Raw genomic sequence first — 112,363 nt, 5'->3', positions numbered from 1 at the left:
CTGTCCCGACGCGCCGACGCGTCCGCACGAGCCGGTCGATTTTATGGATTCACCTGTCGACGACGTCACCATGAACGACAATGAGGTGGTTCAGGAGGTCGACGCTATCCTGTCGATCGATACCACCAAGGGCAACCGCATTATCAACCACAAAGGATTTGCGCTGTCGCCGACGGTAAAAGAGGGCTATATCCTGCGCGTGTCGGACGATCTGCTGCGCATCATGGAGATGACCACCGGCCGCCCGGCGGTCACCTTTCCCATCACCACTCAGGACATTACGCCTTACGGCAACGGCATTTATCACCTCAACAGCATTCTGCAGCCTTCTACCGCCACCGATGTGCCGGTGGTCGGCGTGGCGATCACCGCCGAGTCGGTGGTGCCGGGCTGCGGCACCGGCGCCAGCCACGAAGTGGATATCGCGGCGGCGGCGAAGTTTGCGGTGGAGGTGGCGAAAGAGTTCGGCCGCGAGAGCTGCCATTTCTACGATGCGGACGAATATGCCCGCCTGCTGGCGCTCTATGGCAGCCTGAGCCATCTGCGTAAACGAGACTAATATGACGAAATCCCTGGTTACCCTGACCATCGGTCAGTCGCCGCGCAGCGATATCATGCCGCTGCTGACGGCGTTTTTACCCAGTGAGCAGACCGATCATGTCGGCCTGCTGGATGGGCTGAGCGAAGCGGAGATCGCCGCGCGTTACGCGCCTGACGCTCAGGACGGCGTGCTGGTGTCGCGCCTGCAGAACGGCGCGCAGGTGCGGCTGGCCACGGCAAAGGTAGAACAGGGATTGCAGGCGAAAATCGCCGCGCTGGAAGCGGAAGGCTACGACACGATTCTGCTGCTCTGCACCGGCGAGTTCGGCGCGCTGACCGCGAAAAGCGCGCTGCTGCTTGAGCCGGACCGCATTATTCCGCCGCTGGTTGCCGCCATTGTGCAGGACCATCAGGTCGGTATCGTGGTGCCGGTCGAGGAGCAGATCCGGCAGCAGGCCAATAAGTGGCGCAATCTGAAGCGCCGTCCCTGTTTCGCCGTTGCCAGCCCCTATATTCCCGATAATGAGAAGCTTACCGACGCCGCGCTCTCCCTCCAGGAGCAGGGCGCGGACGTGGTGGTGCTGGACTGCGTCGGCTATAACCAGACACATCGCGACTTTTTGCAGAGGCTGCTCGGCATTCCGGTGCTGCTCTCCAACGTGCTGGTCGGCAAACTGGCCGCTGAACTTATCGTCTGATAACTGGCGCGATCACAAAGCGGGAGGCGACGCTGAAATTCGCGTGACAGATCAGCAAGTTCCACTCTACACTGCCAGACACCCTAATGTGCTGTGAGGAAGTAATATGCTCAACGTAAGCGAGTATTTTGACGGAAAAGTGAAATCGATCGGTTTCGACAGTGCCAGCACCGGTCGCGCCAGCGTAGGCGTAATGGCGGAAGGCGAATACACCTTCGGCACGGCGCAGCCGGAAGAGATGACGGTGGTGAGCGGATCGCTGAAGGTGCTGCTGCCGGGCGAAACCGAGTGGCAATGGTTTGAAGCGGGTTCGGTGTTTAACGTGCCGGGCCACAGCGAGTTTCATCTGCAGGTGGGCGAGCCGAGTTCCTATCTCTGCCGCTACCTGAAAGAGTAACCATTACCGCAAAGCGGCCCGCGACACTTTTTTTCGCGGGCCGCTTTGCTGCCCGGGATTGGTTACCCCGGCTTTAGGTTTGTCAGCCGTCTGTAGGTCAGTTTTTAGCGGGTGATGGCAACCTGCTCCAGTCGCGTATCCTGCCACGGCGCACTGCCCAGCTTCGACGCCAGCGGCGCCAGCACGCGCAGATCCTCCAGCCACGCGTCACGCGTTTCCACCGTCTTCTGTCCGTCACCCTCACTACGACACGCCACTTGCAGATAGCGGCCGCTGAAAGCGGGGTTGATGCTCTGCGCCTCGCCCCCTGCCAGCACGCTGCACTGCTGTCGCGTGCGGCGCACGTCCGATGTCGACCCGCGCTCCACTAAATCCGTGTCGACGGTAAACGTCTGCCCGGCCACCAGCGGGAAACGCAGGGTGGTTTTTAGCGCTTCCAGTCGACTGGGCTGCGAGGCGATCGACATCGCAAACTTCAGCTGGATCATATTGCCCAGCGTCAGGCGCTGCACCTTCCAGATACCGTAATTTTCCAGCTTGCGCAGGTAGCCCTGCTCGTCAACGTCGATACGCACCGCGACCTTGCCTGAAGGGCTGTTTTCTACCCAGTTCAGCTGGCGAAAACGCGGCAGTGCCCAGGGCGCAATTAGCTGATGAAGCTGCTGGTCCAGCGCCTTGTCCAGCGGCAGCGCCGCCATAACCGAGGCTGGATTATCGCTGAGCGCGGGCAAAATCGTACGCGCGTCGCGGCTGACCGCCTTATGTGTTGCAGAGACAAAGCGACCCAGCGCGCGGAAGCGTTGCAGATCGGCGGTGGCGCAAAGGCGGGTAAAGGTCTGTTTCATGAGCGGCGTCAGCGGGAAAGAGGCTTTACGATCTGCGATATCGCCGCTGTCCAGCGAGTCGGTCACATAGCCTTTATCATCCACATCCATCATCGACACGGGTGCAAACGCCTGTGTCTGACAGTTGAAGCGATAGTTTTCTACCTTGAACGCGTAAGGGGCGTCATAGGGCGGATCGAAATCTCTGGTCGCATAGTCATAGCCAAAACGCACCTGCAATTCGTCGCCGCTGCGCTTCAGGCTGGCGACGTCAACGAGAGCGGTAGACCCAAAGCGGTTGGTCGGCGCGATCTTTTCCCAGACTACCGCTTTCTCCGGCAGGCTACAGATGCGCTTCAGCGTTTCAGGATCCTGATTGGGACCAGGCTGCGGCGGTGTGTAACGGCCAAATTCGCTGCCGTAGAAGCGCGTAGTGGTCATGCCTCTGGCGTCGAGCAGATTGCGATAGAGCGCCTCGGCAGAGAGCGTTTTACAGTCGTAAGCCTGCCAGACCTGCAGCGCGCCGCCCGATTTACCAGCCAGCGCCACCATCACATTCAGGCGGTCGTTGATGCGCAACGCATTGAGGCGAGTAAAAGCGGCGTCGCCAAAGCTGGCGGAGGAGAAGAGCACACACCCGGCGAGCAGCGCTGCGCGGATAGAGGAACGAGACATAGCGGAAATCCTTTGCCGAAAGAAGTGATTATCGGCAAAGGCGCGTCACTCTTGAACCCTCAGCGTTTTGCTTCGCCGCCCAGCGCTTCCACCAGATTGCTGGTGAGCGCGGCGAGTTCGCTGGTCATCAGAATAAAGTCGGCGTCGAAACGCTGAGCGAAATCTTCACGGTCGATATCGTCGTTCTGCTCGCGCAGCGTGTCGCTGAACTTCAGGCGCTTCACCGAGCCGTCGTCCGCCAGCACGAACTGAATGCGCTCCTGCCAGTCGAGCGCCAGCTTAGTCACCAGCTTGCCCGCTTCGATATGGTTGGCGATCTCGTCGCACACCAGATCCTGTTTTTTACAGCGGATCACGCCGCCATCTTCGAGGATCGCCTTCAGCTCCGCTTCATCCATCAGGGCGAAACCGGCGGGCAGATCGCCGGAGCGCACCCATTCGGTCAGCGTCAGCTCGATCGGGCTTTCCAGCGTCAGCGGCACGACCGGCAGCGAGCCGAGGCTCTTACGCAGCAGCGCCAGCGTATCTTCCGCCTTTTTCGCGCTGGCGCAGTCGACCATGATCAGATTGTTGACGGTGTCGATCCAGATAAAGGTCTGGCTGAGACGGCTGAAGGCGCGCGGCAGCAGGCTGTGCAGCACTTCATCTTTCAGGGAATCTTTTTCGGTCTTTTTCAGCTTGCGGCTCTGTTCCGCTTCCAGCTTGCTGATCTTCGCTTCCAGCGCCTGCTTCACAACCGGCGACGGCAGGATCTTCTCCTCTTTACGGGCGCAAATCACGATCTGGCCGTTGTTCACGTGGGTCAGCGCGTCGCTGCGGTTGCCCATAGGTGATACCCAGCCGGTTTTGCTCATATCCTGGCTGCCGCAGGGAGAGAAGGTGTAAGCCTCAAGCTGTTTTTCCATGTCGTCTGCAGAGAGCGGAATGTCCCGATTCAGACGATAAACCATCATATTTTTAAACCACAACATCATAATTCCTTACCGGGTCGCGCGATCTGGCGCACAAGTCGAGAGGTCAGCGCGCATGATAGCGAAACATCGAAACGGTTTCATTGCCTTTCCCCGACGCCGCTCCTAATGTATCTGCTACCCTGACGAATAATGAGGAATAATGTGTGCGTATAGGTATTGATTTGGGCGGCACCAAGGTCGAAGTGATCGCCCTGTCTGACGAGGGAAATGAGCTGTTTCGCCACCGCGTGGATACGCCGCGCGACGATTACGGTGCCACGGTGCAGGCGATTGCGGATCTGGTGCGCCTTGCTGAAGCAGAAACCGGGCAGACCGGCAGCGTCGGCGTCGGCATTCCCGGCACGATTTCGCCTTACGCGCACCGCGTGAAAAACGCTAACTCCACCTGGCTTAACGGCCAGCCGCTGGATCGCGATCTGGCGCTGGCGCTGCAGCGCGAGGTGCGCATCGCCAACGACGCCAACTGCCTGGCCGTCTCGGAGGCGGTTGACGGCGCGGGCGCGGGGCAGCCGCTGGTGTTCGCGGTGATCATCGGCACCGGATCGGGGGCGGGCGTGGCGATCAACGGCGAAGCGCGCATCGGCGGCAACGGCAACGCGGGCGAGTGGGGGCACAATCCGCTGCCGTGGATGGATGAAGAGGAGCTGCGCTACCGTGAGGAGGTGCCGTGCTACTGCGGCCAGAAAGGCTGCATCGAGACCTTTGTCTCCGGCACCGGCTTTGCCATCGACTACCGGCGGCTGAGCGGCCAGGCGCTAAAGGGCGCGGAGATCGTCAGGCTGATCGCGCAGCAGGATCCCGTCGCCGAGCAGGCGATGCGGCGCTACGAAACCCGGCTGGCAAAGTCGCTGGCGCAGGTGGTGAACCTGCTCGATCCCGATGCGATCGTGCTCGGTGGCGGCATGAGCAATAACGATCGCCTCTACCAGACGGTGCCAGCGCTGATGAAGCAGTGGGTTTTCGGCGGAGAGTGCGAAACGCCGGTGCTAAAAGCAAAACACGGCGATTCGAGCGGAGTGCGCGGCGCGGCCTGGCTCTGGCCGCTGGAAAAGTAGGGGTTACTGCGGCGCGCCGAAGGGGAATTGCCAGCTCTCCGGCACGCCGACCGGCGGCAGCGGCAGGTTGCGCGCGCTGCTGACCTGTTGCCAGGCGCGCAGGCAGAGCGCCTCGTCCCCTTCGGTGCGCAGCACGCTGTAGCCGCCGTCGGCGCGGCGGTGCGCCGACACCAGACAGTGCTGGCCGGGATAGCGCGGCGCGACGCTGCTGTTGAAGCTGTCGATCAGCTGATGCTGAACGTCGCGCAGATAGCTGCACTGCGCCGCCGAGTAAGCGCGGTCGCAGCTGAGATTGCTTTGCGGTTTGCTGCTGCATCCCGCCAGCAGCGCGCTGGCGAGCAGCAGCGCCATGCCTGTTTTCATTACGCCTCCTGAGGGCGGGGCAGCTCCAGTTTGCTGTAGCCCAGCCCGTTAATCTTGCGCACCCGAATCTGTACCGGAATGCGCTCTTTCATCGCCTCGACGTGGCTGATGACGCCGATGGTTTTGCCGCTGGCGTTGAGCGCGTCCAGCGCGTCCAGCGCAGTGTCGAGCGTTTCGGCGTCCAGCGTACCGAAGCCCTCGTCGAGAAACAAAGACTCTATGCGCGTTTTCACGCTGACTAAATCTGAAAGTGCCAGCGCCAGCGCGAGGCTGACCAGAAAACTTTCGCCGCCCGAAAGGGTGCGGGTGTCGCGCGCGGCGTCCGCCTGCCAGGTATCGATCACGTCCAGCTCAAGCGCGTCGCTGGCGCGGCGCTGCAGCAGATAGCGGCCGTGCAGCCGATCGAGCTGGCGGTTGGCGAGCGCCACCAGGTGATCCAGCGTCAGCCCCTGCGCGAAGCGGCGGAATTTGTCGCCGCTGGCGGAGCCGATAAGATCGTTTAGCTGACTCCAGTGCGCCAGCGCCGCCTCCTCCTCTTCGATCTGCGTCATCAGGCTCTGCTGCTGTTCGCGCAGGCGTGCGTCGCTCTGAAGCTGCTGTTGCGCCTCGCCCTGCTGGCGCGCATTGTCGCGCAGCGCCAGACGCAGATCTTCAAGCTGCGCCTCCAGCGCGGCGGCGTTTTCCGCCGCGCCCTCGGGGCGGCTTTGCTGATGCGCCGCCCGACGCTCGGTCAGCTGCTGCCGCTGCGCCTGCAGCGCCTGGCGCTGCTGCTCAAGCTGCTGTAACCGGCCGCGCAGCGCGCGCGCTTCCTCTTCCTCCAGCAGCGCCGCGCGCAGGCTGGCTTCATCGTCAAAGCCGGCGGCGGCCAGCGCGGCGCTGAGCAACGGCTGCGCCTCGCGCAGCCCCTGGCTCACCTTTTCCTGCTGCGTTTCCAGCTCGGCGGCGCGCCCGGCCAGCTGGCTGAGGTGGCTCTGGCTTTTCTGCAGCGCCTCCAGCGCGGCGGCGAGGGCGGCTTCCTGCTGCTGGATCTGCGCCTGCATCTGCCGCCGCGCCGCGGCGACGTCGTTATCGGCGAACAGCGCCTGCCGCGTCGCGCGCTGCTGCGCCAGCGTCGCGTCGCTTTGCGCACGCTGCTGTAGCAGAGCGTCAAGCTGCTGCCGTTCACGCTCAACGCGCTGCTGCAGGCTGCTGCACTGCGCCTCGGCGCGTGCCAGCTGCGGCTGAAGTTGAGCCAGCTGCTGCTCGCTCTTATTCCACTGCTGCCAGCGCTGCAGCTGCTGTTGCAGCCAGCCGTCACGCGACGCCGCGTCGGGCAGGGCGAGGCCAGCGTCCGCCAGCGCCTGATGCAGCGCCTCGCGGCGCTGCCGCCAGTCGCGCTCTTCCTGTTCCAGGCGCTGCGCCAGCGTTGTCGCGCCCTCTTGCAGGTTAGTGAGCGTTTGCTGGGCCAGCTGAAGCTGCTGCTGATGCTGCTGCAGCGCCTGCTGGTGCCGCAGGTGCTCATCTTTCGCCTGCTGGCGCTGGCGCGCGGCGCTCTCCTGCTGACGTATCAGCTGCTGCAGCGCCTGCTCCTCGCTGTTTTGCTGCTGCTGCCAGGCGGCCAGCGCCGCGCTGTCGTCCGCATCAAATGTGAGCACCAGCTTACGCTGTAGATCTCGCCACTGCTGGGTTAGCTCATCCAGCCGTTGGGTATCTGCCGCCAGTTCCTCCCGGAGCCTCTGCTGTTCACTCTTCGCCTGCTTAACCGCCTCGCCTTTTTGGATGCCCTGTTCGCGCAGCGCCTCGACCTGCCTCTCCTGTTCGGCCAGCCGTCGCTGATTCTCGCTCAGTTCCAGCGCGGCGTAGCGCTCGACCGCCGGATGCTGGCACGATCCGCACAGCGGGCAGGGCTGCTCAGGTTCCAGGCGCGCGCGCCAGGCCGCCAGATCGGCGATATGCTGCTCCAGCTCGCAAATCTTTTTGATATCGGCCAGCGACGCCTTTTCGCGCGCGAAGGCGGCGCGCAGCGTCTGCAGCGTGTCGTCATCCTGCTGTAGCCTCTTTTCCAGCGCGGCAAGGCGCTGCTGACGCGCGGCGAGATGCTGCTGCAGCGGCGTCCACTGCGAGGCGAGCACCACCAGCTGCTGGCGCAGCGGACGGCGGCTCTCGCTCTGCGCCAGGCTGGCCTGCAGCGCCTGCGGCGGATGGCGCTGCTCCAGATCGGCCAGCGCCTGTTGCGCGCTTTCCAGGGCGCTCGCCGCCTGCTGTTCGGTCTGGCTCAGCGGCGTTGCCTGCTGCGCCAGACGGGCGAGCGCCGCCTGCTGCTGCGTCAACTTTTGCTGCTGGAGACGCTGCTGCTCGCGCAGCGCCTCCAGCGCAGTTTCCTGCTGCGTCAGCTGGGCGAAGCGCTCCTGCCACAGCGCCAGCGAAGGACCCCACTGCGGCAGCGTGCCCTGATCCACGCGCCACTGCTGCTGTTTCGCCAGCGCGGCCTGCAGGCTGTCGCGCTGTGCCGTTTCCTGCTGCAGCGCGCGCGCGCTTTGCGTCAGCGCCTGCTGCTGCTGATCGCTTTCCTGCCGCTGCTGCTGCGCCTGCGCCAGCAAGGCGGCGATCTGCTGGTCGAGCGGAATGACCTGCTCCGTCAGCAGCGTCTCCTGCGCCTGCTGCTCGCGTAGCGCGGCGTCGCGCGCCGCCTGCGCCGCCTCGCGGCGCTGGCGGTCGCTCTGCATTTGCTGCTCGGCGGCCTGGCGCTGCTGTGTAAGCTGCTGCTGCGTCTGCTGCAGACGCTGCTGCTCATGCAGCAGGCTGTCGCGCTGCGCTAATTTATCGCGCAGCTTCTCTGCCGGCTCGCTGCGCGCCAGCCGCTGGCGATCCGCCTCCGCATCGCGCCACGCCTGTTCCGCCGCCTCCAGCGCGGCCTGTGCGGCCTGAAGATCGCTGTCGAGCTGCTGCGCCTGGGTCAGCCACTGATGCTGCCTGCGCAGGCTGTCGTTTTGCTGAGTAAGCGCCTGCTCCGCTTCCGTCAGCGCAGCCAGCTGCTGCTGCAGCGCAGCGCGCACGTCGGCGTCGAGCAGGGTCAGGGTGCCGGCGCGGCTGCGCAGGTTGTCCAGCGCCAGGCGCGCCGCCTTGTGGCGTTCGTAGATGGCGACGGAGATCTGGCCGTAAATCTCGGTGCCGGTCAGCTCCTCCAGCAGTTCGGCGCGCTCGCCGGGCTTCGCGTTAAGAAAGGCGGCGAACTGACCCTGCGACAGCATCATCGAGCGGGTAAAGCGATCGAAGTCGAGGCCCGACAGCGACTCGATAAGTTTTAATTTGTCGTTGACCTTGTCCGCGAAGATTTTGTCATCGATACAGCGCGCCAGCTCGACGCGCGGCGCCTGCAGCTTGCCGTCGGCCGCGCCGCGCGCGCGGTTCTGGCTCCAGAAGGCGCGCCAGGCTTCGCCTTTGATCTCAAACTCCACTTCAGCAAGGCATTCGGCGGTGTCGCGCGTCATCAGACCGTTTTGCGTCTGCGACAGCACGCCGAGGCGCGGCGTCTGGTGATAGAGCGCCAGACAGATGGCGTCGAGCAGGGTGGTTTTGCCTGCCCCGGTCGCGCCGGTAATGGCGAACAGACCGTTGCTGGCAAAGGGCTCGGCGCGAAAGTCGATAAACCATTCGCCTTTCAGCGCGTTCAGGTTTTTAAAGCGCAGCGTGAGGATTTTCATTCGCTCTCCTCCAGCGAGGCGAGGGTGGAGCGGAACAGGGCGCTGAGGCGCGCATGCCCCGATTCGTCGATATCCTCCGCCAGCGCCATGCGGCGGGCGAAGACCTCCTCCACTTTTAGCTCGCTCAGGGTTTCGTTTTTCAGCTGCGCCAGGCTCTGCTGGCGCTGTTCGCGGCTGCGGCGCAGCAGCAGGACCTCGACCGGCAGATCGGCGGTCAGCGCCTCGACGCGGCGCTGCAGGTCGCTGAGGAATTCCTGGGTCGTCACCTCGATATCGAGCCATACCGGCTTGTCGCCCTGATGGTCGGCAAAGGGCGCCAGCTGCGCCTCGATCTCTGTCAGCGAGCCTTTCAGCATTTTCATCGGCTGGAAAGAGGGGACAGGCAGCGGCGTCACGCGCTGCAAACCGGCGCTATTCACCTCGAGCAGAAAGACGCTTTTCTCGCTGCCGAGCTCGTCGAAGCTGAGCGGGATCGGCGAGCCGCTGTAGCGAATATGATCGCTGTTGGCGACGCGCTGGGCGCGATGGATATGGCCGAGCGCCACGTAGTCGACGTCGGGAAAAGCCGACGCGGGAAAGGCGTCGAGCGTGCCGATATAGATATCGCGCACCGAATCGCTTTTGCTGACGCCGACGGTGGTGAGATGGCCGGTGGCGATGACCGGCAGCGCCAGCGGATGCGCGCGCGCCGCGTCGACGCTGCGCTGGTAGTGCGCGGCGATCGCTTCCAGCAGGCTGAGCTGCTTTTCGCGCCCCGACTGGCCCGCGCGGCTGCGCATAATATCGCGCGGTCGCAGATAGGGAATGGCGCAGAGCAGCGCGCCTGGTTCGCCGGCGCGGTCGCGCAGCAGCAGCAGATTGTGATCCGCCTGCGGCGTGGTGATCACCTGGGTATTCAGGCAGGCGAGCAGGGCGCGCGATTCGTTGAGGGTGGCGACCGAATCGTGATTGCCCGCCAGCACCACCAGCTGGCAGCCGGTTGGCTGCAGCGCCACCACGAAACGGTTAAAGAGTTCGCGCGCGTAGCTTGGCGGCGTGCCGCTGTCGAAAAGGTCGCCCGCGACGATCAGCGCATCGACCTGATGCTCCTCAATGCGCGCCAGCAGCCAGTCGAGAAAGGCCTGGTGCTCGGCCGCCCGGCTCTTGTTATAGAAAAACTGACCGAGGTGCCAGTCCGCGGTATGAATGATGCGCATAAAACTCCCTGCGGTAACGGTTTGCCGGAGGATTATACCGGCTATGGCGCAAAAGCAAAAAAAGCGGCGCCAGCGGTTATAAAGCAGTGTTAACGCGCTGATTAAGCGGCTATGTTTTTCATAAAAGTGTCATAAATCTGACGCATAATGGCGCCGCATATAACGGTGACAGCAGTCACATCAGCAGGAGTTGCAATGGCTAAGCGCATTTTGGTTGTGGAAGATGAAGCCCCTATCCGTGAAATGTTGTGCTTTGTTCTGGAGCAGAACGACTACCAGCCCATTGAGGCCGAGGATTATGACAGCGCGGTAGGGAAACTGATTGAGCCCTGGCCAGATTTAATTCTGCTGGACTGGATGTTGCCGGGCGGCAGCGGCATTCAGTTTATCAAGCACCTCAAGCGCGAGGCCCTGACGCGCGATATTCCGGTAATGATGCTGACGGCGCGCGGCGAAGAGGAAGATCGCGTGCGCGGTCTGGAAGTGGGCGCGGATGACTACATCACCAAGCCTTTCTCGCCGAAAGAGCTGATGGCGCGCATCAAGGCGGTGATGCGCCGCATTTCGCCGATGGCGGTGGAAGAGGTGATTGAGATGCAGGGTTTGAGCCTGGATCCCTCCTCGCACCGCGTGATGTCGGAATCGACGCCGCTTGAGATGGGCCCGACCGAATATAAGCTGCTGCACTTCTTTATGACGCATCCCGAGCGCGTTTACAGCCGCGAGCAGCTGCTGAACCACGTCTGGGGCACCAATGTTTATGTGGAAGATCGCACCGTTGACGTGCATATCCGCCGCTTACGTAAGGCGCTGGAAGTTTCCGGCCACGATCGCATGGTTCAAACCGTTCGCGGAACGGGGTATCGTTTCTCCGCCCGCTACTAAACGGAGTCTTTACCGTGCTGGAACGACTCTCCTGGAAGAGACTGCTCTCTGAGCTGGCGCTGGCCTGTCTGCCTGCGCTGATTGTCGGATTGATTTTTGGTTATCTCCCCTGGCTGCTGCTGATTAGCGTGCTGGGGATGCTGCTGTGGCACTTCTCTAATCTGATGCGGCTGTCGCACTGGCTGTGGGTCGATCGCACCATGACGCCGCCCACCGGAAAGGCGAGCTGGGAACCGCTGTTTTACGGTCTCTATCAGATGCAGCTGCGCAACCGGCGGCGGCGGCGCGAGCTGGGCAATCTGATCAAGCGCTTTCGCAGCGGCGCCGAGACGCTGCCCGACGCGGTGGTGCTGACCACGGAAGAGGGCGCTATTTTCTGGTGCAACGGCCTGGCGCAGCAGCACCTCGGCCTGCGCTGGCCGGAAGATAACGGCCAGAACATCCTTAACCTGCTGCGCTATCCGGAGTTCTCCCGCTATATTCGCCAGCGCGATTTCAACAAGCCGCTCACCCTCATTTTCAATAACCAGCGCCACATGGAGTTTCGCATCATGCCCTATAGCGAGGGGCAGTGGCTGATGGTGGCGCGCGACGTGACGCAGATGCACCAGCTGGAAGGGGCGCGGCGCAACTTCTTCGCCAACGTCAGCCATGAACTGCGCACGCCGCTGACGGTGCTGCAGGGCTATCTGGAGATGATGAACGACTCGGTGATGAACGAGCGCTCGCGCGGCAAAGCGCTGCAGACCATGCAGGAGCAAACGCGCCGCATGGACAGCCTGGTGCGCCAGCTGCTGACGCTGTCGCGCATCGAGGCGGCGCCAGCCATCGACATGAAAGAGACGGTGGACGTGCCGATGATGCTGCACCTGCTGCAGCGCGAAGCGGAGACGCTGAGCGGCGGCCGTCACCAGATCCACTTCCATACCGATCCGCATCTCAAGGTGCTCGGCGACGACGATCAGCTGCGCAGCGCCCTCTCTAACCTGGTGTACAACGCGGTCAATCATACGCCAGAAGGCACGCGCATCGACATCAGCTGGCTGCGCAGCCGCCAGGGCGCACAGTTCAAGGTCTGCGACAACGGGCCGGGGATTTCAGCTGAGCACCTGCCGCGCCTGACCGAGCGCTTCTACCGCGTGGATAAGGCGCGCTCGCGCGCCACCGGCGGCAGCGGTCTGGGGCTGGCGATCGTTAAGCACGCCCTGAGCCACCATAATGCGCGGCTGGAGATCACCAGCATTCCCGATAAAGAGACCTGTTTTACCTTTACGCTGCCGTCAAGGTTGATCGTCAGCGCGGGATTGCAGGAGAATGCCGTCCATTAACCGTTAATGGAACCTTTTATGCGCGTCTGGCTGCTGTTGCTTTCTCTTTTTTCGCCCGCGCTGACGCTGGCGGCGCCTCAGCCTGAAATGCTCACCGGCAATCTCAGCAGCGTCGGCTCAGACACGCTGGGAACGCTGATGATGCTGTGGAGCGAAGATTTCAGCGCGCGGGCGCCGGGCGTCAATCTACAGGTGCAGGCCTCCGGCTCTTCCACCGCGCCGACGGCGCTAGCGGCGGGTGCCGCGCAGCTCGGCCCGATGAGCCGCCCCATGCAGGCGGAAGAGCGGCAAACCTTTCAGGCGCGCTATGGCTACCCTCCGCTCGCCGTGCCGGTGGCGCTCGACGCGCTGGTGGTGGTGGTCAATCAGCGCAATCCGCTCACGCAGATCGCTATGCGCCAGCTCGACGCCATCTTTTCCGTGACGCGCCTGTGCGGCGCGCCGCAGGTGCCAGCGCGCTGGGGCGATATGGGCGTGCGACAGCCCGACTGGGCGCGGCGACCGATTCAGCGCTACGGACGCAACTCCGCCTCGGGCACCTGGGGCTTCTTTAAGCAGCAGGCGCTGTGCAACGGCGATTTTCGCGCCGACGTGGCGGAGTTTCCCGGCTCGGCCGCCGTGGTGCAGGCGGTCGCCGCCAACCCGCGCAGCATTGGCTACGCCAGCTTCGGTTTTCATCTCAGCGGCGTGAAGATGCTTGCCGTCGCTGACGCGCAGGGCGCGGCGGTAGCGCCAGACGCCGACTCTATCCGCAGCGGCCGCTACCCCTGGGCGCGCCCGCTCTATATCTATGTCAACAAGCCGCCGGGCAAGCCGCTGCCGCCGCTGGTAAACGCCTTTCTTCATCAGGTGCTTTCGCCGCAGGGCCAGCGCCGCGTCAGCGAAGCGGGCTATCTTCCGCTGTCAGCGGCGCAGCGCGAGCAGGCACTGGCAGCGCTAGAGGCGAAGTAAGCGCTAACGTGAATTTTTTTCAACTCCGCTGAAATTTCTTCTGTTGCAGATAAGGCGCGCGCGTGCCACTCTGTCCACAGACGTTTAGCCATCCAGATGGCTATATATAACTTAGCGAAATTATTCCCTGACGTGATTAACGCTCAGGGTGCCAGGAGTGAAGATGACCGCACAGACCGCCCCGTTCCGCGCCGATACCGTCGGCAGCTTCCTGCGTCCCGCCGCCATTAAAAACGCGCGCGAACAGTATGCCGCTGGCCAGATCGACAAAGCCGCGCTGACCCGCATCGAAGACGATGCAATCCGCGATGTCGTCAGCAAGCAGATTGCCAATGGTCTGCAGGTGGTGACCGACGGCGAGTTCCGCCGCGCCTGGTGGCACTTCGACTTTTTCGGTGGCCTGGAGGGCGTCGAGCTGTTTGAAGCGGAGCAGGGCATTCAGTTCAACGGCGTCCAGACCAAAGCGCACGGCGTGCGCGTGGTGGGCAAGCTGGGCTTCCGCGATCACCCGATGCTGGAGCATTTTCGCTTCCTGCAGAGCGTCGCGGGCGACGCGGTGCCGAAGATGACCATTCCCAGCCCGAGCGTGCTGCACTTCCGCGGTGGCCGCAAAGTGATCGACGAAACCGTCTATCCCGATCTGGCGGACTACTTCGACGACCTGGCCGAAACCTATAAAACGGCGATCAAAGCCTTTTACAATGCGGGCTGCCGCTATCTGCAGCTGGACGACACCGTCTGGGCCTATCTCTGCTCGGAAGATCAGAAGCGTCAAATCCGCGAGCGCGGCGACGATCCCGAGCAGCTGGCGCACACCTACGCCCGCGTGCTCAACAAGGCGCTGGAGGGCAAGCCCGCCGATCTTACCGTCGGCCTGCACGTCTGCCGCGGCAACTTCCGCTCGACCTGGATCTCTGAAGGCGGCTACGAGCCGGTGGCGGAGATTCTGTTTGGCGGCGTGAACATCGACGCTTTCTTCCTGGAGTATGACAACGAGCGCTCCGGCGGCTTCGAGCCTCTGCGCTTTATCAGGCCAGGCCACCAGAAAGTGGTGCTGGGCCTGGTGACCACCAAAAACGGCGAACTGGAAGATCCGGCGCAGGTGAAGGCGCGTCTGCAGGAGGCGGCGAAATTCGTCAGCCTGGACCAGATTTGCCTCAGCCCGCAGTGCGGCTTCGCCTCGACAGAAGAGGGCAACAGCCTGAGCGAAGAGCAGCAGTGGGCGAAGATTCGCCTGGTGGTCGATATCGCCGGACAGGTGTGGTAAGGCTGTAAACTTGTGCAAACAGGCGCGTAAAACGCGCCTTTTGTGCATCATGCCGCGCACTTACGCTGAAATTTCTTACGCGCTGCAGAAAAAATAAGCACATCATCTGATGCCCTGCGGAGATATATCCGAGATATTCACTGCTTTTACTCTGTTTTCCGTCATAACCTTCTGGTTTTCCGATCCTGTATTGCCTTTCTCCGCTATAAACGTTCTACTTACGGCCGTTGTCGTAGCATCCCACTTGTGAACAGAATAAAAGCAGCTTAATTCACCTGCGCGACACGATTAAGGCAAGCACAATGCGCTGGCATCGTGCGCTGAGTCGTTGTCAACGCGCGGTCTGGGGACAACATAAACCCAACTTCCACCGCAACACTCGTAACAGGCAATACAGTTGTATGACACATCGTTTAACCTCGAAGGATATCCTCGCGCTGGGCTTTATGACGTTTGCCCTGTTTGTCGGCGCGGGTAACATTATTTTCCCGCCGATGGTCGGTATTCAGTCTGGCGAACATGTCTGGACCGCCGCCGTTGGCTTCTTGATCACCGCCGTCGGCCTGCCGGTAATGACCGTAATCGCGCTGGCACGCGTTGGCGGCGGCGTCGACGCGCTCAGCACCCCTATCGGCAAGGGCGCTGGCCTGCTGCTGGCCACCGTCTGCTATCTGGCGGTCGGCCCGCTGTTCGCCACGCCGCGCACCGCGACCGTATCGTTCGAGATGGGCATCGCACCGCTGACCGGCGACGGCGCGCTGCCGCTGTTTATCTACAGCCTGATCTATTTCGTGCTGGTGATTGGCGTGTCGCTCTATCCCGGCAAGCTGCTGGACACCGTGGGCCATTTCCTCGCGCCGCTGAAAATCGTCGCGCTGACGGTGCTCGGCGTCGCCGCGCTGATCTGGCCAGCAGGCACCATCGCGCCTGCAACGGAAGATTATCAGCGCGCCGCCTTCTCCAGCGGCTTCGTTAATGGCTATCTGACGATGGATACGCTTGGCGCGCTGGTGTTCGGTATCGTTATCGTCAATGCGGCGCGCTCGCGCGGCGTGGAGAGCGCCAGCCTGCTGACGCGCTATACCGTAATGGCGGGTCTGATTGCCGGCGTCGGCCTGACGCTGGTTTACCTCAGCCTGTTCAAACTTGGCAACGGCAGCGGCGCGCTGGTGGCGCAGAGCGCAAACGGCGCGGCGATCCTGCATGCCTACGTGCAGCAGACCTTCGGCGGCATGGGCAGCTTCTTCCTGGCGGCGCTGATTTTCGTCGCCTGCATGGTGACGGCGGTCGGTCTGACCTGCGCCTGTGCGGAATTTTTTGCGCAATACCTGCCGTTGTCGTATAAAGCACTGGTCTTTATCCTGGGTCTGTTTTCAATGGTGGTGTCGAACCTTGGCCTGAGCCATCTGATTCAGATTTCAATTCCGGTGCTGACGGCGATCTATCCGCCGTGCATCGTGCTGATTGTGCTGAGTTTCACCCTGAACTGGTGGAACAAGAGCAGCCGTCTGGTTGCGCCGACCATGCTGGTCAGCCTGATTTTCGGCATTGTCGACGGGGTGAAAACCACCAGCTTCAAGGATATGCTGCCGGCGTTCAGCCAGCAGCTGCCGCTGGCGGACCAGGGACTCGCCTGGCTGCCGCCCGCGCTGGTGATGCTGCTGATCGCGGCGGTTGTGGATCGCGTTAAAGGACGCGAGCAGGTTACGGCGCACTCGTAACCGCCGCTGCTGTTTTCTCTGACCACGGGCTTGCCCGTGGTTAGTTTAGTGACAGAGTGCTGACGCGGGAGAAATGGCCCGATCGCAAAGACGCAACATGGCATCCATGCCAGCTCGGCCCGCACCATCCATGGCGCGGGACGCTTTGCTCTTCGGGCCATCTCACCCGCTTGCGGGCTTTGGCTGCAATGTAACCACGGGCTTGCCCGTGGTTTTTCTTTTACAGGTACAGGTTGTTATGCAAGAAACCAACAAGCTCAAACGCGGACTGAGCACGCGCCATATCCGTTTTATGGCGCTGGGATCGGCGATTGGCACCGGACTGTTTTACGGGTCGGCGGATGCCATCAAGATGGCGGGGCCGAGCGTGCTGCTCGCCTATATTATCGGCGGCGCGGTGGCCTATATCATTATGCGCGCGCTCGGCGAGATGTCGGTGAATAACCCGCAGGCCAGCTCCTTTTCGCGCTATGCGCAGGATTATCTTGGGCCGCTGGCGGGCTATATCACCGGCTGGACCTACTGCTTTGAAATCCTGATCGTCGCCATCGCCGACGTGACCGCCTTCGGCATCTATATGGGCGTCTGGTTTCCTGAGGTGCCGCACTGGATATGGGTGCTGAGCGTGGTGCTGATTATCGGCGCCGTTAACCTGATGAGCGTGAAGGTGTTCGGCGAAGTCGAATTCTGGTTCTCTTTCTTTAAGGTCGCTACCATCGTGGTAATGATCGTCGCCGGTTTCGCGATGATTTTCTGGGGCATCGGCAACGGCGGCCAGCCGACCGGCATTCATAACCTGTGGAGCAACGGCGGCTTCTTCGCCCACGGCATCGTCGGCATGCTGCTGTCGCTGCAGATGGTGATGTTCGCCTACGGCGGCATCGAGATTATCGGCATTACCGCTGGCGAAGCCAAAGATCCGGCGCAGTCAATTCCGCGCGCCATTAACTCGGTGCCGATGCGCATTCTGGTGTTTTACGTCGGCACGCTGTTTGTGATTATGTCGATCTACCCCTGGAACCAGGTTGGCACCAACGGCTCGCCTTTCGTGCTGACCTTCCAGCATCTCGGCATTGCGGCGGCGGCCTCTATCCTGAATTTCGTGGTGCTGACGGCGTCGCTGTCGGCGATCAACAGCGACGTGTTCGGCGTAGGGCGTATGCTGCACGGTATGGCGCAGCAGGGCCACGCGCCGAAGATGTTTATGAAGGTTTCCGCGCGCGGTATTCCCTGGGTGACGGTGGTGGTGATGATGGCGGCGATGCTGATCGCGGTCTATCTCAACTATCTGATGCCGGAGAAAGTCTTCCTGGTTATCGCCTCGCTGGCCACCTTCGCCACCGTGTGGGTGTGGATTATGATCCTGCTGTCGCAGATCGCTTTCCGCCGCAAGATTGGCAAAGAGGCGGCGAGCAAACTGCAGTTCGCGGTGCCGGGCGGCATCTGGACCTCGCTGTTCGGCGTGCTGTTCCTGGGCTTTATTATCGCGCTGATCGGCTACTTCCCGGATACGCGGATTTCGCTCTATGTGGGCCTGGTGTGGATTGTGCTGCTGCTGGCGGGCTATAAGCTGGTGCGTAAGCCTTAAATCGTCATAAGACGAAAACGGCCCGCGCAGGAGATTGCGCGGGCCGTTTTGCTTTATGGCCGGGGGCAAAGCCGCTACCAGCGGCGGCCCAGCGCGATCTCCACGCCCTGCGGGCTCAGATGGCTATCGTCGTAGTAGAGCGGCAGACCCTGCCAGGTCACCAGACAGCCGCTGCGGTTGCATAAATTCTCCTGTAACGACACCACGCGCACGTCGCGCTGTTCGTAGCTGCGCAGCAGTCGCGTGACGTCCGCTTCCGGCAGCGAGTAGAGCCGGGTGCGGGCGTTCTGCGTCGGCAGCGGTTTCCAGTCGCTCAGCCACTGGCTCAGCTCGCGGCGCAGCGGCATGTTGCGGTTGTTGCTGTAGCGCAGGGGATCCAGCGACAGCAGCGGTGCATCCTCGATCAAGACCACCTTTTTTCCCGCCTGGCGCAGCTGGGCGATAACCCCGTCCATGCCCTGTTTCAGCGCGCTGAGGTTGTCTCTGTCGGGATGATGAATGTCGCGATAGCCTGCGCCGGGCAGCGTTTCGATTCCGGCCGCCCAGGAGGCGGCGATGATCACCTCGTCGATGCGCGGGCTGACCAGCTCTTTCATCACTGCGGCGTTAAACGCCTCGCACTGGCTGGCATGCGCTGGCTGCTGGTAGAGCGCACGCGTGACGCCCGCCGCCAGCAGCGGGCAGGTGGCTTTCGTTAGCTGAAAGAGCGGTTTGTCCTGCGACTCGGCGTAGCGCGCTACGGCGCTGCGCATCGCCGCCGCATGGCTGTCGCCGACCAGCGCGATACCGGGGCGCGACGTCTTCGGCTGGCAGTGCAGGCTGGCTGAAGGCAGCCCTGCGCCGTTATCGGCCAGGCAGGGATCGGCCTGCGCCTCGATTTTGTAGGCTTCGCTGCTGAGCACCTTATCATTGACGCGCCAGGGAAGGCCGCCGCTGCTCCACAGGCCCACCATTGCGGCGGCGGCAACAGCTGAGATCAGACAATAGGTGGGGATAACCGCGCGCGGCGCTCTGGCCGGTCGGCGGAACGGCTGCTCAACGTAGCGCCACGACAGCCAGGCGACGCCGAGCGCTATCGCGCTGATGCTCAGTCCCTGGTTGACGCTGACCGGGCCGTCGCTGCAGATGCGCGCCAGCGCCAGCAGCGGCCAGTGCCACAGGTACCAGGAGTAAGAGATTTTGCCGATAAAGCGCATCGGCGCGTTTTCCAGCGCCAGGCGACTGACTGCGCTGCGCGCCGCGATCAGCAGGCAGGCCGCCAGCACCGGCAGCAGCGCCTGGCCGCCGGGAAATCCCTCGCCGTTGTTGAGCCGGAGTGCGCAGGAGGCGATCAGCGCCAGTCCGGCCAGCGTGAAGAGGTTGGCCCACAGGCCGCCGATCGGCCGCGGTCTCCACAGCGCCAGCAGCACGCCCGCGCCCAGCTCCCAGCCGCGCGTCGGCAGCAGGTAGAAGGCCTGCGAGCTGTTTTGCGGCGTCAGCCAGATGCAGCCCGCCAGCGACAGCAGGCTCAGCAGCGCCACCACCGTGAATAATAAGAGGCGCTTTCTGGCGGCCAGCAGCATAATAACCGGCAGCACAAGATAGAACTGCTCTTCAATGCCGAGTGACCAGGTGATCAGCAGCGGGTTTAAATCTGCCGGTGCGCTGAAATAATCTGCGCCTTTTAGCAGAATAATATTGGGCACCGAAAGAAAGACGCCAACGCTGTATTTCGCCAGCTGGCTATATTCCAGCGGCGACAGCAGGAAATAGCCGATAAACAGCAGCCCGAATAGCATGGTCAACAGCGCAGGCGCAATGCGGCGAATACGACGCACGGCAAAGCGATAGAGCGAGAAGTGGCCGGCAGTGTAGTCGCGGTAGAGCGTGCCGCCGATAAGAAAGCCTGAAATAACAAAGAAGAGGTCGGCGCCTACGTAGCCGCCAGGCAGGGCGCTGACGCCCGCGTGAAACAGCACAACCAGCAGGATCGCCACGGCGCGCAGGCCATCGATATCCGCGCGATAATCCTGCGATGAGATCGTTTTCATTATCGGATTCCCCGAGTAGCGACAAGGGTATTTAACACCGCCGATGTCGTTGGCGTCGTCCATAAAGAAATCGGCGAATCCCGTCGCCGAATTAAGCAAAAGAGAAAATAAAAAATAATGATAAAGGGATGATTGACGCCTTTATGTTAAGTCAAAACAGGGCCGGAAAATCATGTCGGCGCGAATATAGAAAAGTTCGCAGCGGCGCTAAAAAAACAGTGCAGGAGCGGTTAAGGATAAAAGGGCGATTGATTAGGCAGGCTTAAGGCAGCGAAAGAAGGGAAAGTGCAGAAGCAATGCGCATGGCCCAGGGGGCAAGCACGCTGCGCGCAGGCCCGTTAGCGGGCCGGGCGCGCAGGAGAAGGGGGGATTTTGCGACCGCGCCATCCCAACCGCGTTACAGGCTGTTGCGCCGCCTGTAAAAAGGCAAGCTGACTCAGGTAGCTTTCATCGCGTCAGGGCCGAGCAGCGCGGTAATTTGCGCATAGATAGCCGGGTTGGCCAGCAGCACCGGATTGCCGTTTCTCAGGCCGTCGTTGGCGAGATAGTCGTTGGTGACGCCGCCCGCTTCGCGCATCAGCACGATGCCCGGCAGGCTGTCCCAGGGGTTCATATGCGCTTCGTAATAGCCGATCAGACGGCCTGCCGCCGCCCAGGCGGTGGTGAGCGCGCCGGAACCGATGCGAACGAACATGCCGCCCTCGGCAAGCAGACCCTGAATGAATGCAGCGGTCTGTTCCGCCGGCGCGCGGCTGGAGTTGCTTAATCCCAGCACGCCCTCGCTGAGATGCTGCGCGCCGTGCGCCTGCAGGCGCGTTTCATTGACCCAGGCGCCGCGGCCCGCGCGGGCGTGAAACAGCTCCTGATGGTTCGGGTCGCAAATCACGCCGATCAGCGCTTCGCCGTCGCACAAGACGGCCAGTGACACGCACCAGTTATGCAGGCCGTTAAGGAAGCAGGCGGTGCCGTCGATGGGATCCACCACCCACGCCCAGCGCGCGCCCTCGACCTCGCCGCCGCTCTCTTCCCCCAGCACCGCATCGTCCGGGAAGCGTTCGGCAATCAGGGTCTTAATCAGCTCTTCGACGTTGCGGTCCGCCTCGCTGACCACATCCTGTAAATCCCGCTTGTGTTCAACCACCAGCTGCTGGCGCTGCTGATACCAGGCATAGGCGCGGCTGGCCGCCGCACGGGCGATGTCACAGGCATAGTGGTAACGCGCGTCTGTTTCGGTTTGCGAAGCGGATGACATCCTTTCCCTCTTATGATTTGTCACGCGGCTGAATCGATCATTCGCCGGAAATAGCGTGCAGGGTGCACGCTATTGTTAAGCAGGCTTTCATTAAGCCGCAAATACAGAGGTGTGGCAAGTCGGGAAAAGATCAGAGCGTTTTGCTGCGCGCCAGCGCCATCAGCCGCGGATAGAAGCGGAAAAAGAGCATTTCCAGCTGGTCGTAATGATCGGTGAAATCCTGATAGGAGTCGCGCAGCGCGGCAAGACGCGGCCGCCGCTGGGCCATGCCGCTGAGGACGCGTGCCATGCGCGCCGGATCGGCGTAGTGCTCGAACCAGCGTTCGCGCCACATCGCCGCGTTGAGCGCCTGAAAGCTCTCCGGCGTGCCCGCCATCTGCGGCACCACGCGCTGTTCAGCAAAGCGCGAGAAGGCCGCCAGCGTGACCTCAGGATGGAGGGTTGTCCAGTGGCGGGCGAGAAAGTGATCCCACACCACGTCAAGCGTAATGGGCGCGACGCGGCGCGTTTCCGGACGAAACAGCGGGCGCGCCTCCTGCACTTCCGGCAGGGCGTCGGTCATCGCATCAAGACGGCGGTGCATAAGAATGCCATCGGCTACCGGCATCGGCCACTGTTCGTGCGGGTTTCCGCGCACGAAATCCGCCAACAGGTTGCCGAGCAGCGAGCTGTCGGCGAGATGAGCAAGGTGAAGATGGGCAAGAAAGTTCATGCCGCATTATAGCCAGAAGTGCGAACGTGCAGCCAGTTGTTCAGAATTGGCCGCTTTTCCGCTAAACTGTGCCGCCTGTTTTTATGCCTGAGTAAGAAGTTAGCCATGCGTGTCGCCGATTTTACTTTTGAGTTGCCTGAATCTCTTATCGCCCACTATCCGCAGGCGCAGCGCAGCGGTTGTCGCCTGCTGTCGCTGGACGGTCCGAGCGGGCAGCTGACGCACGGGGTCTTTACCGACGTGCTGGAGAAGCTGAATCCCGGCGATCTGCTGGTGTTCAACAATACGCGGGTGATCCCGGCGCGCGTTTACGGCCGGAAGGCGAGCGGCGGCAAAATCGAAATGCTGGTGGAGCGCATGCTGGATGAGAAGCGCGTGCTGGCGCACGTGCGCGCCTCTAAGGCGCCGAAGCCGGGGGCAGAGCTGCTGCTGGGCGACGACGAGAGCGTGAAGGCGACCATGGTGGCGCGTCACGACGCCCTGTTTGAGATTGCCTTCGAAGACGATCGCGCGGTGCTGGATATTCTCAACAGCGTCGGCCATATGCCGCTGCCGCCCTATATAGATCGTCCCGACGAAGAGGCGGATCGCGAGCTTTATCAGACCGTCTACAGCGCGCGTCCCGGCGCCGTGGCGGCACCGACCGCGGGACTGCACTTCGACGAGCCGCTGCTGGCGGCGCTGCGAGAAAAGGGCGTGGAGATGGCGTTCGTGACGCTGCACGTCGGGGCGGGCACCTTTCAGCCTGTGCGCGTCGACAGTATCGAAGAGCACGTTATGCACTCCGAATATGCCGAAGTGCCGCAGGAGGTGGTCGACGCGGTGCTGGCGTGCAAAGCGCGCGGCAATAAGGTGGTGGCCGTCGGCACCACCTCGGTGCGCTCGCTGGAGAGCGCGGCGCAGGCGAGCCAGGAGGCGCTGATTGCGCCCTTCTTCGACGACACCCAGATCTTTATCTATCCCGGCTACTCGTATCAGGTGATCGACGCGCTGATCACCAATTTCCACCTGCCGGAATCGACCCTGATTATGCTGGTGTCGGCCTTTGCCGGCTATCAGCACACCATGGCGGCCTATCAGGCCGCGGTGGCTGAACAATATCGCTTCTTCAGCTATGGCGACGCGATGTTCATTACGAAAAATCCGCAGGCACCGCACGAGAAAGTCGGTGCCTGATGACGTCCGGTTTACGGCGCCGCCGTAAACTGCTTGTTTAACCATCGCATCAGACTGTTTCTCTGATGGAGGCTTTGTGAAGTTTGAACTCGACACTACCGACGGGCGCGCGCGCCGTGGCCGTCTGATTTTCGATCGCGGCGTGGTGGAAACCCCGGCGTTTATGCCGGTAGGCACCTACGGCACGGTTAAGGGCATGACGCCGGAAGAGGTACAGGAAACCGGCGCGCAGATTATTCTCGGCAACACCTTCCATCTCTGGCTGCGTCCTGGTCAGGAGATCATGAAGCTGCACGGCGATCTGCACGACTTTATGCAGTGGAAGGGGCCGATTCTCACCGATTCCGGCGGCTTCCAGGTGTTCAGCCTTGGCGATATCCGCAAGATCACCGAAGCGGGCGTCCACTTCCGCAATCCGATCAACGGCGATCCGATCTTCCTCGATCCGGAAAAATCGATGGAGATCCAGTTCGATCTGGGATCGGACATCGTGATGATCTTCGACGAATGTACGCCATACCCGGCGGACTGGGACTACGCGAAGCGCTCGATGGAGATGTCACTACGCTGGGCGCGACGCAGCCGCGATCGCTTCGACAGCCTGGGCAACAAGAACGCGCTGTTCGGCATTATCCAGGGCTCTGTTTACGAAGATTTACGTGATGTCTCCGTCAAAGGTCTGGTAGAGATTGGCTTTGATGGGTACGCTGTGGGCGGCCTGGCGGTGGGTGAGCCGAAAGAGGACATGCATCGCATCCTGGAGCACGTTTGTCCGCAGATCCCGCAGGACAAACCTCGTTACCTGATGGGCGTCGGCAAGCCGGAAGATCTGGTGGAAGGTGTGCGTCGCGGCATTGATATGTTCGACTGCGTAATGCCGACGCGCAACGCGCGTAACGGCCATCTGTTCGTCACCGACGGCGTGGTGAAAATCCGTAACGCGAAGCATAAAGACGATACCTCGCCGCTGGATGCGGAGTGTGATTGCTACACCTGTCGCAATTACAGCCGCGCCTACTTGCATCATCTTGATCGCTGTAACGAAATACTCGGCGCGCGCCTGAATACCATTCATAACCTGCGCTACTACCAGCGCCTGATGGCGGGTTTACGCCAGGCTATCGAAGAGGGTAAATTGGAGCGCTTTGTTAGCGAGTTCTACCAACGGACGGGCAAAGCGGTTCCGCCGTTAAACGTCTGATAATTCTATCAATGAGGGAAATTAAATGAGCTTTTTCATTTCTGACGCCGTGGCTGCCGCAGGTGCACCGTCGCAGGGAAGTCCGTATTCTCTGGTGATCATGCTGGTGGTGTTTGGTCTGATTTTTTACTTCATGATCCTGCGTCCGCAGCAGAAGCGTGCGAAAGAGCACAAAAAGCTGATGGATTCCATCGCTAAGGGCGACGAAGTGCTGACCAGCGGTGGCCTGGTAGGCCGCGTAACGAAAGTTTCTGAAACGGGCTATGTCACTATCGCCCTGAACGAGACGAATGAAGTGGTTATCAAACGTGATTTCGTGGCTGCCGTCCTGCCGAAAGGTACGATGAAGGCGCTCTAATATTTACTTCCCTAAGGGAACTGCCGTGTTAAATCGTTATCCTTTGTGGAAGTACGTGATGCTGGTCGTCGTCATTCTTGTCGGCCTGCTCTATGCGCTTCCCAACCTGTATGGTGAGGATCCGGCCGTTCAGATCACTGGCGCGCGCGGCGTCGCCGCCAGTGAACAAACGTTGGATCAGATTCAGAACCTGTTAAAACAAGAGAATATCCAGAGCAAGTCTCTCGCGCTGGAAAACGGTGCTATTCTGGCGCGCTTCCCCAATACGGATGTGCAGCTGCGCGCCCGTGAAGCGATTGTGAATAAGCTTGGCGAGAACTACGTCGTTGCGCTCAACCTCGCGCCGGCTACCCCGCGCTGGCTGAGCATGCTGGCGGCTGAACCGATGAAACTCGGTCTGGATCTGCGCGGCGGCGTGCACTTCCTGATGGAAGTGGATATGGACACCGCGCTGAGCAAGCTGCAGGAGCAGAATGCCGACAGCCTGCGCAGCGACCTGCGTGAAAAGAATATCCCCTATACCAACGTCAATAAAATCGCCAACTACGGCGTGGAAATCCGTTTCCGCGACGGCGACAGCCGTGACGCCGCAATTAACTGGCTGAGCGGACGCCATCGCGACATGGTCATTTCCTCCAGCGGTAGCAACGCGCTGCGCGCGGTCATGAGCGATGCGCGCCTCAGCGAAGCGCGCGAATACGCTGTGCAGCAGAACATCACTATCCTGCGTAACCGCGTTAACCAGCTTGGCGTCGCCGAACCGCTGGTGCAGCGTCAGGGTACCGATCGCATCGTGGTTGAGCTGCCGGGCATTCAGGATACCGCGCGCGCTAAAGAGATCCTCGGTGCCACCGCGACCCTGGAGTTCCGTCTGGTGAACACCACTGTCGATCCGACCGCCGCCGCTAACGGCCGCGTGCCGGGCGACTCGGAAGTGAAGCAGACGCGCGAAGGTCAGCCAGTTGTGCTCTACAAGCGCGTGATCCTGACCGGTGACCATATTACCGACTCGACCTCCAGCATGGACGAGTATAACCAGCCGCAGGTCAACATCTCCCTGGACGGCGCGGGCGGCAATATCATGTCTAACTTCACCAAGGACAATATCGGCAAGCCGATGGCGACCCTCTTTGTGGAGTACAAAGACAGCGGTAAGAAAGACGCTAACGGTCGCGCGGTACTGGTGAAACAGGAAGAGGTGATTAACGTCGCCAATATCCAGTCTCGCCTCGGCAACAGCTTCCGTATCACCGGCATCAGCAACCCGAACGAAGCGCGCCAGCTCTCGCTGCTGCTGCGTGCGGGTGCGCTGATTGCGCCGATTCAGATCGTGGAAGAGCGCACCATCGGCCCGACCATGGGTGCACAAAACATTACCCAGGGGCTTGAAGCCTGCCTGTGGGGTCTGATCGCCTCGATTCTGTTTATGGTGGTGTTCTATAAAAAGTTCGGCCTGATTGCGACCAGCGCGCTGCTGTGCAACCTGGTGCTGATTGTCGGCATCATGTCGCTGCTGCCGGGCGCCACGCTCACCATGCCGGGTATCGCCGGTATCGTGCTGACGCTGGCGGTGGCGGTGGATGCGAACGTACTGATTAACGAGCGTATTAAGGAAGAGTTGAGAAACGGCCGTTCCGTGCAGCAGGCGATTCATGAAGGCTACAAAGGCGCCTTCTCCAGTATCGTCGATGCTAACGTAACGACGCTGATCAAGGTCATCATCCTGTATGCCGTTGGTACAGGTTCAATTAAAGGCTTTGCGATTACCACCGCTATTGGTATCGCCACCTCGATGTTTACCGCGATCGTTGGAACGCGCGCCATCGTGAACCTGGTGTACGGCGGCAAGCGCATCAACAAGCTGTCTATCTGAGGAGTGCGTTGTGGCACAGGAATACAATATTGAACAGCTGAACCACGGACGTAAAGTTGTCGACTTTATGCGCTGGGACACGCTGGCGTTTATTATCTCCGCCCTGCTGATCGTGGCGTCTGTCGCCATCATCTCCGTGCGAGGTTTCAACTGGGGGCTCGATTTTACCGGTGGTACGGTGATCGAGATCGCGCTGGAGAAACCTGCAGAGCTGGATACGCTGCGTGACGGGCTGGAAAAAGCGGGTTATGCCGATCCTATCGTGCAGAACTTTGGCAGCAGCCGCGACGTGATGGTGCGCATGGCGCCTATGGACGGTCCGGCTGGCCAGGAGCTGGGCAACAAGATCATTACTATCGTCAATCAGACCACCCAGCAGAACGCGACGGTGAAGCGCATTGAGTTCGTTGGCCCGAGCGTGGGCAGCGACCTGGCGCAGGCCGGTGCAATGGCGTTGCTGTCGGCGCTGATTGCCATTCTGATCTATATCGGCTTTCGCTTTGAGTGGCGCCTGGCGCTCGGCACCGTGCTGGCGCTGGCGCACGACGTGATCATCACCTGCGGCATTCTCTCGCTGGCGCATATCGAAATCGATCTGACCATCGTCGCTTCGCTGATGTCGGTGATTGGCTACTCGCTCAACGATAAAATCGTGGTATCCGACCGTATTCGTGAGAACTTCCGCAAGATCCGCCGCGGCACGCCTTACGACATCACCAACGTGTCGCTGACCCAGACGCTGAGCCGTACCCTGATCACCTCGCTGACGACGCTGGCGATGATCCTTATCCTGTTTATCTTCGGCGGCGCACTGCTGAAAGGCTTCTCGCTGACGATGCTGATCGGCGTCACCATCGGCACTATCTCGTCGATTTATACCTCTTCTGCGCTGGCGCTGAAGCTGGGTATGAAGCGCGAACATATGCTGGTGCAGAAGGTAGAAAAAGAGGGCGCGGACCAGCCCTCAATCTTGCCGTAACGCGTAAGCGTAATAAAAAACGGGCTGCCATCTGGCAGCCCGTTTTGTTTGGGCGCTTCTGTTATTGCGTAACAGGCGCAGCAGGGGCGTCGCCTACAACGTCATGCACGCGCACGAAGCCAAGCTGGTCCGGCGTCAGGCCGCTCAGGCGCAGCGGCACGATGACAGAGGCGCGCGGCAGCAGCGCGTCAGGCACCGCGATCGTCTGGCTCAGGCTGGTGGCGTCAAGCGGTTTGCCCGTCGCCGGATCGCGTTCGCCCCACACCACGCGCGCGCGCAGCGCCGGAACAGGCTGGCCGTCGGTGGCGCTGATGGTCAGGTTAGCGCGCGTGCCGTTGGCTTCCGCCGCGACGCGCGTCAGCGAGAGGCGCAGCTTGCCAAGCTGGGTTTGCAGCTCGACCGGCGTATTAGCCTGTGGCACCAGCCAGGCGCCCTGGGCCGAGTTGCTGTTAAGCTGCCCCTGGATTTCGATGGCGCTTGCCTGAGTGGTCAGGTGGCGCATCTGCTGATTCAGCTGGCTCACTTCCTGATGCAGCTGGTTCACTTTGGGACTGACGGGCGTCGAGCTACAGCCGCTTAACAGCGCCATCGCGCACGCCAAAGGCGCCCAAACCATCCTGTTCATAAAGCCTTCCTTGTCCGTTATTTAGGAATACGTAACACCTGGCCCGGATAGATTTTGTCGGGGTGGGTCAGCATCGGCTTGTTGGCTTCGAAAATCTTGTTATATTCGTTAGGGTTACCGTAAACCGCTTTCGAAATCGCGCTCAGCGTGTCGCCTTTTTTCACGGTATAGAACTCCGCTTCCGGAGCGCTGTCGGCGGTTTTGACCTGGTCGTCGACTTTGGTAATGCCCGCGACATTGCCGGCGGCCACCAGAATTTTCTCTTTCAGCTCCTGAGAAATGCCATCGCCGCTCACCGTGACGGTATCGCCGTTAACCGCTACGTTTACTTTGTCGCTGTCAGTTAGGCCCAGCTTGTCGATGTGCTCTTTCAGCTTTTTGCTGGCGTCATCATGGCCGGATACCGCATCCCACAGTTTTTCGCCTGCCTCTTTCACAAAGTTAAACAAACCCATATATATCCTCCAGATGGTTATGGTGTGGGCCGTCTTTCTGACGACATCAGTAAGCATAGACACTTTCTCGCGACATCTCCTGCCGAATGGCAAAAGAGGAAAGACACGCTTATACATTTTGTTGACATGCCATTCGCGCTACACTGTAGGGCCCATTTGTTAAGCGTCAGGAAAGGTCATGCACTGCCCATTTTGCTCTGCTGTGGACACAAAAGTCATTGATTCACGTCTGGTTAGTGAAGGATCGTCCGTGCGAAGACGTCGTCAGTGTCTGGTGTGCCATGAGCGCTTTACCACCTTTGAAGTGGCGGAGCTGGTGATGCCGCGGGTAGTGAAAAGCAATGACGTGCGCGAGCCCTTTAATGAAGACAAGCTCAGCAGCGGCATGATGAAGGCGCTGGAGAAGCGCCCGGTCAGCGCCGATGCGGTGGAAAGTGCGGTAAACCATATCAAAACCCAGCTGCGCGCCACCGGCGAGCGAGAGATTCCCAGCAAGCTGATCGGCAATCTGGTGATGGACGAGCTGAAAAAGCTCGATAAGGTCGCCTATATTCGCTTCGCCTCGGTCTACCGCAGTTTTGAAGATATTCGCGATTTCGGTGCGGAGATCGCCAGGTTACAGGATTGATTATGGATGAACGCTATATGGCGCGCGCGCTGGAGCTGGCGCGGCGCGGACGTTTTACCACGACGCCCAATCCTGACGTGGGCTGCGTTATCGTACGCGACGGCGAGATCGTCGGCGAAGGCTGGCATCGGCGCGCCGGCGAGCCGCACGCTGAGGTGCACGCGCTGCGCATGGCGGGCGACAGGGCGCGCGGCGCCACCGCCTACGTCACGCTTGAGCCGTGCAGCCACCATGGCCGCACGCCGCCGTGCTGCGACGCGCTAATCGCCGCCGGCGTCAGCCGCGTGGTCGCGGCGATGCAGGATCCTAATCCGCAGGTTGCCGGGCGCGGTCTCTATCGCCTGCAGCAGGCGGGCATTGAGGTCAGCCACGGGCTGATGATGGCGGAAGCGGAAGCGCTCAATCGCGGCTTTCTGAAGCGCATGCGCACCGGATTTCCGTATGTTCAGCTCAAGCTCGGCGCCTCCCTGGATGGCCGCACCGCGATGGCGAGCGGCGAGAGCCAGTGGATTACCTCGGCCGCCGCGCGTCGCGACGTGCAGCGCCTGCGGGCGCAGAGCTCCGCGATCCTCAGCAGCAGCGCCACCGTCCTGGCGGACGATCCGTCGCTGACGGTGCGCTGGGCAGAGCTCGATAGCGCGTCGCAGTCGCTGCTGAAGGAAGCTGAGCTGCGTCAGCCGCTGCGCGTCATTGTCGACAGCCGCAATCGGGTGACGCCGCAGCACAAACTGATTAGCCAGCCGGGCGAAACCTGGCTGATGCGCGCCGCGCCGGACCAGCAGGCCTGGCCGGAGAGCGTGACGCAGATCGCCGTGCCGCCGCGCGGCGAACAGCTTGACCTGGTGGCGCTGATGATGCTGCTGGGCAAACGGCAGGTGAACAGCCTGTGGGTCGAAGCGGGCGCGTCGCTGGCCGGTGCGCTGCTGCAGACGGGCGTGGTGGATGAGCTGATCGTCTATATGGCGCCCAGGCTGCTCGGCGACGCCGCGCGCGGCCTGTGCCAGCTGCCCGGCTTAGCGCAGCTGGCCGATGCGCCAGCCTTTTCATTTCGCGACGTGCGTCAGGTCGGCCCCGATCTGCGCCTGACGCTGACGCCGCGCTGACCGCGGCGGAAAAGCGAGAGCACGCCGCCAAAGAGTGTGATAGAATCCGCCCCCCTGCGGGGCCATAACAAAACCCTGAAAGGATAAGTATGAAAGTTATCGAAGCTGCTGTTGCCACGCCTGAGGCCAATGTTGCCATCGTTATTGCGCGTTTTAACAACTTCATCAACGACAGCCTGCTGGACGGCGCGATCGATGCCCTGAAGCGTATCGGTCAGGTGAAAGATGAAAATATCACCGTCGTCTGGGTACCCGGCGCGTACGAACTGCCGCTGGCGGCTCGCGCGCTGGCGAACAGCGGCAAGCACGACGCTATCGTGGCGCTGGGCACCGTGATTCGCGGCGGCACCGCCCACTTTGAATATGTCGCCGGCGAAGCCAGCTCCGGCATCGCTAACGTCGCGATGACCAGCGAAATCCCGGTGACTTTCGGCGTGTTGACCACGGAAAATATCGAGCAGGCTATTGAGCGTGCCGGTACCAAAGCGGGTAACAAAGGCGCCGAAGCGGCCCTGACCGCACTCGAAATGATTAACGTATTGAAAGCCATCAAAGCCTGATTTTTGTAAGGGGAATTTTGTGAAACCTGCTGCTCGTCGCCGCGCCCGCGAGTGCGCTGTCCAGGCGCTCTACTCCTGGCAGTTGTCTAAAAACGACATTGCCGATGTGGAATACCAGTTTCTGGCGGAACAGGACGTCAAAGACGTCGACATTACCTATTTCCGCGAACTGCTGTCCGGTGTGGCGACCAACAGCGCGTATCTGGATGGGCTGATGAAACCTTACCTGTCGCGCCAGCTGGAAGAGCTGGGCCAGGTAGAAAAAGCAATCCTGCGTATTTCGCTGTATGAGCTGAGCAAGCGCGATGATGTGCCGTATAAAGTGGCAATCAACGAAGGTATCGAGCTGGCGAAAGTGTTTGGCGCTGAAGAGAGCCACAAGTTCGTCAACGGCGTGCTGGATAAAGCCGCTCCACAAATCAGACCCAATCGCAAATAAAGAAAAGGCCAGCTTGCTGGCCTTTTTTCATCAGTAAGCGGAACGCAACCATGTCCTGTGGCGAATTCGAACTCATCGCACGCTATTTCAATCGCAGAACCCGCAGCCGCCGCGACGTTGAGACCGGCATCGGCGACGACTGCGCGCTGATGAGCGTGCCGGAGAAACAGACGCTGGCGATCAGCACCGATACGCTGGTGGCGGGCGTCCACTTTTTACGTGATATCCATCCTGCCGATCTCGGCTATAAAGCGCTGGCGGTTAACCTCAGCGATCTGGCGGCCATGGGGGCCGATCCGGCGTGGCTGACGCTGGCGCTGACGCTGCCGGAGGTCGATGAGGAATGGCTGAAAGCCTTTAGCGAAAGCCTGTTCGAGCTGCTGGAGTATTACGATATGCAGCTGGTGGGTGGCGATACCACGCGCGGCCCGCTGAGCATGACGCTCGGTATTCACGGGCTGGTGCCGCAGGGCCGCGCGCTGAAGCGCTCGGGCGCAAAGCCAGGCGACTGGATCTACGTGACCGGCACCCTGGGCGACAGCGCGGCGGGCCTGTCGCTGCTGCAGCATCATCACCGTATCCAGGATCCGGCGGTGCATGAGGCGCTGATTAAGCGCCACCTGCGCCCAATGCCGCGCATCCTGCAGGGCCAGGCGCTGCGTTCGTTCGCCTCGGCGGCGATCGATCTCTCCGACGGACTGATTTCCGATCTCGGCCATATTCTCAAGGCCAGCGGCTGCGGCGCGCGGTTGAATCTGGAGGCGCTGCCGCTGTCGCCTGCGCTGCGCGACCATTTTGCGCCTGAGCAGGTGCTGCGCTGGGCGCTGAGCGGCGGCGAAGATTACGAGCTCTGCTTTACCGTGCCGGAGATAAACCGTGGCGCGCTTGACGTAGCGCTGGGCCACCTCGGTGTGCCCTTTACCAGCATTGGGCAGCTGGTGCCAGAAGCGGAAGGGCTCACGCTGCTGGAGCACGATGAAGCGGTGACCTTCAGCCATAAGGGATTTGATCATTTTGACGCGAAATAAGGATGTGGCGAAGGGCCGCCTGCGCATGAGCAATCCCTGGCATCTGCTCGCCACCGGTTTCGGCAGCGGGTTGAGTCCTTATGTGCCAGGTACGATGGGGTCACTGGCGGCAATCCCGTTCTGGTGGCTAATGGCGCGGCTGCCGCAGGATCTCTATTCGCTGATCGTGCTGTTGGGCATTAGCCTCGGCGTTTATATTTGCCACCGCACCGCCAAAGATATGGGCGTGCACGATCACGGCAGCATCGTCTGGGATGAGTTTATCGGCATGTGGATTACGCTGATGGCGATTCCAGTGAACAGCTGGCAGTGGGTGCTGGCCGGGTTTGTGGTGTTCCGCATTTTCGATATGTGGAAGCCCTGGCCGATCCGCTGGTTCGATCGCAACGTGCACGGCGGTATGGGGATTATGGTGGACGATATTATCGCCGGGGTGATCTCAGCGGCGCTGCTCTATGCGGCAGGGGCGTGGCTGAGCGCGTGAGTGGCTGTTACGGCGTGCCTGCGCGGGTGGCATGGGCAGATCGCAAAGTCGCTCAAGGCGTCCATGCTCGCTCGGCCCGCGCCATCCCTGGCGCGGGACGCTTTGCTCTTCTGCCCATGCCACCCGCTTGTAGTAACATTGTGCGGCCTGAAAGAGAACTTTATTCGAAGCCTACAACCGGGTGCGGCTGATAAACCGTTTCCAGCTCGGCAATCTCCTCACTGCTCAGTTCCACCTCAACCGCTTTCACCAGGTCCGCTAGCTGCTCGGCGCGCGATGCGCCGATAATTGGCGCGGTCACGGCCGGCTTATGCAGCAGCCAGGCGAGCGCCACCTGCGCGCGGCTCACCCCTTTACGCACCGCGATCGCCTCCAGGCGCTGCGCGATGGCCGCATCGTTCTCTTCCGTGGCCTGATAAAGAGTTTTGCCATACTCATCTGAAGCGGTACGCGCTGTCGCTTCGCCCCAGGGGCGCGTCAGCCTGCCGCGCGCCAGCGGGCTCCACGGCAGCACGGCGATATTCTCCGCCTGACAGAGCGGGTGCATCTCGCGCTCCTCTTCGCGCTGAATCAGGTTGTACTGATCCTGCATGCTGACGAACGGCGCCCAGCCATGCTGCCGCTGGGTATAGACCGCTTTGGCGAACTGCCACGCATGCATCGAAGAGGCGCCGATATAGCGCGCTTTGCCCGCCTTCACCACGTCGCTCAGCGCTTCCAGCGTTTCCTCCAGCGGCGTCTCATAGTCCCAGCGGTGAATTTGCAGCAGGTCGACATACTCCATATCGAGGCGGCGCAGGCTGTCGTCGATCGACTGCATAATATTCTTGCGCGACAGGCCCTGTGAGAGATTGCTGAGCGGGAAATAAACCTTGGTGGCGACCACGATCTCCTCTCGACGGGCGAAGGCCTTCAGCGCGCGGCCGACGATCTCTTCGCTGCTGCCATCGGAATAGCTGTTCGCGGTATCGAAAAAGTTAATGCCTGCCTCCAGCGCCTGCTGGATCAGCGGACGGCTGCTCGCTTCCGGCAGCGTCCAGGCGTGGCGACCGCGGTCCGGCTCGCCAAAGGTCATACAACCGAGGCAGAGACGGGAAACCTGAAGGTCGGTGTTGCCTAACTGGGTGGTTTTCATGAAAGCTCCTGCTATGCATTAAACCATCAAGCATAGCAGGAGAGGAGGGCAGGAGATTACTGCGCGAGCCAGTCGCTGATCTGCTGCTGAATGCCTTGCGCGTCCAGCTGGTAATCGTGACGCACTTCATCCTGGGTGCCCTGCGGAATAAATTCATCCGGCAGGCCGAGGTTAAGCACCGAGACGCGCAGGCGCTTCGCCATCACCGTCTCGTTGACGCCGCTGCCTGCGCCGCCTTTAATTGCGCCTTCTTCCAGCGTCACCAGCGATTCGTGGCTCTGCGCCAGCTCGGCGATCAGCGCCTCATCCAGCGGCTTCACGAAGCGCATATCCACCAGCGTGGCGTTAAGCGCGTCCGCCGCTTCCGCCGCCGCAGGCAGCAGCGTGCCGAAGTTCAGGATCGCCAGCTTCTCGCCCTGACGCTTCACGACGCCTTTGCCCAGCGGCAGACTCTGCAGCGGCATCAGCTCGACGCCGACCGCATTGCCGCGCGGATAGCGCACCGCGCTCGGTCCGTCCTGATAGTGATAGCCGGTATAGAGCATCTGGCGACATTCGTTCTCGTCGCTCGGCGTCATAATCACCATCTCTGGCACGCAGCGCAGAAACGCCAGATCAAAGGCGCCCTGGTGGGTCTGGCCGTCGGCGCCGACGATGCCGCCGCGATCGATGGCGAACAGTACCGGCAGCTTCTGGATCGCCACATCGTGGATCACCTGATCGTAGGCGCGCTGCAGGAAGGTCGAGTAGATCGCCACAATCGGCTTGTAGCCGCCGATCGCCATGCCCGCGGCGAAAGTCACCGCATGCTGCTCGGCGATCGCCACGTCGAAATATTGCGCCGGATAGCGGCGCGAAAATTCCACCATGCCGGAGCCTTCGCGCATCGCAGGCGTAATCGCCATCAGCTTCGGATCGTCCTGCGCCATTTCGCACAGCCAGCTGCCGAAAATTTTGGAGTAGCTCGGCAGACCTTCGGCGCTCTTAGGCAGCGCGCCGCTGGCGGGATCGAACTTCGGCACCGCGTGCCAGGCGATCGGATCCTGTTCCGCCGGCGCGTAGCCTTTGCCCTTTTTGGTCATGATATGCAGGAACTGCGGCCCTTTCAGGCTGCGCATGTTCTTCAGCGTCGTCACCAGCGTCAGCACGTCGTGACCATCTACCGGGCCGATATAGTTAAAGCCCAGCTCTTCAAACAGCGTACCTGGCACCACCATGCCTTTCAGATGCTCTTCGGTGCGCTTCACCAGCTCTTTAATCGGCGGCAGCCCGCCCAGCACGCGTTTGCCTCCTTCGCGCAGGCGCGAGTAGGTTTTGCCCGACAGAATCTGCGCCAGACGGTTATTCAGCGCGCCGACGTTCTCCGAAATCGACATCTCGTTGTCGTTAAGGATCACCAGCATATCGGGCTTGATATCTCCCGCGTGGTTCATCGCCTCAAACGCCATACCGGCGGTAATGGCGCCGTCGCCGATAATGCAGGCGGTGCGGCGGCCCAGACCTTCGCGCTCCGCCGCCGCCGCCATGCCGAGCCCGGCGCTGATGGAGGTCGAGGAGTGGCCGACGCTCAGCACGTCATATTCGCTCTCGCCGCGCCACGGAAAGGGGTGCAGGCCGTTTTTCTGGCGAATAGTGCCGATGCGGTCGCGGCGTCCGGTCAGAATTTTATGCGGGTAGGCCTGATGCCCGACATCCCACACCAGATGATCGAACGGCGTGTTGTAGACGTAATGCAGCGCAACGGTCAGCTCGACGACGCCCAGACCCGAGGCGAAATGGCCGCTGGAGCGGCTTACGCTGTCCAGCAGGTATTGACGAAGCTCGTCGCACAGCGCCGGAAGCGACTCTTTCGGGAGAGAACGCAGCTCCTCAACGGTGCTTGCCTGCGCCAGTGTCGGGTATTTTGCAATATCAAAACTCATCAGAGACTCATTATGGAAGTTATTTGTCGCGTTCAATTATGAAGCTTGCCAGCGCCTGCAATGCTGTGGTGTCTAACGATTGCGCCGCAAGAATATCCAGCGCGCTCAGCGCTTGCTGGTGAAGCTCCCTGGCTTTCGCTCGGGCATTGTCGAGCCCAAGCAGCGACGGGTAAGTGCTTTTATCCAGATCCTGATCGGCACCCTGTTTTTTGCCGGTGATGGCGCTGTCGCCTACCACATCAAGAATATCGTCTTGTACCTGAAACGCGAGGCCGATGGCGTCAGCGTAGATATCCAGCGCTGGCAGCGCATCGCGTCCACGCTCGCCCGCCGCTAACGCGCCAAGGCGCACGGCGGCGCGGATCAGCGCGCCGGTTTTATGGCGATGGATCTGCTCCAGCTGTTCCAGCCCGACGCGCTGGCCTTCCGCCGCTAAATCGAGCGCCTGGCCGCCACACATGCCTGCCACGCCGCTGGCGCGCGCCAGTTCGGCAATCATCGCAATGCGGCTGGCGTCGCTCACGCCCGGCATCGGCTCCTCCGCCAGGATTGAGAACGCCAGGGTTTGCAGCGCATCGCCGGCCAGTATCGCGGTATCTTCGCCATATTTGATATGACAGGTCGGCTGGCCGCGACGCAGCGCGTCGTCATCCATCGCGGGCAGGTCGTCATGGATCAGAGAGTAGGCGTGAATGCATTCCACGGCGGCGGCGGGGGCGTCAAGGCTCGCCGGATCCGCGTTGAACATTTCGCCGGTGGCATAGACCAGAAAGGGACGCAGGCGTTTACCGCCTAATAGTGCCCCATAACGCATGGCGTTAACCAGAGGAGAACTCTGAAAGGGAAGCGGCGCTAATAAGCGAGACAGCGCGGCATTGGCCCGTTCCGGATAGAGGCTCAGCAGGTGAATAAAATCCATTACTCTTTTTCCGGCGTGAAGGGGCTGAGATCGGCGTCTTTATCGTCGCTGAGCAGGATGCGTACGCGCTGCTCGGCCTGTTGTAGCGTTTGCTGACCGTTGCGCGCCAGCTGTACGCCGCGCTCAAACTCATTCAGCGCCTCTTCCAGCGGCAGCTCGCCGCTCTCGAGCCGGCTGACAATCTGCTCCAGCTGTTGCAAGGAGGTTTCAAAACTGGCGGGCTGTTCGGCTTTTTTCGGCATATTCAGTGTCGACTCACGTGTAAGACTTTCTCTCGTAATCGGTCATGGTAGCGGAGAGCGTTTGATTAGCAAAATAATCAATGTGACTGCGGTTGCAGAAGCAGTCATCTGACAAAGGTGATATACTCTCGCGCCTCGGATGCGGCTGCGCCCTTTTGCCCGCAATTTTTGTGATTTTACCAGCTAAGTGCCGCGCGCTCGCACTTATTTGCCCAACGAATTCGTGTCGCCATGAAGTTTATCATCAAGTTATTTCCCGAAATCACCATCAAAAGTCAGTCGGTGCGGTTGCGCTTTATCAAAATTCTCACCACCAATATTCGCAACGTGCTGAAGAGCGTCGGCGACGATATCGCCGTGGTGCGCCACTGGGATCACATTGAAGTCCGGTCAAAAGACGAAGGGCTGCGCGGCGTGATTGTGGATGAGCTCACCCGCATTCCCGGCATTCATCACGTGCTGTCGGTCGAAGACCGCAGCTACACCGACGTGCACGATATTTTCGAGCAGACGCTGGCGCAGTATGGCGAAAGCCTGCAGAACAAAAGCTTCTGCGTGCGCGTTAAGCGCCGCGGTAAACATGAGTTTAGCTCGCAGGACGTAGAGCGCTACGTCGGCGGCGGCCTGAATCAGCATATCGCCAGCGCGAAGGTGCAGCTGAACAAGCCTGACGTCACCGTGCACCTCGAAATCGACGACGATCGGCTGATGCTGAACACCGGCCGCTATGAAGGGCTGGGCGGTTTCCCGATCGGCACGCAGGAAGATGTGCTGTCACTGATCTCCGGCGGCTTCGACTCCGGCGTCTCCAGCTATATGCTGCTGCGTCGCGGCTGTCGCGTGCACTACTGCTTCTTTAATCTCGGCGGCGCAGCGCACGAAATTGGCGTGCGCCAGGTGGCGCACTATATCTGGAACCGCTTCGGCCGCTCGCACCGCGTACGCTTTGTGGCGATCAACTTTGAGCCGGTAGTCGGCGAGATTCTGGAAAAAGTGGATGACGGCCAGATGGGCGTCGTGCTGAAGCGCATGATGGTGCGCGCCGCGTCGATGGTCGCAGAGCGCTACGGCGTGCAGGCGCTGGTCACCGGCGAAGCGCTGGGCCAGGTCTCCAGCCAGACGCTGACCAACCTGCGCCTGATCGACAACGCCTCCGATACCCTGATTCTGCGTCCGCTGATCTCGCACGATAAAGAGCACATCATCAAAGTGGCGCGTGAGATTGGCACCGAAGATTTCGCCAGCACCATGCCGGAATATTGCGGCGTTATCTCTAAAAGCCCGACGGTGAAAGCGGTTAAGGCGAAAATTGAGGCGGAAGAGCAGCACTTCGACTTCGCAATCCTGCAGCGCGTAGTAGAAGAGGCGAGCAACCTCGATATCCGCGATATCGCCGAGCAGGCTGAAGAAGAAGTCGTGGAAGTGGAAACGGTGGACTCCTTCGGCAGCGACGATGTGGTACTGGATATCCGCGCCATTGACGAGCAGGAAGATAAGCCGCTGGCGCTGCAGGGCACCGAGGTGAAATCGCTGCCGTTTTATAAGCTCAGCAGCCAGTTCGGCGATCTCGACCAGAGCAAAACCTGGCTGCTCTACTGCGATCGCGGCGTGATGAGCAAGCTGCAGGCGCTCTATCTGCACGAGCAGGGCTTCAAAAACGTGAAGGTCTATCGTCCGTAGTGAAAAAAGGCTGCGCATTGCGCGCAGCCTGCGTTACTCGCTGTAATCGTAGATGCCCGCCGCCAGCACCAGCTGCGACGCCACCTCCGCCGCTTTCTCTTTACCCGCCAGCAGATCGATGAGCTTAAGCGCGAAATCCATTGCCGTGCCCGGCCCCTGGCTGGTCAGCAGATTGACGCGCGGATCCCATACCACGCGTCTTTCCATCCATTTCTCCGCCGGAATCGTCTCTTTTAAGCCGGGAAAGCCGGTCATATTGCCCACCGTAAAGAGGTCGTGCGGCACCAGCACCGTGCCAGCCGCCGCGCAGATTGCCGCGACGATGCGGCCAGAGAGATGGAACTGGCGCACCGTTTCTACCAGCAGCGGACTGTCGCGGAAGGTTTCCGCGCCTTTCAGACCGCCCGGCAGCACGATTGCCGCGTAGTCATCATCGGCCACCTCCACCAGTGGCGCATCCGCCAGCAGGCGCACGCCGCGCGAGCAGACGATTTCGCACGAGCCATCGCTCTCCACGCTGGCGGTAACAACTTTCAGGCCGCCGCGCACCAGCAAATCGATAGTGGTGACCGCCTCGGTCTCTTCACTGCCATGTGCCAGGCAAACGAGAACTGGCGTGTTCGCGGTCATAGTGGGACTCCTTGCGTTTTACGAGTTCATAAAGACGGGTGTTTTCCGGCACCGCGATGCCCTGGGCGCGCGCGCGTCGCAGCAGAAAGCCAGAGATGTAATCGATTTCGGTCAGACGCTGCGCACGCACGTCCTGCAGCATAGAGGAGGTATTGGCCGCGGTGGTTTCAATCACGTTGTCGACAATGTCCCGCAGGCTGTCGGCGGTGATGTGCTGGCCCTCGCGCTCCATCACCCAGCTCAGCTCCTGGCAGAGCAGGTCGATCTGTTCCGGCCAGACGCGCAGCGCGCCGTTCTGGCAGTCGTGCTCCACGGTCAGCGGATTGATGATGCAATTAACCGCCAGCTTGCGCCAGCAGGCGGCGGCAATATTGTCATGCCAGGCGACGTCCGGCAGCGCCGCGTGCAGGATATCGGCAAGATCGCTAAAGGCCGCGCTTTTGCGGTTTGCCGGGCCGATATGCGTTATACCGCCGGCGACATGTTTGATCACCGTCCCGTCGCGCATCGCCGCATGCGTGGTGATGCCGCGCAGCAGCGGCTGGCTCAGGCCTTTCAGCTCTTCCAGGGTGCCCATACCGTTGTGCAGCAGCAGCACCGGGCAATCGTCCGACAGCACGCTCTGCAGGTTGCGCACCGCGGGCGAAACCTGCGGTGCTTTTAGCGTCACCAGCAGCAGCTGGCTGCTGGCCAGAAACAGTGGATCGTTGGCGATAAAGGTGTTGTTGCTCACCTGGCCCTGGTAATCAATCACATTGACGGAACAGTAGGGCTGCGGCACGCGCAGCCATCCCTGTACGTCGTGGCCCTGGCGCGCCAGGGCAGCGAGCCAGACCTGGCCAATAGCGCCACAACCCAACACGGTAATTTTCATACTGCCTCCCGTATCCGGGTTTGTCGTTTGTTCTGTTATACCCAGCGATAATAAGTATAGCGTTGTGCGCAGCCTGATTTTGTTTAGTGCGGCAAGACGCGTATTATGCATGTCACTTTAGCGTCAGGAGAAGAAGAGATGCCATCTTTCGATATCGTTTCAGAAATCGACATGCAGGAAGTCCGCAACGCGGTCGAAAACGCCAACCGTGAATTAACGACTCGCTTCGATTTTCGCAACGTGAGCGCCAGCTTCGAGCTCAACGAAAAGAGTGAAACCATCAAAGTGACCAGCGAGTCCGATTTTCAGGTGAAACAGCTGGTGGATATGCTGCGCGAGAAGATGCTCAAGCGCGGCATTGAGGGCGCCGCGCTCGATATCCCTGAGGAGACCGAGCACAGCGGCAAGAGCTGGAGCGTCGATGCCAAAATGAAAAAGGGCATTGAGAGCGACGTGGCGAAAAAGATTGTGAAGCTGATTAAAGACAGCAAGATCAAGGTGCAGACGCAGATTCAGGGTGAATCGCTGCGCGTCACCGGCAAGTCGCGCGATGACCTGCAGAGCGCGATGGCGCTGGTGCGCGGCGGCAACCTTGGCCAGCCATTCCAGTTCAAGAACTTCCGCGATTAATCCTCTTAAGGCGTGCGGCAGCTCATCTGCTGCACGCCTTGTTTACCGCCTCTCTTGTCCCGCCTGTTTTCTCTTACCTCTGCGTTAAATCAATATGCTTATCAGTAAAGGTGTGCAACTCTCTTGATGAAACCCTCAACAGGAGAAAGACGTCATGAAAATGATGAAAGCTGCCGTGGTTAAGGCGTTTGGCGCACCGCTGGTTATTGAACAGGTGCCAATACCAGAAGTCGGGGCAGGGCAGGTGCTGGTCAAAATTGCGGCGACCGGCGTCTGTCATACCGATCTTCATGCGGCGCAGGGCGACTGGCCCGTCAAACCTGTGCCGCCTTTTATTCCCGGTCATGAAGGCGTCGGCGAGGTGGTGGCTGTCGGGCCTCATGTTACGCACCTCAAGCCGGGAGATCGCGTTGGCGTGCCCTGGCTCTATTCCGCGTGCGGGCACTGCGAGCACTGTCTGGATAGCTGGGAGACGCTCTGCCATGAGCAAAAAAATGCAGGCTATTCGGTTAACGGCAGCTTTGCGGAGTATTGCCTGGCCGATGCCAACTATGTCGGCATTTTGCCTGATAACCTCGATTATGCCGAGGTAGCGCCGATCCTGTGTGCCGGGGTGACGGTCTATAAGGGCCTGAAAATGACGGAGGCGCGGCCTGGAAACTGGGTAGTTATTTCCGGTATCGGTGGACTGGGCCATCTGGCGGTGCAGTATGCTGTGGCGATGGGGCTAAACGTCGCCGCGGTCGATGTTGACGATGAAAAGCTGGCTTTTGCGCAGCGTCTCGGCGCCAGCGTGGTGGCCAACGCACGCAAAGAGGATCCGGCGCAGGTGTTTCACGCGCAGTTCGGCGGCGCGCATGCGGCGCTGGTCACCGCCGTATCGCCTAAGGCGTTTGAACAGGCCATCGGCACGCTGCGACGCGGCGGCACCATGGTGCTTAACGGGCTGCCGCCGGGCAAGTTCGATCTCTCTATCTTTGATATGGTCCTGGACGGCATCACGGTACGAGGCTCTATCGTGGGCACAAGAAAAGATTTGCAGGAGGCGCTCGATTTTGCCGGACGGCATAAGGTGGAAGCGACCATTGCCGTTGAGCCCTTGAGCCACATCAACGCTATCTTTGAGCGTATGCACGCTGGCAAAATCGAGGGGCGAATCGTGGTAGATATGTCACTTTAACGCTGCGTGAAAAGCAAAGAACCGGCGCAATGCCGGTTCTTTTGTCTCAGGCTGACTATCCCGCGTTTAACTGCTTGCCAGCAGCGCCTCCAGTTCGGGGCGGCTGGTAACCTTACTGTCGATCTTAATATAGGCGCTTTTCTCTTCCGGCACGATTAACACCGCCGATACGCCCGGCTGGGCTTTCAGGCGCTGCTCAAGATTCGGCACCGCCAGCGCGTTATCGCTCAGCACGATACGCAGGCTGCTGACGTAGGGCGGCTCCTGCATGGTCATGGCGACGAACAGCCAGACCGCCGCCACGATGGCGCCCACCAGGAACACCGTCTGCGCGTCGAAATGGCCGAACACCCAGCCGCCGAAGCTACCGCCAATCGCCACGCCGATAAACTGGCTGGTGGAGTAGAGCCCCATCGCCGTGCCTTTATAGCCAGCCGGCGACTCTTTGCTCACCAGCGACGGCAGAATCGCCTCCATCAGGTTAAAGGCGAAGAAAAAGAGCTGCACGCCGATCACCAGCGTCCAGAAATGGCCTGCCGCGCCCCACAGCACGATCTCCGCGATAACGATCAGGCCGACGCAGGCGACGAATACGCGCTTCATGCGGCGCTTTACCTCGGCGTAGATAATAAAGGGCACTACGCCGACAAAGGCGATCAGCATCGTCACCAGATAGATTTTCCAGTGCTCGGCGGCGGGGAGGCCCGCCTGCTCGAACTGGCCGGGCAGGGCGACGAAGCTGGACATCAGCAAAATATGCAGACAGAGAATGCCGACGTTGAGTTTGATCAGACGCGAATTGCCGAGCACCTTGCGGAAGCTGCCTTTCACCATACCTGATTCGCGGTTCAGCACATGGCCGGGCGCGCTCGGCACGACCAGCAGGGTAATCACGATACCCAGCGAGGCGAGAATAGCGATCATCCAGAACAGCGCGTGCAGGCCGAGCGCGTGAGTAACGATGGGGCCGATCACCATCGCGATAGCGAAGGTGACACCGAAGCTGATGCCGATAAAGGCCATCGCTTTGGTGCGGTTCTGTTCGCGGGTTAAATCAGAGAGCAGCGCCATCACGGCGGCGGCGATCGCGCCGGAGCCCTGCAGCGCGCGGCCTAGAATAATACCCCAGATAGAGGTGGTGGTCGCGGCGATAATACTGCCGAGGACAAACAGCAGCAGGCCGCCGACGATCAGCGGTTTGCGGCCAATGCGGTCGGACATCAGGCCAAAGGGAATTTGAAAGATCGCCTGCGCCAGACCGTAGATGCCGATCGCCAGGCCGATAAGCGTTTCACTTGCACCCTGAAGGGCCATGCCGTAAGTGGTTAATACCGGCAGGACCATAAACATGCCCAGCATTCGCAGGGAAAATACCGTGCCCAAACCCCATGTGGCGCGGAGCTCCACCGGCGTCATTTTATTATCGTTCATTCCAACCTCTATAAGTTTGCCGTATCTATTTTAGGGAGCAGGGCAGGGCGGGTAAAATAATAGTGTTTAAGAAGTGGTAACAAAAAGAAAGGGCGCGAAATCGCGCCCTTAGCATGCATGGCCGTGCGGCATTACCACACGTAGGTCAGGAGATCTTTTGACGCCGGGGCCATAAAGTCCACCGACATCATCACGCTCAGCGCAGTGATAGCCACGATAGAGAAGACGAACAGCTTACGCGCCCAGACACGATCGTTCGAGGTCTTGTAACCTGATAACGCCATTCCCAGCCACCAGACGCTGACGGCCGCCGCGACTACCAGATACTTATAGCCTGCGTAGCCGCCCAGCGACAGCATCAGCGTGGCAATCATAAACGCCAGAATATAGAGCGTAATATGATTCTTCGCCACGGAGATGCCTTTCACCACCGGCAGAACCGGGATGTTCGCCGCCTGGTAATCTTTAAAGCGGAAGATGGCAATCGCATAGGAGTGCGGCATCTGCCACAGGCTAAAGATCGCCAGCAGGATCAGCGCGCCGGCATCAAACTGGTTGGTGACGGCGCAGTAGCCGATCACCGGCGGCGCGGCGCCAGACAGGCTGCCAATCAGCGTCCCGTATACCGAGTGACGCTTCATGTAGAGACTGTAAACGCCGACGTAAACCACGAAGCCCATGACCGCCAGCCACATGGCCAGCGGATTGGCACCAAAGTAAAGCAACGCAAAGCCAGCAATACCCAGCGCGGTAGCATAAATCAGGCTTACTTTCGCGGAGATGAGGCCTTTAACCAGCACTCGATTCCGGGTTCTCTCCATCTTTACGTCGATATCGCGGTCGATCACGTTGTTGAATACACAACCTGAGGCGACAACCAGCGACACGCCGATCAGCGAGGCGAGAAACAGGGCGTAATCAATGCTGCCTTTTGAAGCCAGCAGAAATCCGCCGATCACAGAAATTAAATTCCCGAAAATAATTCCTGGTTTTGTTACTTGCAGGTATTGCTTAATCATTACGCGACTCTTTAGTGAACCATCATGTTGTAGTTGAGGTTCCACATAATCCACAGCGAGCCAACTACGACGATCAGAATGATGATTGCCGAGAAGACGATGGCTACCATGTTCCAGCCGCCTTCGGACTTGGTGTCCAGATGCAGGAAGTAGATCAGGTGAACAACGACCTGGATGACTGCGCAGGCAACCACGACGCCCAGGGTCATACCTTGAGATGACCCACCGCTCATCACCATCCAGAACGGAATACCGGTCAGGATGACGGAGAGGATGAAGCCGATCATGTAGGACTTCACGCTGCTGTGCGGAACGACATTTCCGTTAGCTGAATGACTCATTACATGACTCCCATCAGATAGACAATGGTAAATACGCAGATCCAGACCACATCCAGGAAGTGCCAGAACAGGCTCAGGCACAGGATACGGGTATGGTTAGTCGACGTCAGCCCACGTTTGGCAATCTGGAACATCAGCACCAGCATCCAGATCAGGCCGCAGGTAACGTGCAGACCGTGGGTGCCTACCAGGGTAAAGAAGCCTGACAGGAAGCCGCTACGATTCGGGCCGAAACCCTCTTCGATCAGATGATGGAACTCATAGATCTCCATGCAGATAAAGCCAAGACCAAACAGGAAGGTCAGCGCCAGCCAGCTAAGGACGGAGCTCTTCTTGTCGTGGTTCATGGCGATAACCGCCATGCCGTAGGTGATGGAGCTCAGCAGCAGCAGCGCTGTTTCGCCCAGAACGAACGGCAGTTCGAAGATGTCTTTGCCTGCCGGGCCACCGGCAGTGCTGTTGACCATGACGGCATAGGTCGCAAACAGGGTTGCGAAGATAATGCAGTCACTCATCAGGTAGATCCAGAAGCCAAAGACTTTATTGGCTCCCGCATCGTGATGCCCATGCTCCGCATGGGCGTCGTGGTGGTGTTTTGTCAGAGTTTCAGTTGACATTATTTCAGACCCGCTTTGCTGATGTCGTCAAAGTGCTGCTTCTCGATCTTCTCGATCTCGACAACCGGAACGTAGTAGTCCACGTCTTCGTCGAAGCTCTTCACAATCCAGGTCACGATCATGCCCAGGAAGGAGAGGCCAGCCAGCCACCAGATATGCCAGATTGCGGCAAAACCGAATACCGTTGCGAAGGCAGCGATGACGATAGCCGCGCCGCTGTTCTTCGGCATATGAATCTCTTCATATTTCGCCGGCTGCTTGTACGCTTCGCCTTTCTCTTTCATTTCCCAGAACGCGTCGCGCTCGTGGATATGCGGGATAGTGGCAAAGTTGTAGAACGGCGGCGGTGAAGAGGTTGCCCACTCCAGCGTACGGCCGCCCCACGGGTCACCGGTCAGATCGCGATTCTGATGACGGTCACGCACAGAGACGTAGAACATGATTACCTGGCTGATGATACCGCAAGCGATCAGGCCTGCACCGACGGCCGCGACAACCAGCAGAGAGTGGAACTGCGGATCGATATCCTGGCTCAGACGACGCGTCATGCCCATGAAGCCCAGAATGTAGAGCGGCATAAAGGCAACGAAGAAGCCGATGATCCAGAACCAGAAGGCGCGTTTGCCCCAGGTTTCGTTCAGGGTAAAGCCGAAGGCTTTCGGGAACCAGTAGGTCACGCCAGCCATACAGCCGAATACCACGCCGCCGATGATGACGTTATGGAAGTGCGCGATCAGGAACAGGCTGTTATGCAGCACGAAGTCCGCACCCGGCACCGCCAGCAGAACACCGGTCATACCACCAACAGAGAAGGTGACCAGGAAGCCTACGGTCCACAGCATGGCAGAGTGCATTACGATGCGGCCCTGGTACATGGTGAACAGCCAGTTGAAGATTTTCACGCCGGTCGGAATCGCGATAATCATCGTCATGATGCCGAAGAAGGCGTTAACGTTCGCGCCCGCACCCATGGTGAAGAAGTGGTGCAGCCAGACGATAAACGACAGCACGGTAATGGCGATGGTCGCCCAAACCAGTGAGGTGTAGCCAAACAGACGTTTTTTCGAGAAGGTCGCAGTGACTTCAGAGAAGACGCCGAACACCGGCAGTACCAGGATGTAAACTTCCGGATGACCCCAAACCCAGATCAGGTTGACGTACATCATCATGTTACCGCCCATATCATTGGTAAAGAAATGGAAGCCAAGGTAACGATCAAGCGTCAACAGCGCCAGGGTCACGGTCAGAACCGGGAACGAAGCGATAATCAGGACGTTGGTGCAAAGAGAAGCCCAGGTAAATACCGGCATTTTAAACAGGTCCATGCCCGGCGCACGCATCTTCAGAATGGTCACGAAGAAGTTGATGCCGGTCAGCGTGGTCCCGATACCGGAAAGCTGGAGACTCCAGATCCAGTAATCGACCCCGACGCCGGGACTGTACTCCGCGCCTGAAAGCGGCGGATAGGCCAGCCAGCCGGTCTGTGCGAACTCGCCCACGCCCAGCGACAGGTTAACCAGGATCACGCCGACCGCGGTAAACCAGAAGCTCAGGTTGTTCAGGAACGGGAAGGCAACGTCGCGTGCGCCGATTTGCAGCGGCACCGCGATGTTCATCAGACCCACGACGAAAGGCATCGCCACGAAGAAGATCATAATCACGCCGTGCGCGGTAAAGATCTGGTCGTAGTGATGCGGCGGGAGTATGCCGGCTTCCCCGGCGGAAGCCATTACCTGCTGGGTACGCATCATGATGGCATCGGCGAAGCCGCGCAGCAGCATGACGAACGCCATGATGATGTACATGATACCCAGTTTTTTATGGTCGACGGAGGTGAGCCATTCAGACCACAGGTACTGCCATTTACCAAAGTAGGTTAGGGCAGCGATGATTGCCAGACCACCAATGATGATCCCGGCAACCGTAACCATGATAATCGGCTCATGGTACGGCACTGCATCCAGTGTTAATTTTCCGAACATCGTATTATTCCTCGGCTCCCGCGGAAGCGGTGTGACTCATGTCCATGCCTTCGTGCTGAGACATGTCCATCTTCCCGTGGCTGGTCATGAACTTAGCGATGACTTGCTTGAACAGTTCAGGATTCGCTGAAGAGAAATATTCCACCGGATGATTTTCGCTTGGTACGGCGACTTTCTCGAAATCTTCCATAGTGGTCAGCGTGTTAGGCGCCGCTTTAACTTTGGCGACCCACTGCTGGAACTCCGCATCGTCCTTGGTTGCAATGGCTTTGAACTTCATACCAGAGAAACCTCGACCACTGAAGTTCGAGGAGATACCGTCGAACGTTCCTGGCTCATTGGCGATCAGGTGCAGTTTGGTCTGCATGCCCGCCATGGCGTAGATCTGGCTGCCGAGCGTCGGAATAAAGAAGGAGTTCATAACGGAGTTAGAGGTAATTTTGAAGCTCACCGGCGTGTTAGCCGGGAAAGCGATCTGGTTAACGGTGGCAATACCCTGTTCCGGGTAGATAAACAACCATTTCCAGTCCAGCGCCACCACTTGGATTTCAACCGGTTTCACGTCAGAGGCAAGCGGTTTGCTCGGCTCCAGCGCGTGGGTTGATTTCCAGGTCAGCACGCCGAGGAAGAGAATGATCAGGATCGGAATGGTCCAGACCACGGCTTCGACTTTGTTAGAGTGTGACCAGTTGGGGCTGTACTTCGCTTCAGTGTTGGATGCACGATATTTCCATGCAAACACCACCGCCATCAAGATTGCCGGAATAACGACGATCATCATTAAGCCGAAGGCTGTCAGAATCAACGAACGTTGCTCAAGTGCAATCTGTCCCTTGGGATTTAACAACGCATTATCGCAGCCACTCATTAACAAAGTGCCTGCGATTAATGACAAAATCCCCAAACTTTTATTGTATTTCCTGAGTCTCATTTAACGACCTCAATGACAAAGGGCTTATTGTCGTTTAAGTGTGCGCGCATTTTACGGGAAGGTTTATGCAGTGTAAACCAGCATAAGGATGTGTCAGCAGCGTGTTGACACCTTTTGCTAAGGGTGTCACAGATGTTGTCTGGGGTGATAAATTATTAACAGCGACAAGCAGTTGGCACCAATATAACAAAAACCGATGAAAGTATCCCTAAAGAAATCAGGGAAAGAATAAACCTTACTTTTGATACCCAATTCTTTAACAAATCTGCATCATTTGAGTGATGAAATTTATACAAAATAATTGCGCACCGGTTTTTAATATATTCGCGAAATGACGAAATGGGATCTTAATATTTCCCAGAAAATAACTCTTGATGACAAAGTTTAACGTTTGCCGCCCGTCAGAGCGGCCAGATACATTTCCGTTATGAAATAATACCGGTTGTTAATTAAAGCTGCGGTGTGATGCTTTCCGCTGCGCAACGTAGTCCAGCGTTACGCCTCCGCATACCGCCAGCGCCAGCAGCATCATACCGGCTTCGAACAGCATGCCCGGCACGCTTTCCAGTTGCCACAGCCCCAGCGCCTGACACGCCAGCATCGCCAGCCAGAGCGCGATAACAGCGCATCCGCAGCAAAACAGGCGGGTGGTCCAGCGGTAGCCAGCGGCAAAACGCGTGCGCGTCAGGAAATGCCCGCTGTTTTGCGCTTCGCTCAGCGTGTCGCGGCAGAGCAGCAGCAGCAGCAGACCGGGCAGCGCCGCCAGCACGGTGAAAGCATAGAAGGTCGGCCAGCCCCAGAGCTCGACCAGCCAGCCAGCCGCAGGGCCGACATAGACGCGGCCTACCGCCGAGAGCGCCGAGAGCAGGGCGAACTGCGTCGCGGAGAAGGACTTATTGCACAGCGTCATCAGCAGCGCCACGAACGCCGCCGTGCCCATGCCGCCACACAGATTCTCCACGAAGACAGCGCTGGCCATACTCCATAAATGCGGTGGCGTTACCGCCAGCAGCCAGTAGGCAAAATTGGAGACCGCCTGCAGTACGCCAAAAATCATCAGGGCGCGGAACAGGCTCAGGCGCTGCATCAGCACGCCGCCGTAGAGGGCTCCGATAATGGTCGCCAGCAGCCCGAGCGTTTTGTTTACCAGCCCGACGTCGCCGGCGCTGAAACCGACGCCGCGGATCAGAAAAGTGGTGGTCAGCGAGGCAGCGAAGGCGTCGCCCAGCTTATAGAGCACGATAAGGGTAATCAGCAGCCAGGCATTGTTGCGCTGAAAAAAGTCCTTCAGGGGCAGTGATACCGCCTCACGCAGCGAATGCGGCGTGGTGGCGCGCGTGTCGGGTTCTTTGGCTATCAGGGTGGCGATAAGCGCGGGCACCATCAGCAGCGCCATCAGCCAGTAAGTCGCCTGCCAGCCAAGGTAGCGATCCGCCAGCCAGAGCGCGAGCCCGCCGGAGATCAGCATCGCCAGCCGGTAGCCAAGCACGGTGATGGCGGCGCCGCTGCCACGCTCTTCCGGCGGCAGCACGTCGGTTTTCCACGCGTCGAAGACGATATCCTGCGAGGCGGAGCAGAAGGCAACCAGTACCGCCAGTGCAGCGAGCAGCGTCAGGTCGCGTCCAGGCTGCATAAAACCCATGGCGATAATCCCGGCGATCAGCGCCAGCTGCGTCAGCAGCAGCCAGCCGCGGCGACGGCCAAGAAACGGTGGCGTAAAGCGATCCATCACCGGCGACCAGAGAAATTTAAACACGTACGCCTGACCAACCAGCGAAAAAAAACCGATGGTTTTGAGATCGACATTTTCCACCGTCATCCACGCCTGCAGCGTGCCAGCGGTCAGCGCCAGCGGCAGGCCGGAAGCAAAGCCGAGCAGCAGTAAAACGGCGGCGTTTCGTTGCGTGAAGATGCGAAGATAGTGATTCATGCTGACCCTGAAGCGATGCCCGGCGGTGCGCCGGGCATGCATATAGTGCGGTGGATTAGTGCGCGTTCTGCTTAATGAAATTGTTGATACTGGTGTCCTGCGCCATATCGGCGATCACGTCACCCAGCGTCGAGTTCACTGCTTTGGTGATCTTGTCGTTGGTCGCGCTGAAAGCGCCTTCTACGCTATAGGTCTGGCGATAGTTCTTCACCTGCTTGTTGCCGTTCTTCGCGGTGGCGATAATCGAAATATCCGCTTTGGTGGTGATGCTGTAGCGTACGTTGCCCTCGGTCACGTCTGCATAGAGGTGATTCACCACGATCTGCAGGTCGACGGCTCCTTCCGGCCCGATCATATAGCCGCGCGCGGTCATCTGTTTCTCCAGCACCTCCTGCAGCAGGAAGCGCAGATCGCGGGACGGGGTGAGGGTAACCAGCTGGCCATCGCGATTGACTTTCGCCAGCGCCTGGTCGCTGCGCTGATCGGCACCGTTGATGCTAACGGTCACGCCCATCAGGCTGGGATCCTGCTGCGGCAGCTCAATTTTCGGCTGAATGGTCAACGTATTGCTGTTAGCGGCACAGCCAGCCAAAATAAAGGCGGCCAGCAGGGGAAATAACAGTTTTTTCAACATGCTTATTCTCGTTAATGTTGTGGGTTGGCTTGCAAAAACTGCGGCCATCATAGCATTGCGCGGCAGTGAAAAAAGCCCTTGCGAAGGGGAAATTCGCGGAAACCGCCTTTTTTATAGTCTATGAAAAATCGGGGCATTGACCTGCACTCGCGCTGCGCTATCATGCCGGTCGGCTCAGGCAACGGCGGAAATATTTTCACACATTTGTGCGGACGCGCCTGAAAACCTACTAATATTTAACCAGATGGGGCACAGCGCTCGCCATTGAGGAAAGAGACAATGATTCGCGAACAGATCGAAGAGAAGCTTCGCCTGGCTTTTGCGCCGGCTCATCTGGAAGTGCATGACGAAAGTTATCGTCACAATGTCCCGGCGGGTTCCGAAAGTCACTTCAAGGTGGTTATCGTCAGCGACGTATTCGCTGGTCAGCGCTTTCTGGCGCGCCACCGGGCGATTTACGGCGAGCTCGCCGCCGAGCTGGCAGGCAGCGTTCATGCGCTGGCGCTGCATACCTACACCCTGAAAGAGTGGGAAGGGTTACAGGATACCGTGCTCGCCTCGCCAAACTGCCGCGGTGCCGGCACCCTCGCTTGAGCACCTCCCGCCTTTTTTAAAAAACGGCCTCCGGGCCGTTTTTTTCATTATTTAGCGATAAACGCGATCTCTGGCGCAAAAAAGCAGCAAAGCCGCTAAAAAGTGGTGAGTTTCCAGCCTCGACTCACCAGGGCGATGCCGCTATAATGCTGCGTCTATTTTTCCGGAATGTCTTCGGGACGCTTCTGGTGACAGGGATCAGGTTCTCTTAATGGAAGCCGTCCCGGTTGTTGGATACGGCGCATTACATAATGTGTGGTGTCTGAAGTTGACCGAGCACGCGATTTTTTGAGGTAACAAGATGACAGTTTCAGTAGAAACCACGCAGGGTCTGGGCCGTCGCATTACGATTACTGTCCCCGCAGACAGCATCGAAAGCGCAGTAAAGAAAGAACTGGTGGAAGTGGCGAAAAAAGTCCGTATCGATGGTTTCCGTAAAGGCAAAGTGCCGGCCAATATCATCGCACAGCGCTACGGCGCTTCTGTTCGTCAGGACGTGCTGGGCGAGCTGATGACGCGCAACTTCGTTGACGCCATCATCAAAGAAAAAATCAATCCGGCTGGCGCGCCGAACTACGTGCCAGGCGAATATAAAGAAGGCGAAGATTTCACCTACGCGGTCGAGTTCGAAGTCTATCCGGAAGTTGAGCTGCAGGGTCTGGACAGCATCGAAGTCGAAAAACCGCTGGTCGAAGTGACCGACGCTGACGTCGACGCTATGCTGGACACCCTGCGTAAGCAGCAGGCAAACTGGAAAGAGAGCGATGCGGCAGCGACTGCTGAAGATCGCGCGACCATCGACTTCAGCGGTTCAGTCGACGGCGAAGAGTTCGAAGGCGGCAAAGCCTCTGACTTCGTGCTGGCGATGGGCCAGGGCCGTATGATCCCGGGCTTCGAAGAGGGCATCGTGGGTCATAAAGCGGGCGAAACCTTCACTATCGATGTGAAATTCCCGGAAGACTACCATGCGGAAAACCTGAAAGGGAAAGACGCGAAGTTCGACATCGTGCTGAAGAAAGTTGAAACGCGCGAACTGCCTGAGCTGACTGAAGAGTTCATCAAGCGTTTCGGCGTGGAAGATGGTTCCATCGAAGGTCTGCGCGCTGAAGTGCGTAAAAACATGGACCGCGAGCTGAAAGGCGCCATTCGCAACCGCGTGAAAACGCAGGCGATCGACGGTTTGGTCAAAGCCAACGAGATCGACGTGCCGGCTGCGCTGATCGACAGCGAAATCGACGTGCTGCGTCGTCAGGCTGCGCAGCGCTTCGGCGGCAACGAGAAGCAAGCGCTGGAACTGCCGCGCGAGCTGTTTGAAGAGCAGGCGAAACGCCGCGTTGTTGTTGGTCTGCTGCTGGGCGAAGTGATTCGCACCCATGAGCTGAAAGCTGACGAAGCGCGCGTTAACGCCCTGATCGAAGAGATGGCGTCGGCGTACGAAGATCCGCAGGAAGTGATTGAGTTCTACAGCAAAAATAACGAGCTGATGAACAACATGCGCAACGTGGCGCTCGAAGAGCAGGCGGTTGAAGCCGTTCTGGAAAAAGCGAAAGTAACTGAGAAAGCGACCAGCTTCCAGGAACTGATGAATCAGACCAACGCTGCCTGATTGCGGATTTAACCAGAAGTGCTAAGCCCGCGGCTGAAAAGTCGCGGGCTTTTTTGTTTTTCCGACGCCATCTCCTCTCCTGTGCTGCTATTCGCTTAATAAATCGGCAAATTATTCACGTTGCGCTTTTTCCCGGTTAGCGAATGAAGAAAAGGTTGTTATGCTTGAAACAGCAGGGCAGTATCCCCAGATTGAGGGAGTATGCAGAAGAGAGTTAGACTGGCTGATTAACCGTCCTTGAAGGTGTCGGAAATGAAGCGAAGCTGTGCAGAACGCGCGCGCTTCAGAGAAAATCGGTACAGAATGTAGCCAATGAACTATATCCAGGAGACGGTAATGTCATACAGTGGCGATCGTGAATTTACTGCGCCGCGCAATGCGCTGGTGCCCATGGTGGTTGAACAGACTTCGCGCGGCGAGCGTTCCTACGACATCTATTCCCGCCTGCTGAAAGAGCGCGTCATCTTCCTGACCGGCCAGGTTGAAGATCACATGGCCAATCTGATCGTGGCGCAGATGCTGTTTCTGGAAGCGGAAAACCCTGAGAAAGATATCTATCTTTATATTAACTCCCCAGGCGGTGTGATTACTGCGGGCATGTCGATTTACGACACCATGAAGTTCATCAAGCCGGACGTCAGCACTATCTGTATGGGCCAGGCCTGCTCCATGGGCGCCTTCCTGCTGACTGCTGGCACCAAAGGCAAGCGTTTCTGCCTGCCGAACTCGCGCGTGATGATTCACCAGCCGCTGGGCGGCTATCAGGGCCAGGCAACCGACATCGAGATTCATGCGAAAGAGATTCTGAAAGTCAAACAGCGTATGAATGAGCTGATGGCGGAGCATACCGGCAAGTCGCTGGAAGAAATTGAGCGCGATACCGAGCGTGACCGTTTCCTCTCGGCGAGTGAAGCGGTAGAGTATGGTTTAGTCGACTCCGTCCTGACACATCGCGAATAAGACTCATCTGCCCGTCTCCTTGCGCTATAGTTACTGGGAAACGGGCTTGAGTTGAATGAATATTGGCCGTGTTCGCACGGCCTGCGCCGTACGCCTGTATGGCCTGAGAACAAGAAGAGGTTAACTGATGACAGATAAGCGCAAAGACGGTTCAGGAAAGTTGCTGTACTGCTCTTTTTGCGGCAAAAGCCAGCATGAAGTGCGTAAGCTGATTGCCGGGCCGTCAGTGTATATCTGCGACGAATGTGTCGATCTGTGTAATGACATCATTCGCGAAGAGATCAAAGAAGTTGCCCCGCATCGCGAACGTAGCGCGCTGCCTACGCCGCACGAAATCCGCCATCACCTCGATGATTATGTTATCGGCCAGGAAAAGGCGAAAAAAGTGCTGGCGGTTGCGGTGTACAACCACTACAAACGCCTGCGCAACGGTGATACCAGCAATGGCATCGAACTGGGCAAAAGCAACATCCTGCTGATTGGCCCAACCGGTAGTGGTAAGACCCTGCTGGCGGAAACGCTGGCGCGCCTGCTGGATGTGCCGTTTACCATGGCTGACGCTACCACGCTGACCGAAGCGGGCTACGTGGGCGAGGATGTGGAGAACATCATCCAGAAGCTGCTGCAGAAGTGCGACTACGACGTGCAAAAAGCGCAGCGCGGCATCGTTTATATCGATGAGATTGATAAAATCTCGCGTAAGTCAGACAACCCGTCGATTACGCGCGACGTTTCCGGCGAAGGCGTGCAGCAGGCGCTGCTGAAGCTGATCGAAGGCACCGTAGCGGCCGTGCCGCCGCAGGGCGGTCGCAAGCATCCGCAGCAGGAGTTTTTGCAGGTCGATACCTCTAAAATTCTGTTTATCTGCGGCGGCGCGTTCGCGGGTCTGGATAAGGTGATCTCCCAGCGCGTGGAAACCGGCTCTGGTATCGGCTTCGGCGCAACGGTAAAAGGTAAGTCGGAAAAAGCGAGCGAAGGCGAACTGCTTTCTCAGGTAGAACCTGAGGATCTGATTAAATTCGGTCTGATCCCGGAGTTTATTGGTCGTCTGCCGGTGGTCGCGACGCTCAACGAGCTGAGCGAAGAGGCGCTGATCCAGATCCTGCGCGAGCCGAAGAACGCCCTGACCAAACAGTACCAGGCGTTGTTCAACCTGGAAGGGGTCGAGCTGGAGTTCCGCGACGAAGCTTTAACCGCCATCGCCAAAAAGGCGATGTCGCGTAAGACCGGTGCCCGCGGCCTGCGTTCTATCGTTGAAGGCGCGCTGCTGGAAACCATGTATGACCTGCCTTCTATGGAAGACGTAGAAAAAGTGGTGATTGACGAGTCGGTTATCGATGGTCAGTCAGAGCCAATGCTTATCTACGGCAAGCACGAAGCCCAGGCGTCTGGCGAATAATTCGCCAGCGCAAGGGCATTGATATCATTAAAAAAGGGGAAAATTCTTTCCCCTTTTGTTTTTCTCGCTCTCATGACGTTGAATGTCGAACGATCATCCCCATATACTCATAATCCTGTGGGTTTAACTGCACATTCCCTGCATTATGCGGTGCCCATCACCTGGCGGACACTAACTAAGAGAGAGCTCTATGAATCCTGAGCGTTCTGAACGCATTGAAATCCCCGTGTTGCCTCTGCGCGACGTGGTGGTTTATCCGCACATGGTAATTCCGTTGTTTGTTGGTCGGGAAAAATCGATTCGTTGCCTCGAAGCGGCGATGGATCATGACAAGAAGATCATGCTGGTTGCCCAGAAAGAGGCTTCAACGGATGAACCTGGCATTAACGATCTCTTCTCTGTAGGGACCGTGGCCTCCGTGCTGCAGATGCTGAAACTGCCTGACGGCACTGTCAAAGTTTTAGTCGAAGGCCTGCAGCGCGCACATATCACCACCCTGGCGGATAATGGCGACCATTTTACCGCGCAGGCGGAATACCTGATCTCGCCGGAAATCGAAGAGCGCGAACAGGAAGTGCTGGTACGGACGGCGATCAATCAGTTTGAAGGCTATATCAAGCTGAACAAAAAGATCCCGCCGGAAGTGCTGACCTCGCTGAACAATATCGACGATGCGGCGCGCCTCGCCGACACCGTTGCGGCCCATATGCCGCTGAAATTAGCCGATAAACAGTCGGTGCTGGAGATGTCGGACGTGAACGAGCGTCTGGAATATCTCATGGCTATGATGGAGTCGGAAATCGATCTGCTGCAGGTTGAGAAGCGTATTCGCAACCGCGTGAAAAAGCAGATGGAGAAGAGCCAGCGCGAGTATTACCTGAATGAGCAGATGAAGGCGATTCAGAAAGAGCTGGGCGAAATGGACGACGTGCCGGATGAGTACGAAGCCCTGAAGCGCAAAATCGACGCGGCGAAAATGCCGAGCGAAGCGCGTGAAAAAGCCGAAGCCGAGCTGCAGAAATTAAAAATGATGTCGCCGATGTCCGCCGAAGCGACGGTGGTACGCGGCTATATCGACTGGATGGTTCAGGTACCGTGGAATGCGCGCAGCAAGGTGAAAAAAGACCTGCGCAAGGCTCAGGAGACGCTGGACACTGACCACTATGGTCTGGAGCGCGTCAAAGACCGCATCCTGGAATATCTCGCCGTGCAGAGCCGCGTCAGTAAAATTAAAGGCCCGATCCTCTGCCTGGTTGGACCGCCGGGCGTGGGTAAAACCTCGCTGGGTCAGTCGATCGCCAAGGCGACCGGCCGTAAGTATGTGCGTATGGCGCTGGGCGGGGTGCGTGACGAGGCAGAAATTCGCGGTCACCGCCGGACCTATATCGGCTCTATGCCAGGTAAACTGATTCAGAAAATGGCGAAGGTCGGGGTGAAAAACCCGCTGTTCCTGCTGGACGAGATTGACAAAATGTCATCCGACATGCGCGGCGATCCCGCTTCCGTGCTGCTGGAAGTGCTCGATCCCGAGCAGAACATCGCCTTTAACGATCACTACCTGGAAGTCGATTACGATCTTTCCGACGTGATGTTCGTTGCCACCTCCAACTCCATGAACATTCCGGCACCGCTGCTGGACCGTATGGAAGTGATTCGCCTCTCTGGTTACACCGAGGATGAGAAGCTCAACATCGCCAAACAGCATCTGCTGCCGAAACAGATTGAGCGTAACGCCCTGAAAGAGAGCGAAATCACGGTGGAAGACAGCGCCATTGTCGGCATCATTCGCTACTACACGCGCGAAGCAGGCGTGCGTAGTCTGGAGCGCGAACTGTCGAAGCTGTGCCGTAAAGCGGTGAAAACGCTGCTGCTGAACAAAGAGCAGAAGCACATCACCATCAACGGCGACAACCTCAAAGATTACCTGGGCGTACAGCGCTTCGACTATGGCCGCGCCGAAAGTGAAAACCGCGTTGGCCAGGTAACCGGCCTCGCGTGGACCGAAGTGGGCGGCGATCTGCTGACCATCGAAACCGCGTGCGTGCCGGGCAAAGGCAAGCTGACCTACACCGGTTCACTCGGCGAGGTGATGCAGGAGTCGATCCAGGCGGCGCTGACGGTAGTGCGCGCGCGTGCCGAGAAGCTGGGCATCAACGGCGATTTCCACGAGAAGCGCGACATCCACGTTCACGTACCGGAAGGCGCGACCCCGAAGGATGGCCCGAGCGCCGGTATCGCGATGTGCACCGCGCTGGTCTCCTGTCTGACCGGCAACCCGGTGCGCTCTGACGTGGCGATGACCGGCGAGATCACGCTGCGCGGCCAGGTGCTGCCGATTGGCGGCCTGAAAGAGAAGCTGCTGGCGGCCCATCGTGGTGGCATTAAAGTGGTGCTGATCCCGGACGATAATAAGCGCGACCTGGAAGAGATTCCGGCCAACGTTATCGCCGATCTGGAGATCCATCCGGTGAAACGCATCGAAGAAGTTTTAGGCCTTGCGCTGGAAAACGCCCCTTACGGCATGCAGGTCGCTACTGCAAAATAGTGATTAGCGACATAAAGCATTAAAAAGCGAAGCTGGCAGGCCAATGAGCGCTTGCCAGCTTTTTTTAGTGCCGTTAATTTAGGGGGCTGCGGGATCAACGATTAAGATGAATTCCGTTGTTTCGCCTCAACAGGCTTGATATAACGTGCTGCGCATTCGTATCCGCCAGGACGCGCGGATGTGAAGTGAAATAATAAAAGAGGGGATGAAGAGAGTGAATAAGTCACAGTTGATCGACAAAATTGCTGCAGACGCTGACATTTCTAAAGCAGCAGCCGGACGTGTTTTAGACGCATTCACCAGTTCTGTTTCCGACGCGCTGAAAGGCGGCGACGAAGTGGCTCTGGTGGGCTTTGGCACCTTTTCCGTACGCGAACGTGCCGCACGTACCGGCCGCAACCCGCAGACCGGCAAAGAGATCACCATTGCCGCGGGCAAAGTACCGGGCTTCCGCGCCGGTAAAGCGCTGAAAGACGCTGTCAACGCATGACATCGCATCCGTCCACAGAAGCATTTTCTTCCGTGGACTAGAGGACGGTTCTTGCGTTCTCATGTAACATACGGGCACATCAAATTTGATGTGCCTTTTTTATTCGGATCCGGGGATAAATCGCGCTAAGACTTGTCTCAACAGGAGTGAAGCTGCCAGGCTAAACGGCAGTTGCGTAACGGCCTTTATCCGACAGGCGTTGCGCCCGAGGTTTATATCCACACTACAGCGGAGCGTTGTCATACCATGATGGACAATTTACGCGCGGCGTCGAATCATGTCGTGCTCAAGGTTATTTTGGGGTTGATTATTCTCTCCTTCGTGCTGACCGGCGTTGGCAACTACCTTATCGGCGGCGGCAGCGATTACGCCGCTAAAGTCAACGGACAGGAAATCAGCCGCGCGCAGCTCGATCAGGCGTTCAACAGCGAGCGTAGCCGCCAGCAGCAGATGCTGGGCGATCAGTTCTCGCAGCTTGCCGGTAACGACGGCTTCATGCAGCAGATGCGTCAGCAGGCGCTGTCGCAGCTGGTAGACCAGGCGCTGCTCGCTCAGTATATCAACGACCTCCACATTACTATCAGCGACGATCAGGTCAAGCAGGCGATTTTCGCCCAGCAGGCGTTCCAGACCAACGGCAAGTTCGACAACGCGAAGTATAACGCTCTGCTGAGCAGCATGGGCTTTACCGCCGATCGCTACGCGGAAGCGCTGCGCAAGCAGCTGGCAACCCAGCAGCTGATCAACGCCGTCGCCAATACCGACTTTATGCTGAAAGGCGAAACCAGCAAGCTGGTGGATCTGGTGTCGCAGAAGCGCGACATCCGTCAGGCGACCATCGACGTCAACGTGCTGGCGGCGAAACAAACCGCGTCAGCCGACGAGATTGCGCAGTACTACCAGCAGCATAAAAACAACTTTATGGCGCCGGAGCAGTTCCGCGTCAGCTACATCAAAATGGATGCCGCCAGCCTGCAGGCCAGCGTCAGCGACGCCGACATTCAGAGCTGGTACGACCAACATAAAGCGGACTACACCCAGCCGCAGCGTAACCGCTACAGCGTCATTCAGACCAAAACCGAGGCGGATGCCAGCGCCGTGCTGGCGCAGCTGAAGGGCGGGGCTGACTTTGCCGCGCTGGCGAAAAGCAAATCGATCGATCCTATCTCCGCGCGTAAGGGCGGCGATATGGGCTGGCTTGAGCCGGCCACCACGCCGGACGAGCTGAAAAACGCTGGCCTGACGCAGAAAGGCCAGCTTTCTGGCGTGATTAAATCGTCGGTCGGCTTCCTGGTGGTGCGTCTGGACGATATCCAGCCGGAGCAGATCAAACCGCTGGCCGAAGTGCGCGACGCGGTGGCCGAAAAAGCGAAGCAGGAGAAAGCGGTCGACGCCTTCTACCAGCAGCAGCAGAAAGTGAGCGAAGCGGCGAGCAACGACAATGAGTCGCTCGCTGGCGCCGCACAGGCTTCCGGCCTGAAAGTGGTTGAGACCGGCTGGTTCAGCCGCGACAGCGTGCCGCAGGAGCTGAACTTCGACGCGGTGAAAAACGCCATCTTCAACGGGGGCCTCACCGGACAGAACGGCGCGCCAGGCAACAACTCCGACGTGATCACCGTGGATGGCGACCGCGCGTTTGTGCTGCGTATCAGCGAGCACAAACCTGAAGCGGTTAAATCGCTGGATGAGGTGAAAGCGCAGATTGCCGACACGCTGAAGCACGATAAAGCGGAACAGCAGGCGAAGGCGCAGGCGGACAAACTGCTGGCCGATCTTAAAGCGGGCAAACAGGAGGCGCTGAGCGCGGCCGGTCTGACGCTAAGCGCCAGCAAAACCGTCGACCGTAACAGCCAGGATCCCATCGCGCAGACCGCCTTCAATCTGCCGCAGCCTGTTGACGGTAAAACGTCGTGGGGCGTGAGCGAAGATATGCAGGGCAATGTCGTGCTGGTGGCGCTGGATAAAGTCAGCAGCGGTACGCTGCCGCAGGAGCAGGTAGACGAAATGATTAAGGGCGTAACGCAGAATAACGCGCAGCTGGCGTTCGAAGCGCTGCTCGCTAACCTGCGCAAAGAAGCCAAAATCAAATACGGCGCCGCGGCGCAAATGCAGTAACGCTCGCAAAAAAGTGTTTTGCAGTAAGAAACGAAAAGGCCGCCTGCGCGGCCTTTTCCATTTCTGAATGTTGCCTTTTGAGGCCTTCGCTCTTCTCTGTCACGCTCTCCTTGCTGTTAAACATAAGGAGAAACAGAGCATGTCTAAATCACTATTGTCCGTTCTTTGCTTCACCCTCGCGCTTGGCGGCGCACTCGGCTACTCCAGCCTGTCAGCGGCGGAAACCGCAGGTGAAAAACCGATTGCCCAGGCCGCACAGGCGGCAGGCGAAAAAGTCAGCATTAACGAAGCGACCGCCGAGCAGCTGTCGGCGGCGATGAACGGCGTTGGGCTGAAAAAGGCGCAGGCGATTGTCAGCTATCGCGAGCAGTATGGGCCGTTTACCGCCGTCGAACAGCTGAAGGAGGTGCCAGGCATCGGCAATTCGCTTATTGAACGTAACGCTGAGCGGCTGAAACTGTGAGCTAAGACGCAACCCTGACGCTTTTGCCGCGCGGCAAAAGGCCTTTTGCTACGCTAGAGAGGTCATACCAGTTAAGCCCTCTTTAACGACAGGAGATGTCAGGCATGCAGACCACAATTAAAGTTCGCGGCTATCACCTCGACGTGTATCAGCACGTCAACAATGCGCGCTATCTGGAGTTTCTTGAAGAGGCGCGCTGGCAGTGGCTCGAAGAGGCAGACGCGTTCAACTGGCTGCAGCAGCAGCAGCTGGCGTTTGTGGTGGTGAATATCAATATTAACTACCGTCGTCCGGCTGTGCTGGGCGACGTTCTGGCGATTCACAGCGAAATGGCGCAGCTGAACGGAAAAAGCGGCGTCATTACTCAGCGCGTCACGCTGGCGGGAAGCGAAATCCTGGTGGCGGATGCGGCGCTGACCTTTGTCTGCATCGATCTGCGCACGCAGAAAGCGGTCGCGCTGGAGAGCGAGCTGCGCGCGCGGCTGGAGGCTTTCTCCCTCTGAGTCAACAGCGCGGCGCATCTGTGCGGCGCCGCGCCGATATCAGATCAGGCCGCTTTTGCTTTTCATCGCCGCCATCACGGCGTCGCGATCGGCGAGATAGTCATTCAGGCCCCGTGCGCGCAGATGACAGGCGGCACATTCGCCGCAGCCGTCGCCCTTGACGCCGTTATAGCAGGTCAGCGTCTCTTCGCGTACCAGCGTCAGGCTTTGCCAGTAGTCGGCCAGCGCCCATGTCTCTGCTTTATTGAGCCACATCAGCGGGGTTTCAAAACGCACCTCGCGCGCCATGCCAAGGCTGACGGCGTGATTCAGCGCCTTAACGAACTCGTCGCGGCAGTCAGGATAGCCGGAAAAATCGGTTTCGCAGACGCCGGTGATCACGGCCTCCGCCTCCACCTGATACGCATAAACCGAAGCGAGGGTGAGGAACAGAATATTGCGTCCTGGCACAAAGGTGCTCGGCAGGCCGCTGGCAGCGGGATCGTAAGAGGGGACAGGAATGTTGTCGCGGGTCAGGCTGCTTACCGCCAGCTCGTTCAGCAGGGTGACGTCGAGCACCTTATGGGCGCGTGCGCCCAGCTTCAGCGCCAGCGCACGGGCAACATCAATCTCTTCGCGATGGCGCTGGCCGTAGTCGAAGGTGACGCAGTGCACCTCGTCATACTGCTGCAACGCCTGAATCAGGCAGGTAGTGGAGTCTTGTCCACCGCTAAAGACGACAACGGCTCGTTTCATCATATTGTCCTGGTCGAAAATTTTGCCTCTATGGTAATCACTCTCCCGCCCGCTGAACAGCGCGAAGCGCGGCTTTACGCCGTCAGCGGCGGCGGAACCCAGGCGCGGCTGAAGTCGAACCAGCCGAGGGGGTTGAGCTGGATACCCTCTACGCCCGGTGGAGCAAAGATTTGATAGCGATAGTTGAACAGCGGCAGCAGCAGACCGTCGCGCATCAGACTGTGGTAGAGCTGGTGCAGCGCGACGCGGCGCGCCTCGCCGTCGGCCAGCCGCTGTATCTCCAGGAGCTGCTGACGAAGATGATGGCTGGTTGCCGCAGGCCACAACCGATCGATCTCCAGCCAGCTTGCCAGCGTAAAAAGCGGCGCATCGCCGATCAGCCGGTCGCCCATCACCAGATCGGCCTGCGCCAGATCCTCGCTGCCTCGCCAGCTTTTCACCTCGTGAAAGATCAGCGTGAGTTCACAGCCTTCCGCGCGCAAGAGTTCACGCAGCGCCTGCGCCATCTCATGCAGTTCGACCGGTAGCTGGTAGTGCAGCGTCAGACGCGGCGGCAGACGCGCCGCATCATCCTCTACAGGCGGCACCGGCCAGCCCGGCAGCAGCTCTTTGCTCGGCGTAATCAGCCCCTCTTCCAGCGGCAGCTGCGCCACGATGCCGCTTTGCTGCAGCAGGCGGAGCAGACGACGCGCCTGCGCCGGGCTAAAACCGGCGCGCGGACGACAGGCGAGGTAGCAAAAGCCGAGGCTGATGCTGCGGCTGACCGGACGCAGCGACGCCAGATCCGCCGCATCGCCAATAGCGATCTGCACCGGATGGCGGCAGCTGGTGCCGAGCGCACGATCGAACAGCGTCGGCGTAATCCAGTACTCAACCGCCTGCATCAGCGGCAGCGGCAGGTGACAGCGCGTATGGCTCTCAATACGCACCAGCTCGGACGTGAAGTGCGCCAGCTTCCAGGGGCCGCTGCCGAGGCGCGGCTGCTGCGGATGGGGCAGCAAACAGAGCTGATGCGCCAGTCGCCAGGGCAGCCAGTAGTCGCTGCGGCTCAGCCGAAAGCGCAGCGCCAGCGGATGCGGCGCGTCTACGCTTGCGACCGCCGCCAGCAGGCGCTGCGCACGCGCGTCCTGCAAAATGCGCTGAAACTGCTCGACCAGCTGTGCGGCCTGAAGCGGCTCGTCGTTATGCCAGAACAGTTGCGGACGCAGCCAGAACAGCCAGACGCGCCCCTCGTCAGCGTGCTGCCAGTGATGCGCAAGATCGCCGACCGGCTCGTCCGCTTCGAATCGCGTCAGGCCGGAAAAGAGCTGACGCGCCAGGTGCTGTTCGGCGCGCCCGACAATCTGCAGCGGCGCGACGGAATCGAGCGGACGATAGTAGGGGATGCGCAGCACCGGGGCGTCGTTTTGCCACTGGCCGCCCATCAGCGGACGCAGCAGGTCCACCAGCCGCTCCGGCGCCATATCCAGCACCTGCAGCGCTTCGGCGGCGTTGCCCGCCTGCAGCTGCGTCTGCAGCAGCTGTTGCCGCAGCTGTTCGGGTGAGCGAAGAAAGGTCAGGGTGCCCAGCCTGCCGCGCCCCGATTTGCCCTGCCAGCGCAGCCAGCCCGCATGTTGCCACTGCGAAAGCAGCGTGCGCAGGTGGCGCTCGCTGCAAAAACAGCGGCGCGCCATCTCGGCTACGCAGGTCTGTTGGGGGGTGCCCTGGCTCTGCTGCCACAGGCGCTGAAACTGATTGAGGCGATTGAGCTGGCGCATTGAAAACCCGGAACAGTTTTTAAAAATTATTCACTATTAGTTCCGGGATTGCCAGGCGATAGTGAATGCTGACTTATCAACGGGAGAGAGCAATGGCGCGACTTGCCGCATTTGATATGGATGGCACACTGCTGCTGCCCAGCCACCAGCTGGGACAGCAGACGTTAAACAGTTTGCTGGCGCTGCATCAGCGCAACGTGCAGCTGGCCTTCGCCACCGGCCGTCACCTGCTGGAGATGCAGATCCTGCGGCAGCGCCTTACGCTGCCCGCCTGGCTAATTACCGGCAACGGCACGCGCGTGCACGATCTGGACGGCAATCTGCTGTTCGCCAGCGATCTCTCGCCTTCGGTGGCGGAAGAGGTGCTGCATAGCCGCTGGAAGAGCAGCGCCACGGCGCACGTTTTTAACGACGAGGGCTGGTTTACCGACGTACCGGCGCCGGAGATGCTGCAGGCGCACGCGCTGAGCGGCTTTCGCTACCAGCTGCGCGATCTGAAAAGCATTCCCGCGCATCAGGTCACCAAAATCTGCTTCGTCGAACGTCACGACGCGCTTTGCCAGCTGAAAGCGCAGCTGGAGGCGGCGCTCGGCGACCGCGCCCATATCTGTTTCTCGGCGCTGGACTGTCTGGAGGTGCTGCCGCTCAACTGCAACAAAGGCAGCGCGCTCGCCATGCTGTGTCACCATCTGTCACTGCCGCTGGCGGAGTGCATGGCCTTCGGTGACGCCATGAACGACCGCGAAATGCTGGGGCTGGTGGGGAAAGGGTTTGTGATGGGCAACGCCATGAGCCAGCTTAAGTCGGCGCTGCCCCATTTGCCGGTTATCGGCCATTGCGAGACACAGGCGGTGTCTCACTTTTTAGATCACTGGCTGGCGACGCCGCACCTCGCGTATTCCCCCGAATGCTGAGGATTAGAGTGAAGCGGACAGGGAGTCCGCGATTTTATTCCAGCTCGCGCTGCCAGCGGCTGATATCGCCAAACTGCCGCGCGACCCAGCTTTCATCGTAATAGCTGTCGGGATAGCGCTCGCCGCTGTCGCACATCAGCGTCACCAGCGCGCCCCGTTCGCCGTTCGCTCGCATCCGCTTCGCCACCTGCATCATGCCCCAGAAGTTGGTGCCGGTTGAGGCGCCTGGCTTACGGCCGATAATGTGCGCCAGCTTCAGCATCGCCGCCAGCGTGGCAGCGTCCGGCACCTTCATCATTTCGTCAATCACATCGGGCATAAAAGAGGGCTCGACGCGCGGACGGCCGATACCTTCGATCTGGCTGCCGCGCGGGCTGCGCAGCGTCGCGTCGCGGCTGTGCCAGTAATCGTAAAACACCGAATGCTCAGGATCGACTACCAGCAGCCGCGTGGCAAAACCCTGATAGCGAATATAGCGGCCCAGCGTCGCCGAGGTGCCGCCGGTGCCGGCGCCCATAATAAGCGTATGCGGCACGGGACAAGGCTCGAGCGCCATCTGGCGGAAAATGCTCTCGGCGATGTTATTATTGCCGCGCCAGTCGGTGGCGCATTCGGCGTAGGTGAACTGGTCCATAAAATGGCCGTTCAGCTCGCGCGCCAGCTGCATCGAGGCGCTGTAAAGCTCGCACGGGTCGGTGACGAAGTGGCACTGGCCGCCATAGAACTCAATCTGCTCGATTTTGCGCTTCGCGGTGCTTGCCGGCATGACGGCGATAAAGGGCAGGCCGAGCAGCTGAGCGAAATAGGCTTCCGAGACCGCGGTGCTGCCGGAAGAGGCCTCGATCACCGGCCTGTTCTCTTTGATCCAGCCGTTCGCCAGTCCGTAAAGAAACAGCGAGCGCGCCAGCCGATGCTTCAGGCTGCCGCTGGGATGCGTGCTCTCATCTTTCAGATAGAAATCGATGCCGGGATAATCCGCCAGGCGAAAGCGAATCAGGTGGGTTTCGGCGGAGCGCTGAAAGTCCGCGTTGATCTCATTAATGGCGTGGCGAGTCCAGTTACTCATAATGCTATTCCGGCTGAAAAGTTGTGCTGATTGTAAGGCACGGGCAGGAAAAAGAGTTGGCTTTATTTCCGCTATAATGGCGCACCTGGAGAAAAATATTCTCCCGAGGAGAGAAATGTTAGATAAAACCGATCGTCATCTGCTCGATCTGCTGCAGCGCGACGCTACGCTGTCGCTGCAGGCGCTGGCGGACGCCGTCAACCTCACCACCACGCCATGCTGGAAGCGACTGAAAAAGCTGGAGGATGACGGTATCATCCGTGCTCGCGTTGCGCTGCTGGATGCGGAAAAGCTCGGCCTCGCGCTGACCGCCTTTATGTTTGTCAAAACGCAGCAGCACAGCCGTGAATGGTATCAGCGCTTCGTGACGGCGGTGCAGGAGATGCCTGAGGTGCTGGCGTTCTACCGCACGGCGGGCGAGTTCGACTATCTGCTGCGCATCCAGGTTGCGGATATGAAGCGCTACGACGACTTTTACAAGCGTCTGGTCAACAGCGTGCCGGGCCTGATCGACGTCACCTCCAGCTTCGCCATGGAGGAGATTAAATACACCACGGCGTTACCCATTGCCCCCTGAGGCAAAAGAAAGAGAAGAGTCTAGTGCGACTATTTAGCCAGTTAAGTTGGTATTTCATCCGCGAGTGGCGACGCTATCTGGGCGCGGTCGCTCTCCTGATCGCGATCGCTATCCTGCAACTGCTGCCGCCGCATCTGGTGGGCGTGATCGTCGACGGCGTCACGCATCACACCATGAGCGGGCGCACTATCATGATGTGGATCGGCGTGATGCTGGTGACCGCCGTGGCGACCTATCTGCTGCGCTACGTCTGGCGCGTGCTGCTGTTCGGCGCCTCCTATCAGCTGGCCGTCGAACTGCGCGAAGATTTTTATCGCCAGCTCAGCCGCCAGCATCCCGCTTTTTATCTGCGCCATCGCACCGGCGATCTTATCGCGCGCGCCACTAACGACGTGGACCGCGTGGTGTTCGCCGCTGGCGAAGGGGTGCTGACGCTGGTGGATTCGCTGGTGATGGGCTGCGTGGTGCTGCTGGTGATGAGCCTGCAGATCAGCTGGCAGCTGACGCTGCTGTCGCTGGTCCCGATGCCGATCATGGCGCTGTTTATCCACCGCTACGGCAACCAGCTGCACGATCGCTTCAAGCTGGCGCAGGCGGCTTTTTCCAGTCTGAACGATCAGACGCAGGAGAGCCTGACCAGTATCCGCATGATTAAGGCGTTTGGCCTGGAGTCGCACCAGTCAGATCAATTCTCCGCTATTGCACGCGATACCGGCGCGAAAAACCTGCGCGTGGCGCGCGTCGATGCCCGTTTCGATCCCACCATTTATATCGCTATCGGCTTCTCGAACCTGCTGGCGATTGGCGGCGGCAGCTGGATGGTGTGGCACGACCAGCTGACGCTTGGTCAGCTCACCAGCTTTGTTATGTATCTTGGCCTGATGATCTGGCCGATGCTGGCGCTGGCGTGGATGTTCAACATCGTTGAGCGCGGCAGCGCCGCATGGAGCCGCATCAACGCGCTGCTGGCGGAAGCGCCTGCGGTCGTGGATGGCGATCGGGAACCGCCAGCGGAAGCGGGCGTGCTGCAGGCTTCGATCCGCGCGTTTCGCTATCCGACCAGCGCCGCGCCGGTACTGCGCAACCTCAGCTTCACGCTGAAACCGGGGCAGATGCTGGGCCTGTGCGGCCCGACCGGCAGCGGAAAAAGCACGCTGCTTAGCCTGCTTCAGCGCCATTTTGATATCGACCAGGGGGATATTCGCTACCACGACATTCCCCTGACGCAGCTGCGCATCGACAGCTGGCGCCGTCGGCTGGCGGTCGTCAGCCAGACGCCGTTCCTCTTCTCCGACAGCGTGGCGAGCAATATCGCACTGGGCAAGCCCGACGCCACTCAGGAGGAGATTGAGCGCGCGGCGACGCTGGCCTGCGTACATGAGGATATCCTGCGGCTGCCGCAGGGGTATGCAACTGAAGTGGGCGAGCGCGGCGTGATGCTTTCCGGCGGCCAGAAGCAGCGACTCTCTATTGCGCGCGCGCTGCTGCTCGACGCGGAGATCCTGATCCTTGATGACGCGCTGTCGGCCGTCGACGGCCGCACCGAGCACGATATTCTGCACAATCTGCGCCTCTGGGGCCGGGGCCGCACCCTGATTATCAGCGCGCACCGCCTGTCGGCGCTGGCGGAGGCGAACGAAATTCTGGTGCTGCAGCAGGGCGAGATCGCCCAGCGCGGCGATCATGACGCGCTGGCGGCGCAGCCGGGCTGGTATCGCGATATGTATCGCTATCAGCAGCTTGAGGCGGCGCTGGACGAAGACGAATCGGCAAAAGGAGCGCTCGATGGCGACCTCTAAACGCTTATGGCCGACGCTGAAGCGGCTGCTCGCCTACGGCAGGCCGTGGCGTAAATCGCTGGTTCTGGCGGTCGGTCTGCTCTGGATCGCCGCTGCGGCCGAGGTGACCGGACCGGTGCTGGTCAGCTACTTTATCGACAACCTGGTGGCGAAACACCAGATGCCCTGGGGGATTGTCGCCGGGCTGGTAACAGGCTTTATTCTCCTCCAGCTGCTGGCGGCGGGGCTGCACTATTTTCAGGCGCAGCTGTTTAACCGCGCGGCAATTGGCGTGGTGCAGCAGCTGCGCAGCGACGTGATGGACGCGGCGCTGCGGCAGCCGCTCAGCGCCTTTGACACTCAGCCGGTCGGGCAGATTATCTCGCGCGTCACCAACGATACCGAAGTGATCAGGGATCTCTACGTGACGGTGGTGGCCACGGTGCTGCGCAGTGCGGCGCTGATTGGCGCGATGATGGTGGCGATGTTCAGCCTCGACTGGCGCATGGCGCTGGTGGCGATGACCATCTTTCCGCTGGTGCTGACGGTAATGCTGATTTATCAGCGCTACAGCACGCCCATCGCGCGCCGCGTGCGCAGCTATCTAGCGGATATCAACAACGGCTTTAACGAAGTGATCAACGGCATGAGCGTGATCCAGCAGTTTCGCCAGCAGGCGCGCTTCGGCGAGCGCATGAGCCAGGCGAGCCGCTCGCACTATGAAGCGCGTATGCAGACGCTGCGGCTTGACGGTTTTCTGCTGCGCCCGCTGCTCAGCCTGTTTTCAGCGATGATCCTTTGCGGCCTGCTGATGCTGTTCAGCTTCTCTTCGCCGGGCATATTTGAGGTTGGCGTGATCTATGCGTTCATTACCTACCTTGGCCGCCTGAACGAACCGCTGATCGAACTCACGACGCAGCAGTCGATGCTGCAGCAGGCGGTGGTGTCGGGCGAGCGAATCTTCGAGCTGATGGATGCCGCGCAGCAGCGCTACGGCAGCGACGATCGCCCGCTGGCGTCAGGACGCATCTCGCTGCGTCAGCTAAGTTTCGCCTATCGCGCCGATCGCGAGGTGCTGAGCGACATCAACCTTGAGGTGCCGCCGCGCAGCTTCGTGGCGCTGGTCGGCCATACCGGCAGCGGTAAAAGCACCCTCGCAAATCTGCTGATGGGCTACTACCCGGCGACGCGCGGCGAAATCTGGCTGGACGATCGTCCTGTTGGCCAGCTCAGCCATCAGACGCTGCGGCGCGGTATCGCCATGGTGCAGCAGGATCCTGTGGTGCTGGCGGACAGCCTGCTGGCTAACGTGCGCCTCGGCCGCGATATCAGCGAAGAGGCGGTCTGGCAGGCGCTGGAGCAGGTGCAGCTCGCCTCGCTGGCGCGCGCATTGCCGGACGGCATTCAAACGCGCCTGGGCGAGCAGGGCAATACCCTCTCGGTCGGGCAGAAGCAGCTGCTGGCGCTGGCACGCGTGCTGGTAGCGATGCCGCAGATCCTTATCCTCGACGAGGCGACCGCCAATATCGACTCTGGCACCGAGCAGGCGATTCAGCAGACGCTGAGCAGGCTACGCCAGCACACCACGCTGGTGGTGATCGCTCATCGTCTGTCGACCATTACCGAGGCGGACACGATTCTGGTGCTGCATCGTGGTCAGGTGGTAGAGCAGGGCGATCACGCCGCGCTGCTGGCGCGACAGGGACGCTACTGGCAGATGTATCAGCTGCAGCAGGCGGGCGATGAACTCGCGTCGGGCAAGGCCGTCGCCACCGTGGAATAAATTGCACCTTTTTTGCGCGCATTTATCAGAATGTTCTTACCCTTTGCACTTCTTTGAGGCCAGAAGCACCAAAGAAGTGCAGATTATTTAGCCTCTGGTTTCCCTTTTCTTCTCTCGCTCTCTTCTTTTGCCATTTCAAACCGGGCCGGCCTGCCTTTACGCCGCGTCGCATTCGCTCCTTCATTCCTGGCACAGCCTTTGCTTCTGTCTCTGCGTGTCTGAGACGACTCACTTGTCTATTACCCGGAGGGGATGCAATGAAGCTGGTTACCGTGGTCATCAAACCGTTCAAACTGGAGGATGTGCGCGAAGCTCTCTCCTCTATCGGCATTCAGGGGCTGACCGTCTCTGAAGTTAAAGGGTTCGGCCGCCAGAAAGGCCATGCAGAGCTCTATCGCGGCGCCGAGTACAGCGTGAACTTTCTGCCCAAGGTCAAGATCGACGTTGCCATCGCCGACGATCAGCTCGACGAAGTGGTGGATGTGATCAGCAAAGCGGCCTATACCGGCAAGATCGGTGACGGCAAAATTTTTGTTGCCGAGCTGCAGCGCGTTATCCGTATTCGTACCGGTGAAACCGACGAAGCAGCGCTTTAATTTCGGCTACGTTATCTGATGGGATGGAAAAAAATGAATAAAGCACTCACCTTATTGGGCCTCATCAGCCTGTCGCTGTTACCGTCGCTGGCGATGGCTGCGCCTGCCGTAGCGGATAAAGCCGACAACGCCTTTATGATGATTTGCACCGCGCTGGTGCTGTTTATGACAATTCCAGGGATTGCGCTGTTTTACGGCGGTCTGATTCGCGGCAAAAACGTGCTCTCGATGCTGACGCAGGTGGCGGTGACGTTTGCACTGGTCTGCGTGCTGTGGATTGTGTACGGCTATTCGCTGGCCTTCAGCGAAGGCAACGCCTTCTTCGGTAGCTTCCAGTGGGCGATGCTGAAAAACATCGAGCTGAAAGCGGTTATGGGCAGCTTCTATCAGTACATCCACGTAGCGTTTCAGGCGTCGTTTGCCTGCATCACCGTGGGGCTGATCGTTGGCGCTATCGCCGAGCGTATTCGCTTCTCCGCGGTGCTGATTTTTGTCGGTGTGTGGGTGACGCTGGCCTATCTGCCGATTGCGCATATGGTCTGGGCGGGCGGTTTTCTGGCACAGGATGGCGCGCTGGACTTCGCTGGCGGCACCGTGGTGCATATCAACGCCGCCATCGCGGGCCTGGTGGGCGCCTATCTGGTAGGCAAACGCGCCGGCTTCGGCAAAGAGGCGTTCAAGCCGCATAACCTGCCGATGGTCTTCACCGGCACGGCGATCCTCTATGTAGGCTGGTTTGGCTTTAACGCCGGCTCCGCCTCTGCCGCCAACGAAATTGCTGCACTGGCCTTCCTGAACACCGTGGTAGCGACCGCAGGCGCGGTGTTGTCATGGACCTTCGGCGAGTGGGCGGTACGCGGTAAACCGTCGCTGCTGGGTGCCTGTTCGGGCTTTATCGCGGGCCTGGTGGCTATCACGCCAGCCTGTGGCTATGTCGGCGTCGGCGGCGCGCTGATTATCGGCCTGGTGGGCGGTCTGGCCGGGCTTTGGGGCGTGACCTCGCTGAAGAAAATGCTGCGCGTGGATGACCCGTGCGACGTCTTCGGCGTGCACGGCGTGTGCGGCATCGTCGGCTGTATCCTGACCGGCGTGTTCGCCTCTTCTTCGCTGGGCGGCGTCGGCTATGCGGAAGGCGTCACCATGGGGCATCAGGTATGGGTGCAGCTGTTCAGCGTCGGCGTAACGATCGTCTGGTCTGCGGTGGTCGCCTTTATCGGCTTTAAGCTGGCGGATATGATTGTTGGGCTGCGCGTGCCGGAAGAGCAGGAGCGTGAAGGTCTGGATGTTAACAGCCACGGCGAGAACGCTTACAACCAGTAAGCCGTCGGGCGAAGAAAAGCAGTGCGCTAAGAAAAAGAAAAACGAAAAGGGGCGACAATTCGCCCCTTATTTTTTGCCTTTGCGCAGCCTGGTAGCTTATTCGCTGCGCTGACGCATCACCCCTTCCTGCACGGTCGACGCGACCAGCACGCCCTGCTGGTTATAGAACTCGCCGCGTACAAAACCGCGCGCCCCGGAGGCCGAGGTGCTCACCACGCTGTAGAGCAGCCAGTCGCTGAAGTTGAACGGGCGATGAAACCACATGGAATGGTCGATGGTAGCGACCTGCATATCGGCCTCAAGAAATCCTTTGCCGTGCGGCTGCAGCGCGACCGGCAGGAAGTTGAGATCGGAGGCGTAGCCCAGCAGGTACTGGTGAATGCGAAGGTCGGCAGGCAGCCCGCCGTTAGCGCGGATCCAGACCTGTCGTACCGGCTCGTCGACGCGGCCTTTCAGCGGATTGTGGATTTGAACCGGGCGTATCTCCAGCGGCCGCTCGGCAATAAACTTCTCCCGCACCTTTTCCGGCAGCAGATGCGCCATCTTTTGCGCCAGATCCTGCTCCGACGCCAGCGTCTCCGGGCCGGGCACTTCAGGCATCGCGTTCTGGTGCTCGAAGCCGCTCTCAGGCGCCTGGAAAGAGGCGGTCATATAGAAAATAGGCTGCCCGTTCTGCACCGCGCTGACGCGGCGCGCGCTAAAGCTTTTGCCGTCGCGCAGGGTTTCCACGTCGTAAATAATGCCTTTCTTGCTGTCGCCCGGCCGTAAAAAGTAGCTGTGGAAAGAGTGGATAATACGCTCCTCCGGCACGGTTTGCTTCGCCGCGTAGAGCGCCTGGCCCACCACCTGACCGCCAAACACCTGACGCAGTCCTAAATCTTCGCTCTGGCCGCGAAAGAGACCCTCTTCCAGCTTTTCCAGATTTAACAAATTCAGCAGATTTTGCAGCGCCTGGCTCATAGTGCAATCCTCACAAAGTTAACCCGCTCAGTGTGAAAGATCCGACCAGTTGCCGTCAATCAAAGAGTGCAGCGGACGCCACGCAAGGGCAGAGAGGAAATATCTGGATTTTATGCCAGGATTAACCACATAAGGCGAATGAAACCCCAGGCGATGAATTCGCAGCCGATAATCATAGTGATCAGATGGAGACGACATCAATGAAACTCTGGCAAATGGTAAGTGGTATTACCCTGATTGCAGCTGCTGCAGGCTGCGCCGATCACAGCAAGCCGGTGCCGGTTCCGACGCTGGGCGCCAGCGCGGCAGGGCAACAGGCGGCGATTGCGCAGCCTAACGTGAGCGGGTCGGTCTATATTCGTCAGCGGATTGCATTGCCGCCTGACGCAGTGCTGACGGTCACGCTCTCCGACGCCACCGTAGCGAACGCGCCGTCGAAAGTGCTGTCGCAGCGCGCCGTACACACGCAGGGCAAGCAGGCACCGTTCCAGTTTGTGCTGCCGTTTAACCCAGCGGATATCCAGCCCAACGCGCGTATTCTGCTGAGCGCGGCGATTACCATCGACGGCAAGCTGGCCTTTATCACCGATTCGGTGAAACCGGTCATTAACCAGGGCGGTACCAAAGCGGAACTGCTGCTGGTGCCGGTACCGCAAACCGCGCTGCCTACGCAGCCCGGCGCGGTCAGCACTGTGCCGTCGACCTCGCCGACGCAGGTGACGCCATCTTCCGCCGTACCGGCACCAACACGTCTGTAATCCTCCAGGAGCGGGGCGGCTTCGCCCCGCGGTCAGGGCTGCCAGCGATAAACGTCCAGCGCAACGCGCCCATCGTCGCTTATTTCAATACCTTCTGCCGCCAGCGCATCGCGTTGCCTTAACAGATCGTCGCCCTGTAGCGAAAGGGTTCCGTGACGGTTAATGACGCGATGCCACGGCAGCCGGCTGCCGGCAGGTAAACGACGCAGCACGCCACCCACCTGACGTGCCGCACGCGGCGAACCCGCCAGCCGGGCAATATCGCCATAGGTGGCAACGTTACCTGGCGGAATAGCGGCAACGATGTGCCATACGCGCTGCTGAAAACTCTCTTGCGGATCCATAACGACCTTGCGCAGAAGCAAAAATGCTACTCTAACACGGCGACGCGGCCCCCTGGCGAGACGTATTGTTCAAGAAAACAACGGTCATTCGGACGGCGCTTGCAATTACCGGGGGCTTCCCTGATAATGCCCCCGCCTTCGAAAGAGGGCTTGTCAATGGAGGCTCTGTTGGTCCTCCCGCAATGCTAACTTGTGAACTCGGTCAGGTCCGGAAGGAAGCAGCCGCAGCAGGCGACGCGTGTGCCGGGATGTGGCTGGCAGGGCCTCCACCATTTTCACCCCTCGGAAAATCCTCAGACATCTCTCATAACCGCCACTCCATGGCCAGTTAAAGATTTATTCAGAATTAAGCGGGTGTTATGCAGTAAAGAGGAAGGAAAAACAGTGTGTTAGCGCACGAACTTCCATACTGAGCCAGGAACTTTATCGTAAAGTTTGTTCATTGTCAGTTCAGCCAGACGGTGATCGGCAGCAGAGTAAAATACCGCCAGTTCGTCATCGGATAATTCATACTTATTCTTTTCAATGACGCGTTCGAGCGTATCGATCGAGCGGCAGCGTCTCAGTCGCATCAAATAATCAGTTTTCGTCAGATTTTTATCGTTCATAAATAAACCGGTCTCGTGTTTACCTAAATTGAGTGACTGGGTTGCTGAAGAAAAGCGCACTCTTCGCTAAAAAGATTAAATAAGCGTCGGGCGGAACGCTGCCACCGATTCAGATCTTGTGCATTGATACCGTAATTAGTAAATAGCATAAAGGTATCGTCAAGATAGTCGTCGATTTGCGTTATCAGATCTTCATCTTCAGCATGCTTTATTTTGTAATTCATCGTGAAAGAAGCAATGTGCTCAATCAAATCATTAAGCTGTAAATTGTTCTCAGAAGTAGGGTCGTTAACCCAGCCGTGATGGCTGTCGGTCAGCGTCGCCATGCTTTCATCAAACAGGCTCTCACACAGGAATTTAAGCTGGGCAATATCATGCCGTTTCGGTGAGTACTCGTCCATCTTTTTCCCCTCCATAGCTTGCACGGATACCGCAACGCGGCGAGTTAAGGTTAAGCGGCCAGGAAGTGATTACGAATAGCGGTCAGAGCTTGGGATACATTAAATATAAAACACAATCATTAGATTTGCTCACCTCAATTACTAAATATTACAATTCGTCAGCGGGTGAGGGTTGCTGGCTCTCAATGAGCTCAAACTCAAGTCTGCCGGGAAGAACCTGAAACTGAAACTGCTCTTCGCGCGTAAAAACTTCATTTAAATCCAGACAAGGACTAAATATATGTCCATCAAATTGATAAAGCATTTTAAAACGATTGCTGGCTAACTTTTCTACAGACTTTATTTTAAAACTCTCCGGAACTAACTGCGCATGAGGCGAATACCATTGCAAATCTCCTGCCAAAGGCTGCGCTATTTTGGGAATATTCCGTTGGATAAACGCCGTTAATTCTGGGACAGACGGGTTATCCGGGCTGATATTGCTTTCAAGCTGCAGTGACATTTTCATTTCCTGCTCGATGAGATTGTTAAACCGATCATTAGACTTGTGCAACTACTTTGCAACTCCTCTCTTAACGACAAAACCTATTGTTATTATTCGTAAAGCTTTTTTCCTTACTGAATCAAATAAATGGCATCGTCTTTCAGGAAGGCGTGCCGGGTAACGGATACCTTTTGAAACATATTGCCTGCACGCTCTGCGCTAAAATTGAGATAGATTGTTGTTATGTTATAACATTATGAGTAAATCATGGATCAGAGTGGAATGCTTCTTTCACTAGGCGGAAGAGTCGCTGTGGCCTTGTCTGTCATCGTCCTGCTGGCGCTGGCGATCGTGTGGGGAGTCGCATCATGATGCGCTTTACCCAGCTGCAGGCGGGCTATCAGAACAGGGCGGTAACCCCGATTATTAATGCCGAGTTAACGTCCGGCAGCATGACGGCGCTAGTCGGCGCCAATGGCAGCGGCAAATCGACGCTGCTGAAAACCATCGCCGGGCTGATCAAACCGGTAGCCGGAAAGTGCGAGCTGCAACTTCCCCGGAAGGCTATCGGCTGGATGCCGCAGCGCAGCGAGCTGGAGACGCGCTTTCCGTTGACCGTTTTTGAACTGGTGTCGATCGGCTGCTGGCCGCGCTGCGGCTGGTTTGGCGGCATCAGCCGCAGCATGCGCCGGGAGATCGAGCAAGCGCTGGATGCGGTGCAGATGAGCAATTTTGCCAGCGCACAGCCCGCCACGCTGTCGGGCGGCCAGCTGCAGCGCGTGCTGTTCGCCCGACTGCTGCTGCAGCGCAGCCCGCTGTGGCTGCTGGATGAGCCTTTTAACGGCATCGACAGCAAAACCGTGACGCTGCTGATGTCGATCCTGCAGCAGCAGCGGCAGGCGGGCACCACGCTGCTGGTGGTGCTGCACGACCGCCCGTTGGTGGAGCGCTATTTCAGCCAGCTGCTGTCGCTGGACGACGCGGCGCTACAACCGGCCAGCGACGCGTCGGTCGCACTGCGGAGCCTGGCCTCATGACGCTGATTCAGCCTTTCATCGAATTCGGCTTTATGCGTCGCGCGCTCATCGCCTGCGTGGCGCTGGCGGTGAGCGCCACGCCGCTTGGCGTCTTCCTGTCGCTGCGCCGCATGAGCCTGATTGGCGACGCGCTGTCGCACGCGGTTTTGCCGGGCGCGGCCATTGGCTATCTGATATCGGGCCTGTCGCTGGTGGCGATGGGCGTCGGCGGGCTTATCGCCGGGCTGGCGGTGGCGCTGCTCTCCGGCGCGGTAAGCCGCTACACGCCGCTGAAAGAGGACGCCAGCTTCGCCGGTTTTTACTTAGGCTCGCTGGCGCTTGGCGTCACGCTGGTATCGCTGCGCGGATCGAGCGTCGATCTGCTGCATGTGCTGTTCGGTTCGCTGCTGGCGGTGGATAAGCCTGCGCTGCTGCTGGTCGGCGCCATCGCCGCCTTTACCCTGCTGATGCTGGCGACGATCTACCGGCCGCTGGTGATTGACGCCTTCGATCCCGACTTTCTGCGTGCGCAGGGCAACTGGAGCGCGCCGCTGGTGCACGGCCTGTTTCTGCTGCTGGTGGTGCTGAATCTGGTGGCGGGCTTTCAGGTGCTCGGCACGCTGATGTCAGTGGGGCTGATGATGCTGCCCGCCGCCAGCGCCCGATTCTGGAGCCGCCATCTGGCATGGATGCTGGTCACTGCGATGGGGCTGGCGATCGCCGCGGCCGTTATCGGGCTGATGCTCTCCTGGCGCTTCTCGCTCCCGGCGGGCCCGGCGGTGGTGCTCAGCGCCGCGCTGCTCTTTTTTCTTTCTATTCTGGCAGGTCCATGCGGCGGCCTTCTGCGCCGCCATTAAACAGGGGTATTTATGAAGAAGTTATCGTTAAGCCTGGCGGTCGGCGCGCTGCTGATCAGCCCGCTCTCTATGGCGAAAACCGTGAATGTCGTCGCCAGTTTTACCGTACTGGCGGATATCGTAAAACAGGTAGGCGGCGAGCACGTGAAGGTAAAATCGCTGGTCGGACCCAATGGCGATCCCCATACCTTCGAGCCGACGCCGCAGGATAGCCAGGCGCTGGCCCGCGCGGATCTGGTCTTCGTCAGCGGCCTTGGGCTGGAGGGCTGGATGGATCGTCTGGTGAGCGCCTCAGGTTATAAAGGTGACGCCGTGGTGGCCTCGCGCGGGGTAGTGACGCGCAGCATGGAAGAGGAGGGGAAAACCGTGACCGATCCCCACGCGTGGAATAGCATGCACAACGGTGTCATCTACGCCACCAACGTGATGAACGCGCTGATTAAAGCGGATCCGCAAGACGCCGAGGCGATTCGCCGCAGCGGCGAAACCTATATTCAGCAGCTACAGACGCTGGACAGCTGGGCGAAAACCGCTTTTGCGGCAATACCGGCGGCGAAGCGCAAGGTGCTGACCAGCCATGACGCGTTCGGTTATTTCGGGCAGCGCTACGGCGTGACCTTCCTGGCGCCGGTCGGCTTCTCTACCGAGGCGGAAGCGAGCGCCAGCGATGTTGGCGGGCTGATCAAACAGCTTAAGGCCGAGCATATCCATAGCTACTTTATTGAGAACCAGACCGACCCGCGCCTGGTGAAGCAGATCGCCAGCGCAACCGGCGCGCAGCCGGGCGGCGAGCTCTATCCTGAGGCGCTCTCTGAGCCTTCCGGCCCTGCGCCCACCTATGTTGCGGCATTTCGCCACAACGTTGAGGCGATGATCCACAGCATGAAATAAAAAAAAGGCCGGGGAGGTTCCCCGGCCAGCTCTCACGACACTGACTATCGTTTTTTCTTTCTTACCTGTACCGCTTTAAAGCGCGGATTCGATTTGCAAATCACAAAGACGCGTCCATGACGGCGCACGATTTTGCAATCTTTGTGGCGTTTTTTTGCCGACGCCAGCGAGCTCAATACCTGCATCTTTAGCGTCCCTGTTTATTAAGGAAGCGGCCGAAGCGCTGATTAAAGCGCGCGGCGCTGCCCTCTTTGGTGAAATCTTTTTGCTTGCCGGTGTAGTAGACGTGGGAGGCAGAAGAGACATCCAGCGTCACGTAGGGCAGGGTTTCACCTTCGAATTCGATGGTGCGCTCGGTTTTAATGGTGGAGCCAATTTTGAAATACTTATCGACGGTGGTGTCGTGGAACACGACTGGACGATAAGCAGGATGAATATTCGGTTTCATAACGCCTCACAAATGTTATGTTATAAAGTAACATTATTATGGCGCGCGCTGGCGAACAATGCAACCCGTGTCGCCAGGGGGCGAAGATTTTGCGTGAGTTTTTGCTGGAGAGGTTGCGGATGAGTGAGGTGGGACAAACAGGCAGGGAAAAGGCTTCTGCCTCATGGCGCCAGGGCCAGCGTAGCCGCACAGGCGCGCCAGCAATAAAAAAGGCCGCTTGCGCGGCCTTTTATCATTCAGCAAAGATTAGTGCTGCTGGCTCTGTTCGGTTGGATGACCTTTTTCCAGCTCCGCTTTGTTCTTGCCGAAGCGGCGGCGCACCACCACGAAGAAGACTGGAACAAAGAAGATAGCCAGCGCGGTCGCCGTCACCATCCCGCCCATCACGCCGGTACCGACGGCGTTCTGCGCGCCGGAGCCTGCGCCGGTGCTGATCGCCAGCGGCAGCACGCCGAGAATAAAGGCGAGCGAGGTCATCAGAATCGGGCGCAGACGCATGCGGCAGGCATCCAACGTCGCCTCAACCAGGCCTTTGCCCTCTTTCTCCATCAAATCCTTGGCGAATTCAACGATCAGAATGGCGTTCTTCGCCGATAGCCCGACGGTGGTCAACAGTCCCACCACAAAGTAGACGTCGTTGCTGAGTCCACGCAGCGTGGTGAAGATCAGCGCGCCGATAACACCGAGCGGCACCACCAGCATCACCGAGAAGGGAATCGACCAGCTCTCATAGAGCGCCGCCAGGCAGAGGAAGACCACAATCAGCGAGATCGCATAGAGCGCAGGCGCCTGGTTGCCGGAGAGGCGTTCCTGGTAGGACATGCCGGTCCAGTCATAGCCGATGCCCGCAGGCAGTTTCGACGCCAGCTCTTCCATCAGGTTCATGGCGTCACCGGAGCTCTTGCCTGGCGCAGCCTGGCCCAGAATCTCCATCGACGGCAGACCGTTATAGCGCTCCAGACGCGGTGAACCATACTGCCACTTCGCCGACGAGAAGGCGGAGAAGGGCACCATGTTGCCGCTGCTGTTGCGCACGTACCATTTGCTGATGTCGTCAGGCAGCATACGATCTTTGGCTTCACCCATTACGTAGACCTTCTTCACGCGGCCGCGATCGATAAAGTCATTGACGTAAGAGCCGCCCCAGGCGGAGCCAAGCGTGGTGTTGATATCGGACAGCGATACCCCCAGCGCCTGCGCTTTTTCCTGATCGATAGTCAGCTTGTACTGCGGCGTATCTTCCAGGCCGTTGGGGCGCACGCCCACCAGCGTATCAGAGTGCTGCGCCACCATACCCAACAGCTGGTTACGCGCTTCGGTCAGTTTTTCATGGCCGAGGTTATTCTGGTCAATCAGCTCAAAGTCGAAGCCGGTGGCGTTACCCAGTTCGATAATCGCCGGCAGGTTGAACGGGAACACCATCGCATCTTTAATCTGGCCCAGCGCGCCCATGGCGCGGCCGGCGATAGCCGGCACCTTCAGATCGCTGCTGCTGCGTTCATCCCAGGGTTTCAGACTGACGAAGGCGATACCGGTGTTCTGACCACGGCCGGAGAAGCCGAAGCCGTTAACGGTAAACACCGACTTCACGCTATCCTTCTCTTTATTCAGGAAGTAGTCCGTGATCTGATCCATGACCTTTTGTGTACGCTCTTGCGTTGCGCCCGCAGGCAGCTGCGCCTGAGCGAGCAGCAGGCCCTGATCCTCTTCCGGCAGGAACGAGGAGGGGAGACGCAGGAACAGATAGGCCATGCCCACCACAATCACCAGATAGATCACCAGGTAGCGACCGGTGCTGCGCACGATATGGCCGACGCTGTCGACGTAGTGGTTGGTGCTCTTGTCGAACAGGCGGTTAAACCAGCCGAAGAAACCGGTAGTTTTGCCGTGATCGCCTTTCTTGATCGGCTTCAGCATCGTGGCGCAGAGCGCCGGCGTCAGGATCAACGCGACCAGCACCGACAGCGCCATCGCAGAAACGATGGTAATGGAGAACTGACGGTAGATAACGCCGGTTGAACCACCGAAGAAGGCCATCGGGATAAAGACCGCCGCGAGCACCAGCGCAATACCAACCAGCGCGCCCTGAATCTGCTCCATTGAGACCTTGGTCGCCTCTTTTGGCGGCAGGCCCTCTTCGGCCATCACGCGCTCAACGTTTTCCACTACGACGATGGCGTCATCCACCAGCAGGCCGATGGCGAGCACCATACCGAACATCGTCAGCGTGTTTATCGAGTAGCCGAAGGCGCTGATAATCGCGAAGGTGCCGAGCAGCACCACTGGGACGGCGATAGTCGGGATCAGCGTGGCGCGGAAGTTCTGCAGGAAGAGATACATCACCAGGAACACCAGCACGATCGCTTCAAACAGGGTTTTCACCACTTCGAAGATGGAGATCTTAACGAACGGCGTGGTGTCATAGGGATAAACCACTTTCAGGCCAGCCGGGAAGGTCGACTGCAGTTTGCCCAGCTCCGCCTTCACCGCATTGGCGGTATCCAGCGCGTTTGCGCCGGTCGCCAGCTTGATACCGATACCGGAAGCGGGTTTGCCGTTATAGCGCGCGATAACCTCGTAGTTCTCGCCGCCCAGCTCGATTTTCGCGACGTCGCGCAGGCGAACCTGCGAGCCGTCGGTATTCACCTTCAGCAGGATCTTGCCGAATTCGTCAGTCGAGGTGAGACGCGTCTGGGCGATAATTGAGGCGTTAAGCTGCTGGTTCGGCGCGGCAGGCGCGCCGCCGAGCTGACCCGCCGCCACCTGGGCGTTCTGGGTATTGATGGCGCTGATGACGTCGACCGGCGTCAGCTGGTAGTTATTCAGCTTGGCCGGGTCCATCCAGATACGCATCGCATACTGTGCGCCGAAGATCTGGGTATCGCCCACGCCTGACGTACGGCTGATAGGGTCCTTGATATTCGAGGCGACGAAGTCGGAGATATCGTTCTGGGTCATTGAGCCGTCATCGCTGACGAAACCCGCCACCATCAGGAAGCTGCTGGAGGATTTCTGCACCTGAATACCCTGCTGCTGCACTTCCTGCGGCAGCAGCGGCATCGCCAGCTGCAGTTTGTTCTGCACCTGGACCTGCGCGATATCGGGATCGGTGCCGGATTCAAAGCTCAGGGTCAGCTGCAGGTTACCGGAAGAGTCACTGTTTGATGAGAAGTACATCAGCCCATCAATACCGTTCATATTCTGTTCGATAACCTGCGTCACGGAGTCCTGCAGCGTTTTCGCATCGGCGCCCGGATAGGCGGCACGAATCTGCACGGCCGGCGGAGCAACGTTTGGATATTGCTCGATCGGCAGCTTAAGAATCGATAGCGCACCCGCCAGCATCACGATGATGGCGATTACCCACGCAAAGATGGGGCGATCGATAAAGAACTTAGCCATGTATCAACGGCTCCTGTTAAGACGAAGTTTTTTCAGACTGGGTCTGAGATTGCGCACTGGCGTCAGATTTCTGCTCGGCAGAGACTTCCTGCGGCGTCACCTGAGCGCCTGGCTTCGCGCGCTGCGTGCCGACGCTGATCACGCGTTCACCCTCTTTCAGACCAGAGGTCACCAGCCATTTGTCGCCAATCGCCTGCGCGGCGTTGACGCTGCGCACTTCAACCTTGTTGTCCGCGCCAACCACCATGACGGTCGCCTGGCCGGTAGGCGTACGGGCGACGGCCTGCTGCGGAACCAGCAGCGCATTCGGGTTGGTGCCTTCCTCCAGACGCGCGCGGACGAACATGCCCGGCAGCAAACGATGATCTGGATTCGGCACGATAGCGCGCAGGGTGATAGAGCCAGTGGTTTCGTCAACCGTGACGTCGGAGAACTCCAGCGTGCCTTTCTGCGGCGATTCGCTGCCGTCCTGCATCAGCAGGGTAACGGTCGCTTTGCCGTCGACCTGTTTCAGCTGGCCAGATTCCAGCTCCGCGCGCAGGCGCATAAATTCGTCGCTAGACTGGGTGACGTCGACATACATCGGGTCGAGCTGCTGCACAGTGGCCAGCGCGGTGGTCTGCGCACTCTGCACCAGCGCCCCTTCGGTCACGGACGATTTGCCGATACGGCCGCTGATAGGCGAGGTCACCTTGGTGTAGGCCAGATTAATGCGGGCGGTTTCGACATTTGCTTTCGCAACCTGCACCGCGGCGGCGTTCTGCGCGGCGGTCGCGACGGCGTTATCGTAATCCTGCTGGCTGATATATTTGGTGCCGAGCAGCGGCTTGTAACGGTTGACCGTCAGCTGTGCGATACGCGCGTTGGCTTCCGCCTGCGCCAGATCGCCTTTGGCGCTGTCGTAGCTCGCCTGATAGGTGGCAGGATCGATCTGATAAAGCGATTCGCCCGCTTTAATATCGCTGCCTTCCACAAAATTACGCTTCAGAATGATACCGGAAACCTGAGGACGCACTTCAGCCACGCGATAGGCGGAAGTTCGGCCCGGCAGCTCTGTGGTAATCTTCAGGGGTTCGCTTTTCAGGGTAACAACTCCCACTTCCGGCGGGTGCTGCTGGGCGGCTTGCTGGGATTTATTATCATCACATCCTGTTAACACAAAGCTGCCTGAAAGCATCAGGACGGCCGCCAGAGGCGCTAATCCTCTGTTTTTATTCATAAATAAACCTCTAGTGTCCGATATCAATTGATCAATGGATCACAAACCGATAAACCCATTGCTGCGCTAAAACCCGGGTCGTGCTATGGTACATACATTCACAAATGTATGTAAACTTGCCAGTTTGTAAAAAAAGCTCCCTATGGCACGAAAAACCAAAGCCCAAGCACTTGAAACACGTCATCAAATTCTGGATGCAGCCCTTGCGTTATTTTCCGGCCAGGGTGTTTCTGCCACCTCGCTTGCGGATATAGCCGCAGCGGCTGGCGTAACGCGGGGCGCTATTTACTGGCACTTTAAAAATAAAGCCGATGTTTTACACGAAATCTGGCTGCGCACCGACGCTGGGCTTGATGATGTGGAACTTGAGTATCAGACAAAATATCCTGGCGATCCACTTTCTGTATTGCGCGCGATGCTGATCTATATCTTTGAAGCGACAGCAAAGGATCCACAGCGTCGTGCGCTGATGGAGATCATCTTCCATAAGTGCGAGTTCGTCGGCGAAATGGCCGCGCTGCAAATCATGCAGCAAAGCCTGCTGTCAGAGTGCTATGACAAAATAGAAGAAGTTTTGAAAGAGTGCATTGAGGCCGGGCAATTACCCGTTACGCTCAATACCCGCCAGGCGGCACTGCTGATGCGGGGGTACGTCAACGGCATGATGGAGAGCTGGCTGTTTACGCCCGAGAGCTTTGACCTGGCCGCGAGCGCGCCGCAAATCGTCGAAGTCTTTATCGATATGCTGCGTCTGAGCCCGACGCTAACCGCGTCGCATCAGGCCTGACGCTCCGCGTCGCGCTTTTTCTCGAAGTCGCGCTGCACGATTGCCAGCGCCGCCAGCACGGTGTCAGCTGGCAAGCGGTTCTCCTCCAGCAGCTGAATCAAATCCACCGCCAGTTTTATCTCGTCAGGCGCGTTTTCCAGTGACATCTCTATTCCTTATATACGCAGTTTCGCTGCAACCAGCAGCATAAGTAGGGCGCCGGCCAGCGCACAGCCGAGCGCGGCAGGCTGGAGCGTCGCCAGCGAGCCAAAGCCGAAATAGCTGGCGATATAGCCGCCGACCAGCGCGCCGATGACCGCCAGCACCAGCGTGGCGACAAGGCCGCCAGGCCGTCCGGGGAAAAAACGCCGCTTCAGCCAGCCCGCGACCGCTCCAGTGATAATCCAGGCGATAATTCCCATTTCAGGCTCCAGAACAGATGGCGCTAAGTATAGGCCTCACAAGGCCTCGCCGCGCAGCGAAAGCGCCCACCTCACCGCATCAATCGCCTGACGACAGCGCGCCATGCGACCCTCCAGTACCTCAAGCTCCTGTTTCAACTGCTGCTGCGCCGCCAGGCTCTCCGCCAGCGCCAGCCGCTGTTCGCGCTGGTCGATCATCGCCTGCAGCCGCCGTTCATACTCGCGGTATTCCGCCAGCTTTTGCTGGCGCGGCGTCGCCGCAGGGCGTTCGCGGCGCGGGCGCAGCTGCTGCGTGTCCGCTTCGCGCTGCAGGGCGGCAATCTGATTTACCAGCTTCTCCGCCAGCCAGACGCGCTCTTGCGCATTCGACGAGGCGCAGAGCAGCTGCAGATTGCGCTCAATCTCCTGCAGATAGTCCGCCAGCCGCGTGCCGCTGGCGGTAAACAGCTGGCGGTCGAAGCGCGGCGTGCGGCAGTGGCCGTCGGGATGGCGCGCGATCTGCGCTTTAAGCGCGGCCAGGCAGGCGGCCAGGCGCTGTTGTGTGGTGGCGTCCGCCATTATCTTTTCCTTATCTGTGCTAACGTAGCGCGCATGCAACGGATTCAGGCAAGGCTATGCAACGTATTTTACTGCTGACTCTCGGCTGGCTGGCTATCCTGCTCGGCGCGCTGGGCATTGTATTACCATTATTACCGACCACGCCATTTGTGCTGCTGGCAGCCTGGTGCTTCGCCCGATCGTCGCCGCGCTTTCACCACTGGCTGCTGTGGCGTTCGCCGTTTGGCCGCTATCTGCGCCACTGGCAGCGCCACCGCGCGATGCCGCCGGGCGCGAAAGGGCGCGCCATGGTGCTGACGCTGGTGACCTTTTGCCTTTCGATCTGGCTGGTGAAAATTCTGTGGGTGCGCCTTTTTCTTGGCGGAATGCTCTGCTTTTTGCTGCTGATGATGTGGCGTATTCCTGTGGTCGCCGAATCGCCCGACGATCGCGCGCCGCCGCGATAAGGTTGCATTTAGCCGGCCATTTGCTTAGATTTGGGCATCTTCGTGCGTGGCTTCCCTTTTTTTACTCTCTGCGTCTGATTCATTTCGGAATCCGACGCTATGGAAGCTGCGCGATATAAAGTTTTTACCAGGCGTAACATTATGACCGCAACTGCGCAGCAGCTTGAATTCATTAAAGAGAGCATTAAAAGCATTCCGGATTACCCGAAACCCGGGATCCTCTTCCGCGACGTCACCAGCCTGCTGGAAGATCCGCAAGCCTACGCCGCGACCATCGCGCTGTTCGTCGAGCGCTTTCGCGATCGTGGCATCACTAAAGTCGTCGGCACCGAAGCACGCGGTTTTCTGTTTGGCGCGCCGGTCGCGCTGGCATTAGGCGTCGGCTTCGTGCCGGTGCGCAAGCCCGGCAAACTGCCGCGCGAGACCTTCAGCGAATCCTACGAGCTGGAATATGGCACCGATGCGCTCGAGCTGCATAAAGACGCGATTAAGCCTGGCGACGTGGTGCTGGTGGTAGACGATCTGCTGGCGACCGGCGGCACCATCGAAGCCACGGTCAAGCTGATCCGCCGCGCAGGTGGCGAGGTCAAAGACGCCGCCTTCGTGATTAATCTCTTCGATCTGACCGGCGAATCGCGCCTGAAAGCGCTGGGCGTCAACTGCTACAGCCTGGTCAACTTCCCGGGTCACTAAGTGACAATGGCCTCGCCGCGCGCGAGGCCAGCAAGTGATAGGCAATGCCCGCTGTCGCTGTTAAACTACTGCAACGATATACAGGGGTTGCAGCGCGTCTGCGCTCATCTTTCCAACCACATCCAGTGATCGAATCCACATGAGCTATCAGGTACTTGCGCGAAAATGGCGTCCTCAGGCGTTTGCTGACGTTGTCGGTCAGGAACATGTCCTGACCGCGCTGGCGAATGGACTGTCACTGGGACGTCTCCACCATGCTTATCTCTTCTCCGGCACGCGCGGCGTAGGCAAAACCACCATCGCGCGCCTGCTGGCGAAAGGACTTAACTGCGAAACCGGCATCACCGCCACGCCGTGTGGCCAGTGCGACAACTGCCGCGAGATTGAACAGGGCCGCTTTGTCGATCTGATCGAGATCGACGCCGCCTCGCGCACCAAAGTGGAAGACACGCGCGATCTGCTGGACAACGTACAGTATGCGCCCGCGCGCGGCCGCTTTAAGGTCTATCTGATCGACGAAGTGCATATGCTGTCACGCCACAGCTTCAACGCGCTGCTGAAAACGCTCGAAGAGCCGCCGTCCCACGTTAAATTCCTGCTGGCCACCACCGATCCGCAAAAGCTGCCGGTGACGATCCTCTCCCGCTGCCTGCAGTTTCATCTCAAGGCGCTGGACGTCGAACTGATCCGCAAACAGCTCAGCTATGTGCTGCAGCAGGAGCAGATCGAAAACGAACCGCGCGCGCTGCAGCTGCTGGCGCGCGCCGCCGACGGCAGCATGCGCGACGCGCTCAGTCTGGCGGATCAGGCGATCGCGATGGGGCAGGGCGTCGTCAGCAGCCTCGTTGTCAGCCAGATGCTTGGCACGCTGGACGATGAGCAGCCGCTGGGCCTGATCGAGGCGCTGGTGGACGGTAGCGGCGAACAGGTGATGACGCTGCTCAACCAGGCTGCGTCGCGCGGCGTAGAGTGGGAAGCGCTGCTGGTGGAGATGCTGCGTCTGCTGCACCGTATCGCCATGGTGCAGCTGCTGCCCAGCTCAATCAGCGATGAAGAAGAGAGCCATGCGCCGCGCCTGCGTGAACTGGCGCGCGTGGTGCCGCCCGCTGACGTTCAGCTCTACTATCAGACGCTACTGATGGGGCGCAAAGATTTGCCGCTGGCGCCCGACCGCCGCATGGGCGTCGAAATGACCCTGCTGCGCGCGCTGGCGTTCCATCCGCAAACGGCGATAGCCGAACCGGCAGCGCGTCCAGCGATGACGCCGCAGGCGGAGCCGTCCGCCGCAGCCGCGCAGCCGCAGGCGCACGCCGTTGCGCCGCAGCAGCATGTCGCCGCCGCGCAGCCGCAGATGGCGCCGCCCGCGCCGCCGCAGGAACGGGTCGCGCCGCCGGTCGCCGCACCGCCGGCCGCCGCGCCTGACGGCTCATTTTCCGATACCACCAGCCAGCTCCTGCAGGCGCGCACCCAGCTGCTGCGCCAGGGGGCCAGCAAACCAAAAAAGAGTGAGCCGGCAGCGTCTCTGACGCGGCCGGCTACCTCCGCGCTGGAGCGCCTGGCCTCCGTCACCGAACGCGCGCAGGCGGCGCGTCCGCGCGAGACGGCGCCAGCGAAAAAAGAGGCGTACCGCTGGAAAGCGCAGTCGCCGGTTGAGGCGGCACCCGAACCGGTGGCGACGCCAAAAGCCTTGCGTTCGGCGCTTGAGCATGAGAAAACCCCTGAGCTGGCGGCACGGCTGATGGAAGAAGCGCAGCAGCGCGATCCCTGGGCGGCGGAAATCGCCGCGCTGCCGCTGCCGAAGCTGGTGCAGCAGCTGGCGCTGAACGCCTGGAAAGAGCGTACCGAGCAGGGCGTCTGCCTGCATTTGCGCGCCGCGCAGCGTCATCTGAACTCCGCGTCGGCGCAGCAGGTGCTGGCTGCCGCGCTGAGCGACGCCGCCGGTCAGCCCGTTGAATTGACTATCATTGAAGATGATAATCCTGCGGTATTGACGCCACTCGAGTGGCGACAGGCCATTTATGAAGAGAAGCTGGCGCAGGCGCGCCAGTCTATCATTAGTGATACCCACATCCAGACGCTGCGCCGGTTCTTCGACGCCGATCTGGATGAAGAGAGTATCCGACCCGTTTGACCACGCTGCCGCTGTCTTATGGATAGCGATGCGGCCTTAGCTGAGAGAGAAAACTATGTTTGGTAAAGGCGGACTGGGCAACCTGATGAAGCAGGCCCAGCAGATGCAAGACAAAATGGCCAAAGTCCAGGAAGAGATCGCCGCGCTGGAAGTGACTGGCGAATCGGGCGCAGGCCTGGTGAAAGTCACCATTAACGGCGCGCACAACTGCCGCCGCGTGGAGATCGATCCCAGCCTGCTGGAAGATGACAAAGATATGCTGGAAGATCTGGTCGCCGCCGCATTCAACGATGCCGCTCGCCGCATCGACGAAACGCAGAAAGAGAAAATGGCCTCTGTTTCCTCGGGCATGCAGCTGCCGCCCGGCTTTAAGATGCCATTCTGATGCAAACCAGTCCACTGCTTGAATCTCTGATGGAGGCGCTGCGCTGCCTGCCCGGCGTTGGGCCGAAGTCGGCGCAGCGCATGGCTTTTCAGCTGCTGCAGCGCGATCGCAGCGGTGGCATGCGGCTGGCGCAGGCGCTGACGCGCGCCATGTCCGAAATCGGCCATTGCGCCGATTGCCGTACCTTCACCGAGCAGGAGATTTGCACCATCTGCGCCAATCCGCGGCGTCAGCAGAATGGTCTCATCTGCGTGGTGGAGAGCCCGGCGGATATTCACGCCATCGAGCAGACCGGCCAGTTCGCCGGGCGCTACTTTGTGCTGATGGGGCATCTCTCCCCGCTGGACGGCATCGGCCCGCAGGATATCGGGCTGGATCGGCTTGAGCAGCGGCTGGAAAAAGAGCCCCTGAAAGAGGTGATCCTCGCCACCAACCCGACGGTTGAGGGCGAAGCCACCGCCAACTATATCGCCGAGCTCTGCGGCCAGTACGGCGTCGACGCGAGCCGCATCGCTCACGGCGTGCCGGTGGGCGGCGAGCTGGAAATGGTCGACGGCACCACGCTCTCCCACTCGCTGGCGGGACGCCATAAGATTACTTTTTGAACGCTTGCCGACGTCGTTAACGACGTCGGCTTGAAATCTTTCGCACCATCCCCACATCAACCTCAACGTTCGTTCAACCTGATTCCGTTGAGGTAACAATGACCATGAAAGGACAAGAGACGCGTGGCTTTCAGTCAGAGGTAAAACAGCTTCTGCACCTGATGATCCATTCCCTCTATTCAAACAAAGAGATTTTCCTGCGCGAGCTGATTTCCAACGCCTCGGACGCCGCCGACAAGCTGCGCTTCCGCGCGCTGTCGGACGCCAGCCTCTATGAAGGCGACGGCGAGCTGCGCGTGCGTCTCTCTGTGGATAAGGACAAACGCACCCTGACGCTGTCGGACAACGGTATCGGCATGCGTCGCGACGAGGTGATTGAGAACCTGGGCACCATCGCCAAATCCGGCACCAAATCTTTCCTTGAATCGCTGGGCTCAGACCAGGCGAAAGACAGCCAGCTAATCGGCCAGTTCGGCGTCGGCTTCTACTCGGCGTTCATCGTGGCGGACAAAGTGTCGGTGCGCACCCGCGCGGCCGGCGCGGCGGCTGATGAGGGCGTGTTCTGGGAATCGGCGGGCGAAGGCGAATATACCCTGGCCGATATCACCAAAGCCGATCGCGGCACCGAGATTACGCTGCATCTGCGCGAAGGCGAAGATGAGTTCCTCGACGCCTGGCGCGTGCGCAGCATTATCGGCAAATATTCCGATCACATCGCGCTGCCGGTCGAGATTGAAAGCAAAGACGAAGAGAGCGGCACCACCACCTGGGAGAAGATCAACAAAGCCCAGGCGCTGTGGACGCGCAACAAGTCTGACATCAGCGACGAAGAGTACAACGAGTTCTATAAGCATATCGCGCACGACTTCAGCGATCCCGCCATCTGGAGCCACAACCGCGTTGAGGGCAAGCAGGAGTACACCAGCCTGCTCTACATCCCGTCGCGCGCGCCGTTCGATATGTGGAACCGCGATCACAAGCACGGGCTGAAGCTCTATGTGCAGCGCGTCTTTATTATGGATGACGCCGAGCAGTTTATGCCGAACTACCTGCGCTTCGTGCGTGGCCTGATTGACTCCAGCGATCTGCCGCTGAACGTGTCGCGCGAGATCCTGCAGGACAGCCGCGTCACCCAGACCCTGCGCGGCGCGCTGACCAAGCGCACGCTGCAGATGCTGGAGAAGCTGGCCAAAGATGACGCCGAGAAGTACCAGACATTCTGGAAAGAGTTCGGTCTGGTGCTGAAAGAGGGCCCGGCGGAAGACAGCGCCAATCAGGAAGCGATCGCGAAGCTGCTGCGCTTCGCCTCAACGCACAACGACAGCGCCGAGCAGAATGTGTCGCTGGAAGCGTACGTCGGCCGCATGGTGGAAGGCCAGGATAAGATCTACTACATCACCGCCGACAGCTACGCCGCCGCGAAGAGCAGCCCGCATCTGGAACTGTTCCGCAAAAAAGGCATTGAGGTGCTGCTGCTCTCCGATCGCATCGACGAGTGGATGATGAGCTACCTTACCGAGTTCGACGGCAAGGCGTTCCAGTCGGTCAGCAAGGCGGACGAGTCGCTGAGCAAGCTGGCGGATGAAGAGAGCGAAGAACAGAAAGAGGCGGAGAAGGCGCTGGAGCCGTTTGTGGATCGCGTGAAAACGCTGCTGGGCGACCGCGTCAAAGAGGTGCGTCTGACGCATCGCCTGACCGATACGCCTGCTATCGTGACCACCGACGCCAACGAAATGAGCACCCAGATGGCGAAGCTGTTCGCCGCGGCGGGTCAGGCAGTGCCGGAAGTGAAGTATATCTTCGAGATCAACCCGGACCACCAGCTGGTGAAACGCGTGGCGGATACCCAGGACGACGCGCGCTTCGGCGAATGGGTCGAGCTGCTGCTGGATCAGGCGCTGCTGGCTGAACGCGGCACGCTGGACGATCCCAACCAGTTTATCCGCCGAATGAATCAGCTGCTGACGGCTTAAGCAATCGCCCGCGTCTGGTTATTCCAGACGGCGCGTTTGCTAAAACGCAGGTAGCGCTGACCGAAGAGCAAAGCGTCCCGCGACAAGGATGTCGCGGGCCGAGCGGCAGGGATGCGAATAGCGACTTTGCGATCGGTCAGCGCTATCTGCGTAAGCTCGCAGCTACAGACATGAAGGCCGGTGCGTATGCATCGGCCTTTTTTTACAGCGGTGCGGTCGCGGGTGCCTGTATGATCTTACTGCTGCGCCGCCTCGCGCAGCCAGTCGCGAAACAGCGTGATCTCTCCGTCGTTGCGCCGCGACGCCTTGGTCATCATCCAGGTCGCGCGATCGACGCGCACAAAGCCGAGCGGAGCAATAAGCGAGCCCTCTTCGAGCTCTTTGCGCACCAGCAGTCGCGGCGACACCATCACGCCCAGTCCATTTTTCGCCGCCTGAATGCCGAGCGTCAAATTGTCAAAATGCTTGCCCGACCAGAAATTGCCCCGTACCTCGGCGTTTTTCGACCACTCCGCCCAGGCGTGCAGGCGCGTATCGATGTGCAGAAGGGGAAGTGCAACGAGATCCTGCGCGCAGCGAAAGCGTGGGGCGAACAGCGGCGCGCAGAGCGGCCCAAGATAGTCGTCGCCGATCAGCGTCGCGTCGATATCCCCGTCGGGCGGCTGCTCATCGCTGAGGATCAGCACGTCGATATGCTCGCTGCGCAGCTGGCTTAGCGCCATCTGCCCCTGAAAGTGGATCTCGATGTCGGGATAGCGCTGATAAAAGGTGCTAATGCGCGGGATCAGCCACTGCGACAAAAAGCTCGGCGCGCAGGATAGGCTGAGATGATGGCGCATACCGGTGCGAATACTGGCGCAGGTGGTGGAGAGTTCGCTAAAGGCTTTTTGACAGCTGAGCAGCAGACGCTCGCCGTGCGAGGTTAACGTCACGCGTCCATGGGTGCGCACGAAAAGCGGCTTGCCCATCCAGCTCTCCAGCTGGCGAATCTGATGGCTTACGGCGCTGTGCGTGACGTGCAGGTGCTCGGCCGCTACGCTAAAGCTACTGTGCAGCGCCGCCTGATGAAAATGGTGCAGCGCCCTTAGCGGAGGTAGCCGGGTCATACTCATCCCTTGTGTAAAAACCTAACAGGGATTGTCAGTTTATATCATTTTAAAGTCCAGCCGCATTCCGCTAACCTGGCCCACTGATTATAGCGGGTTGACTGCCAGGCAAAGCTATGCGTGGTCTGCTGTTGCCGCCATCACCCACCGATAAAAGAGAACCACGACGCGATGGCATTTCATTCCTGGGCCGATCGACCTTCCGAGGCGCGAGACCGGTTACGCACGCTGCTGTCACGGCATTACCGGCTGGAGCAGTACGATCTGTTTTTCGCCCCTTCGCTGCATGTGGCGCGCATCCTGCTTTCCCAGCTGTTTCTGCGCCAGGAGCAGGCGCGCAATCAGACGCGCTACGCTACCCACTATCCCATGACGGAGCTGAACGTCTTGCCCGCCGTGCCGCTGATGGCCGGAAATATCAATTTCGTCGCCCACGTCGCGCTGCCGCAGGGCCGCGTGCGGCCGCTGCAAGCGGCCATGCAGCAGGGCGTGGTCGACGCCAGCGAAAGCTTTGCCAGCGTGCTGCATGAAGAGCTGCTCGCGCACGCCAGCCTCTTCGTGTCGCGTCTCGACCGCCATGCGGATCTGCCGGGCGGTCCGGTGCTGGTGGCGCTGCGCACCGCCGACTTCAGCACGCTGGTGCGCAGCGAGCTGCGCCTGTTCGAGCAGGGGCTGCCGCTGGCCGCGCCGGTGCTGGCCGCGCTGGGCCGTCTGCGCGAGCAGGGCTGGCGGCCTTACAATCAGGCCTGCGTCGAGGCGATCGGGCTGACTGCGCCGCAGCCTCTCGCCTCCAGCCATACGCCAGGCATGCCGTTCGCCAGCTTTGCGCTGCCGCCGAGGCTGCTGGCTGCGCTAAGCCATGCCAGCGATCTGGAGCTGTGGCCACAGCAGGGCTATCTGCTGGTGCGCGCCAGCCAGCGCGGCGGCGCGCATAAGCAAACCAACCTGACGCCGCATATCCTCAGACGCGTTCAGGCGCTGCTCAATCCCGGCGGCGAATCTGAAAAAAGCGAGTAGCCGCGCCTGCCTGCCGCCGTTTATGGAGAAACGGGCTGCTGTCGCCCGCAAGGAAGCCGCGCCTTTCTTGTGGTGAGCGGGTCATAATGGTATGGTCTTCGCCTTCTAGATTGATCAATGCGATTCGCAAGGGGATTTACGCAATGCGTATTATTCTGCTCGGTGCTCCGGGCGCAGGTAAGGGCACTCAGGCTCAGTTCATCATGGAGAAATATGGCATTCCGCAAATCTCCACGGGCGACATGTTGCGTGCGGCGGTTAAGGCCGGCACCGAGCTCGGCAACCAGGCGAAAGCCATCATGGACGCCGGTAAACTGGTCACTGACGAGCTGGTTATCGCGCTGGTAAAAGAGCGTATCGCGCAGGAAGACTGCAAAAACGGTTTTCTGCTGGACGGTTTCCCACGCACCATCCCGCAGGCGGACGCGATGAAAGAAGCGGGCATCAAAATTGACTGCGTGCTGGAGTTCGCCGTGCCGGACGAGCTGATTGTCGATCGCATCGTCGGCCGCCGCGTGCATGCGCCGTCGGGCCGTGTTTATCACGTCAAATACAATCCGCCGAAGGTAGAGGGTCAGGACGACGTTACCGGCGAAGAGCTGACCACGCGTAAAGACGATCAGGAAGAGACCGTGCGCAAGCGCCTGGTGGAATACCATCAGCTGACCGCGCCGCTGATCGCCTACTACAGCAAAGAAGCGGAGGCGGGCAACACCGCTTACCACAAAATTGACGGCACCCAGCCGGTCGCTGAGGTCAGCAAGCAGCTGGCGCGCATTCTCGACTAACGCCGTTGGGGCTGGCCGTGCCGGCCCCTTTTGCAGTAATTGCTTTTCCCTCTCCCGCTTTCCGCTACAATTCCTCCTGTTTTCACGCATCTCCGCTATCAAGGAATAACAATGAGGCAAGACAAGCCCGGCGTGTTACTGGTTAATCTCGGTACGCCAGACGCCCCCACAACTGCCGCTGTAAAGCGTTATCTGAAACAGTTTCTCAGCGATCCCCGCGTCGTCGATACGCCGCGCTGGCTCTGGTGGCCAATCCTCAATGGCGTCATTCTGCCGTTTCGCTCGCCGCGCGTGTCGAAGCTCTACGCCTCCGTCTGGATGGAGGGCGGCTCGCCGCTGATGGTCTATAGCAAGCAGCAGCGCGAGGCACTGGCGGCGCGCGTCGATATGCCGGTCGAGCTGGGCATGAGCTATGGCAACCCCAGCCTGCAGAGCGCGGTAGACAGCCTGATGGCGCAGGGCGTCACGCGCCTGATCGTGCTGCCGCTCTACCCGCAGTTCTCCTGCTCTACGGTGGCGGCGGTCTGGGATGGCCTCTACAGCGCCTTCAAAACCGCGCGCACCCTGCCGGATATCCACTTTATTCGCGACTATGCCGAACATCCGGCCTATATCGCCGCGCTGAAAGCGTCGGTAGAGCGCTCTTTTGCGGCCCACGGGCAGCCAGATCTGCTGGTGCTCTCCTATCACGGCATCCCGCAGCGCTTCGCCAGAGAGGGCGACGACTACCCGCTGCGCTGCGCTGATACCACGGCGCTGCTGCAGCAGGCGCTGGGCCTGCGCGACGATCAGATTATGATGACCTTTCAGTCGCGCTTTGGCCGCGAACCCTGGCTGCAGCCCTACACTGACGAAACCATGCAGGGTCTGGCGAAGAAGGGCATTAAACATGTGCAGGTGATGAGCCCGGGCTTCGCCTCTGACTGTCTGGAGACGCTGGAGGAGATCAACGAGCAGAACCGCGAGTTCTTCCTGCACGGCGGCGGCGAAAAGTTCGAATATATCCCGGCGCTGAACGCCGACGCGGCCCACATCGAGATGATGGTGCAGCTGGTCAACGCGCGTCGTTAAAGCCGCGGCGGAGAATGTGCTATCATCCTCCGCCTGTTTTTCTGACGGCGCCCATCATGAAATTTCCCGGCAAACGCAAATCCAAACACTATTTTCCCGTTAGCGCTCGCGATCCCTTGCTGCACGTCGCCTCACAGGAGGTGGAAGAGGGCAGCTGGGTCGTGGGAATCGATCAGACGCTGGTGGATATCGAGGCCAAAGTCGATGACGCCTTTCTGGTTCGCTACGGCCTGAGCGCCGGGCACTCTCTGGTCATCGCCGACGACGTTGCTGAAACGCTCTATCACGAGCTGCAGCGCGATAACCTGATTAGCCACCAGTTCGCCGGCGGCACCATCGGCAATACGCTGCACAACTACTCGGTGCTGGCCGATGACCGGTCAGTGCTGCTCGGCGTGATGTGCAGCAATATTCAGATCGGCGGTTACGCCTATCGCTACCTCTGCAACACCTCCAGCCGGGTCGATCTCAACTATCTGCAGGGCGTCGACGGCGCCATTGGCCGCTGCTTTACCCTGATCGGCGAGCAGGGCGAACGTACCTTCGCCATCAGTCCCGGGCAGATGAACCAGCTGCGCGCCGAAAGCATCTCCGAAGCGGTCATCGCTGGCGCGTCGGCGCTGGTGCTCACCTCTTACCTGGTGCGCTGCGGCGAGGGCGAACCGATGCCGCAGGCCACCCTGCAGGCGATTGAGTACGCGAAGCGCCACAACGTGCCGGTGGTGCTGACGCTGGGCACGAAGTATGTTATCGGCGACAACCCGCAGTTCTGGCGGGACTTCATGCGCGACCACGTCACTATCGTGGCGATGAACGAAGAGGAAGCGCTGGCGCTGACCGGGGAATCGGATCCGCTGCGCGCGGCCGATATGGCGCTGGAGTGGGTCGACCTGGTGCTCTGCACCGCCGGTCCGACCGGCCTTTATATGGCGGGCTACACCGAAGAAGCGTTCAAGCGAAAAACCAATCATCCGCTGCTGCCCGGCGCGATCGCGGAATTTAACCAGTATGAGTTCAGCCGCGCTATGCGTCGGCAGGCGTGCGAGCAGCCGCTGCGCATCTTCTCTCATATCGCCCCCTATATGGGCGGACCCGAGAAGATCATGAACACCAACGGCGCGGGCGACGGCGCGCTGGCGGCGCTGCTGCACGACATTACGGCGAACAACTACCATCGGCAGAAAGTGCCGAATTCCAGCAAGCACGCGCGCGAATACCTGACCTATTCGTCGCTGGCGCAGGTGTGTAAATACGCTAACCGCGTCAGCTACCAGGTGCTTAACCAGCATTCGCCGCGCCTGACGCGCGGCCTGCCGGAGCGTGAAGACAGCCTTGAAGAGTCCTACTGGGATCGTTAAGTCTTGAGGAAAGAGGGCAGGCGCCTGCCGGCGCCTGCTTGCTCTCCGCGCGGGCGCCGTGGTTAAGCGGCGATATAAAGCTTAAATCGGGCACTCGCGCACCACAGGGCGCTCGGCGATCTCCGCCTCCAGCATATGCAGCATGCTGCTGGCGATCTCGCGCTCGCCCATCACGACGCGCGTGGCGCCGCGCGCCATAATGTATTCCACTTCGTCGTCGTAGTGCGCGCGCGCGATAATCTCGATGTCGGCAAACTTCTCGCGCGCGGTAGTCACGATCTCGCCCGACTCGAAGCCGTTGGGAATGGTCAGCAGCAGCCAGCGCGCGCAGTCGAGTCGCGCCAGCTCCATGGTTTCGGCGCGCACCGCATTGCCGAGCACCGCCGGAATGCCCTGTTCGCGCAGCGCCTCGACGCGCGCGCGTGAGTTCTCCACGACCACGAAAGGCACATCCGCCTCCAGCAGCTTCTGGCCCAGCAGGCTGCCGACCCGGCCATAGCCGACGATGACGGCGTGGTGGCAGATATCCACCGGAATCTGCTTCTCTTCCTCAACCGACTCTTCCTGCGCCTGTGGCTGACGACTTTCGCTCCTCGCCAGGAAACGCTCCAGCAGGCTGAACAGAACAGGGTTGAGCATAATAGAGAGGATTGCCGCCGCCAGCACCAGGTTACGCCCCTCGCTGCTGAGCAGATTGAGGGAGATGCCGAGACCGGCCAGAATAAAGGCGAATTCGCCAATCTGCGCCAGGCTGACGGAGATGGTCAGCGCAGTGCGGCGGGAATGGCCCAACAGCGTCACCAGCAGCCAGGCGGCGACAGATTTGCCCAGCACCACAATCACCAGCGCGCCCAGCACCGCCAGCGGCTGTTCCACCAGGATCATCGGATCGAACAGCATGCCGACCGAGACGAAAAAGAGCACCGCGAAGGCGTCGCGCAGCGGCAGCGTATCGTGGGCGGCGCGATGGCTCAGCTCCGACTCGTTCAGCACCATACCGGCGAAAAAAGCGCCGAGAGCAAAAGAGACGTCGAAAAACTCTACCGCGCCAAAGGCGATGCCGAGCGCCAGCGCCAGCACCGCCAGGGTGAACAGCTCGCGCGAGCCGGTGGCGGCGCTTTTCGCCAGGATCCAGGGCACGGCGCGACGGCCCACCACCATCATCAGCACCATAAAGGCGGCGACCTTGCCGATGGTGAGCAGCAGATCCCATGCCAGCAGCTGCGGGCTGGCGTTGCCCTGTTCCAGCATGCCTGCAATGGCGGGCAGCAGCACCAGCGTCAGCACCATCACCAGATCTTCGACAATCAGCCAGCCGATAGCGATCTGGCCGCGCTGGCTGTCAATCAGCTGACGCTCTTCCAACGCGCGCAGCAGCACCACGGTGCTGGCGGTGGAGAGACAGAGACCGAACACCAGGCCGGTCATCAGCGACCAGCCCAGCCAGGCGGAGAGGCCCATTCCCAGCAGCGTGGCGACGGCAATCTGCGCCACCGCGCCGGGAATGGCGATGCTCTTTACCGCCATTAAGTCCTTCAGTGAAAAGTGCAGTCCGACGCCGAACATCAGCAGAATAACGCCCAGCTCTGCCAGCTCAGGCGCAAGATTGGTGTCAGCGACAAAGCCCGGCGTAAAGGGGCCGGCCAGCACGCCCGCCAGCAAATAGCCGACCAGCGGCGAAATGCGCAGCCGCTGTGCGAGCATGCCAAGGAGAAACGCCAGGACCAGCCCCCCGACGATGGTGGTGATCAGCGGTGTGGTGTGATGCATGCCTGTCTCCTTGTGTGCAAATGTATCTGCCTGTAACAATTAAGTTTAAGGCAATGTGTTAATTTTCGCTGTGCTATTTGCGGGATAATAAGAAAAAAGTTTGAAAATAAGAGAAAAGTGGAGTCGAACTGCTGTTTTTCTCTGTTTTCGTCAATCTGCGTCGCAGCAAGGCGAGCTTGCGAGGGGGGGCATTACAATATCTTCCTGCAAAATGCCATGCTGCTGCCCACTATCCCGCTGGAATGCACGACGAATCACGGTAAGCGGTCTCAGGCGCAGCTTTGCGCCAGCTTTAGCGCTTCGGTTCGTTTTTGCCAATGAGTGTTAAAAGTAATTCAGTGCCAGCGATAGCGGTGTTTCATCTTGAGTTAAACAGTGGAATATGCGACACAGTGGGTCAGCATGCTGACACCACCCGGAACGGGACTGCGTAAAATAAGGAGACAGGCTTTGCTGTTATCACGATGGGCCGCCACCGGTCTTGCGCTACTGGCGCTGACCCCCCTGCTTTCTCAGGCCGCCGAGCCGGATCGCACTTACCGTTTTAGCATTCTTCATACCAACGACCAGCACGGCCATTTCTGGTATAGCGCGCAGGGCGAATATGGCCTGGCGGCGCAAAAGACCTTAATGGATACGCTGCGCTACGATGTGCAGGCCAAAGGCGGCGGCGCGCTGATCCTCTCGGCGGGCGACGTCAACACCGGCGTGCCGGAGTCCGACGCGCTGGCGGCGGAGCCCGATATTCGCGGTATGAACCTGATCGGCTATGACGCCATGGCGCTTGGCAATCACGAGTTCGACCATCCGCTCGAGGTGCTGCGCAAGCAGGAGAGCTGGGCGCGTTTTCCCTTTCTCGCCGCCAATCTCTACCAGAAAAGCACCGGCCAGCGGCTCTTCAAGCCCTGGGCGATTTTCAATCGTATGGGGTTGAAGATCGCCGTGCTGGGCCTGGCGACGCCCGATACCGCCAGGCTGGCGAACCCCACCTATCTGCGCGATATCGAATTTCGCGACCCGGTCAGCGAAACGGAAAAAGCGGTGGCGGAGCTGCGCGCAGGCGAGAAGCCTGACGTGATCGTGGTGCTGAGCCATCTCGGCTATGACGACAATGGCGAACACGGCAGCAACGCCCCCGGCGACGTGACGCTGGCGCGCAGCCTGCCGCCGGGCACCGTCGCGATGATCGTCGGCGGCCATTCGCACGATACGCTTTGCATGGCGAAAGAGAACGAGCGGGTAAAAGCCTGGCAGCCAGGCGCGGCCTGCCAGCCGGACAAGCAGAACGGCGTCTGGATTATGCAGGCGGGGCAGTGGGGTGAATATGTAGGGCGCGGCGATTTTACCTGGCGCAACGGTGAGGTGGCGCTGGAGTCTTACGCGCTGGTGCCGGTCAACCTGAAGCATCAGATCAAAAACGCCGACGGCAGCGAGACCTGGCTGACGTATCAGCAGGAGATCCCGAAAAATACCGCCATGATGAAGCTGCTGATGCCCTATCAGAAGCGGGCCGAGGCGCGGCTGAACGTCGCCGTCGGCAGCGCGGCGGGACCGTTTGACGGCGAGCGCGAGCAGGTGCGTTTTACCCAGACCCGTCTCGGCCAGCTCATTCTGCGCGCGCAGATGGCGAAAACGCAGGCGGACTTCGCGGTGATGAGCGGCGGCGGCATCCGCGCCTCGCTGCCGGCGGGCAAGCTGAGCTGGCGCGATCTGCTGCAGGTGCAGCCGTTCGGCAATCAGGTGGTGTCGGTGACGCTGACCGGCGCTGAAGTGAAAAAATACCTCGACGTGGTGGCGAATATCAAACCTGATACAGGCGGCTTCGCGCAGTTTGCACATGTCAGCCTGGTGGCGGACGGCAGCACGGTAAGCGACGTGCGGATAAACGGCCAGCCGCTGCAGGAGAATAAAACTTACCGCATGGCGACCAACAGCTTTAACGCCGCAGGCGGCGACGGCTATCCGCGCCTTGATACCCATTCAGGCTATCAGAACACAGGAACTATTGATGCTGAGGTGCTGCGCGACTATGTCAAAGCCCATTCGCCGCTAAAAGCCGCCGACTATGTGCCGACAGAGACGATCCACAGGCTCACGGAAGCAGAGAAAAAGGCGCGTGAAAAGCCGCACAAGCGCAGCTATCCGCAGATGATTCTGGCGTGGCTCTGGCCATGGGGACGGGAAACGGCGCATAACGCGCCGTAAACCCTGGCGATATCCCTTCACGGGAGGCTTTGCCTCCCATACCTTCCTGCGCGCTGGCAGGCAGGGTCGCCATCTGAGAGATCAGGCCTCGCAGGCCTTACGCTCGAACCAGCGCGGACGCAGCTTGTCCCACACCCAGTTGTACGCCATGGTGTAGGGCAGGAAAAACAGGAAAAAGGCCACTTCCAGCAGAAACGCCTGCCACAGCGAGATATTAAGCATCCACGCGGCAATCGGCAAACCGATCAAAATAAAGCCGCCTTCAAAAAGCAGCGCGTGCAGGGCGCGGATCAGCACGCCGCGATGAACTTTGCCTGGCGGGCAGAGGCGATCGAAAATGGCGTTATAAATCATATTCCACAGCATCGCGACGGTTGAGAGCATCAGCGCCAGCGCGCCCATCTCAAACAGCGGCTTATCCATCGCCCAGGCAGCCAGCGGCGAAACGGTGAGGATCGCCAGAGTTTCAAACCCCAGCGCATGTATAAAGCGTTCTTTTAGCGAACGGGTACGCATCATTAACCTCCAGCAGTCAGGCGCGCATTCTGGCATCTCAGGATGATAAGATAAAATGATGACCTATCGATAAAAGCGATGGATAAAATGCGTTACTCACCGGAATCTTTAGAGGCGTTTGTGCAGACCGTCAGCAGCGGCTCCTTTTCCGCCGCGGCGCGCGCGCTGGGCAAAAGCCAGTCAACGATCAGCACGGCGGTTGCCGGGCTGGAGGACGATCTCGGCTTTAAGCTGTTCGATCGCAGCGGACGTCAACCGATCCTGACCGATCAGGGCAGGGGCGCGCTGGCGCAGGTGCAGCAGATCCTGGCCGCCAGCGAGCGGCTCGACGCGCTGGCTATCCGTCTGGCGCAGGGGATTGAGCCGCGCCTCAGCTTCGCCGTATCGGACTTCTGGCAGACCCAGCACCATGAGCAGCTGCTGAAACAGTTCGACGCGCGTTTTCCGGAGATCGAACTGGAGTGCATGATTGCTGAAGATGAAGACGTGCTGGATCTGCTACAGGCGGGGCGGGTGCATCTGGGCGTGGTGCGCGCCCAGCCCGCGCTGCCGCCCGATATTGCCGTCGCACGGCTGCAGGTCAGCGCGGAAATGGCCATCTATATCCATCGCGATCATCCGCTGGCGCAGCACGACGGCCTCACGGAAAGCGCGCTGGAGCAGGTGCGCCAGCTGCGGCTCAACACCTGGGTCGAGCCGCACGCGATTGCGCCGCCGGGACGCGTCTGGTCAGCGCCGACCTATTTGCTGCTGCTGGAAATGGCTGAGCAGGGATTTGGCTGGAGCATTCTGCCGCGCTGGCTGGTGACGCAGTTTGGTCACGGGCTACTGCAGGAGCTTGCGCTGCCGGGCTGGCCGCAGCAAATCGCGGTAGAGGCGATCTGGTCGCGCCGCAATCCGCCTGGACCGGCGGGACGCTGGATGATCGACCAGCTTTGTGCCCAGCCGCGCAGCTAGTCGCGTCGCGCGATATCCGCCAGCGGCGCGTCGAGCAGGCGCGCCAGATCCTGCGCCGCCAGCTCCAGATCCAGGCCGCGCTTGCCGCCGGAAACGAAAATGGTGGCGAAATCGGCGGCGGAGCGGTCGATCACCGTCGGCAGCCGCTTTTTCTGGCCCAGCGGGCTGATGCCGCCAACCAGATAGCCGGTCACGCGCTGCGCCAGCTGCGGATCGGCCATATCCGCTTTTTTCGCGCCTAACGCTTTCGCCACCTTTTTCAAATCGAGCTGGCTGGCGACCGGCGTCACCGCCACCGCCAGATGTTTCGCATCGCCGTTAAGCGCCACCAGCAGCGTTTTATAGACCTGCCGCGCGTCCAGGTTAAGTTTACGCACCGCCTCGTCGCCAAAGCTGGTTTCCTGGCTGTCATGCTCATAGGGATGAAGGGTAAAGGCGACCTTTTGTTTTTCCAGCAGTTTTACGGCAGGCGTCATAAACTTCTCCTTATAGGAAAAATCCCATTCCTAAATTAAATAAATTAATAGTGGCGAAAGTTTGTGCTTTGCGTAAGAATGGTTCCCGCGCCAGCCGAAAGGCTGAGCGATAACCAAAATCATAAACAAATTCCTCTTTGACGGGCCGATAGCAATACCGGCCTGCTTTTTTTTCTAGCGCCGCAACAGCTCAGGCAGATTCTCGTCGCCGTAGAGATGCAGCGCGCCTACCGCCACCACGTAATGCCCCACCGGCAGGGCGCGCAGTCGATCGCACCACTGCGCGTTGCGCTGCGCAATCAGCGTATCGTTGAGCGCCGTGCTGAAGGTCGAGGGCAAAGCGATGCGCGGCTCGCGCGGCGGCGTATCCAGCCACCAGCTCACCATCATCTGCAGCAGCCGCGCGTTGGTATGCCAGTGCGTCAGCGTATCTTTCAGCAGCGCCATGCCGTCATCCGGCAGGGACTTCAGCAGCGCGATTTGCGTCTCCGCGCCTTCCAGCTCAATGACTGGCTTACCTCGCGTTTTCGCCGCCTGCAGCAGCTGGAAGTCGATGCCATAATCGGGACGCAGACCCAGCCGCTGCGCCTGCTGCGCCTGCAGCATCAGCGCAATTTGCCAGGCGGGCAGGGTGTCGAACATTGTCAGAGACAGGTGCAGCTCGCCGCACAGCGTCGCCAGTCGAGCCAAGTCGTCGGGCGCCAGGCGCGTCTCCAGCGGATCGCGCGGGTCAATATCGTCGAACGGCGAGCCGCCCTGCGTAATATCCGCCTCGACAACCAGAGCATCCGCCTTCTCCAGCTGCCGCAGCAGCCGCGCAGGCAGCGGCTGCATATCGCGCGTGCCCATATGAATGCTGCCGACCAGATGCAGCAGCCGATCGTCCAGTCGAATATCCTGGGCGGGCCAGCGATAGCTGGCGGGAAAGAGTCGGCTTACCAGCCCCTGCACACTGCGCCATATGCTGCCTGTCATGCCCCGTCCTTCTTGAGTCAAAACGCCATGCTAGCGATTCCGGTCGCTGAAAAACAGGGCATTAGCGGCTATTGTCGCGTCGTTGGGCGAAAGCGCAGCAGCCGGTTGGCGTTGCCGACCACGGTAATCGAGGACAGCGCCATCGCCGCGCCCGCCACGACCGGGCTGAGCAGTGCGCCGGTGAGCGGATAGAGCACGCCGGCCGCCAGCGGAATGCCCAGGCTGTTATAGATAAAGGCGCCCAGCAAATTCTGACGAATATTTCGCAGCGTCGCGCTGGAGAGCGCCAGCGCATCGGCAACGCTGTTAAGGTCGGCGCGCATCAGGGTAATGGGCGCGGTTTCCACCGCCACGTCGCTGCCGCCGCCCATGGCGATGCCGACATCCGCCTGCGCCAGCGCCGGTGCGTCGTTGATGCCGTCGCCGACCATAGCGACGCGGCGCCCCTGCTGCTGCAGCGCGGCGATCGTCTGCGCCTTCGCTTCCGGCAGCACGCCAGCGATCACCTCGTCGATGCCCGCCTCCTGTGCAATGGCGCGCGCGGTCTCTTCCCGATCGCCGGTCAGCATCATCAGGCGGTAGCCCGCCTGACGCAGCCGCGCCAGCGCCGCTTTGCTTTCGGGCCGCAGCCGATCGCGCAGCGCAATCAGGCCGACAAGTTCGCCGTCCTGCGCCAGCAGCACCGGCGTTGCGCCCTGGCGCGACAGCCGCTCGATATCGGGCTGCGCCTGCTGCAGGGCGACAGCGTTATCCTGCATCAGCGCCGCGTTGCCCAGCAGCAGCGGCTTGCCGTCGAGTATGCCGCTGACGCCTTTGCCGCGTATTGTACGAAATTGCGCAAGCTCGCCCGTGGCCGTAGTCCCTGCCGCCGCGGTAATCGCCTGCGCCAGCGGGTGGCTGGCGTTTTGCTCCAGCGCGGCGGCAGCCTGCACCACCGCCTCGCGTGACCAGCCGTGCCACGTCAGCACCTCGTCAAGCTGCGGCGTGCCGGCCGTCAGCGTACCGGTTTTATCAAAGACCAGCGTATCGATGCGGCTGGCGCGCTGCAGCGCGTCGGCGTCGCGCACCAGCACGCCGAGCTCGGCGGCGCGCCCGACCCCGGCGATAATCGACATCGGCGTCGCGAGCCCCAGCGCGCAGGGGCAGGCGATAATCAGCACTGTGGTAGCGATAACCAGCGTATAGGCGATCTGCGGCTGCGGGCCGAACAGATACCAGATGGCGGCGCTAATCAGGGCGATGGCGACCACCACCGGCACGAAGACCGCCGAGATGCGGTCGGCGAGGCGACCCACGTCCGGCTTGCTGCTCTGCGCCTGGCGCACCAGATGAATAATGCGCGACAGCGCAGTGTGCTGGCCGGTGGCGCGCGCCACGAAGCGCACCGCACCATCCTGCACCAGCGTCCCGGCGTAGACTTTGTCGCCGGCGCGTTTGCCCTGCGGCACCGCTTCGCCGGTCAGCATCGCCTCGTCCAGCCAGGCTTCGCCCTCGGTAATGTCGCCGTCCACCGGCACGCGATCGCCCGTCGTCAGGCGCAGCGTCATGCCCGGCTGCACCGCGCTGAGCGGCACCAGCATTTCGCCCTGCTCGCTGACGAGGCGCGCCTGCGCGGGCGTCAAATCGAGCAGCCGCTCAAGCGCTTTAGAGGAGCGCTGGCGCGCGCGCTGCTCCAGCGCGTGGCCGAGATTGATCAGGCCGATAATCATCACGCTGGCTTCGAAATAGAGATGCCGCGCCTGGGCGGGAAAAAAGTCGGGCCAGAGAGCGACGCTGATGGAGTAGATCCAGGCGGCGGCGGTGCCGAGCGCCACCAGCGTATCCATCGTGGCGCTGCCGTTGCGCAGGCTGCGCCATGCGCTGCTGTAGAAGTGGCCGCCAGCGACCGCCATAATCAGCAGCGTGACGGCGCCGATAGCGAGCCAGAGGGGGCGGTTGGCGTCGCTAAGCATCATATTGTCGCCGAGCATGCCCCAGATCATCAGAGGTGCGCCAAACGCCAGCGCCAGCGCCGCCTGCCAGCTAAAGCGGCGCATCGCCTTACGCGCGCTGCTCTGCTGCCTGTCGCGCCGCTCCTGTTCATCCTGCACCGGCTGGGCGTGGTAGCCCGCCGCGTCGACCGCCTCGACCAGCTGCTGTGCAGAGGCGTCGCCCATCACCAGCGCGCTGCGCTCGCCAAGGTTGACGCGCGCCTGGGTCACGCCGGGCACGTTTTCCAGCGCCTTCTCGACCCGGCTGACGCAGCTGGCGCAGCTCATGCCTTCAATAAGCAGAAACTGCGCGCTTTCATGCTGCTGTGCCGGTTCGGTTTCCGCCACCGTTGTCAGCGCCTCCGGCGGCGGCTCTGAAGCTGTCAACGGCTCAGGCTTTGGGTGGCTGTCGCCGTGGAGCGTAGCGTGATAGCCCGCTGCTTCCACCGTGGCAATCAGCGCGGCGGCGTCGGCGCTGCCAACGACCTGCGCTTCCTGCTGCGTGACGCTGGCCTGTTCGACATCGTCGCGCTGCTCGAGCGCTTCTTTAACGCGTTTGACGCAGTGGCCGCAGGACAGGCCTTCCAGCGCCAGCGAGATAGTGTGTGACATAGCGTCCTCCTGTTGTGTCGCTGTTAACAATGCGAGCTTGTTATCACTCGTAATACAGGCTAAACCTTCCATCAAGGGGAAGGTCAAACTCTTTTTACGGAGACTGGCCGCGATCGATTTTTTGAGGAGAGAGCAGGGTGAACATCAGCGATGTTGCGAAAAAAACCGGGTTGACCAGCAAGGCGATTCGTTTCTATGAAGAGAAGGGCGTAGTGACGCCGCCGTTGCGCAGCGACAATGGCTATCGTCGCTACAGCGCGCATCATCTCGATGAGCTTAATCTGCTGCGCCAGGCGCGTCAGGTGGGCTTTACGCTCGACGAGTGCCGCGAGCTGGTGACGCTGTTCAACAATCCGGGGCGCCACAGCGCTGACGTCAAAGCGCGCACCCTGCAGAAGGCAGCGGAGATCGCCGTCCATATCGAAGAGCTACAGGCGACGCGCATGCGGCTGCTGGCGCTGGCCGACGCCTGTCCGGGGGACGAAGGCGCGGAGTGCCCGATTATCAATAATCTGGCGGGCTGCTGCGGCCATCGCCAGCCTGATTAACGCGGCCTGATGTGCAGCGTAATGCCCTCGATGCCCGTCACGACGACCTGCGCGCCCGCGGGCAGATCCCGATCGGCCTGCACGCGCCAGCTGCTGTCACCCAGCCGCACGTGGCCGATGCCGTTGACCAGCGGCGCATCCAGCGTCAGAAGCGTGCCGATCAGCTGATTGCCGCGCTGGTTAAGGGCGTTGGGCTGCTGGTGGCGCTCGCGATGGCGCATCCAGCGATACCAGAGATAGACGCAGACCAGCGTCAGCAGGGCGAACAGTGAGCCCTGCGCCGTCCAGCTGAAGGGCGTCAGCCACTCCACGATGCCTACCAGCACCGCCGCGATGCCGCTCCACAGCAGATAGCCGCTGGTGCCGAGCATCTCCGCCGCCAGCAAGAGGCCGCCGAGGGTCAGCCAGAACCAGTGCGGATGGGCAACGATCTCCATCACCATCAGCGTTTCGACTCTGCAGCGCCGCCTTTAAGCAGCTCGCTGATGCCCGCCACCGAGCCGAGCAGGCTGCTGGCGTCCAGTGGCATCATCACCACCTTGCTGTTGCTGGCTTCGCCGATTTTCTGCAGCGCGTCGGTATATTTCTGCGCCACGAAGTAGTTCACCGCCTGGATGTCGCCCGCCGCGATCGCTTCTGAGACCATTTTGGTGGCGCGCGCTTCGGCTTCCGCCTGGCGTTCACGCGCCTCCGCCTGCAGGAACGCCGAGGTGCGTTCGCCTTCAGCCTTCAGGATGCGCGACTGCTTATCGCCCTCGGCGCGCAGAATGGCCGCCTGGCGCACGCCTTCCGCCGCAAGGATGTCGGCGCGCTTGGTGCGCTCCGCCTTCATCTGCGCATTCATGGCGGCAATCAGCTCCTGCGGCGGACGCACATCGCGGATTTCGATGCGGGTGATTTTCACGCCCCAGGGATTAGTTGCCTCGTCGACGATGTGCAGCAATCGGGTGTTGATGTTATCGCGCTGCGACAGCATCTCATCCAGCTCCATGCCGCCGAGCACGGTGCGGATGTTGGTCATGGTGAGGTTGATGATCGCCAGTTCGAGATTGCTGACCTCATAGGCGGCGCGCGCCGGATCCACCGCCTGAATAAAACAGACGGCGTCGATGGTGACGTTGGCGTTGTCTTTGGAGATAACTTCCTGCGAGGGAATATCCAGCACGCGCTCCATCATATTGATCTTGTGACCGATACGATCCATAAAGGGCACGACCAGACTCAGTCCGGGCTGCAGCGTGCGGGTGTAGCGGCCAAAGCGCTCCACGGTCCACTGATAGCCCTGCGGCACGATCTTGACGCCCGCCCACACCGTGACCAGCGCCAGCACGATCAGCGCAGGAATGACTGTTAACATATAACCTCCCGATTGTTAATTTACGGGCCGAGTCGCTTCGGCCCGGACAGGACGCCGCCGCTTAGTAGAGCAGCGAGTAGAGCTGGCGGCGGTAGCGGGCTGCGAGCGCGTCGCCGGTGCCGAGCGCCGCGAGGATCTCCTGCAGCATTTTGCGCACCTGGCCGTCCGCCGCGTTCATATCGCGCTTCAGGAAGCCAAGCAGCAGCTCCAGCGCCTCTTCGTTGCGCCCAACCTGATGCAGTTGTAACGAGAGCTTAGCAGCCAGCTCGGCATTGGTGGGATCGCTCTCCAGCTGCGCCTGCAGCTGCTGGATTTCCGGCGTATCGGCCGCCTGCTTCAGCAGATCGATCTGCGCCATCAGGCTCTGATAGCGCGTGTCCTGATCCTGCAGCGGCACCTTCGCCAGCACCTCTTCCGCTTCGTCGCTGCGGTTCAGGCCGATCAAGACTTCCGCCAGCAAAAAGCCGATTTCGCTCGCCTGGCGGCTGAGCTGCCAGGCCTCCTTCAGCAGCGGCAGCGCCTCCAGCGGTTTGCCTTCTTCCATCAGCGCCAGCGCCTGCTGCGCCTTCAGCTCCTCTTCGCGCGGCAGCACTTTTTCCAGCAGCGCGCGCACCGCCTCTTCCGGCTGTGGCCCCTGGAAACCGTCGACCGGCTGACCGTTCTGGAACAGATAGACCGTCGGGATGGAGCGCAGGCCGAACTGTGACGCCACCATTTGCTCTTTGTCGCAGTCGAGCTTCGCCAGAATAAACTGGCCGGCGTACTCCTGCGCCAGACGCTCCAGCAGCGGCGTCAGCTGCTGGCAATGTTGGCTGCGATCCGACCAGAAATAGAACAGCACCGGGATCTGCATGGACTGTTCCAGCGTCTGATGCAGGTTGGATTCGTTAACGTCGATAATCGAAGCTTGTGGTGACATAGCGAAGTCTCTTGGCAGAAAGTGTTTAAAGAATATGGGGCCGGACAGGCCCGCTTCAAGATGAATTCTCAGCGGCTGCTTAAAATGCGATCCAGCATCCAGCCCGGCAGCACTCTTTTCAGGATGCTCATTGCATGCGCCACCAGGGTCACCGGATAGCGCAGGCGCGGATGGGAGCTCTCCAGCGCATGGCGCAGCTTCGGCAGGATCGCCTCCGGCGGCAGGCTGAAGCGCGCGGCGATGCCGGGATTACGCACCGGCTGGTCCGGCTCGCCCTGGGTTACGTTATCGGTAAAGCGGGTGTGAACAGGCCCCGGCTCGATCAGGCTGACGCGCACGCCGCTGCGGCGCAGTTCAAGGCGCAGCGCGTCGCTCCAGGCCTCCAGCGCATATTTGCTGGCGGCATAGGCGCCGCGGCCCGGCGTGGAGATCAGCCCGAGCACGGAGCTGGTGTTGACGATGCGCGCGTCGCCGTGCGCTTCCAGCGCGGGCAGCAGCCGCATCGTCAGCTGATGGGCGCCGAAGAAGTTGGTAGAGAACTGCTGCTCCAGCTGCTGGCGCGACAGCGTGCGCAGCGGGCCGTAGAGGCCAAAGCCGCCGTTGTTGAACAGCGCGAACAGACGGTGCGCCGTCAGCGCCAGGATCTCATCGGCGGCGCGATCGATGCTCGCCGCGTCGTCAAGATCGAGCGCGACGGCGACAAAGCCCTGCGCGCGCATCCGCTCGACATCCTCGGGCTTGCGGCAGGCGGCGATCACGCGGTAGCCGCGCGCCTGCAGATCCTGCGCCGCCACCAGACCAATACCGCTGGAACAGCCGGTAATTACAACGGTTTTTTGCATATCTTTACCCATAAAAAGCGCGTCGCCGCAGATTACTCATGCTTAACTAAAGGGGCCAGTTCTTTCGCCATCAGTTCGGCGATAAAGGGCTGCGCATCGGGATTCGGATGGATACCGTCCTGCTGCATCCATTCAGGTTTCAGGTAGACCTGCTCCATAAAAAAGGGCACCAGAGGGATGTTGTACTGCTGTGCCAGTCTGGGGTAGATCCCGCTGAACGCTTCCGTATAACGCCGCCCGTAATTGGCAGGCAGACGCACCTGCATCAGCAGCGGCTTTGCGTTCGCCGCCTTTATGTCGTCGATGATTTTACGCAGATCCTGCTCGATAGCCTGCGGCGGAAAGCCGCGCAGACCGTCGTTACCGCCCAGTTCGATTAACACCCACTGCGGCTGATGCTGTTTTAATAGCGCCGGCAAGCGCGCCAGTCCCTGCGCGGCGGTGTCGCCGCTGATGCTGGCATTGACCACCTTAGGCTGTTGCTGCCAGTTTGTATTCAGCAGGCTCGGCCAGGCGGCGCTGGCCGACATGCGATAGCCAGCGCTCAGGCTGTCGCCTAACACTAACAGGGTGTTCGCAGCGGCCAGATGCGATACCAGTAGAAGAACGAAAAACAGGAAAGCGTAATGCCAGCGGAAAACATTCTTGAAGTTCATCATCTTACAAAGTCCGTCGGTCAGGGGGAACAGCAGCTGTCCATCCTCACCGGAGTTGACTTCATTGTCAAACGGGCCGAAACCATCGCGCTGATCGGCGAGTCGGGATCTGGCAAATCGACGCTGCTGGGCATTCTGGCGGGCCTCGACGACGGCAGCAGCGGCGAGGTCAGGCTGCTGGGAGAGCCGCTGCACCTGCTCGACGAAGAGCAGCGCGCCGCGCTGCGGGCGACGCAGGTTGGCTTTGTTTTTCAGTCTTTTATGCTGGTGCCGACGCTGAACGCGCTGGAGAACGTGCAGCTGCCTGCGCTGCTGCGCGGCGAGAGCGACCGCCGGAGCCGCGAGCAGGCGCGCGAGCTGTTAACCCAGCTGGGGCTGGAAAAGCGCCTGGCGCATCTGCCCGCGCAGCTCTCCGGCGGCGAGCAGCAGCGCGTGGCGCTGGCGCGCGCCTTCAGCGGGCAGCCCGGCCTGCTGTTCGCCGATGAGCCCACCGGCAATCTGGACCGGAAAACCGGCGACCGCATTGCCGATCTGCTTTTCTCGCTCAACCGCGACTACGCCACCACGCTGATTCTGGTGACGCATGACGAACAGCTGGCGGCGCGCTGCGACCGCCGCCTGCGGCTGCGCGACGGCAAAGTGTGGGAGGCGTGATGATCTGGCGCTGGTTCTGGCGCGAGTGGCGCTCGCCCTCGCTGCTGATTGTCTGGGTGGCGCTGACGCTGTCGGTGGCCTGCGTGCTGGCGCTGGGCGCCATCGGCGACCGCATGGAGAAAGGGCTCAGCCAGCAGAGCCGCGACTTTATGGCGGGCGACCGCACGCTGCGCAGCAGCGCGGCCGTGCCGGACGCCTGGCTGGCGAAAGCGCGGGAAGAGGGGTTGAGCGTCAGTGGGCAGCTCAGCTTTATGACCATGACCTTCGCCGGTGAGACGCCGCAGCTGGCGGCGGTCAAGGCGGTTGATAACCGCTATCCGATGTTCGGCGATCTGCAGACCAACCCGCCTGGCCTGAAGCCGGTGCCCGGCACGGCGCTGGCTGCACCGCGGCTGATGGCGCTGCTTAACCTCAAGGTGGGCGACAGGCTGGATGTCGGCGACGCCAGCCTGCGCATCGCGGGCGAGGTGATTCAGGAGCCGGACGGCGGCTTTAATCTCTTTCAGATGGCGCCGCGCCTGCTAATCAACCTGGACGACGCGCAGAAGACCGGCGCGATTCAGCCGGGCAGCCGCCTGACCTGGCGTTATAAGTTCGCCGGCGAGCCGTCGCAGCTGGCGCGCTACGATCGCTGGATCCAGCCGCAGCTGAAGGCGGATCAGCGCTGGATAAGCGTAGAGAATTCCGAAGACGCGCTGGGGCGCTCGATGCAGCGCGCCCAGCAGTTTCTGCTGCTCTCCGCCTTGCTGACCCTGATGCTGGCCATCGCCGCCGTCGCGGTGGCGATGAGCCACTACTGCCGAAGCCGTTACGATCTGGTGGCGGTGCTGAAAACGCTGGGGGCGACGCGGGG

General features: G+C 60.0%; 109 protein-coding genes, 1 other RNA gene and 1 other annotated feature (2 of these 111 only partly in view). Of the genes, 60 read left to right on the top strand and 50 right to left on the bottom strand.

The window, feature by feature from the left end; translation table 11 throughout:
* The 3 genes from Q9R34_RS01910 to ppnP all read left to right on the top strand — a co-directional run.
* Positions 1–559 carry the 3' portion of a DUF1177 domain-containing protein gene (locus tag Q9R34_RS01910; RefSeq protein ID WP_485892178.1) on the top strand. Its footprint begins 371 nt before the window's first position, so the window shows 559 of its 930 coding nt (coding positions 372–930); its start codon lies off the left edge, out of view; it ends in the stop codon at positions 557–559.
* Position 560: 1 nt separating this feature from the next.
* Positions 561–1,238, top strand: a complete 678-nt coding sequence (locus Q9R34_RS01905; RefSeq protein WP_485892177.1) for an AroM family protein — start codon at positions 561–563, stop codon at positions 1,236–1,238.
* 106 nt (positions 1,239–1,344) lie between these two features.
* Positions 1,345–1,635: a pyrimidine/purine nucleoside phosphorylase gene (ppnP, locus tag Q9R34_RS01900; protein ID WP_033752757.1), complete on the top strand. Its 291-nt coding sequence runs from the start codon at positions 1,345–1,347 to the stop codon at positions 1,633–1,635.
* A gap of 104 nt (positions 1,636–1,739) precedes the next feature.
* On the opposite strand, the gene Q9R34_RS01895 is transcribed toward ppnP, so the two are convergent.
* Both Q9R34_RS01895 and rdgC read right to left on the bottom strand, forming a co-directional pair.
* Positions 1,740–3,134 carry a hypothetical protein gene (locus Q9R34_RS01895; protein ID WP_485892175.1) on the bottom strand — a complete coding sequence of 465 codons (1,395 nt, stop codon included), beginning with the start codon at positions 3,132–3,134 and terminating at the stop codon, positions 1,740–1,742.
* A gap of 59 nt (positions 3,135–3,193) precedes the next feature.
* Complete coding sequence (rdgC, locus tag Q9R34_RS01890; protein WP_033788768.1) at positions 3,194–4,105, bottom strand: recombination-associated protein RdgC; 912 nt, start codon at positions 4,103–4,105, stop codon at positions 3,194–3,196.
* Positions 4,106–4,251: 146 nt separating this feature from the next.
* Between rdgC and mak the strand changes: the two genes are divergently transcribed.
* On the top strand, positions 4,252–5,163 hold the full coding sequence (mak, locus tag Q9R34_RS01885; protein WP_485892174.1) for a fructokinase: 912 nt from the start codon (positions 4,252–4,254) through the stop codon (positions 5,161–5,163).
* 3 nt (positions 5,164–5,166) lie between these two features.
* On the opposite strand, the gene Q9R34_RS01880 is transcribed toward mak, so the two are convergent.
* The 3 genes from Q9R34_RS01880 to sbcD are packed head-to-tail and all read right to left on the bottom strand — an operon-like array spanning position 5,167 to position 10,405.
* Positions 5,167–5,526 carry a cell envelope biogenesis protein TolA gene (locus Q9R34_RS01880; protein WP_434124050.1) on the bottom strand — a complete coding sequence of 120 codons (360 nt, stop codon included), beginning with the start codon at positions 5,524–5,526 and terminating at the stop codon, positions 5,167–5,169.
* Positions 5,526–9,209, bottom strand: coding sequence for an AAA family ATPase (locus Q9R34_RS01875; protein ID WP_485892173.1), 3,684 nt, complete (start codon positions 9,207–9,209; stop codon positions 5,526–5,528). Before Q9R34_RS01875 ends, Q9R34_RS01880 begins: the two co-directional genes overlap by 1 nt.
* Positions 9,206–10,405 carry an exonuclease subunit SbcD gene (sbcD, locus tag Q9R34_RS01870; RefSeq protein WP_485892172.1) on the bottom strand — a complete coding sequence of 400 codons (1,200 nt, stop codon included), beginning with the start codon at positions 10,403–10,405 and terminating at the stop codon, positions 9,206–9,208. Before sbcD ends, Q9R34_RS01875 begins: the two co-directional genes overlap by 4 nt.
* Before the next feature lie 195 nt (positions 10,406–10,600).
* Here sbcD and phoB point away from each other — a divergent pair, with 195 nt between their 5' ends.
* From phoB to proY, 6 genes are all read left to right on the top strand, one after another.
* Complete coding sequence (gene phoB, locus Q9R34_RS01865; protein ID WP_033788773.1) at positions 10,601–11,290, top strand: phosphate response regulator transcription factor PhoB; 690 nt, start codon at positions 10,601–10,603, stop codon at positions 11,288–11,290.
* Positions 11,291–11,304: 14 nt separating this feature from the next.
* Complete coding sequence (gene phoR, locus Q9R34_RS01860) at positions 11,305–12,618, top strand: phosphate regulon sensor histidine kinase PhoR (RefSeq protein ID WP_434124047.1); 1,314 nt, start codon at positions 11,305–11,307, stop codon at positions 12,616–12,618.
* Between the two features lie 18 nt (positions 12,619–12,636).
* Positions 12,637–13,569, top strand: coding sequence for a PstS family phosphate ABC transporter substrate-binding protein (locus tag Q9R34_RS01855; RefSeq protein WP_434124046.1), 933 nt, complete (start codon positions 12,637–12,639; stop codon positions 13,567–13,569).
* A 163-nt stretch (positions 13,570–13,732) separates the two neighbouring features.
* Entirely contained in the window at positions 13,733–14,836 is a 1,104-nt protein-coding gene (locus Q9R34_RS01850) for a cobalamin-independent methionine synthase II family protein (RefSeq protein WP_485892170.1), read from the top strand.
* Positions 14,837–15,237: 401 nt separating this feature from the next.
* Positions 15,238–16,557, top strand: coding sequence for a branched-chain amino acid transporter carrier protein BrnQ (gene brnQ / locus Q9R34_RS01845; RefSeq protein WP_434124043.1), 1,320 nt, complete (start codon positions 15,238–15,240; stop codon positions 16,555–16,557).
* A 238-nt stretch (positions 16,558–16,795) separates the two neighbouring features.
* The gene (gene proY / locus Q9R34_RS01840) at positions 16,796–18,145 is read left to right on the top strand and encodes a proline-specific permease ProY (RefSeq protein WP_434124041.1); all 1,350 of its coding nucleotides are present in this window, start codon (positions 16,796–16,798) and stop codon (positions 18,143–18,145) included.
* 74 nt (positions 18,146–18,219) lie between these two features.
* Here the strand turns inward: proY and Q9R34_RS01835 are convergent, their stop codons facing one another.
* From Q9R34_RS01835 to Q9R34_RS01825, 3 genes are all read right to left on the bottom strand, one after another.
* Positions 18,220–20,175 carry an acyltransferase family protein gene (locus Q9R34_RS01835; RefSeq protein WP_485892169.1) on the bottom strand — a complete coding sequence of 652 codons (1,956 nt, stop codon included), beginning with the start codon at positions 20,173–20,175 and terminating at the stop codon, positions 18,220–18,222.
* Between the two features lie 436 nt (positions 20,176–20,611).
* Positions 20,612–21,427 carry an inositol monophosphatase family protein gene (locus Q9R34_RS01830; RefSeq protein WP_485892167.1) on the bottom strand — a complete coding sequence of 272 codons (816 nt, stop codon included), beginning with the start codon at positions 21,425–21,427 and terminating at the stop codon, positions 20,612–20,614.
* Positions 21,428–21,557: 130 nt separating this feature from the next.
* On the bottom strand, positions 21,558–22,139 hold the full coding sequence (locus Q9R34_RS01825) for an ACP phosphodiesterase (protein ID WP_485892166.1): 582 nt from the start codon (positions 22,137–22,139) through the stop codon (positions 21,558–21,560).
* 105 nt (positions 22,140–22,244) lie between these two features.
* Here Q9R34_RS01825 and queA point away from each other — a divergent pair, with 105 nt between their 5' ends.
* The 5 genes from queA to secF all read left to right on the top strand — a co-directional run bounded on the left by queA (position 22,245) and on the right by secF (position 27,726).
* Positions 22,245–23,315 carry a tRNA preQ1(34) S-adenosylmethionine ribosyltransferase-isomerase QueA gene (gene queA / locus Q9R34_RS01820; RefSeq protein WP_434124037.1) on the top strand — a complete coding sequence of 357 codons (1,071 nt, stop codon included), beginning with the start codon at positions 22,245–22,247 and terminating at the stop codon, positions 23,313–23,315.
* Positions 23,316–23,391: 76 nt separating this feature from the next.
* Positions 23,392–24,516: a tRNA guanosine(34) transglycosylase Tgt gene (tgt, locus tag Q9R34_RS01815; protein WP_033752742.1), complete on the top strand. Its 1,125-nt coding sequence runs from the start codon at positions 23,392–23,394 to the stop codon at positions 24,514–24,516.
* Between the two features lie 25 nt (positions 24,517–24,541).
* The gene (gene yajC, locus Q9R34_RS01810; protein ID WP_434124036.1) at positions 24,542–24,874 is read left to right on the top strand and encodes a preprotein translocase subunit YajC; all 333 of its coding nucleotides are present in this window, start codon (positions 24,542–24,544) and stop codon (positions 24,872–24,874) included.
* Between the two features lie 25 nt (positions 24,875–24,899).
* Positions 24,900–26,747: a protein translocase subunit SecD gene (gene secD, locus Q9R34_RS01805; RefSeq protein WP_485892164.1), complete on the top strand. Its 1,848-nt coding sequence runs from the start codon at positions 24,900–24,902 to the stop codon at positions 26,745–26,747.
* Positions 26,748–26,757: 10 nt separating this feature from the next.
* Complete coding sequence (secF, locus tag Q9R34_RS01800) at positions 26,758–27,726, top strand: protein translocase subunit SecF (RefSeq protein WP_434124034.1); 969 nt, start codon at positions 26,758–26,760, stop codon at positions 27,724–27,726.
* A 61-nt stretch (positions 27,727–27,787) separates the two neighbouring features.
* Here secF and Q9R34_RS01795 read toward each other — a convergent pair whose 3' ends face one another.
* Together Q9R34_RS01795 and lysM are read right to left on the bottom strand one after the other, a co-directional pair.
* Positions 27,788–28,351 carry a SadB/YajI family lipoprotein gene (locus Q9R34_RS01795; protein ID WP_434124033.1) on the bottom strand — a complete coding sequence of 188 codons (564 nt, stop codon included), beginning with the start codon at positions 28,349–28,351 and terminating at the stop codon, positions 27,788–27,790.
* A 17-nt stretch (positions 28,352–28,368) separates the two neighbouring features.
* Positions 28,369–28,806 carry a peptidoglycan-binding protein LysM gene (gene lysM, locus Q9R34_RS01790; RefSeq protein ID WP_485892163.1) on the bottom strand — a complete coding sequence of 146 codons (438 nt, stop codon included), beginning with the start codon at positions 28,804–28,806 and terminating at the stop codon, positions 28,369–28,371.
* A gap of 178 nt (positions 28,807–28,984) precedes the next feature.
* Here lysM and nrdR point away from each other — a divergent pair, with 178 nt between their 5' ends.
* The 6 genes from nrdR to pgpA all read left to right on the top strand — a co-directional run bounded on the left by nrdR (position 28,985) and on the right by pgpA (position 33,048).
* Positions 28,985–29,434 (top strand): transcriptional regulator NrdR, encoded by a 450-nt coding sequence (gene nrdR / locus Q9R34_RS01785; RefSeq protein ID WP_033788790.1) that lies wholly within the window; start codon positions 28,985–28,987, stop codon positions 29,432–29,434.
* 2 nt (positions 29,435–29,436) lie between these two features.
* Complete coding sequence (gene ribD, locus Q9R34_RS01780) at positions 29,437–30,537, top strand: bifunctional diaminohydroxyphosphoribosylaminopyrimidine deaminase/5-amino-6-(5-phosphoribosylamino)uracil reductase RibD (RefSeq protein ID WP_485892162.1); 1,101 nt, start codon at positions 29,437–29,439, stop codon at positions 30,535–30,537.
* A gap of 89 nt (positions 30,538–30,626) precedes the next feature.
* Positions 30,627–31,097 carry a 6,7-dimethyl-8-ribityllumazine synthase gene (gene ribH, locus Q9R34_RS01775; RefSeq protein WP_103795113.1) on the top strand — a complete coding sequence of 157 codons (471 nt, stop codon included), beginning with the start codon at positions 30,627–30,629 and terminating at the stop codon, positions 31,095–31,097.
* A 19-nt stretch (positions 31,098–31,116) separates the two neighbouring features.
* Entirely contained in the window at positions 31,117–31,536 is a 420-nt protein-coding gene (gene nusB, locus Q9R34_RS01770) for a transcription antitermination factor NusB (RefSeq protein WP_434124029.1), read from the top strand.
* A 50-nt stretch (positions 31,537–31,586) separates the two neighbouring features.
* Complete coding sequence (gene thiL, locus Q9R34_RS01765; protein ID WP_485892161.1) at positions 31,587–32,564, top strand: thiamine-phosphate kinase; 978 nt, start codon at positions 31,587–31,589, stop codon at positions 32,562–32,564.
* On the top strand, positions 32,542–33,048 hold the full coding sequence (pgpA, locus tag Q9R34_RS01760) for a phosphatidylglycerophosphatase A (protein ID WP_485892160.1): 507 nt from the start codon (positions 32,542–32,544) through the stop codon (positions 33,046–33,048). Before thiL ends, pgpA begins: the two co-directional genes overlap by 23 nt.
* Before the next feature lie 160 nt (positions 33,049–33,208).
* On the opposite strand, the gene Q9R34_RS01755 is transcribed toward pgpA, so the two are convergent.
* Genes Q9R34_RS01755 through xseB form a run of 4 tightly spaced genes read right to left on the bottom strand, consistent with a single transcriptional unit; the run spans position 33,209 to position 37,266 of the window.
* Positions 33,209–34,183 carry an aldo/keto reductase gene (locus Q9R34_RS01755; protein WP_485892159.1) on the bottom strand — a complete coding sequence of 325 codons (975 nt, stop codon included), beginning with the start codon at positions 34,181–34,183 and terminating at the stop codon, positions 33,209–33,211.
* Positions 34,184–34,239: 56 nt separating this feature from the next.
* On the bottom strand, positions 34,240–36,105 hold the full coding sequence (gene dxs, locus Q9R34_RS01750; RefSeq protein WP_485892158.1) for a 1-deoxy-D-xylulose-5-phosphate synthase: 1,866 nt from the start codon (positions 36,103–36,105) through the stop codon (positions 34,240–34,242).
* Between the two features lie 19 nt (positions 36,106–36,124).
* The gene (gene ispA / locus Q9R34_RS01745; RefSeq protein ID WP_434124022.1) at positions 36,125–37,024 is read right to left on the bottom strand and encodes a (2E,6E)-farnesyl diphosphate synthase; all 900 of its coding nucleotides are present in this window, start codon (positions 37,022–37,024) and stop codon (positions 36,125–36,127) included.
* The gene (xseB, locus tag Q9R34_RS01740) at positions 37,024–37,266 is read right to left on the bottom strand and encodes an exodeoxyribonuclease VII small subunit (protein WP_033752728.1); all 243 of its coding nucleotides are present in this window, start codon (positions 37,264–37,266) and stop codon (positions 37,024–37,026) included. Before xseB ends, ispA begins: the two co-directional genes overlap by 1 nt.
* Before the next feature lie 231 nt (positions 37,267–37,497).
* Between xseB and thiI the strand changes: the two genes are divergently transcribed.
* Positions 37,498–38,946, top strand: coding sequence for a tRNA uracil 4-sulfurtransferase ThiI (gene thiI / locus Q9R34_RS01735; RefSeq protein WP_485892156.1), 1,449 nt, complete (start codon positions 37,498–37,500; stop codon positions 38,944–38,946).
* Positions 38,947–38,979: 33 nt separating this feature from the next.
* On the opposite strand, the gene yajL is transcribed toward thiI, so the two are convergent.
* Both yajL and panE read right to left on the bottom strand, forming a co-directional pair.
* The gene (gene yajL / locus Q9R34_RS01730) at positions 38,980–39,576 is read right to left on the bottom strand and encodes a protein deglycase YajL (protein ID WP_485892154.1); all 597 of its coding nucleotides are present in this window, start codon (positions 39,574–39,576) and stop codon (positions 38,980–38,982) included.
* Entirely contained in the window at positions 39,530–40,450 is a 921-nt protein-coding gene (gene panE, locus Q9R34_RS01725; protein ID WP_485892153.1) for a 2-dehydropantoate 2-reductase, read from the bottom strand. The genes yajL and panE overlap by 47 nt, the downstream gene beginning before the upstream one ends.
* A 138-nt stretch (positions 40,451–40,588) precedes the next feature.
* On the opposite strand from panE, the gene Q9R34_RS01720 reads away from it, so the two are divergent.
* Complete coding sequence (locus Q9R34_RS01720; RefSeq protein ID WP_485892152.1) at positions 40,589–41,080, top strand: YajQ family cyclic di-GMP-binding protein; 492 nt, start codon at positions 40,589–40,591, stop codon at positions 41,078–41,080.
* A gap of 154 nt (positions 41,081–41,234) precedes the next feature.
* Positions 41,235–42,260 (top strand): alcohol dehydrogenase AdhP, encoded by a 1,026-nt coding sequence (adhP, locus tag Q9R34_RS01715; RefSeq protein ID WP_485892151.1) that lies wholly within the window; start codon positions 41,235–41,237, stop codon positions 42,258–42,260.
* Between the two features lie 66 nt (positions 42,261–42,326).
* Here the strand turns inward: adhP and Q9R34_RS01710 are convergent, their stop codons facing one another.
* The 8 genes from Q9R34_RS01710 to Q9R34_RS01675 all read right to left on the bottom strand — a co-directional run bounded on the left by Q9R34_RS01710 (position 42,327) and on the right by Q9R34_RS01675 (position 51,145).
* Positions 42,327–43,691: an MFS transporter gene (locus tag Q9R34_RS01710; protein WP_485892150.1), complete on the bottom strand. Its 1,365-nt coding sequence runs from the start codon at positions 43,689–43,691 to the stop codon at positions 42,327–42,329.
* Positions 43,692–43,822: 131 nt separating this feature from the next.
* On the bottom strand, positions 43,823–44,710 hold the full coding sequence (gene cyoE, locus Q9R34_RS01705) for a heme o synthase (protein ID WP_033752721.1): 888 nt from the start codon (positions 44,708–44,710) through the stop codon (positions 43,823–43,825).
* Positions 44,711–44,721: 11 nt separating this feature from the next.
* A complete protein-coding gene (locus tag Q9R34_RS01700; protein ID WP_048783368.1) occupies positions 44,722–45,051 on the bottom strand; it encodes a cytochrome o ubiquinol oxidase subunit IV in 330 nt (109 codons plus the stop codon).
* Entirely contained in the window at positions 45,051–45,668 is a 618-nt protein-coding gene (locus Q9R34_RS01695; protein WP_033752718.1) for a cytochrome o ubiquinol oxidase subunit III, read from the bottom strand. The genes Q9R34_RS01700 and Q9R34_RS01695 overlap by 1 nt, the downstream gene beginning before the upstream one ends.
* Positions 45,668–47,650, bottom strand: coding sequence for a cytochrome o ubiquinol oxidase subunit I (gene cyoB / locus Q9R34_RS01690; protein ID WP_485892149.1), 1,983 nt, complete (start codon positions 47,648–47,650; stop codon positions 45,668–45,670). The genes Q9R34_RS01695 and cyoB overlap by 1 nt, the downstream gene beginning before the upstream one ends.
* Positions 47,651–47,654: 4 nt before the next feature.
* Positions 47,655–48,581, bottom strand: a complete 927-nt coding sequence (gene cyoA, locus Q9R34_RS01685) for a cytochrome o ubiquinol oxidase subunit II (RefSeq protein ID WP_048783360.1) — start codon at positions 48,579–48,581, stop codon at positions 47,655–47,657.
* A gap of 445 nt (positions 48,582–49,026) precedes the next feature.
* Positions 49,027–50,511, bottom strand: coding sequence for a muropeptide MFS transporter AmpG (gene ampG, locus Q9R34_RS01680; protein WP_485892148.1), 1,485 nt, complete (start codon positions 50,509–50,511; stop codon positions 49,027–49,029).
* Positions 50,512–50,566: 55 nt separating this feature from the next.
* Complete coding sequence (locus Q9R34_RS01675; RefSeq protein ID WP_434124010.1) at positions 50,567–51,145, bottom strand: lipoprotein; 579 nt, start codon at positions 51,143–51,145, stop codon at positions 50,567–50,569.
* A gap of 279 nt (positions 51,146–51,424) precedes the next feature.
* On the opposite strand from Q9R34_RS01675, the gene bolA reads away from it, so the two are divergent.
* The 9 genes from bolA to Q9R34_RS01630 all read left to right on the top strand — a co-directional run bounded on the left by bolA (position 51,425) and on the right by Q9R34_RS01630 (position 61,820).
* Positions 51,425–51,739, top strand: coding sequence for a transcriptional regulator BolA (gene bolA, locus Q9R34_RS01670; RefSeq protein ID WP_434124009.1), 315 nt, complete (start codon positions 51,425–51,427; stop codon positions 51,737–51,739).
* Positions 51,740–52,040: 301 nt separating this feature from the next.
* Positions 52,041–53,345, top strand: a complete 1,305-nt coding sequence (tig, locus tag Q9R34_RS01665) for a trigger factor (RefSeq protein ID WP_434124008.1) — start codon at positions 52,041–52,043, stop codon at positions 53,343–53,345.
* Positions 53,346–53,681: 336 nt separating this feature from the next.
* Complete coding sequence (gene clpP, locus Q9R34_RS01660) at positions 53,682–54,305, top strand: ATP-dependent Clp endopeptidase proteolytic subunit ClpP (RefSeq protein ID WP_033752709.1); 624 nt, start codon at positions 53,682–53,684, stop codon at positions 54,303–54,305.
* 127 nt (positions 54,306–54,432) lie between these two features.
* Positions 54,433–55,704, top strand: coding sequence for an ATP-dependent protease ATP-binding subunit ClpX (gene clpX / locus Q9R34_RS01655; protein WP_434124007.1), 1,272 nt, complete (start codon positions 54,433–54,435; stop codon positions 55,702–55,704).
* A 190-nt stretch (positions 55,705–55,894) separates the two neighbouring features.
* A complete protein-coding gene (gene lon, locus Q9R34_RS01650) occupies positions 55,895–58,249 on the top strand; it encodes an endopeptidase La (protein WP_485892146.1) in 2,355 nt (784 codons plus the stop codon).
* 214 nt (positions 58,250–58,463) lie between these two features.
* Entirely contained in the window at positions 58,464–58,739 is a 276-nt protein-coding gene (gene hupB, locus Q9R34_RS01645; protein WP_033752705.1) for a nucleoid-associated protein HU-beta, read from the top strand.
* Positions 58,740–58,985: 246 nt separating this feature from the next.
* Positions 58,986–60,854, top strand: a complete 1,869-nt coding sequence (gene ppiD / locus Q9R34_RS01640) for a peptidylprolyl isomerase (RefSeq protein WP_485892145.1) — start codon at positions 58,986–58,988, stop codon at positions 60,852–60,854.
* 139 nt (positions 60,855–60,993) lie between these two features.
* Entirely contained in the window at positions 60,994–61,317 is a 324-nt protein-coding gene (locus Q9R34_RS01635; protein ID WP_434124004.1) for a ComEA family DNA-binding protein, read from the top strand.
* A gap of 104 nt (positions 61,318–61,421) precedes the next feature.
* Positions 61,422–61,820, top strand: coding sequence for a YbgC/FadM family acyl-CoA thioesterase (locus Q9R34_RS01630; RefSeq protein WP_485892144.1), 399 nt, complete (start codon positions 61,422–61,424; stop codon positions 61,818–61,820).
* A gap of 39 nt (positions 61,821–61,859) precedes the next feature.
* Here the strand turns inward: Q9R34_RS01630 and queC are convergent, their stop codons facing one another.
* Together queC and Q9R34_RS01620 are read right to left on the bottom strand one after the other, a co-directional pair.
* Entirely contained in the window at positions 61,860–62,555 is a 696-nt protein-coding gene (queC, locus tag Q9R34_RS01625; RefSeq protein ID WP_485892143.1) for a 7-cyano-7-deazaguanine synthase QueC, read from the bottom strand.
* Between the two features lie 74 nt (positions 62,556–62,629).
* On the bottom strand, positions 62,630–64,312 hold the full coding sequence (locus Q9R34_RS01620) for an SgrR family transcriptional regulator (protein WP_485892142.1): 1,683 nt from the start codon (positions 64,310–64,312) through the stop codon (positions 62,630–62,632).
* A 92-nt stretch (positions 64,313–64,404) separates the two neighbouring features.
* Between Q9R34_RS01620 and cof the strand changes: the two genes are divergently transcribed.
* Positions 64,405–65,226 carry an HMP-PP phosphatase gene (cof, locus tag Q9R34_RS01615; RefSeq protein WP_485892141.1) on the top strand — a complete coding sequence of 274 codons (822 nt, stop codon included), beginning with the start codon at positions 64,405–64,407 and terminating at the stop codon, positions 65,224–65,226.
* Between the two features lie 34 nt (positions 65,227–65,260).
* Here the strand turns inward: cof and Q9R34_RS01610 are convergent, their stop codons facing one another.
* Positions 65,261–66,292, bottom strand: coding sequence for a PLP-dependent cysteine synthase family protein (locus tag Q9R34_RS01610; RefSeq protein WP_485892139.1), 1,032 nt, complete (start codon positions 66,290–66,292; stop codon positions 65,261–65,263).
* A gap of 115 nt (positions 66,293–66,407) precedes the next feature.
* Between Q9R34_RS01610 and Q9R34_RS01605 the strand changes: the two genes are divergently transcribed.
* The 5 genes from Q9R34_RS01605 to amtB all read left to right on the top strand — a co-directional run bounded on the left by Q9R34_RS01605 (position 66,408) and on the right by amtB (position 72,346).
* Positions 66,408–66,869 (top strand): Lrp/AsnC family transcriptional regulator, encoded by a 462-nt coding sequence (locus Q9R34_RS01605; protein WP_434123997.1) that lies wholly within the window; start codon positions 66,408–66,410, stop codon positions 66,867–66,869.
* Positions 66,870–66,892: 23 nt separating this feature from the next.
* On the top strand, positions 66,893–68,668 hold the full coding sequence (locus Q9R34_RS01600) for a SmdA family multidrug ABC transporter permease/ATP-binding protein (RefSeq protein WP_485892138.1): 1,776 nt from the start codon (positions 66,893–66,895) through the stop codon (positions 68,666–68,668).
* Positions 68,655–70,430 carry a SmdB family multidrug efflux ABC transporter permease/ATP-binding protein gene (locus Q9R34_RS01595; RefSeq protein ID WP_485892137.1) on the top strand — a complete coding sequence of 592 codons (1,776 nt, stop codon included), beginning with the start codon at positions 68,655–68,657 and terminating at the stop codon, positions 70,428–70,430. Before Q9R34_RS01600 ends, Q9R34_RS01595 begins: the two co-directional genes overlap by 14 nt.
* A gap of 257 nt (positions 70,431–70,687) precedes the next feature.
* Positions 70,688–71,026 (top strand): P-II family nitrogen regulator, encoded by a 339-nt coding sequence (gene glnK / locus Q9R34_RS01590; RefSeq protein WP_033752690.1) that lies wholly within the window; start codon positions 70,688–70,690, stop codon positions 71,024–71,026.
* A 33-nt stretch (positions 71,027–71,059) separates the two neighbouring features.
* On the top strand, positions 71,060–72,346 hold the full coding sequence (gene amtB / locus Q9R34_RS01585) for an ammonium transporter AmtB (protein WP_033752689.1): 1,287 nt from the start codon (positions 71,060–71,062) through the stop codon (positions 72,344–72,346).
* A gap of 96 nt (positions 72,347–72,442) precedes the next feature.
* Here amtB and tesB read toward each other — a convergent pair whose 3' ends face one another.
* Entirely contained in the window at positions 72,443–73,306 is an 864-nt protein-coding gene (gene tesB, locus Q9R34_RS01580; protein WP_033788820.1) for an acyl-CoA thioesterase II, read from the bottom strand.
* A 200-nt stretch (positions 73,307–73,506) separates the two neighbouring features.
* Between tesB and Q9R34_RS01575 the strand changes: the two genes are divergently transcribed.
* Entirely contained in the window at positions 73,507–74,064 is a 558-nt protein-coding gene (locus Q9R34_RS01575) for a YbaY family lipoprotein (protein WP_434123993.1), read from the top strand.
* Positions 74,065–74,096: 32 nt separating this feature from the next.
* Here Q9R34_RS01575 and Q9R34_RS01570 read toward each other — a convergent pair whose 3' ends face one another.
* A complete protein-coding gene (locus Q9R34_RS01570) occupies positions 74,097–74,408 on the bottom strand; it encodes an MGMT family protein (protein WP_434123992.1) in 312 nt (103 codons plus the stop codon).
* 166 nt (positions 74,409–74,574) lie between these two features.
* Here Q9R34_RS01570 and ffs point away from each other — a divergent pair.
* Positions 74,575–74,671, top strand: an RNA gene (ffs, locus tag Q9R34_RS01565) — signal recognition particle sRNA small type.
* Positions 74,672–74,797: 126 nt separating this feature from the next.
* On the opposite strand, the gene Q9R34_RS01560 is transcribed toward ffs, so the two are convergent.
* The 3 genes from Q9R34_RS01560 to Q9R34_RS01550 form a co-directional block, all read right to left on the bottom strand.
* Positions 74,798–75,016, bottom strand: coding sequence for an HHA domain-containing protein (locus Q9R34_RS01560; protein ID WP_033752683.1), 219 nt, complete (start codon positions 75,014–75,016; stop codon positions 74,798–74,800).
* 23 nt (positions 75,017–75,039) lie between these two features.
* On the bottom strand, positions 75,040–75,417 hold the full coding sequence (tomB, locus tag Q9R34_RS01555) for an Hha toxicity modulator TomB (protein ID WP_033752682.1): 378 nt from the start codon (positions 75,415–75,417) through the stop codon (positions 75,040–75,042).
* A gap of 148 nt (positions 75,418–75,565) precedes the next feature.
* Positions 75,566–75,919, bottom strand: coding sequence for a hypothetical protein (locus Q9R34_RS01550; protein WP_485892134.1), 354 nt, complete (start codon positions 75,917–75,919; stop codon positions 75,566–75,568).
* A 350-nt stretch (positions 75,920–76,269) separates the two neighbouring features.
* Here Q9R34_RS01550 and Q9R34_RS01545 point away from each other — a divergent pair, with 350 nt between their 5' ends.
* Genes Q9R34_RS01545 through Q9R34_RS01535 form a run of 3 tightly spaced genes read left to right on the top strand, consistent with a single transcriptional unit; the run spans position 76,270 to position 78,665 of the window.
* Complete coding sequence (locus Q9R34_RS01545; protein ID WP_485892133.1) at positions 76,270–76,938, top strand: metal ABC transporter ATP-binding protein; 669 nt, start codon at positions 76,270–76,272, stop codon at positions 76,936–76,938.
* Entirely contained in the window at positions 76,935–77,774 is an 840-nt protein-coding gene (locus tag Q9R34_RS01540) for a metal ABC transporter permease (RefSeq protein ID WP_485892131.1), read from the top strand. The genes Q9R34_RS01545 and Q9R34_RS01540 overlap by 4 nt, the downstream gene beginning before the upstream one ends.
* 12 nt (positions 77,775–77,786) lie before the next feature.
* Positions 77,787–78,665, top strand: a complete 879-nt coding sequence (locus tag Q9R34_RS01535; RefSeq protein ID WP_485892129.1) for a metal ABC transporter substrate-binding protein — start codon at positions 77,787–77,789, stop codon at positions 78,663–78,665.
* Between the two features lie 44 nt (positions 78,666–78,709).
* Here the strand turns inward: Q9R34_RS01535 and ykgO are convergent, their stop codons facing one another.
* From ykgO to Q9R34_RS01515, 4 genes are all read right to left on the bottom strand, one after another.
* Complete coding sequence (gene ykgO, locus Q9R34_RS01530) at positions 78,710–78,850, bottom strand: type B 50S ribosomal protein L36 (RefSeq protein WP_485892127.1); 141 nt, start codon at positions 78,848–78,850, stop codon at positions 78,710–78,712.
* A gap of 2 nt (positions 78,851–78,852) precedes the next feature.
* Positions 78,853–79,113: a type B 50S ribosomal protein L31 gene (locus Q9R34_RS01525; protein ID WP_434123983.1), complete on the bottom strand. Its 261-nt coding sequence runs from the start codon at positions 79,111–79,113 to the stop codon at positions 78,853–78,855.
* A gap of 246 nt (positions 79,114–79,359) precedes the next feature.
* On the bottom strand, positions 79,360–82,515 hold the full coding sequence (locus Q9R34_RS01520) for an efflux RND transporter permease subunit (RefSeq protein ID WP_485892125.1): 3,156 nt from the start codon (positions 82,513–82,515) through the stop codon (positions 79,360–79,362).
* A gap of 16 nt (positions 82,516–82,531) precedes the next feature.
* On the bottom strand, positions 82,532–83,734 hold the full coding sequence (locus tag Q9R34_RS01515) for an efflux RND transporter periplasmic adaptor subunit (RefSeq protein ID WP_434123980.1): 1,203 nt from the start codon (positions 83,732–83,734) through the stop codon (positions 82,532–82,534).
* Between the two features lie 142 nt (positions 83,735–83,876).
* On the opposite strand from Q9R34_RS01515, the gene acrR reads away from it, so the two are divergent.
* Positions 83,877–84,521, top strand: coding sequence for a multidrug efflux transporter transcriptional repressor AcrR (gene acrR, locus Q9R34_RS01510; protein ID WP_485892123.1), 645 nt, complete (start codon positions 83,877–83,879; stop codon positions 84,519–84,521).
* On the opposite strand, the gene rsmS is transcribed toward acrR, so the two are convergent.
* Genes rsmS through priC form a run of 3 tightly spaced genes read right to left on the bottom strand, consistent with a single transcriptional unit; the run spans position 84,512 to position 85,480 of the window.
* Positions 84,512–84,667 (bottom strand): pleiotropic regulatory protein RsmS, encoded by a 156-nt coding sequence (gene rsmS / locus Q9R34_RS01505; protein ID WP_084883987.1) that lies wholly within the window; start codon positions 84,665–84,667, stop codon positions 84,512–84,514. The two genes, acrR and rsmS, sit on opposite strands and share 10 nt — an antisense overlap.
* Positions 84,668–84,676: 9 nt before the next feature.
* Positions 84,677–84,922 (bottom strand): GlsB/YeaQ/YmgE family stress response membrane protein, encoded by a 246-nt coding sequence (locus Q9R34_RS01500; protein ID WP_434123977.1) that lies wholly within the window; start codon positions 84,920–84,922, stop codon positions 84,677–84,679.
* A 36-nt stretch (positions 84,923–84,958) separates the two neighbouring features.
* Positions 84,959–85,480: a primosomal replication protein PriC gene (gene priC, locus Q9R34_RS01495; protein ID WP_485892121.1), complete on the bottom strand. Its 522-nt coding sequence runs from the start codon at positions 85,478–85,480 to the stop codon at positions 84,959–84,961.
* Positions 85,481–85,536: 56 nt separating this feature from the next.
* Here priC and Q9R34_RS01490 point away from each other — a divergent pair, with 56 nt between their 5' ends.
* The 6 genes from Q9R34_RS01490 (at position 85,537) to htpG (ending at position 91,713) form a co-directional block, all read left to right on the top strand.
* Complete coding sequence (locus tag Q9R34_RS01490) at positions 85,537–85,926, top strand: DUF454 family protein (protein ID WP_434123974.1); 390 nt, start codon at positions 85,537–85,539, stop codon at positions 85,924–85,926.
* A gap of 141 nt (positions 85,927–86,067) precedes the next feature.
* Complete coding sequence (gene apt, locus Q9R34_RS01485) at positions 86,068–86,619, top strand: adenine phosphoribosyltransferase (RefSeq protein ID WP_434123973.1); 552 nt, start codon at positions 86,068–86,070, stop codon at positions 86,617–86,619.
* A gap of 139 nt (positions 86,620–86,758) precedes the next feature.
* Positions 86,759–88,750 carry a DNA polymerase III subunit gamma/tau gene (dnaX, locus tag Q9R34_RS01480; protein WP_485892119.1) on the top strand — a complete coding sequence of 664 codons (1,992 nt, stop codon included), beginning with the start codon at positions 86,759–86,761 and terminating at the stop codon, positions 88,748–88,750.
* Positions 88,098–88,159 (top strand) — a sequence feature (DnaX frameshifting element). It overlaps the preceding gene by 62 nt.
* A gap of 55 nt (positions 88,751–88,805) precedes the next feature.
* Positions 88,806–89,135, top strand: coding sequence for a YbaB/EbfC family nucleoid-associated protein (locus tag Q9R34_RS01475; protein ID WP_033752664.1), 330 nt, complete (start codon positions 88,806–88,808; stop codon positions 89,133–89,135).
* On the top strand, positions 89,135–89,740 hold the full coding sequence (recR, locus tag Q9R34_RS01470) for a recombination mediator RecR (RefSeq protein WP_434123970.1): 606 nt from the start codon (positions 89,135–89,137) through the stop codon (positions 89,738–89,740). Before Q9R34_RS01475 ends, recR begins: the two co-directional genes overlap by 1 nt.
* A 104-nt stretch (positions 89,741–89,844) precedes the next feature.
* A complete protein-coding gene (gene htpG / locus Q9R34_RS01465) occupies positions 89,845–91,713 on the top strand; it encodes a molecular chaperone HtpG (protein WP_434123969.1) in 1,869 nt (622 codons plus the stop codon).
* A gap of 236 nt (positions 91,714–91,949) precedes the next feature.
* Here htpG and Q9R34_RS01460 read toward each other — a convergent pair whose 3' ends face one another.
* Positions 91,950–92,819: a LysR substrate-binding domain-containing protein gene (locus Q9R34_RS01460; protein ID WP_485892116.1), complete on the bottom strand. Its 870-nt coding sequence runs from the start codon at positions 92,817–92,819 to the stop codon at positions 91,950–91,952.
* 171 nt (positions 92,820–92,990) lie between these two features.
* Between Q9R34_RS01460 and Q9R34_RS01455 the strand changes: the two genes are divergently transcribed.
* From Q9R34_RS01455 to Q9R34_RS01440, 4 genes are all read left to right on the top strand, one after another.
* Positions 92,991–93,836 carry a DUF6024 family protein gene (locus Q9R34_RS01455; RefSeq protein WP_485892114.1) on the top strand — a complete coding sequence of 282 codons (846 nt, stop codon included), beginning with the start codon at positions 92,991–92,993 and terminating at the stop codon, positions 93,834–93,836.
* 143 nt (positions 93,837–93,979) lie between these two features.
* Positions 93,980–94,624, top strand: coding sequence for an adenylate kinase (adk, locus tag Q9R34_RS01450; RefSeq protein ID WP_434123965.1), 645 nt, complete (start codon positions 93,980–93,982; stop codon positions 94,622–94,624).
* A gap of 111 nt (positions 94,625–94,735) precedes the next feature.
* On the top strand, positions 94,736–95,695 hold the full coding sequence (hemH, locus tag Q9R34_RS01445; protein WP_434123964.1) for a ferrochelatase: 960 nt from the start codon (positions 94,736–94,738) through the stop codon (positions 95,693–95,695).
* A 56-nt stretch (positions 95,696–95,751) separates the two neighbouring features.
* Positions 95,752–97,053 (top strand): inosine/guanosine kinase, encoded by a 1,302-nt coding sequence (locus tag Q9R34_RS01440; protein WP_485892112.1) that lies wholly within the window; start codon positions 95,752–95,754, stop codon positions 97,051–97,053.
* A gap of 81 nt (positions 97,054–97,134) precedes the next feature.
* Here the strand turns inward: Q9R34_RS01440 and ybaL are convergent, their stop codons facing one another.
* Positions 97,135–98,823, bottom strand: a complete 1,689-nt coding sequence (gene ybaL, locus Q9R34_RS01435) for a YbaL family putative K(+) efflux transporter (RefSeq protein WP_485892110.1) — start codon at positions 98,821–98,823, stop codon at positions 97,135–97,137.
* A 450-nt stretch (positions 98,824–99,273) separates the two neighbouring features.
* Between ybaL and ushA the strand changes: the two genes are divergently transcribed.
* On the top strand, positions 99,274–101,028 hold the full coding sequence (gene ushA, locus Q9R34_RS01430; RefSeq protein WP_485892108.1) for a bifunctional UDP-sugar hydrolase/5'-nucleotidase UshA: 1,755 nt from the start codon (positions 99,274–99,276) through the stop codon (positions 101,026–101,028).
* 81 nt (positions 101,029–101,109) lie between these two features.
* Here ushA and Q9R34_RS01425 read toward each other — a convergent pair whose 3' ends face one another.
* On the bottom strand, positions 101,110–101,544 hold the full coding sequence (locus Q9R34_RS01425; protein ID WP_434124130.1) for a multidrug/biocide efflux PACE transporter: 435 nt from the start codon (positions 101,542–101,544) through the stop codon (positions 101,110–101,112).
* An 87-nt stretch (positions 101,545–101,631) separates the two neighbouring features.
* On the opposite strand from Q9R34_RS01425, the gene Q9R34_RS01420 reads away from it, so the two are divergent.
* On the top strand, positions 101,632–102,501 hold the full coding sequence (locus Q9R34_RS01420) for a LysR family transcriptional regulator (protein ID WP_485892107.1): 870 nt from the start codon (positions 101,632–101,634) through the stop codon (positions 102,499–102,501).
* Here Q9R34_RS01420 and ybaK read toward each other — a convergent pair.
* From ybaK to copA, 3 genes are all read right to left on the bottom strand, one after another.
* Positions 102,498–102,977 (bottom strand): Cys-tRNA(Pro)/Cys-tRNA(Cys) deacylase YbaK, encoded by a 480-nt coding sequence (gene ybaK, locus Q9R34_RS01415; RefSeq protein WP_048784540.1) that lies wholly within the window; start codon positions 102,975–102,977, stop codon positions 102,498–102,500. The genes Q9R34_RS01420 and ybaK overlap by 4 nt on opposite strands.
* A 174-nt stretch (positions 102,978–103,151) precedes the next feature.
* A complete protein-coding gene (locus tag Q9R34_RS01410) occupies positions 103,152–103,952 on the bottom strand; it encodes a TraB/GumN family protein (RefSeq protein WP_485892106.1) in 801 nt (266 codons plus the stop codon).
* A 68-nt stretch (positions 103,953–104,020) separates the two neighbouring features.
* The gene (copA, locus tag Q9R34_RS01405; protein ID WP_485892104.1) at positions 104,021–106,534 is read right to left on the bottom strand and encodes a copper-exporting P-type ATPase CopA; all 2,514 of its coding nucleotides are present in this window, start codon (positions 106,532–106,534) and stop codon (positions 104,021–104,023) included.
* A 137-nt stretch (positions 106,535–106,671) separates the two neighbouring features.
* Here copA and cueR point away from each other — a divergent pair, with 137 nt between their 5' ends.
* A complete protein-coding gene (gene cueR, locus Q9R34_RS01400; protein WP_434123956.1) occupies positions 106,672–107,082 on the top strand; it encodes a Cu(I)-responsive transcriptional regulator in 411 nt (136 codons plus the stop codon).
* Here cueR and Q9R34_RS01395 read toward each other — a convergent pair.
* The 5 genes from Q9R34_RS01395 to tesA all read right to left on the bottom strand — a co-directional run bounded on the left by Q9R34_RS01395 (position 107,079) and on the right by tesA (position 110,859).
* Positions 107,079–107,525 (bottom strand): NfeD family protein, encoded by a 447-nt coding sequence (locus Q9R34_RS01395; protein WP_485892103.1) that lies wholly within the window; start codon positions 107,523–107,525, stop codon positions 107,079–107,081. The genes cueR and Q9R34_RS01395 overlap by 4 nt on opposite strands.
* Complete coding sequence (locus Q9R34_RS01390) at positions 107,525–108,439, bottom strand: SPFH domain-containing protein (RefSeq protein WP_485892102.1); 915 nt, start codon at positions 108,437–108,439, stop codon at positions 107,525–107,527. The genes Q9R34_RS01395 and Q9R34_RS01390 overlap by 1 nt, the downstream gene beginning before the upstream one ends.
* A gap of 61 nt (positions 108,440–108,500) precedes the next feature.
* Entirely contained in the window at positions 108,501–109,358 is an 858-nt protein-coding gene (locus tag Q9R34_RS01385; RefSeq protein ID WP_048784535.1) for a co-chaperone YbbN, read from the bottom strand.
* Positions 109,359–109,426: 68 nt separating this feature from the next.
* A complete protein-coding gene (locus Q9R34_RS01380; protein WP_485892100.1) occupies positions 109,427–110,200 on the bottom strand; it encodes an SDR family oxidoreductase in 774 nt (257 codons plus the stop codon).
* Between the two features lie 32 nt (positions 110,201–110,232).
* The gene (tesA, locus tag Q9R34_RS01375) at positions 110,233–110,859 is read right to left on the bottom strand and encodes a multifunctional acyl-CoA thioesterase I/protease I/lysophospholipase L1 (RefSeq protein WP_434123950.1); all 627 of its coding nucleotides are present in this window, start codon (positions 110,857–110,859) and stop codon (positions 110,233–110,235) included.
* On the opposite strand from tesA, the gene ybbA reads away from it, so the two are divergent.
* Together ybbA and ybbP are read left to right on the top strand one after the other, a co-directional pair.
* Positions 110,827–111,510, top strand: coding sequence for a putative ABC transporter ATP-binding protein YbbA (gene ybbA / locus Q9R34_RS01370; RefSeq protein WP_485892099.1), 684 nt, complete (start codon positions 110,827–110,829; stop codon positions 111,508–111,510). The two genes, tesA and ybbA, sit on opposite strands and share 33 nt — an antisense overlap.
* Positions 111,510–112,363, top strand: partial view of a putative ABC transporter permease subunit YbbP gene (ybbP, locus tag Q9R34_RS01365; RefSeq protein ID WP_485892097.1) — the 5' portion only. Its footprint extends 1,564 nt past the window's final position; only the first 854 of its 2,418 coding nucleotides appear in the window; it begins with the start codon at positions 111,510–111,512; the stop codon falls past the right edge of the window. The genes ybbA and ybbP overlap by 1 nt, the downstream gene beginning before the upstream one ends.

This window comes from Enterobacter sp. BRE11 (assembly GCF_031844285.1).
GTDB lineage: Bacteria > Pseudomonadota > Gammaproteobacteria > Enterobacterales > Enterobacteriaceae > Pantoea.
This window is presented reverse-complemented; position numbering and strand designations above follow the sequence as displayed.

Excerpts from the sequence above, each read along its gene's own strand:
- queA (WP_434124037.1), top strand. The coding sequence starts at position 22,245 with ATGCGTGTCGCCGATTTTACTTTTGAGTTGCCTGAATCTCTTATCGCC.
- Q9R34_RS01710 (WP_485892150.1), bottom strand. The coding sequence starts at position 43,691 with ATGAACGATAATAAAATGACGCCGGTGGAGCTCCGCGCCACATGGGGT.
- Q9R34_RS01620 (WP_485892142.1), bottom strand. The coding sequence starts at position 64,312 with ATGCGCCAGCTCAATCGCCTCAATCAGTTTCAGCGCCTGTGGCAGCAG.
- Q9R34_RS01545 (WP_485892133.1), top strand. The coding sequence starts at position 76,270 with ATGATGCGCTTTACCCAGCTGCAGGCGGGCTATCAGAACAGGGCGGTA.
- Q9R34_RS01855 (WP_434124046.1), top strand. The coding sequence starts at position 12,637 with ATGCGCGTCTGGCTGCTGTTGCTTTCTCTTTTTTCGCCCGCGCTGACG.
- rsmS (WP_084883987.1), bottom strand. The coding sequence starts at position 84,667 with ATGTCACTGGAAAACGCGCCTGACGAGATAAAACTGGCGGTGGATTTG.
- recR (WP_434123970.1), top strand. The coding sequence starts at position 89,135 with ATGCAAACCAGTCCACTGCTTGAATCTCTGATGGAGGCGCTGCGCTGC.
- Q9R34_RS01630 (WP_485892144.1), top strand. The coding sequence starts at position 61,422 with ATGCAGACCACAATTAAAGTTCGCGGCTATCACCTCGACGTGTATCAG.
- adk (WP_434123965.1), top strand. The coding sequence starts at position 93,980 with ATGCGTATTATTCTGCTCGGTGCTCCGGGCGCAGGTAAGGGCACTCAG.
- Q9R34_RS01720 (WP_485892152.1), top strand. The coding sequence starts at position 40,589 with ATGCCATCTTTCGATATCGTTTCAGAAATCGACATGCAGGAAGTCCGC.
- Q9R34_RS01550 (WP_485892134.1), bottom strand. The coding sequence starts at position 75,919 with ATGTCACTGCAGCTTGAAAGCAATATCAGCCCGGATAACCCGTCTGTC.
- ybaK (WP_048784540.1), bottom strand. The coding sequence starts at position 102,977 with ATGACGCCTGCCGTAAAACTGCTGGAAAAACAAAAGGTCGCCTTTACC.
- nrdR (WP_033788790.1), top strand. The coding sequence starts at position 28,985 with ATGCACTGCCCATTTTGCTCTGCTGTGGACACAAAAGTCATTGATTCA.
- Q9R34_RS01895 (WP_485892175.1), bottom strand. The coding sequence starts at position 3,134 with ATGTCTCGTTCCTCTATCCGCGCAGCGCTGCTCGCCGGGTGTGTGCTC.
- amtB (WP_033752689.1), top strand. The coding sequence starts at position 71,060 with ATGAATAAAGCACTCACCTTATTGGGCCTCATCAGCCTGTCGCTGTTA.
- Q9R34_RS01540 (WP_485892131.1), top strand. The coding sequence starts at position 76,935 with ATGACGCTGATTCAGCCTTTCATCGAATTCGGCTTTATGCGTCGCGCG.
- sbcD (WP_485892172.1), bottom strand. The coding sequence starts at position 10,405 with ATGCGCATCATTCATACCGCGGACTGGCACCTCGGTCAGTTTTTCTAT.
- Q9R34_RS01535 (WP_485892129.1), top strand. The coding sequence starts at position 77,787 with ATGAAGAAGTTATCGTTAAGCCTGGCGGTCGGCGCGCTGCTGATCAGC.
- cyoA (WP_048783360.1), bottom strand. The coding sequence starts at position 48,581 with ATGAGACTCAGGAAATACAATAAAAGTTTGGGGATTTTGTCATTAATC.
- proY (WP_434124041.1), top strand. The coding sequence starts at position 16,796 with ATGCAAGAAACCAACAAGCTCAAACGCGGACTGAGCACGCGCCATATC.
- dxs (WP_485892158.1), bottom strand. The coding sequence starts at position 36,105 with ATGAGTTTTGATATTGCAAAATACCCGACACTGGCGCAGGCAAGCACC.
- cof (WP_485892141.1), top strand. The coding sequence starts at position 64,405 with ATGGCGCGACTTGCCGCATTTGATATGGATGGCACACTGCTGCTGCCC.
- Q9R34_RS01875 (WP_485892173.1), bottom strand. The coding sequence starts at position 9,209 with ATGAAAATCCTCACGCTGCGCTTTAAAAACCTGAACGCGCTGAAAGGC.
- Q9R34_RS01850 (WP_485892170.1), top strand. The coding sequence starts at position 13,733 with ATGACCGCACAGACCGCCCCGTTCCGCGCCGATACCGTCGGCAGCTTC.
- tomB (WP_033752682.1), bottom strand. The coding sequence starts at position 75,417 with ATGGACGAGTACTCACCGAAACGGCATGATATTGCCCAGCTTAAATTC.
- Q9R34_RS01905 (WP_485892177.1), top strand. The coding sequence starts at position 561 with ATGACGAAATCCCTGGTTACCCTGACCATCGGTCAGTCGCCGCGCAGC.
- clpX (WP_434124007.1), top strand. The coding sequence starts at position 54,433 with ATGACAGATAAGCGCAAAGACGGTTCAGGAAAGTTGCTGTACTGCTCT.
- Q9R34_RS01835 (WP_485892169.1), bottom strand. The coding sequence starts at position 20,175 with ATGAAAACGATCTCATCGCAGGATTATCGCGCGGATATCGATGGCCTG.
- Q9R34_RS01610 (WP_485892139.1), bottom strand. The coding sequence starts at position 66,292 with ATGAGTAACTGGACTCGCCACGCCATTAATGAGATCAACGCGGACTTT.
- dnaX (WP_485892119.1), top strand. The coding sequence starts at position 86,759 with ATGAGCTATCAGGTACTTGCGCGAAAATGGCGTCCTCAGGCGTTTGCT.
- copA (WP_485892104.1), bottom strand. The coding sequence starts at position 106,534 with ATGTCACACACTATCTCGCTGGCGCTGGAAGGCCTGTCCTGCGGCCAC.
- htpG (WP_434123969.1), top strand. The coding sequence starts at position 89,845 with ATGAAAGGACAAGAGACGCGTGGCTTTCAGTCAGAGGTAAAACAGCTT.
- yajL (WP_485892154.1), bottom strand. The coding sequence starts at position 39,576 with ATGACCGCGAACACGCCAGTTCTCGTTTGCCTGGCACATGGCAGTGAA.
- Q9R34_RS01825 (WP_485892166.1), bottom strand. The coding sequence starts at position 22,139 with ATGAACTTTCTTGCCCATCTTCACCTTGCTCATCTCGCCGACAGCTCG.
- Q9R34_RS01595 (WP_485892137.1), top strand. The coding sequence starts at position 68,655 with ATGGCGACCTCTAAACGCTTATGGCCGACGCTGAAGCGGCTGCTCGCC.
- queC (WP_485892143.1), bottom strand. The coding sequence starts at position 62,555 with ATGAAACGAGCCGTTGTCGTCTTTAGCGGTGGACAAGACTCCACTACC.
- ybaL (WP_485892110.1), bottom strand. The coding sequence starts at position 98,823 with ATGCATCACACCACACCGCTGATCACCACCATCGTCGGGGGGCTGGTC.
- ribD (WP_485892162.1), top strand. The coding sequence starts at position 29,437 with ATGGATGAACGCTATATGGCGCGCGCGCTGGAGCTGGCGCGGCGCGGA.
- Q9R34_RS01515 (WP_434123980.1), bottom strand. The coding sequence starts at position 83,734 with ATGAATAAAAACAGAGGATTAGCGCCTCTGGCGGCCGTCCTGATGCTT.
- Q9R34_RS01490 (WP_434123974.1), top strand. The coding sequence starts at position 85,537 with ATGCAACGTATTTTACTGCTGACTCTCGGCTGGCTGGCTATCCTGCTC.
- Q9R34_RS01575 (WP_434123993.1), top strand. The coding sequence starts at position 73,507 with ATGAAACTCTGGCAAATGGTAAGTGGTATTACCCTGATTGCAGCTGCT.
- Q9R34_RS01830 (WP_485892167.1), bottom strand. The coding sequence starts at position 21,427 with ATGTCATCCGCTTCGCAAACCGAAACAGACGCGCGTTACCACTATGCC.
- ppiD (WP_485892145.1), top strand. The coding sequence starts at position 58,986 with ATGATGGACAATTTACGCGCGGCGTCGAATCATGTCGTGCTCAAGGTT.
- Q9R34_RS01695 (WP_033752718.1), bottom strand. The coding sequence starts at position 45,668 with ATGTCAACTGAAACTCTGACAAAACACCACCACGACGCCCATGCGGAG.
- Q9R34_RS01460 (WP_485892116.1), bottom strand. The coding sequence starts at position 92,819 with ATGACCCGGCTACCTCCGCTAAGGGCGCTGCACCATTTTCATCAGGCG.
- glnK (WP_033752690.1), top strand. The coding sequence starts at position 70,688 with ATGAAGCTGGTTACCGTGGTCATCAAACCGTTCAAACTGGAGGATGTG.
- Q9R34_RS01380 (WP_485892100.1), bottom strand. The coding sequence starts at position 110,200 with ATGCAAAAAACCGTTGTAATTACCGGCTGTTCCAGCGGTATTGGTCTG.
- Q9R34_RS01675 (WP_434124010.1), bottom strand. The coding sequence starts at position 51,145 with ATGTTGAAAAAACTGTTATTTCCCCTGCTGGCCGCCTTTATTTTGGCT.
- Q9R34_RS01440 (WP_485892112.1), top strand. The coding sequence starts at position 95,752 with ATGAAATTTCCCGGCAAACGCAAATCCAAACACTATTTTCCCGTTAGC.
- rdgC (WP_033788768.1), bottom strand. The coding sequence starts at position 4,105 with ATGTTGTGGTTTAAAAATATGATGGTTTATCGTCTGAATCGGGACATT.
- Q9R34_RS01455 (WP_485892114.1), top strand. The coding sequence starts at position 92,991 with ATGGCATTTCATTCCTGGGCCGATCGACCTTCCGAGGCGCGAGACCGG.
- tesB (WP_033788820.1), bottom strand. The coding sequence starts at position 73,306 with ATGAGCCAGGCGCTGCAAAATCTGCTGAATTTGTTAAATCTGGAAAAG.
- cyoE (WP_033752721.1), bottom strand. The coding sequence starts at position 44,710 with ATGATTAAGCAATACCTGCAAGTAACAAAACCAGGAATTATTTTCGGG.
- Q9R34_RS01475 (WP_033752664.1), top strand. The coding sequence starts at position 88,806 with ATGTTTGGTAAAGGCGGACTGGGCAACCTGATGAAGCAGGCCCAGCAG.
- xseB (WP_033752728.1), bottom strand. The coding sequence starts at position 37,266 with ATGCCGAAAAAAGCCGAACAGCCCGCCAGTTTTGAAACCTCCTTGCAA.
- Q9R34_RS01700 (WP_048783368.1), bottom strand. The coding sequence starts at position 45,051 with ATGAGTCATTCAGCTAACGGAAATGTCGTTCCGCACAGCAGCGTGAAG.
- Q9R34_RS01500 (WP_434123977.1), bottom strand. The coding sequence starts at position 84,922 with ATGGGAATTATCGCCTGGATTATCACTGGAGCGGTCGCGGGCTGGCTG.
- yajC (WP_434124036.1), top strand. The coding sequence starts at position 24,542 with ATGAGCTTTTTCATTTCTGACGCCGTGGCTGCCGCAGGTGCACCGTCG.
- apt (WP_434123973.1), top strand. The coding sequence starts at position 86,068 with ATGACCGCAACTGCGCAGCAGCTTGAATTCATTAAAGAGAGCATTAAA.
- Q9R34_RS01880 (WP_434124050.1), bottom strand. The coding sequence starts at position 5,526 with ATGAAAACAGGCATGGCGCTGCTGCTCGCCAGCGCGCTGCTGGCGGGA.
- Q9R34_RS01385 (WP_048784535.1), bottom strand. The coding sequence starts at position 109,358 with ATGTCACCACAAGCTTCGATTATCGACGTTAACGAATCCAACCTGCAT.
- phoB (WP_033788773.1), top strand. The coding sequence starts at position 10,601 with ATGGCTAAGCGCATTTTGGTTGTGGAAGATGAAGCCCCTATCCGTGAA.
- Q9R34_RS01410 (WP_485892106.1), bottom strand. The coding sequence starts at position 103,952 with ATGACAGGCAGCATATGGCGCAGTGTGCAGGGGCTGGTAAGCCGACTC.
- ispA (WP_434124022.1), bottom strand. The coding sequence starts at position 37,024 with ATGGATTTTATTCACCTGCTGAGCCTCTATCCGGAACGGGCCAATGCC.
- lon (WP_485892146.1), top strand. The coding sequence starts at position 55,895 with ATGAATCCTGAGCGTTCTGAACGCATTGAAATCCCCGTGTTGCCTCTG.
- adhP (WP_485892151.1), top strand. The coding sequence starts at position 41,235 with ATGAAAATGATGAAAGCTGCCGTGGTTAAGGCGTTTGGCGCACCGCTG.
- Q9R34_RS01605 (WP_434123997.1), top strand. The coding sequence starts at position 66,408 with ATGTTAGATAAAACCGATCGTCATCTGCTCGATCTGCTGCAGCGCGAC.
- lysM (WP_485892163.1), bottom strand. The coding sequence starts at position 28,806 with ATGGGTTTGTTTAACTTTGTGAAAGAGGCAGGCGAAAAACTGTGGGAT.
- Q9R34_RS01560 (WP_033752683.1), bottom strand. The coding sequence starts at position 75,016 with ATGAACGATAAAAATCTGACGAAAACTGATTATTTGATGCGACTGAGA.
- priC (WP_485892121.1), bottom strand. The coding sequence starts at position 85,480 with ATGGCGGACGCCACCACACAACAGCGCCTGGCCGCCTGCCTGGCCGCG.
- clpP (WP_033752709.1), top strand. The coding sequence starts at position 53,682 with ATGTCATACAGTGGCGATCGTGAATTTACTGCGCCGCGCAATGCGCTG.
- Q9R34_RS01755 (WP_485892159.1), bottom strand. The coding sequence starts at position 34,183 with ATGAAAACCACCCAGTTAGGCAACACCGACCTTCAGGTTTCCCGTCTC.
- ampG (WP_485892148.1), bottom strand. The coding sequence starts at position 50,511 with ATGAATCACTATCTTCGCATCTTCACGCAACGAAACGCCGCCGTTTTA.
- thiL (WP_485892161.1), top strand. The coding sequence starts at position 31,587 with ATGTCCTGTGGCGAATTCGAACTCATCGCACGCTATTTCAATCGCAGA.
- thiI (WP_485892156.1), top strand. The coding sequence starts at position 37,498 with ATGAAGTTTATCATCAAGTTATTTCCCGAAATCACCATCAAAAGTCAG.
- bolA (WP_434124009.1), top strand. The coding sequence starts at position 51,425 with ATGATTCGCGAACAGATCGAAGAGAAGCTTCGCCTGGCTTTTGCGCCG.
- Q9R34_RS01795 (WP_434124033.1), bottom strand. The coding sequence starts at position 28,351 with ATGAACAGGATGGTTTGGGCGCCTTTGGCGTGCGCGATGGCGCTGTTA.
- acrR (WP_485892123.1), top strand. The coding sequence starts at position 83,877 with ATGGCACGAAAAACCAAAGCCCAAGCACTTGAAACACGTCATCAAATT.
- brnQ (WP_434124043.1), top strand. The coding sequence starts at position 15,238 with ATGACACATCGTTTAACCTCGAAGGATATCCTCGCGCTGGGCTTTATG.
- Q9R34_RS01395 (WP_485892103.1), bottom strand. The coding sequence starts at position 107,525 with ATGGTGATGGAGATCGTTGCCCATCCGCACTGGTTCTGGCTGACCCTC.
- Q9R34_RS01520 (WP_485892125.1), bottom strand. The coding sequence starts at position 82,515 with ATGGCTAAGTTCTTTATCGATCGCCCCATCTTTGCGTGGGTAATCGCC.
- hemH (WP_434123964.1), top strand. The coding sequence starts at position 94,736 with ATGAGGCAAGACAAGCCCGGCGTGTTACTGGTTAATCTCGGTACGCCA.
- cyoB (WP_485892149.1), bottom strand. The coding sequence starts at position 47,650 with ATGTTCGGAAAATTAACACTGGATGCAGTGCCGTACCATGAGCCGATT.
- Q9R34_RS01635 (WP_434124004.1), top strand. The coding sequence starts at position 60,994 with ATGTCTAAATCACTATTGTCCGTTCTTTGCTTCACCCTCGCGCTTGGC.
- ppnP (WP_033752757.1), top strand. The coding sequence starts at position 1,345 with ATGCTCAACGTAAGCGAGTATTTTGACGGAAAAGTGAAATCGATCGGT.
- Q9R34_RS01425 (WP_434124130.1), bottom strand. The coding sequence starts at position 101,544 with ATGCGTACCCGTTCGCTAAAAGAACGCTTTATACATGCGCTGGGGTTT.
- ybbA (WP_485892099.1), top strand. The coding sequence starts at position 110,827 with ATGCCAGCGGAAAACATTCTTGAAGTTCATCATCTTACAAAGTCCGTC.
- Q9R34_RS01525 (WP_434123983.1), bottom strand. The coding sequence starts at position 79,113 with ATGAAACCGAATATTCATCCTGCTTATCGTCCAGTCGTGTTCCACGAC.
- tesA (WP_434123950.1), bottom strand. The coding sequence starts at position 110,859 with ATGATGAACTTCAAGAATGTTTTCCGCTGGCATTACGCTTTCCTGTTT.
- ykgO (WP_485892127.1), bottom strand. The coding sequence starts at position 78,850 with ATGCAGGTATTGAGCTCGCTGGCGTCGGCAAAAAAACGCCACAAAGAT.
- Q9R34_RS01420 (WP_485892107.1), top strand. The coding sequence starts at position 101,632 with ATGCGTTACTCACCGGAATCTTTAGAGGCGTTTGTGCAGACCGTCAGC.
- tig (WP_434124008.1), top strand. The coding sequence starts at position 52,041 with ATGACAGTTTCAGTAGAAACCACGCAGGGTCTGGGCCGTCGCATTACG.
- Q9R34_RS01390 (WP_485892102.1), bottom strand. The coding sequence starts at position 108,439 with ATGTTAACAGTCATTCCTGCGCTGATCGTGCTGGCGCTGGTCACGGTG.
- Q9R34_RS01570 (WP_434123992.1), bottom strand. The coding sequence starts at position 74,408 with ATGGATCCGCAAGAGAGTTTTCAGCAGCGCGTATGGCACATCGTTGCC.
- panE (WP_485892153.1), bottom strand. The coding sequence starts at position 40,450 with ATGAAAATTACCGTGTTGGGTTGTGGCGCTATTGGCCAGGTCTGGCTC.
- ribH (WP_103795113.1), top strand. The coding sequence starts at position 30,627 with ATGAAAGTTATCGAAGCTGCTGTTGCCACGCCTGAGGCCAATGTTGCC.